Below are 115,343 nucleotides of genomic sequence, written 5' to 3' on the forward strand. Positions count from 1 at the left end.
GGCCGCCCCCCCCCCGCCCCCTACCCCCCCCCGGGGTGCTCCCCCCCCCCCCGCGCCCCCCCGCGGGGGGGGGGGGGGGCGCGCGCGGCCCCGCGGCCCGCGCGCGCCCGCCGCCCCCGTTGTCCCCGGGCGGGCCGGGGACAACGGGGGGCGTCTCAGATGAACGGGTCGTAGTCCGGCCCGAGTTCCGGTGTACCCGCCTCGCCCGCTATCTTCTCCAGCTCAAGGTTGGAGCGGTGACGCGCGCAGTGGAAGTGGCAGTCCCGGGTGGGGTCGATGATCCCCCGGTCGGAGTTCTGCCAGATGTCCGGGAGGCGTTCGGTGACCGCGTCCCCGATCTTCGCCTGTGAGTTGCCCCGGTGGTAGGAGCAGACGTACACCCCCGAAGGGGTGATCAGGGTACGCAGCTCCGCCACCTTGCACTGGTGGTACTCCTTGGGCTGCACCGATCCCACCCGGTTCCGCAGCGAGGTCAGGGTGGACGAGTTGATGATCTCGAAGGTGTCGCTCGCCCAGCGCCGTTCGGCCTCCGCCAGCTGGTCGTCGACGGAGCGCAGGATCTCCTCGGCCACCTGGATCACATGGTGGCCGTCGTCGAACATCGCCTTGGTCTCGAAGTAGTCGCAGCCGATGTCCTGGGCGAGCCCGGCGGCCTCCAGCACCTCATGGTGGTTGCTGATCATCGTGCCGTCCCGCTTCGGACGGGTCATCACCAGATAGGAGTAGCCGAGCGCGCCCTTCTTGGCCTCGGCCAGCAGCCGCATATTGCCGACCACCTTGTCGAAGACGCTGCGGCCCTTGCGGTCGGGGCGGAACACGCCATAGGTCTCGCTGGTCCCGGCGTCCATGGAGACCCGTACCCAGGAGGCGTACTCGGCCAGTTCGTCGAGGTTCTGCTGGATCATCGTGCCATTGGTGACCACACCGATGGCCACCCCGGCCTCGCCCAGGACCCGCAGCACCTGCCGGGTGCCCCGGTGGGCCAGCGGCTCGCCGCCCCCGATGAGCACCACACCGCGGACGGACATCTCTATCAGCTCCTCGGCCAGCTCGGCCAGGCGCTCGGGGGTGAACCGCCCCTGGTTGAGCAGCTTGCCGCTGATGCACTCGGGGCAGGCGAGGTCGCAGAAGGTCGTCGGATCCAGGTCCACCACCAGGGGGCCGGTGGAACGTTTACCGGCGGCTGCCTCCAGTACCCGAGGCCAGCCGGCGGGCTGGTACAGCTTGGACACCAGGTCGAGACGGTCGAACGTCACAGAGAACTCCTGCTGGTCAAGTGGGGCCGGGACGGCGGTCCCAGGCCCTCGGTCGTTCGGCGGGGCGTGGTCGGCGCCCCCGGCGCCCGGCGGTCCGGGCGCCGTGTTGCCGGTGCCGCACCCGGCGGTCCGGGCCGTGCGCGGTCAGCCCTTGACGGCTCCCGCGGCCAGACCGGCGGCCACCCGGCGCTGCACGATCAGGAAGAAGACCACGACGGGCAGGGCGGTGAGGGTGGCCCCCGCCATCAGCGCGCCGTAGTCGGTACCGAAGCTCGTCTGGAAGGAGACGAGCCAGATGGACACGGTCTGTTTGTCATTGCTGGACAGCAGCACATAGGCGAGGACGTACTCGTTCCACGCCTGCACCAGGGAGTAGATGGAGGTGGCCACCAGACCCGGTGCGAGCAGCGGCAGGGTCACCCTGCGGAAGGCCCCGGCCCGGGTACAGCCGTCGACCATCGCCGCCTCCTCCAGCTCCACCGGGATCCCGGCGACGAAGCCGCGGAGCAGCCAGACCGTGAAGGGCAGCATGAAGACGAGATAGGTCAGGACGACACCGGTCAGGCTGTCCGTCAGCCCGGCGTCGCTCAGCAGCAGATAGAGCGGGATGATCAGCCCGGCCAGCGGGATCATCTGGACCGAGAGGATCACCAGCACAAAAACCCTGCGGCCGATGAAGGAGAAGCGGGCGACGGCATAGGCGGCCAGCACACCGATCAGCAGGGAGATCACCACGGTCCCCGCGCCGACCAGCGCGCTCGCCCGGACGCTGGACCAGAAGGTCTCCGAGGCCATCGCCCGGCGGAAGTGGTCGAGGGTGGGCTCGGAGGTCCAGAAGGCGGGCGGGCTGCTGCGGATCTCGGAGGCGGGGCGCAGCGCCGTGAGGACCATCCAGTAGAGCGGGAAGGCCATCACCGCGCAGAACAGCAGCCCGAGGCCGTCGGCCCGCAGGGAGCGCTTGCCGCGCCGCCCGTGCCGAGGGGCCCCTGCCCCACCGACCCCACCGCCGGCGCCGCTCATTCGGTCTCTCCCATCCTGACGAGCTGACGGACGTAGAACACGGCTCCGGCGAGCAGCAGCACCACGGTCACCACCGCGATGGCCGCCCCGGTGCTGTAGCGGTTGATGGCGAAGGACTCGATGAAGGAGTGGACCCCGAGCAGGTAGTACTCCTTCTCCGGCTGCCCGGAGCGCATCAGCCAGATCTGGTTGAAGACCCCGAAGTTCCAGATGGCGTTGAGCGTGGTCACCATCACGAACGCGGCCTTGATGACGGGGAAGAGGATGTGGCGGAAGGACTGGAAGCGGTTGGCCCCGTCCACCCGGGCGGCCTCCTCCAGCTCGGGCGGGACCTGGGTGAGTGCCGCCTGGAGGGTGATGGCGGCGAAGGGCAGGGAGCCCCAGACCACGACGGCGGTGATGACGGCGAAGCCCTGCCAGGGGTCCTCGAACCAGTTGTGCTTGCTGAAGTCGGCCCCGGGCACCAGCCCGAGCAGGTAGTTGGCCACGCCGTAGTCGGAGTCGGTGAGCCAGCGGAAGACGGAGGCGGCGACCATCACCGGCATCGCCCACACCGCCACCAGCACTCCGGCCATGGTCACCCGGACCCAGGGGCTGACCCGCCGGGCCAGCAGGGCGACCGCCAGCGCCACCGCCATGGTCACGGCGGTACTGACGGCGGTGAAGAGGGCGGTACGCCCGACGACCTGCCAGAAGAAGGGGTCGCCCGCGATGGCACGGTACTGCCGCAGACCGGCCCACGGCGGTTCCGTGCCGGCGAACAGCTCCCGGCGGGTCATGTCCTGGAAGGACAGCAGCACCAGTTCGACCAGGGGATAGCCGAGGACGGCGGTGAGTGCCAGCACCGTCGGGGCGATCAGGAGGTACGGGACGGCACGGCGCAGGGCCGTCCGGCCCCGGTGCCCTCCCCGGCCCGTGCGCGGGGGCCGCGAGGTGGCTTCCGGAGGGTCTGCGGTCACCATGCGGGCAGCTCCTCGAATCGTGGTTCGCGGCGCGCCCGGGCGTACACGCGGACCGGCGCGGAACAGGCAGGAAAGGACGGGAAAGGGCAGGAAAGGGCAGGTGAGGACAGAACAGGGCAGGGAGGGTGGAGTGAGGGAGCGCAGGGCGGCCGGTGGAGGGTCAGTTGCTGTTGACGACGGCGTCGATCTCGCGGTCCGCGTCCCGGGTCGCCTCCGCCACGGACTTCTTCCCGGTGGCGATGGACTGGAGCATCGCGGGCAGCACATTGGACTTCTCCACCGCTCCCCAGCCGGGGGCGAGCGGCGTCACCCAGCCGCGCTCGGCGGCCTGTGCGGCGGCGGCGTTGATGCCGTCGGCGGGGACATCACGGAGCTGGACCGTGTTGTTCGGCAGCGTCTCCGCCTTGATGAGCCGCCGCTGCGAGCCGCGGTCGGTGAAGAGCTTGATCCACTCCCGGGCCAGCTCCTGGTTGCGGGACTTGGCCGGCACGGCCAGCAGGGAGCCGCCGAGGAAGGGCGGCATCAGCTCACCGGAGGGGCCCGGGAAGGCGAAGGTGGCGAACCTGCCGCGCAGGGCCGCGTTGCCGCCCGCGCGGGGGTCCCCGGCGGCGTTCGCCTCCCAGGTGTTGCCGTAGAACATGGCCACCTTGCCCTGGCCGACCACTCCCGGCTCGTCGCTGTTGTCCTTGGAGCGGTCACCGACGTAGTAGTCGTCGATCAGCTTCTTCCAGGTGGTGAGGCCCTTGATGGAGGCGGGCGAGGAGAGCGCCCCGCGCCAGCGGCCGTTCTCCTGGACCGCCATCTCGCCACCGGCGTCCTTGAGCCAGGCCATGGCGGCGTACCAGTAGCGGCCGGGCATGTAGAAGGCGGAGAAGTTCTTGTCCTTGGTCCCGAATTCCGCCTTCACCCGGTCCAGGACGGAGAGCAGCTCCGGGTAGGTGCGCGGGGGCTTCTCCATGCCGACCTGCTTCAGCAGATCGGTGCGGTAGATCCCGACGCGCGCACCGGCGTAGTAGGGCACACAGTAGGTCTTGCCCTCGTACTGACAGGCGTCGGCCAGGGCCGGCAACCAGTGCTCGGAATGGTCGAAGTCCTTCTTTTCCACGGGGGTGAAGGCGCCATTGACGATGTAGTTGGTGGTTTCACTATTGCCCATCTCCACCACGTCTGGTACATCGCGACCGGCGAACGCGGCGTCAATCTTCTGGTTCTTGCTGGTCCACTGCTGGTACTGAACCTTGATCTCGGTCTCGGGATAGAGCTTGGCGAATCGTTTGTTCGTGGAGGCAACCAGATCGGGCCAGCTCTCCCGGGCGTCGACCGTCAGCCAGACCGTCAGCGAACGGGCGTCGCCACCACCGCCGTTCCCGCCTCCCCCGCCGTCGGAGGAGCAGGCGGCGAGCGTCGCGACCATGAGCCCGGCACCGAGAGCCGAGGTGAAACGGGGTAAGCGCCAGGACATGGATCTCCACCTTTCGAGGACCGGCCGAGCCGGGCTGCTATCTACCCAGCGAAGACCGGCAAACTACCGGTGGGGCGCTTTTTGGCCAGGATGGAGCGGCGCATTATGGAACGTTCCTGTTGCGGGTTGCCCCCCGTTCCCATGGGGAGGGTACTGAGAAGAACACAGAACAGCACCTCACCGGCCGATATTTATTGACGCAAAACACTAGGATGCGCCACTTGGGTGCCCTTGACGGTGACGCACCTCCTGACTCATTTTTCTCCTGGTGTCTCCCGCGTCCCCTATCGAAGGGTGTTGCACGTGATTAAGCACGACACGACGGCCGGTGATTCGGACACACGACCCGTACGGGTCAACTCCTGGAACGGCTGGGATCCGCTGCGCCATGTCATCGTCGGCCGGGCGGACGCGGCGGTGGTCCAGGCCCCCGAACCCGCCGTCCGCAGAGACTTCCCCGAGGACGGCTTCCCCCTCGGCACCTACGGCACCATGCCGGCCGACATGATGGCCGAGGCCAATGAACAGCTCGACAATTTTGCCGACATGCTGACCAAGCGGGGCATCCGGGTGGACCGGCCGACCCCGCTGGACTTCCATCAGAAGGTCTCCACGCCCGACTGGGAGCAGGAGACCATGTCCGGCTGCATGCCGCCCCGGGACCTGCTGCTGACGGTGGGCAACGAGGTGCTCGAAGCCACCATGTCGTATCGCAGCCGCTGGTTCGAATACCTCTGTTACCGGCCGATCCTCCAGGACCTCTTCCGGTCCGACGACCGGATGCGCTGGGAGGCCGCGCCCAAGCCGAGGCTGACCGACGCCAGTTATCACACCGCGTTCTGGGACACCTACAACCAGCTTCCCACCGATGTCCAGCTCGCCAAGGTGCGCGACTACGACCTGGTGCTCACCGAGGAGGAGCCCCTGTTCGACGCGGCCGATATCGCCCGCTTCGGCAAGGACCTCTTCGTCCAGCTCTCCTTTGTGACCAACCGCAGCGGCTACCAGTGGCTCAAGCGCCACTTCCCCGACCACCGGGTGCACGCCGTTACCTCCACCAACACCCATCCGCTGCATATCGACGCCACCTGGGTGCCGCTGCGCCCCGGGCTGGTGCTGCACTGCGGGGAGCGGCTCGCCGACCCCGAGCTGATGGAGTTCTACAAGCTGAACGACTGGGAGATCATCGAGGCGGTGCAGCCCGCGAGCTGGGACCACCCGCCGAAGCTCTCCTTCTGCAGCCCCTGGCTCGCGGGGAACATGATCAACCTCGATCGGAACACCCTCTGCATCGAGGAGAAGGAGGTACGGCTCTCCGAGCAGCTGGCCGGGTACGGCTTCGACATCGTGCCGGTCCCCTTCCGGGCCGTCGGCCCCTTCGGCGGCGGACTCCACTGCGCCACCGTCGACATCGAGCGCGAGGGCGACTGCGAGGACTACTTCCCCCGCCGCCACGGGCGGTACTGACCCCGTGAACGCCGCCGCACCGCACCCCGGGCCGGGGCCCGTCAAGGCCGTCATCCTCGACTTCTACGGCACCCTGGTCCATATGGTCCCGCCCCTGCCGCCGAGCCATGCGTCGGTCTTCCACCGCCGGGGCCTCGGACGGTACGCCGACGGCTGGGGCGACCAGTGGGCCACCGGGCCCCGCGACGGCGAGGAGCACCTCGTCCCCTCGCGGAGCGAAGCGGCCTACCGCGCCTGGGAAGTGGACCGGCTGCGGCGGCGCGCCCTGGACCTCGGGGTGCCCGAGGAGGAGGCCGGGCCCCTCGCGGCCGACCTCGACCGGGCGACCAAGAGCCTGCGGCTCGCGGTCTATCCCGAGGTGACGGCCGTGCTCACGCTGCTGCGCGAGCGCGGCCTCACGGTCGCCCTCTGCTCCAACTGGTACTGGGACCTGGACCGGGCCGTCGCCGGGGTGGGGCTCGACCCGCTCGTGGACACGGCCGTCACCTCGGCCCGTGCCGGGGCGCGCAAGCCCCACCCCCGGATCTACCGGGCCGCCCTGGAGGCCTGTGGGGTCGACGCGGAGGCGGCGCTCTTCGTGGGCGACATGTGGGAGTCCGATGTGCTGGGCCCGCTCGCCCAGGGGATCCGCGCCGTCCATCTCCACCGTCCCGACCGGGCGGTGGAGGGGACGGCGCCGCCCCTGCCCGGGCGGGCCCACCGGATCAGCTCCCTCCAGGGTCTCCAGGAACTGCTGTAGCCCGGTGCGCGAGGCGGTCCAGCAGATTACGGGTCACACGCACCACCCCCGCGTCCAGCTCCCGGCCGCAGACCGTGGGCCAGTCCACGGTGCCCGCGGTGAAGACCGTGCCGCCCGCCGTGAACACCCCCATGGTCGCGGCCCGGGGGCTGGTGATGGCCGCCTCGCGCTCGGGGCAGTTCCAGTGCCCCCACTTCAGATGGTGGAAGTCCTCGTGCACCGGGTCCAGCCGGTAGATGCCGAGAATGAGAAAGGACTCGGGGGTGCCGTCCACCCCGCTCGCCCGCGCCACGCCGTGCTCGTCGTACGTGTACGCCGCGCCGTCGCACTCGTACCCGATCAGTCCCGTCCCGGCCCCCAGCCGGTCGGGCTCCCCGCCGTCCCGGCCGTCCCGGAGTCCCGTGCCCTCGAAGATCCAGTGGTCCGCGTGCTGCACGGTGTAGCCCTCGCGCGGCCGGTCGCCCGGCCACTCACCGGGCCACATCCCGCCGTTGCGGAAGCTCACCCCGGTCAGGGTGTTCTCCGGCCGGCCGACGCCCTCCGGCGGCTGCGGCCACCAGAGATCCGTCGCCGGCAGATGCGGATACTCCTCCCCGACCCGGTGGTCGGTGTCCGAGACAAAGGCGGTGTTCCCGTCCGTAGGATGCACCCGCCACCAGCAGGTGTTGGCGCTGAGGAAGGCCACATGGCCCCCCGCCGCCACATGCGCGGCCACCTGGTCGCGCATCGCCTCGCTCCAGTACTCGTCGTGCCCGACGCTCAGCAGCAGATCGTAGGGGGCGAGCAGCCCGGGGTCCTCGTGCAGATCCAGATCGGTGCAGAACTCCACCGCATAGCCGTACCGCTCCAGCCAGGCGATGAAGGGGGCGTCCCAGTAGGCGAGATCGATCACCCCGCCCGGCCGGTGCAGGCTCAGCTTGTGGCCGCGTACCTCCCTGTCGCCGCCCTCCCGGTAGACCGGGTTCTCATAGAGATTGGAGTCCCGTGCCAGGCCCTCGTTGTCGGAGCGGTTGTACGCGTGCCGGGTGAAGGTGGACTTCTTGTAGAGGATCCGGCCCACCGTGCCGGGGACCCGGGGACGGAGCACGAAGAACTCCCGGGCGAAGCCCTCGATGCCGCTGTCGTCCAGCGGCGGCACCGAGCGCGCCCGTTCCTCGTCCCCCTCCACCAGCTGGATCAGATGGACACCCGGCCGCCACTCCTCGGGCACCGGGATCCCGTACGCGGGGAAGTTCCAGTCCGCCGAGGGATCGGCATGGCCGGGCACGCCGTCCGGATGCGCGGGCGGCGCGGTGAGCACCCCCCGGTAGGGGCCCGTCTCGGTGATGAACTCCAGCCGCCGGCCCAGCCGGTAGATCCGGACCCGGAACTCCTCGGCGTCGGTCGAGACATGGAGCCCCAGCTCCCCGCCCACCGTGACGCTCTCCCGGTCCACATAGCCCTCGATCACAATCCCTCCCCCTGGCGAATAATCGCCGATTCCGATGCAGGCGGCCGATGCTAAAAGATATTTCCCCATGCAACAACCTTCCGTATCGAGATCGGCCCGCATCGATCGCATTTCGGCCAACCGCTCTCATCGGAGAATGACCGGAGCGGCCGGCGGGTAGCGCGGCCGAAGCCAATGAAACCCTGTAAGGAAAGGAAAGCAATGGCCGGAGAATTTCGTGTCCGCGAGCTGGTCCTCGGTATTGAGGGACTGGCCCTGCTGCGCTCCGCCATCGACGCCGACGAGGGATTCCTCGAAGCGCGGGTCGCGGAGATCCGGAAGTTCGCCGAGGGGCAGGGGGAGGGGATGCCCGGCGCGGGCGCGGCCGTGTCCGAACTCGACGCGGCGGCCGGCTACGCCTCCTGGTCCCAGGTCTACGACTCCCTGCCCAGCTCCTTCCTGGAGGTGGAGGAGCCCATCGTCCGCGCGCTGCTGGACGAGGGCCCCATCGGCACCGCCCTCGACGCTGCCTGCGGCACCGGCCGCACCACGGTCGCCCTCACCGAGCGCGGATACCGCACCATCGGGGTCGACCAATCGCCCGAAATGCTGGAAAAGGCCCGTGAGAAGGCGCCCGACGCGGAGTTCCGGCGCGGCAGGCTGGAGGCGCTCCCGCTGGAGGACGCCAGTGTCGACCTCGCCGTCTCCACCCTGGCCCTGACCCATCTCCCCGACCTCGGGCCCGGGATCGCCGAACTCGCCCGGGTGGTGCGCCCCGGCGGACGGGTGATCATCACAGATATGCACCCCTTTGTGATCACCCTCCAGGGGCAGTGCCTCTTCATGGACGGTGACGACCTCGCCTTTGTCCGCAACCATGTCCATCTGCCCAGCCACTACATCAGCGCCTTCGCCGCGGCCGGTCTCGCCGTACGGTCCTGCCATGAACCCGTCTTCAATGGACGGCTCGCCCCCGGCGGATACGAGGAGTTCATCGCGGACGCGGCACGGGCGGCCTGGAACGGAATGCCCATCGTGATCGTCTGGGAAGCCGTCAAGCTCTGAAGCGCCGAAAAACACGAACGGCACGAACGGCATGGGCCACATGAACGGCCTGAGCGACATGAATGGCATGAATGGCATGAAGAACACGCACGACAGGAAAGGGAACGCTGTGCGAGTCGTCCTGTACACCGAACGCCCCGAACTCTGGGACCGCATTCCCGAGGTCTTCGCGGGAGTGGTGCCCGAATACAATCTGCACGGCGACATCAGCGACGGCTTCTGGAACCGGCTCTTCGACGACTTCGGCGACCACCAGTTCCTGCTGTACGACGAGGAGAACGACGACATCCTCGGCGCGGGCCGCTCACTGCCCCGGCTCTGGGACGGCACGACCGAGGACCTGGGCACCGGACTCGACGCCTCCATCAGGGACGCCTTCGCGGCCCATGACGCCGGGACCAAGGCCACCGCCCTCTGCGCGCTGGGCGTCGAGGTGGCCCCCGTCCACCAGGGCAAGAACCTCTCCCGGGCGCTGCTCAACCAGATGATCACCATGGCCCGCGCCGATGGTCTCGACCATCTGATCGTGCCCGTCCGTCCGATATGGAAGCACCGCTACCCGCTGATCCCCATCGAGCGGTACGCCTTCTGGACCCGTGCGGACGGTGAGCCCTTCGACCCGTGGATCCGCACTCAGGTGCGGTGCGGGGGCACGGTCACCTCGGCGATGGAGAAGTCCTGCCGGATCAGCGGCACGGTGGGGGAGTGGGAGTCCTGGACCCGGATGGAATACCCGGAGAGCGGTGACTATGTCTTCCCCGAGAGCCTGAACACCCTGCGGGTCGACCGGGAGCAGGACCTCGCCGTCTACTGGGAGCCCGCCGTGTGGATCACCTACGATCTGCGCGGGTCCGCTCCAGAAGGACCGTCCCCGCGTTGACGGCGGACCAGGCGTACGCGGACAGCAGCTCCGTGTGCGCCTGGCCCACCTCGGGACGGCGCTCCGGCGGCAGCCCCGCGGGACCCACGGTCGAGACCGCCGCGGCCCGCAGCCGCTCGGCCGCCGGAGTCCCCCCGCGCCCCGCGCCCTCGGGCGCGTGCCGCCGGAAGGCGTCCTGGGCCTGCCGCCCCAGCAGCAGACAGTGGATCCACAGCTCGTCCGCGAAGTCCGCGCCGAAGAGATCCGCCACCGCCGCCGCGGCGTCCGCCGGCCGCCGCTCCCGTACCAGCCGCTGGATCGCCCCCTCCGTCAGCAGCCCCGTCCCGGGCAGCGCCTCCCGCCAGGTGTAGTGGGACCGTGCGGCGGGTGTGGCGTCCTGGCCGGGCAGCCGGATGAACCCCTCCCCGTACCGCATATACGGCAGCCACTCCAGCTCCTCCAGCACCCAGCCCTCGTACAGCAGCGGACGGGCGTCGTCCACGGCGGTGGGGCAGACCGCGAGCCGCACCCCCTGGGAGGCGTGGCCATTGATGCTGCTGGTGCCGGTGTGCTCGGTGACGGTCGGCACCGCCAGCAGCGCGCTGCGCCGTCCGCCCTGCCGCAGAAAGGCCGCCATCACCTCGTCGTCATGGCGCTGACCGCTGCGCTCGGCGAACCGCCGGAAGGCCTCGGCCTCCGCCACCGGGAGGCTGATGGCCAGGGTCGGGGTGAACTCCTCCGGTACGGCGCGCACCCAGCCCGCGCCCGCCAGCGCCGCGAGCCGGGCCGCGGCGCCGTTGCGGGCATGCCAGTTGGTGTAGAAGGCGAGCGCGTCACCGGGGAACCGGTCGGCGCAGTGGGCGACCAGGTCCAGCATGTCGTCGGGGGCGGCCACATCGTCCTGGATCATGAACTGATGGGTGGCTCCCTCGGCGACCCGCTCCCAGGCGACCAGGGCGGTGCGCAGCGCCGAGGGGTCCGCGTCCGGAGCGGGGTCCAGGGCGAGGCCCCCCAGCCCCAGGCGTGCGGCCAGCTCCTCGGCCTGGGCCCGGCGCACCGGATGGGTCATCACGGCCGAACTGACGCGTGCTGCGGGCATCGAGGGGTACTCCTTCAGCCAACCGACCGGCAAGGACTCGTTGCCGATCATGGCCGTACCTCGGTCGGTTTCCGGTGACGGCGTCGGGACGACGACCGGAAAGGGACCCTCACTGACTCGATTCAGCTGTCCTCGGAAGTCCTACCGCCACGGGGCCGTCCTGGTCGGGTCACCCCATCAGATCCGGCCCGGGGTCCGTCCGTGCTCCCGGGCCCGCCACTCGTGGTCGTTGCGGTGGTCCAGCGCCCGCCGCTGACATCGGCTCTCGCTGAACCGGCCCTCCTGGCGGGGTAACCGGGGCACGAGCAGGGCCGCGAGACACGCCGCCGCCGTGAGCAGGGCCGCGGTGTGGGCCAGCAGTCGGGCGGCCAGGGGAAGTTCGAGCAGCAGCTGTACGGCGGCCGTCTCCAGGCAGAGGAAGGCGAGAACGGCGACGACCGCCGCGTTCCGGGTACGTTGACTCATCGGGACCGACCTTTCGGGAGACGCGGGCCGAGGCAGGAAGGCGCCCGCGCAGCACGACCTATACCCCGCTGGGGTGACCGCCCTCGCGGGGTTCGCCGAATTGGCATATGCCCAGGGCCGGGTGGTGTCACGCACCGGGTCGCCGCAGGGTCATCGCCAGGCTCTCCTCGCCTCGCCCGCGGCCCGGCCGCACCTGCCTCCGGCGGTGTCTCCGGCGGTCTCCTCGGGGGGCGCGGGCCGGTGCCGTGTCCGCGCGGATGTGCCCCGGGGCCATGGCCGGGCGCGGGGTCACGAGCGGGTGACGGCCCGGCCGTACGGCGCATGTTCCGGCCGGGAGCGGGTACCGGCCATCAATGCGCATGGCAGTACTGGATGTGGGCTCCAACACCGTACGACTGATGGTCGCGGACACCGGTGGCGCGCTGCCGCTGCCCGTGCACACCGCCAAGGACCGGCTCCGGCTCGCCGATCACACGGGCCCCGGCGGGGAGATCCCGCCCGCCCAGGTGGACCGGCTCGCCGAGGCGGTCCACGACGCCCGGACCGAGGCGGACATCCGGGGGTCCGACACCCTGCTGGCCTTCGCCACCGCGATCGTGCGGGACGCCCCGAACCGCCCCGAGGTGGTACGGGAGGTCGCGCGCCGCACGGGGGTGGTGCTGCACACCCTGGACGGCGAGACCGAGGCCGAACTCACCTTTCTCGCCGCCCGCCGCTGGATGGGATGGTGCGCGGGGCCGCTCGCCATGCTGGACATCGGCGGCGGCTCGCTCGACGTGGCGTTCGGACGGAGCCGGCTGCCGGACTTCGCCGCCTCGCTCCCCCTCGGCGCCAATCTGCTGACCAGGGACTTCTTCGGCGAGACGGATCCACCCTCCCGGCTGGTCCTCAAGGAGCTGCGGCGCCATGTGCGGCATCGGCTGCGCGATGTGGCGGCCCGGATCCGCTGGGAGCGCCCGGCGACGACGGTGGCGACCTCGCGCACCTTCCAGCAGCTGGGCCGGTTGTGCGGGGCGCCCCCGGGGCGGCACGGCCCCTTCGTCCCCCGGGTACTGGACGCCGCCGACCTCCGCCCCGCCGTCCGCAGACTGCGCGGCCTCACCGCCGCCGAGCGGTCCCGGCTGCCGGGGATCTCCCCGGCCAGGGCCCGGCAGAGCCTCGCGGGTGCCCTGGTCGCCCATACCGCCATGGGACTCATGGGCATCGACCGGCTGACGATCTGCCCCTGGGGACTCCGCGAAGGGGTGCTGCTGCGCTCCATCGAGGAGGGCGGCACCGCGTGGTGGCCGCTGACGGCCCGGGGGGAGGAGCCGCCCGAGGAGCCCCGGATACCCGCCCTGGCGGCGCCGGCCGCGCTGCGCTGACCACCGGACCCGCAGCCGTCCCGCACCGGATCCGCTCCGCGCCGGATCCCATGACTCGATAGGGTCAGGGGACTTGGACGGTGACGGACAGGAGCGTGCCGATGCAGTCTGGTGAGCCTTCCCGGTCGGGATCCCGGGTCGATCCGTGGCGCGGACACTATGCGGCGCGGGCGGCGGGGATGGTCGCGTCCGAGGTGCGGGCGCTGTTCTCGGTCGCGTCCCGGCCGGAGATAGTGTCCCTGGCGGGCGGCATGCCCAATGTGTCGGCGCTGCCGATGGACGCGGTGGGCGCGCTGATGGCGGAACTGGTCGCGGAGCGGGGCGCGGTGGCGCTCCAGTACGGCTCCGCGCAGGGGGATCCGGGGCTGCGGGAGACGATCTGCCGGGTGATGGCGGCCGAGGGCATCGACGACGCCTCGCCGGACGACGTCGTGGTGACGGTCGGCTCCCAGCAGGCGCTGGACCTGGTGACCCGGGTCTTCGTGGACCCCGGGGACACCGTGGTCACCGAGGCCCCCACCTATGTCACCGCGCTCGGCGTCTTCGCCGCGTACCAGGCGGACGTCGTGCACGTCACCATGGACGAGGACGGTGTCGTCCCGGAGGCGCTGGCGGAGACCTTCGCCCGCCTCGCCCGTGCGGGACGGCCCGCCAAGCTCTTCTACACCGTGCCGACCTTCCAGAACCCGGCCGGTGTCACCCTCTCCGAGGAGCGCCGTCCCCGGGTGGTGGAGGTGTGCCGCCGGGCCGGGGTGCTGCTCGTGGAGGACAATCCGTACGGGCTGCTGCATCTCGACGGCGACGAGCCGATGCGGGCGCTGCGCGCCGACGCGCCCGCCGATGTGGTCTATCTGGGCTCGTTCTCGAAGACCCTGGCGCCGGGGCTGCGGGTGGGCTGGGCGCTGGCCCCCGCCGCCGTACGGGAGAAGCTGGTCCTGGCGGCCGAGAGCGCGATGCTCTCGCACTCCGTCTTCAACCAGCTCGCCGTGGACCGCTATCTGCGGACCCAGCCCTGGCCGGAGCAGATGAGGGACTTCCGGGAGATGTACCGGGAGCGGCGGGGGGTGATGCTCGACGCGCTGGAGAAGTACATGCCCCCCGGGGTCTCGTGGACCCGTCCGGCCGGGGGATTCTTCGTCTGGGTGACCCTCCCCGAAGGGCTGGACTCCAAGGCGATGCTGCCGAGGGCGATCCAGTCGCGGGTGGCGTACGTCCCCGGCACCGGGTTCTTCGCGGACGGCGGCGGGCGGCAGGCGATGCGGCTCTCGTACTGCTATCCGCCGCCCGAGCGGATCCATGACGGGGTACGGCTGCTGGCCGATGTGATCACCGACGAGCTGCGGCTGCGGGAGACCTTCGGCACCTCGGCACCCGCCGACAGCGGCGGCCCCCAGGCCCCCGGGCCCGACCAGGCATGACCAGCACAGAGGGAGCAGAAGGAACCATGAGCGATCTGCGGGTCGTCGTCATCGCGGGCGGCCTCTCGCCCGAGCGCGAGGTGTCCCAGAAGTCCGGCTCCCAGGTGGCCGAGGCGCTGCGCCGGGTGGGGGTCGGGGTGGAGCTGCGGGATGTGGGCACGGATCTGCTGCCCGCGCTGGTGCGGGATCCCGGGGTCGTGGTCCTTCCGGTGCTGCACGGGGTGGCGGGTGAGGACGGCACCATCAAGGAGGTGCTGGAGCTGGCCGGGGTCCCCTATGTCGGGGCCCGCCCCTCGGCGTGCCGGGCCGCGTTCGACAAGACGGTCGCCAAGACCGTGCTGGTACGGGCGGGGCTCGCGACACCCGTGTCGGTGACCCTGCCGAAGGAGGCGTTCCACGATCTGGGCGCGGCCGAGCTGACCGCCCGGATCACCGAACGGCTGGGGCTGCCGCTGTTCGTCAAGCCGCGGTCGGGCGGCTCCGCGTTCGGGGTGAGCCGGGTGGAGACCGCCGAGCGGCTGCCCGAGGCGCTGATGGCCTGCTTCGCCTATCACGACGAGGCCCTGATCGAACGGCTGGTCACCGGCGTCGAGATCGCCATCGGGGTCGCCGACCTCGGTGACGGGCCCTTCGCGTTGCCCCCGGTGGAGATCGTGGCGGAGGGGCTGTACGACTACACCGCCCGGTACACCCCCGGCGCCGTCGAGTTCCACCACCCGGCCCGGATCCCCCCGGCGGCGGCCGAGGAGGCCGCCCGGGTCGCGGTCGCCGCCCACCGGGCGCTCGGGCTGCGGGATCTGTCCCGTACGGACGCCATCGTCACCGACGCCGGCGAGGTCGTGGTGCTGGAGACCAATGTGGCCCCGGGGATGACCCTCACCAGCACCTATCCCATGGCCCTCGATGCCGCCGGCCGGGACCTCGGCGACTTCCTCCGTGAACTGGCCGCCCGCGCCGCCGCGCGCCACCCGCTCGGGGACCGGCCGGGGGCCTGAGCGGGGGGACCGGCCGGTGGACCGGTCGGGGGCCTGGCCGGGGCGCGCGCCGGGGATCCCCGCCGCGCGGCCCCGGATGATCGGCGGTAGCCTCGGGAAGGAGGGGGTGGCGAGCCGTTCCCTGTCCGCTGCCGGAGGCCGCTCATGGACGTGCTGGTACTCATCGGGCGCATTCTCTTTGTGCTGCTCTTCCTCAACTCCGCGGTCGGTCATCTGACCAAGGTGTCCGCGATGTCCGGGTACGCCGCCTCCAAGGGGCTTCCCCAGGCGGCCGTCGCCGTGGTCGTCAGCGGCCTGCTGCTGCTGGCGGGCTCGGTGAGCGTACTGCTGGGCATCTGGGCCGACCTGGGGGCGCTGCTGCTCGCGCTCTTCCTCTTCCCGACGGCGCTGCTGATGCACGCCTTCTGGAAGGAGCAGGACCCCATGGCGAAGCAGAACGACATGATCCATTTCCTCAAGGACGTGTCCCTGGGCGGCGCCTGTCTGATGCTGATCGCCTTCTTCTCGTACGCGGGACACGACCTCGGACTGACCCTCACGGGGCCGCTGTTCCGGATCTCCTGAACCGGCCGACGGGGTCCCTAAGGGTCCCTCTAGTACGGAAAAGGGCCCGGCGGGCGCCTGCGCGCGCTGCCGGGCCCTTGGCCGCGGGAACCCCCGGCGCCACCGTGGCGCCGGGGGTTCGGACGGAACGATGGATCAGACGATGTGGTCCGCCAGCTCCGCCTGCTCCTTCGCCGAGCCGTACGACTGCGGCTGCGGCACCCCGTAGGTCCGGCGCGCCACGAACCACCAGACCGTGGCCAGGGTCATCACCACGACCAGCGCCACCGAGGCGTAGTTCATGGTGTCGACGGTGACCGGGTTGGACTGGGGCAGCAGGAACAGCACGGTCACGATGGCGACCCAGACCACCGCGATCCAGCCGATCGGCTTGCTCCACTTGCCCAGGGTCCACGGTCCCGGCTGGAAGCGGTCGCCCGCCCGCAGCTTCAGATAGATCGGGATCGCGTACGCCGGGGTGATACCGATGACATTGATCGCGGTCACCGCGCCGTAGGCGGTCGTGGAGTAGAGCGAGGGAAGCGCCAGCAGGCAGGGGACCGCCACCGAGAGCCACACCGCGGGGACCGGGGTCTGGGTCTTGGCGCTGACCCGCCGCCAGAGGGAGGAGCCCGGCAGGGCGTTGTCCCGGCTGAAGGCGAAGACCATCCGGCTGGCCGCCGCGACCTCGGCGTTGCCGCAGAAGAGCTGGGCCACGATCACGACCAGCAGCAGCGCGGACGCGCCGCCCGTACCCAGCGCGTCGATCATGATCTGGGCCGGCGGGACCCCGGTCTCGGAGTTCTGCGCCCCGGCGTAGTCCTGGATGGCGAAGGTCAGCCCGGCGAGCAGGGCGAAACCGGCGATCCAGGAGACCCAGATGGCCCGGACGATGCCGCGCGCCGCGGTGACGGAGGCGTTGGAGGTCTCCTCCGACAGATGGGCCGAGGCGTCATAGCCGGAGAAGGTGTACTGGGCGAGGAGCAGACCGATCGCCGCGACATAGATGGGGTTCTCCCATCCGGTGCCGTTGACGAACTCGGTGAAGACGTACTCCGGCGACTGGTGGTTCTTGGGCACGATCGCCAGCACACCGACGATGAGGGTCACACCGGCGATGTGCCACCACACGCTGATCGAGTTCAGCACGCTGACCAGCTTCACACCGAAGAGGTTCAGCGTGGCGTGGAGCAGCAGAATGATCATGAAGATGATCATGGTGGAGCCCGGCGTCGGGTCGAAGCCGAACTGGAGGTGCAGGAAGGCACCGGTGAACAGGGCCGCGCCGTAGTCGATACCGGCGATGGCGCCCAGCAGGCCGAGCAGGTTCAGCCAGCCGGTGTACCAGCCCCACTTACGGCCGCCGAGCCGGTCGGCCATGTAGTACAGCGCGCCCGAGGTCGGGTACGCGCTGGTGACCTCGGCGAGGGCCATGCCCACACAGAGGACGAAGAGACCGACGCCGAGCCAGCCCCACATCATCACGGCCGGGCCGCCGGTGTTCATGCCGAACCCGTACAGCGTCATACAGCCGGAGAGGACGGAGATCACGGAGAAGCTGATGGCGAAGTTGCCGAAGCCTCCCATGCGGCGGGCGAGCACCGGCTGGTAGCCGAGTTCCCGCAGCCGCTCCTCCTCGTCCACCGGTGAAGCGGGGTCCGACCCCGACCATCTGGGCGATGAGGGAAAGGACATGTTGGATCAACCTCCGGGGGAAAGGTGTGGTGGCACTGAACTGTCGTGGGGGGAGGGGGGTGTCGGCGCACCGCCCTGGGTGGGGGCGGGCACACCGGACGCCGGGACCGGCGTCCGGTCGGCGACCGCCGCGGGGGGACCCGCGGCGATCACTGACCGGCGCCGCGCGCGGCGGAGAGGCACCGGGCACGGGCGCGGAGGAAGACCTCCTCCGCGAGTGCCGGGTCGCCGGGGTTCTGCGATCGGTAGAGCCAGGGGGGAGCGGTGAAGTACGGTCCCAGGGCGTCGAAGACCCGGGCCGCCTCGGCGAACCGGCCCGCGCCCCACAGGGCGTGGGCCAGGTGGTTCAGATCGAGCAGGGACGCCTCGCCCGGGTCGGACCGGTCGAACCAGCCCTCCAGCGCGATCATGGCCTCCCGGATGGCGTCCTCGGTCACCCAGTGCAGGTCGAGCGCGCGCTCATGGCCGCGGTCACGGCGGTAGCGCTCCACCCGGACATGCAGGGGCAGCGCGAGCAGTGCCGACCCGGCCGGAGCCGCCGACGCCGCCCACTGGACGAAGTTGACCGCGTCCGACACATGCGCGCCCGAGGTACGGGCATAGGCGAACTGGAGCATCCGGTGGTACGCCTCGCGGTTGTAGGGATCCCGCTTGTGCGCCTCCGCCAGCAGTCCCCAGGGCCCGGGGAAGAGCATCGGACCCGGGGGGATCTGCCGATGCTCCTCCAGTCGCTGCCGCTCGTCGAGCTGCGCCAGGGCCAGCAGACAGACCCAGGGCACCGGGTCGTCGGGTCCCTGATGGGCCGCGATACGACAGGCGTCCCATGCCTCGTGCCACAGCTCCTGGGTACGGGCGTGACTCTCCCGGTGGGCCCGGAGCGCCCGCTCGACCGCGATCCGGCAGTGCATCACCGTCGCCGCGACCGAATTCGGCTCCTCCGCCCGCCACGCCTGTACCGCGTCGGAACCCGCGGCGACCGCCGCGAGCACCTGGGTCCGCTGTGTCCACGCCGACCAGGTGGAGGTCTGGTGCAGCAGGTTGCGCATCGACAGCCAGCGTCCCGTTCGTAAATCCTGGAGCGCCGCGTGGAGTTCGCTGTCGTGGCCGGCCGGGTGGTACACGGGACGGAACTGGTCCTGGGACATCAGCCCGCCGCCGCCCCCGTCGCTCTGGACCGGCGTGGTTGTCGGGAAATGGTCGTCATGGGTCCTCATCGGGACAGGTGGGGGGTGATATCGGAAGGCGGTGTTCACAATCTGCCCTCCGTTTGCGCGCCGATCTTACTCAACCAGACGATGACGACAAGAAGTTGGCCACAATCGGTCACATGATGGGATGGAAGGTGGGAACACAGGGACATTTACCCCTCGCTTGACGGGGCCCGCCGCCTGCTCCACCCTGGCTTCTCGTCAACGAAGGGACGCGGAGCGACACTTGCCTCCGGTGCGGCGATCCCCTCCGGCTAGAGAAGTGTGGTGGCCCATGTCAAGTGCCGTATTGGCCGTCGATCAGGGCACATCGGGGACCAAAGCCCTGGTGATCTGTCCGGAACGTGGTGTCATCGGCACCGGATCCGCCCCGGTGACCCCCCGGTACGGGCCCGGCGACAGCGTCGAGGTCGACCCCCGGGAACTCCTCGCCTCCGTCCTCGACGCCGGACGCCAGGCCCTGGACCGGGCGGGTGAACCCGTCGCCGCCGTCGGCCTCGCCAACCAGGGCGAGACCGTACTGGCCTGGGACCCGGCCACCGGTGAACCCCTCACCGACGCCGTCGTCTGGCAGGACCGCCGCTCCGCCGCGCTCTGCGCCGGACTCGCGGGACACGCGGACGAGCTGGCCCACCTCACCGGCCTGCCGCTCGATCCCTATTTCGCCGCGCCCAAAATGGCGTGGATCCGGCGCGAGCGCACCACCGAAGGCGTGGTCACCACCAGCGACTCCTGGCTGGTCCACCGGCTCACCGGGGCCTTTGTCACCGACGCCGCCACCGCCGGCCGCACCCAGCTCCTCGACCTGGACACCGTCGACTGGTCCCCCCGCGCCCTGGAACTCTTCGGCCTCGAAGACGAGCGGCTCCCCGCGATCGTGGACGCGGCGGGCCCCGTCGGCACCACCGACGCCTTCGGCGCGCCCGTCCCCCTCACCGGACTCCTCGTCGACCAGCAGGCCGCCCTGCTCGCCCAGAACGTCACCGAGGCCGGCGGCGCCAAGTGCACCTACGGCACCGGGGCGTTCCTGCTCGCTCAGACCGGGGCCAGCCCCCGCCGCACCACCGCCGGACTGGTCAGCTGTGTCGCCTGGCGACTCGGCGGCCGGACCAGCTACTGCCTGGACGGCCAGGTCTACGCCGCCGCCTCCGCCGTGCGCTGGCTCACCGACCTCGGGATCATCTCCGGCGCCGCCGACCTCGACCGGGTCGGCGGCGCCGTCCCCGACAGCGGCGGGGTCACCTTCGTCCCCGCACTCGCCGGACTCGCCGCGCCCTGGTGGCGCGGGGACATCCGCGGCTCGCTCACCGGCCTCGGCCTCGGCACCGGCCCCGGCCAGCTGGTACGCGCCCTGTGCGAGGGCATCGCCGCCCAGGTGGTGGAGGTGGCACAGGCCGCCGGGGAGGACCTCGGCCGGCCCCTGACCGTGCTGCGGGTCGACGGCGGACTCACCCGCTCCGCCCTGCTGATGCAGACCCAGGCCGATCTCCTCCAGCTCCCGGTCGAGGTCTCCGCGCTCCCCGATGTCACCGCCCTCGGCGCCGGCGCGGTCGCCCGCCTCGGCCTCGACCCCTCCCTCGCCGTCGCCGACGCGCTCCCCGCCTGGCGGCCCTCCGCCGTCTACGAACCCGCCATCGGCCCGGACGAGGCCGCCGACCGCCTGGCGCGGTTCCGTGCCGAGGTCACCACCCTCCTGGAGAGGAACCCCGAGAAGGACCCGGAGATGAGCCTGGAGAAGAACCCCGCCGGATCCCAGGTACCTTGATCGTTGTGAGTGCCATCCACCACGGCCCGCTCCCCGGTGAACTCCACGATGTGATCGTGGTCGGCGCCGGGGTCGTCGGCTCCGCCATCGCCCGCGAACTCGCCCGCCACCCGCTGCGCACCGCACTCGTGGACGCCGCCGACGATGTGTGCGACGGCACCTCCAAGGCCAACACCGCCATCCTGCACACCGGCTTCGACGCGGTCCCCGGCTCCCTGGAGGCCCGGCTCGTCCGCGAGGGCTCGGCCCTCCTCGCCCGGTACGCCGCCGACACCGGCATCCCCGTCGAACCGCTCGGCGCGCTCCTCGTCGCCTGGGACACCGAACAGCTCGACGCCCTGCCCTCCCTCGCCGCCAAGGCCCGCGCCAACGGCTGCCCCGAGGTACGGATCATCGACGCGGACGAGGTACGGCGCCGCGAACCCCATCTCGGGCCCGGCGCCCTCGGCGCGCTCCATGTCCCCGGCGAGAGCATCATCTGCCCCTGGACCACCACCCTCGCCTATGCCACCCAGGCCGTCCGGGCGGGCACCGGCCTCCATCTCGGCTGCCGGGTCGAGCGGATCACCGACCGGGGCGACCACCAGGAACTCACCACCGGCCGGGGCACCCTGCGCACCCGCTGGCTGGTCAACGCCGCCGGACTGCACGCCGACGAACTCGACCGCGACCTCGGCCGCGCCGACTTCACCGTCACCCCCCGCCGGGGCCAGCTCATCGTCTACGACAAGCTCGCCCGCGACCTCGTCCGGCACATCCTGCTGCCGGTGCCGACCGCCCTCGGCAAGGGGGTCCTGGTCTCCCCGACGGTGTACGGCAATGTCATGCTCGGCCCCACCGCCGAGGACCTCGGCGACAAGCGGGCCACCGAGTCCACCGCCGAGGGCCTGGCGACCCTGCGGGAGAAGGGCCGCCGGATCCTGCCCGCACTGATCGACGAGGAGATCACCACCGTCTACGCGGGCCTGCGCGCCGCCACCGAACACGACGACTACCGCATCCGGGCCCACCCCGACCGGCGCGCGGTCACCGTCGGCGGCATCCGCTCCACCGGGCTGACCGCGAGCATGGCCATCGCCGCCCATACCGTCGGCCTGCTGAAGGAGGCGGGCCTCGACACCGGACCCGCCCGCGACCTCGCACCCCTGACCATGCCCCAGATCGGCGAGGCGTTCCCCCGGCCCTACCAGCGCCCCGACCTCATCGCCGCCGACCCCGCCTACGGCACCCTCGTCTGCCACTGCGAACGGGTCTCCCTCGGCGAGATCCGCGACGCCCTCGCCGCCACCGTCCCGCCGCGCTCCCTGGACGCCCTGCGCCGCCGCACCCGCGCCCGCGCCGGGCGCTGCCAGGGCTTCTACTGCGGACCCGCGGTCGGCGCCCTGCTCGACGGAGCCCCCGGACCCGACCCCGAACCCCGCCCGGCCGACCGGCACCCCCAGGAGCGACGCGCGTGAACCACCCCGGCCTCCCGGATCCCGCCACCCCGCCGGTGCCCGGGCCCGGTGTCACCGCCCGTACCGTCGATGTGCTGATCGTCGGCGCCGGACCCGCCGGGCTCGCCGCCGGGGCCCGGCTCGCGGCGGCCGGCGCGGGCACCGTCGAGATCGCCGAACGCGAGCGGCAGCCCGGCGGCATCCCCCGCCACTGCTTCCACGGCGGCTTCGGACTCCGCGACCTCCACCGGTCCCTGCACGGACCCGAGTACGCCCGCCGGCTCACCGACACCGCCGTCCGCGCCGGGGCGGCGCTGCGTACCGGAGTGACCGTTACCGGGTGGGCGGGCCCCCGTACCCTCCAGGTCACCGGCCCGGACGGCGTGGAACAGATCACCGCGCGGGCCGTGCTGCTCGCCACCGGGGCCCGCGAACGGCCCCGCGCGGCCCGCCTGGTGCCCGGCACCCGCCCGGCGGGGGTATGGACCACCGGCGAGCTTCAGCAGGCGGTCAACCTCTACCACCGGCCCGTCGGCACCCGCGCCCTGGTCGTCGGCGCCGACACCATCGCCCACAACGCGGTCCGCGCGCTGCGGACGGCGGGGGTGACGACCGTGGCCCTGGTCACCGAACGGGACCCGCTGCCCGTACCCGCCCCCTTCCGCACCGTCCCCGTGCTGCACCGGACCACCGTCACCGAACTCCTCGGCCGGGGCCGGCTCACCGGGGTACGGCTGCGCCACGCGGACGGCCGGAGCGGCGTCATCGCCTGTGACACCGTCGTCTTCACCGGCGACTGGATCCCCGACCACGAACTCGCCCGCCGGGGCGGTGTCCCGCTCGACCCGGACACCCGGGGGCCCGCCGTGGACACCGGCTACCGCACCGCCGTGCCCTCCGTCTTCGCGGCGGGCAATCTGCTGCGCGGGGTGGAACGTGCCCCGGTCGCGGCCGAGGAGGGCCGGGAGGCCGCCGAGCGGATCCTCGCGCATCTCGCCGGGGAGTCCTGGCCCGCACCCGGACCGGCGCTGCGCGTCGAACGCCCGCTGCTCTGGGTCGCCCCCAACCGGATCCACCCCGACGGGCCCGCCCCGCTCCTCGGCCGCTTCGTGCTGCGCACCGCCGGGGCCCGCGCGCTCGCCCGGCTCACCGTGACCCAGGACGGCCGCCTCCTCCACCGCGACCCCCTGCCCCGCCCCGTCCTCCCCACCCGCCCCCTCCACCTCCGCGCCGGCTGGCTCCCCCGCACCGACCCCCGCGGCGGCCCCCTCACCATCACCCTCACGGGCCCCTGACCCCCGCGGTGCCCGCCGGGCGGGCCTACGGGTCAGGGCCGCGTCCGAAAGCCGCCAGCGGGGGCACCGGGCGCCTGCCCATACTGGGCGTATGGAGACAGTCGAGGACAGCAGATACGAGGCGGTGCGCAGCCGGGACGCCCGGTTCGACGGGGTGTTCTTCTTCGCCGTCGCCACCACCGGGATCTACTGCCGGCCCAGCTGCCCCGCGCTCACCCCCAAGCGGCAGAACGTCACCTTCTACCGCACGGCCGCCGCCGCCCAGGGCGCCGGATACCGGGCCTGCCGGCGCTGCCGGCCCGACGCCGTACCCGGCTCCGCCGAGTGGAACGCGCGCGCCGATGTCGTGGGCCGGGCCATGCGCCTGATCGGGGACGGTGTCGTGGACCGCGAAGGGGTCACCGGGCTCGCCGGACGGCTCGGCTACAGCGCCCGCCAGGTACAGCGGCAGCTCACCGCCGAGGTCGGCGCCGGACCCATCGCCCTCGCCCGCGCCCAGCGCGGCCACACCGCCCGGGTGCTGCTCCAGACCACCGATCTCCAGGCCGCCGAGATCGCCTTCGCCGCGGGCTTCGCGAGCGTACGGCAGTTCAACGACACCATCCGGGCGATCTACGCCGCCACCCCCACGGAGCTGCGCGCGGCCCGCCGTACCCGCTCCGGACATCCCTCCCGGCTCGGCCCGGCCACCCCCGCGCAGGGCACCGCCGGAGTGCCGCTGCGGCTGGCCCATCGCGGCCCCTGCGCCACCGGGCCGCTCTTCGATCTGCTCGCCGCCGAGGCCCTGCCGGGGATCGAGGAGATGACCGGCGTACCCGGCTCCCGGGTCTACCGCCGGACCCTGCGGCTGCCCGGCGGGCCCGGGATCGCCGAGGTCGCCGAGGCCGGGGGCAGCGGCGGCACCGGGGGCTGGCTGGAGTGCCGGCTCCAGCTCCAGGATCTGCGTGATCTGACCGCCGCCACCCAGCGGATCCGCCGGCTCCTCGATCTGGACGCCGACCCCTATGCCGTCGGCGACCGGCTCGGCGCCGACCCCCTGCTCGCCCCGCTGGTGGCGGCCCGCCCGGGGCTGCGGGTCCCGGGGTCGGCCGACCCCGACGAGACCGCGCTGCGGATCCTGCTCGGCCGGGGGCTGACCCCGGCGGCGGCCCGGCGGCGGGGCGGGCGGCTGGTCCACGCGGTGGGCGAGCCGCTGGGCCGGCCCAGCGGTGGGCTCACCCATCTCTTCCCCACCGCCGGGAGACTCGCCGGTGCCCCGGCCGACGGGGTCGGGCTGCCGCCCCGGCGTCTCGCCGCCCTGCGGACCCTGGCCACCGCGCTCGCCGAGGGGTCCGTCGTCCTCGGCCCCGGCGCCGACCGCGCGGAGACCACCCGGCGGCTGCTGGGCCTGCCCGGGCTCGGCGCCCGTACCGCCGCCCGGATCCGGACCCGGGCGCTGGGCGATCCCGATGTCCTGCTCATGGACGACCCCGCGGTCCGCGCGGCCCTGCGCCGTGCGGGGCAGGGCCCGGACGCGGCCCGGCGGTGGCGGCCCTGGCGCAGCTACGCGACGCGCTATCTGGCCACCGCGCCCTGACCCGACCCGACCCGCCCTGGCCCGACCCGACGACCTGGCCCGACCTGGGCTGGGCCGACCCGCGACGCCCGGCCCCGGCGTCGTCGGCCCCGTTGTCAGGCGATCGACGCCGACACGATCGCGGAGACCGCGATATTGCAGGAGGCCGTCACCCACACCGCCGGATGCGGCTCCGGCTCCACCAGCGTCGCGCCCAGCCGTCCCGGCGTGATCAGGTCCACCACCAGGAAGGCCACCGCCATCATCACCAGCCCGAGCACTCCGAAGGCGGCCGTGGAGAGCATCCCCTTGCCGAAGTCCTCGTAGGTGGTCCAGATCGAGGTGAAGACGATCCCGCCGATCCCGAGCAGCGCCGAGCTGAGCAGCAGGGCCGCGTTGCGGTTGCGGTCCTCCCAGATCTGGCGGCCCAGCTTGCCCGGGGTGAGCAGGTCGATCAGGACCATGCCGAGGATCAGCAGCACCAGACCGAGTGCTCCATAGGCACTCGCGCGGCCAAGTCCGTTGACTATGTCGCTCATTGCGGGGCGGTTCTCCGTGTACGTGAGGTGATACCGGTCAAGGGCGCGCAAAATCTACCGCACGCCCCCGGGAGAGGATCACCGGCCCCGGCAAGCACTCCCGCCCCGGCCCCGCCGTACCGCCCGCCGTACCGCCCGTCTCAGCCCCCCAGCCGCACCGGCTCCAGGTCGAAGTCGATGTCATTGGCCGGGGCGACGAGCAGCGGCAGCAGCTCCTGCGGGGTACGGGCCGCCTTGCGCCGTGCCTCCTGCGCGGCCATCTCCTCGGCGTACGCACGGCGCCGGGCGGAGCCGAAACCGGTGTCGGGCGCCTGGGTCAGCGACTGCGGCCAGATCCGGTAGCGGTAGAGCGTCCGCCGTACGCTGCGCACCCGGTACAGCCGGGCCAGCCGCAGATGGAAGTCGGTGTCCGCGCCGAACCGCACGGTGCCGTCGAAGCCGCCGAGTCTCACCAGTGCCTGCCGCCGCACCACGGTCGAGGGGTGCAGCACCACCGTGGTCCGGCCCAGCCGCAGCCACAGATTGCCGTACCGGGGCATCCGGCGGCGGCCGGTGGCCCGGCCCTCCGCGTCGATGTACTCATAGGCGCAGCCCACCAGGTCGGCCCGGTTCCGTTCCAGTACGGCGAGCTGCCGCCGCAGCCGCTCGGGCATGCTGATGTCGTCGGCGTCCTGGAAGGCGACATACGGCGTGGAGATCCGCTCCAGCACCCGGTTCTTGATCCGCAGATGCCCCACATTCCGCGAGGTGCGCAGAACGGTCAGCCGGGGGTCGTCCGCGTACGGGCGGAGCGCGGCGGTCCAGCTCTCGTCGGGGGAGCGGTCGTCCACCACGTACAGCCGCAGATCCCGCCGGTCCTGGGCGAGGACCGACGCCACCGCCTCCCCGACATAGCGGGCGCAGTCGTAATGGGGGAGGACGACGCTGACCGCCGCCGTGTCCTCAGTCGCCGCTGACCGCACCCGTGTTCTCCGTCCCCTGAGGTGATGAGCCCTGACCGTGCCGTCCCTGCCCGCTGCCGTACCGCTGCCGCGCCGCGCCCCGTACCGCCGCCGCCTGCCGTCCTGTACCGGTCACCCCGGGGCGGTGCCGCTCCCCACCGGAGTGCGGAAGTCCCCCTCGTCGCCCCAGGCCACCCTGTGCAGCGGGCGCCCGGCGGCCCCGCGCAGCGCCAGCCCCGCCGCGACCCGGCAGAACCAGCCGAAGTGCACCGCCTTCACCACCCAGCGCACCAGCCCCCGGCGGGTGCCCCGGCTGCCGTCGAAGGGCGCGAGCGGCCACAGCCCGTGGAAGAGCATCCGGGAGAAGTAGTGCGCCGCCACCGGGCGCGGATAGTCCGCCATGCAGGTCACATGGGAGTAGAGGGAGCGGCGCAGTCTGCGGACCGTGTCGCGGGAACGGCCCGGCCGGTGCACCAGACCCCGGGCGTCCGGCAGGACCTCCAGGGCGTGCAGGGGGTCCGGGGCGGCCGGGTCGAGGAGTTCGAAGAGGACATGGCCGTCGTCGGCGAGCCGGCGCGCCGGGATGCCCGAGGCCACCACACCGGTGGCGACGATCATGCAGGCGGCCACCGGGTACGACCCCGGGGGAACGGTCACCGAGGAGACCCGTGCCATGGTCTGCGCGGCGGGGGTGTCCCGCGACAGCGCGGTGACGGCCGCCCCGACCGCCCCGGTGCAGCCCCGTTCGCGGAAGCGGGTCACCAGCCGCTCCAGACAGGTCTCGGTGAACCGTACGTCGTCGTCGGTCCAGAGCCACCCCGCATAGCCGAGGTCACCGGTGAGCCGGACCGCCGCGTTGATGGTCCGGGGCTTGCCGGGCCCCGGCAGCGCGATCCCCACCACCGTGAGCGGCGCGGCCTCCGGGCCGGCCGGGGGCGCCGCGGGCCCCGCCGCGGTGAGCAGCCGCAGCCTGCGCACCGCCTCCGCCTCCTGCCCCGCCCCGTACTGCATGCCCACCCACACCGTCAGCGGCAGATCCGGATGGGCCGCCCGCACCGGGCCCAGCGCCGCCAGCAGATGCCGTACGGCCGCCTCCTGCGCCCCGGCCGCGCACCGCCCCACATAGGTGGGCAGCAGGACCCCGAGCCCGCCCCGCGGCAGTCCGGCGCCGGGGACCTCCCGGGCGGTGGGCGGTACGGTCCTCTCCCACCCCGGGCCGACCACGGTCACCGGCGACTTCGGCTCGGGCGGCGGTGCGTAGCCGCGCGCCACCGCGCGCTGCACCCAGGAGCGTTCGGCCCCGCGCATTCCGCTTCCCCCTGACCCGCGTCGCCCGGCGCCGCGCCCGGTGTCCCGCGCTTCGGTGTCCCGTACTTCGGTATCCCGCACTTCTCGGTCCCGGCCTGGTCCGGCGCGGCGGCGTCACGCTAACCACCGCCGATCAAAGATCACAAGACCGCGTCACGGCGGGGAATTCCCTCCATCGAACACCCGGCGGCCCGGGGCGCTGCCGGAGCGTTCCGGGGGCGTACGGGATCACGGGCGCCCCAACCGCCCGGATTTCATACGAAAGCGCGTCGGCGGATGCGTCCGGATTTACGGCACCGGCCATCGCTGGACCCTAAAATCCCTCACGGACGGGGTCTGTCATACCGCCACCACAGGCAGGAACAGGAAGGTGACCGGCGCATGAATTATCCGGCAAGCGCGGAAGAGCGGTTGGACGGCGGCTTACCAGGGGATTCCCCGGGGGCCGTGCTGCTCCACGCCCAGGGGATCGTGAAGGGATTCGGCCGCCGCCGGGTCCTTGACGGGGTGGAACTCGCCGTCCGCGCCGGAGAGGTCGCCGCCATCGTCGGCGGCAACGGCGCGGGCAAGTCCACGCTGCTCAAGATATGTGCCGGCCTGATCTCCCCGGACCGGGGCCGGGTCACCGTGGCGGGCCGGCTCGGCTACTGCCCGCAGCACGCGGGGGTGTTCGGCCATCTCACCCCCCGGGAGCACTTCACCCTCTTCGGCGTCGGCCGGGGCATGCGCGGCCGGGCGGCCGACCGCAGGGGCCGCGAGCTGGCGGCCCGGCTCGACTGGACGGTCGACCGCGCCACCCTCACCAAGGACCTCTCCGGCGGCACCCGCCAGAAGCTCAATCTGGTCCTCGCCGCCCTCGGCGAGCCCGATGTGCTGCTGCTCGACGAGCCCTACCAGGGCTTCGACCGGGGCTCGTACCTCGACTTCTGGAGGAACGTCTGGGACTGGCGGGAGGACGGCCGCGCGGTGGTCGTGGTGACCCATATGCTCCAGCAGCTCGACCGGGTGGACCATGTGCTGGATCTCGGGCCGCGCCGGAGCGACGGCGGGCCGGACTCCTGGGGTACGGACGACGGTCTGCCCGCCCGCTCCCCGGAGGCGCTGCGGTGAACCGGACCCTCTGCCTCGCCGGGATGACACTCCGGGAACTGCTGCGCCGCCGGGGCGTGCTGGGCCTGCTGCTCCTCGTACCGCTCGTCTTCTATCTGGGGCGGCACGACCAGACCGGACAGGCCATCCGGTTCGCCGCGCTCGGGGTGGGCTTCGCGGTCTCCACCGCGGCGCTCTTCTCCGTCGTCGGCGCCCGGGAGGCGGACGCCCGGCTGGTCCTCACCGGATTCGCTCCCCACCAGCTCTATCTGGGCCGCTTCCTGGCGCTGCTGACCGCGGGGCTGGTGATCGCCGGGGCGTACGCCACCCTGACCGTGGTGGGCCAGGAGGTCCGCAGTGTCCCCGCCGTGGTGGCCCAGTTCGCGCTGACCGCCGTGATCGCGGTGCCGCTGGGGATGCTGCTCGGTCTCGCCGTCCCCCGGGACCTGGAGGGCAGTCTGCTGCTCATCTCGGTCATCGGCGCGCAGATGGTGATGGACCCGGAGCAGGACGCCGCCCGCGTCCTGCCCTTCTGGTCCACCCGCGAGATCATCACCTATGCCGTGGACGGTCCCGCCGCGGCCTCCTTCGGTACGGGCGCGGCCCATGCCGTCGTGGCCGCCGGGGTGCTGGTGTCGGCCAGCGGGGCGGTCCTGGCCTTCCGTGTGCGCCGCCGCGCACATCTGCGGTTCGTGTGAACTCCCGGGGCGATTGATCCGGGAGGGGTAAACGATTCGGGAGGGCAAAGGCGGCGCCCGGCCCGGGTGATCTCCGCCCGGTCAATCCGGCCCGCATCGGCGGACATTCACCGGTCCGGTGCCGGAAAAAGCGGGGTCGGATGTCCCCTACCTCGCCGAAACGAACACGTGTAAGGTGTGGTTTTCGTGAGTCCGGGGCATGTTATGCGCCCCTGAAAGGCATCGCGCGGTGTCGCTTTCTCTCCTGCCGCAGGAGAGTATGTGGATGATGCACGGTGATGACCCTCCGGCCATTCGGCCGGGTAATTGTCCAGCTCAGTGCCGTGGAATTCAACCGCTTCCGTCAGGGGACAGGTTCATCGACGGAGCGGAACTCCGGAGCCGCGGTGAATTCCGCATCGCCCCGCACCGGGCGGGAATTCACCGGAGCCCGGCCGGGGCACCGGTCGGCCACCGGTCATCCACCGGGCACCCCCGCCGCTCCCGGGCACCCGCACGGTGCCCGCACGGACGGGTCCCGCACCGCAGCGGTGTGACAGCGACCGTCAGCAGCACCGACCCCGAGGGGGAGCACGCTGGTGAACGCCGTACCCGAACTGACCCAGCAGACACAGAGGCAGACCACCCCGCCCCCCGCCGTGTTCCACGCGGGGAAGACCCTGGCCCGGCTGCGCGACCATCCGCCCGGTCCGGTGCACATCATCGATCCCTTCAAGGTGCCGCAGCGGGAGGCGGTGGAGAAGGCGGCGGCCCTGGACGCCCTCGGCTTTCCCGCGATCCTGCTCGCCAGTACCGACTACACCGCCTTCGAGGACCGGATGGAGCCCTATGTGGCGGCCATCAAACAGGTCACCTCGCTGCCGGTCCTGCTCCACTTCCCGCCCCGCAAGGGCATCGGCTTCCCGCTGGTGACCGGCGCCGACGCGGTGGTCCTGCCGGCGCTCCTCGGCTCGACCGACGACTACTACGTCTGGAAGAGCTATCTGGAGACCCTGCTGACCCTGCCCGTCCGGCTCGACCGCGAGGACTGGCCCGATCTGCTGCTGACGGTGGCCCTCACCTTCGGGGAGGACCCCAAGACCGGCGATCTGCTCGGCACCGTCCCCGTGGGCACGGCGGGCACCGCCCAGCTCGACGCGCATCTCGCGGTCACCCGCGGCTTCGGCTTCCACATGGTCTACCTCTACTCCCGCTACGCCACTGTGCCGCTCGACGTGGTCCGCCACTTCCGGGCCGGGCTCCTCCCCGACCAGATCCTCTTCGTCAGCGGGAATGTCCGCTCCCGCAGCCAGATCACCGAGTACGTCGCCGCGGGGGCCGACTGTGTGGGCTTCGCCGGAGCCCTGGAACACCCCGACTGGCGCACCACCCTGAAGGACCTGGCGGACCCCGCCCACGACCGGGAAGGACCTCGATGACCCCGCCGCTCTCCGCCGACTACCAGGCGGCCATGCTGGTCACCGAGTCCGCCAACCGGGACCGGGTGACCTCCTTCGTCGCCGGCAACGGGGGCTCGCCCGGCCTGGTCGACCATGTCGCCGCCATCCGCCTCTATCTGCGGGTGCCGCACTTCCTCACCGAGTGGATAGACGAGCCCAAGCTCCGCGCCGAGGTGGCCGCCGCCCTGGTCCTCGACATCGTGGCGATGAAGCTGCTGGACGATCTGATGGACGACGACAGCGGACTCGACCGGATCGAACTCGCCTGTCTCTGCCTCCATCTCCATCTGACCGCGCTCAAGGAGATGTGCGCCCTCTCCCAGGAGCCCCAGGCCGTGGCCGACCTGCTGGAGCGCGACTTCACCCTGGTCTGCACCGGCCAGATCCGCACCAAGCGGGAACCGGCCCGGAATCTGGACGAGTGGTGCGCCAACGCCAGCACCTACGGCGCCGCCTTCCTCGGCTGCTACGGGGCGCTGGCCGCGCTCTGCGGACGAAGACCCGAATCCATAGGACCCGCGCGGGAGTTCGCCGAGGCGTACGGCACGCTCATCACCATGGCCGACGACCTCACCGACTACGACCGCAACGGTGAACGGGCCGGGAACCTCGGCCATCTGCTGCTGACCGGGGCGCTGACCCTGGACGAGCTGACCGGACTGGTGGACCGGCTGACCGAACGCGCCGAACGGGCCGCGCGGCAGCAGCCGGTCGCCCACGACCTCGTCCCCGTCGTCGGGATCTACCGGGACGATGTGCTCAACCGGCTGCTGCCCCGCTTCCGTGCGGCGCTGGCGGTCTGACCCCGGGGCCTACCGGGCCGTACCCGCCCGGTAGGCCATCAGATCGTCGAAGACATACAGCTCGACCCCGGTGTGCGCGAAGTCGTCCAGCACATCCCGCGCGGTCTGCGCGATGGCCCGGCCGGGCCCGTTGAGCGAGGTGTTGATCAGCGCCGGTACCCCGCTGAGCGCCTCGAACTCGGTCAGCAGGGCGTCCAGGCGCACCTGTTCGGGCCCGAGCGTCTGGATCCGGCAGGTCCCGTTGACATGGCGGGCCTCCGACGCGGTCCCCTCCGGCAGCGGGTACTCGAAGAGCATGTACGGCGAGGGGCGCTCCCCCGGGTGGAGCGCGGCGAACCGCTCCGCCCGCATCATCGCCCCCAGCGGCCGGTACCACTCCCGCTGCTTCAGCTCCTCGCTCATGCGCTTGCGCATCCCCGGCACGGCCGGACTGCCCAGCAGCGAGCGATGGCCCAGCGCCCTCGGCCCCAGCTCCGCCCGCCCCTCCAGGAAGGCCACCACCCCGCCGTCGGCGAGCAGCCGGGCGACCGCGGACCCGTCGTAGGGCACGGGGGTCAGACCCGCGTCGGCGACCGCCTCCAGGACCGCCTCCCGGCTCTCCCCGCCGCCGTTGGCGTACACCTCGACCGGGGCCACCTCCTGCCCGTACAGATACTTCAGGGCGTAGATCCCGGCACCCACCAGATGCCCCGCGTCCCCGCAGGGCGGCGGGATGGCGATGTCCCGGCCGAAGCGGTGCCGCAGCTCCGAGTTGGCGACGATATTGAGGGCGCAGCCGCCGCCCAGGGCGAGCGGTCCCACCCCGGCGCCGATCCGTACCGCGTGACGCTCCAGGGTGGCGTGGACGGTCTCGGTGAACAGCTCCTGGAAGGTGGCGACGACATTCGCCATCCGCTCGAAGTCACGGGCGAACTCGGGCCGCGCCGCCAGCTCGGTCTGTACCCGCTGGGCCAGCTCCAGATCGTGCATCACCCGGGGGTCGACCGCGAGCAGGGTCTCGCGGATCCCCGGATCGGGGGTGCCGTAGCCGCCGAGCGCCATCACCTTGCCGGTGATGGTGGGGCCCAGACCGTAGCCGAGGAGATGGCCGATCGCGGTCCACCCGAAGCCATTGCCGTACCAGGGCAGCGGGTCCTTCTCGGTCCACTCCAGCCGGCCGTCGCGCACATGGAAGAGGGAGCTGCGGGTGATCTGCCCCCGGCCCTCGTTCACCAGGACGGTGGTGCCCTCCGCATGGCCCGCGTAGTGCGCCGCCAGCGCGCCGTGCGACACCTCATGGGTGACCACCACACACTCCACCCGGCGGCCCAGCAGCTCACAGACGGTGCGGTGGTGCGGCGCCCCGGCCGTGATCCGCTCCATCGCCCGGTCCAGATCGGGGATGCGCAGCAGCGAACCGCGTACGGGGGTGCTGACCGCCACCAGGTCGATCCCGGCGGTGTCCACCTCCGGCCGGGCCAGGACATGGTGGAGCGCGATGTCCGAGCGGTGGTCGTGCTTCACCCGGGTCAGCCGCTCGGTCTCCACCGCGTAGACCAGCCGGCCGTCCTCGAAGTACCCGACACCGGTGTCATGGCCGGCGGAATGGAGGGACAGGACCTTCATCGGGACTCCTCACACAGACGGGCGGAAGCGGCGGGACGCGGGGCGGGGACGGAGGAGTACGGGGCCCACTCGATCCGGCGCAGCGGCCGCCGTGCCACCCCGCGCAGACACAGCTCGGCGGCGACCTTGGCGAACCAGCCGAAGTAGAGCCAGCCGATCGCCGCCTTCTTCAGACCGTGGCGGCGCCCCCGGGAGCCGTCCCAGCCGGTGAGCGGCCACACCCCGGCGAACAGGACATGGCGGAAGTAGTGCCGGGCGACGGGCAGCGGCCAGTCGGCCAGGTCGACCAGATGGTTGAGGAGCAGCCGCCGGATCCGCCGCCGGGTCTCCCCGGCGGGCCCCGCCACGTAGTAGTGGCAGATGGCGTCCGGGACGAGTCGCAGCCGGGCCAGCGGGTCGGGCAGCTCCGGCGCCAGCAGCCGGAAGCAGACATAGCCGTCGTCGGAGAGATAGCGCCCCGGCATCCCGCCCGCGACGACATCGGTGCCGACCAGGATGCAGCAGCCATGGGGATAGCTCGTCGCGGTCGCGGAGATCTCCTTGGCACGTGCCAGCGCGCGTGAGGTGGCGTACTCCTTGGTGTGCGGGACCTTGGTGGCGCCCACCGCGCCCCGGCAGCCGGCCGCCCGGAAGGCGGTGACCAGCCGGGCCAGCGCCCCGGGATCCAGGGTGACATCGTCGTCGACCCAGCCCACCCCGGCGGCGCCCAGCGCCTCGGCGACCGCGATGGCGGCGTTGAGGGTACGGGGCTTGCCCGGACCGGGCAGCCAGAGCCCGCAGCAGCCCACCTCCGGCAGCCGCGCCGAGGCCCGCGCCAGCAGGGAGCGCAGCCGCTCCAGGGACTCCCGCTCCTCCTCCGGAGAGGTCCACTGCATCCCCAGGACCAGGACGACGGGCACCCCCGGATGACCGGCGGTCACCTCGCCGACCCGGTCGAGGAGCGCGTCGAGCCGGCTCTGCTGAGCGGCGGCGGTGGCCCGGCCGACGGCGGTCGGCGCCACCAGGACCAGCGCGGGGCCGGTGCGCCCGGCCCCCGGCCCGCCGTCCGCCGCCCGCGCGGCGATACCGTCCGCGAGGCGCCGGGCGGCCGGCTCGGCACCCTCGGTGACGGAGCCGTCCGGCAGGAGATGGCGGACCGGCACCGACCAGGACGGCGCCGGGGCGAAACCCCGGGCGACGGCCGACCGCAGCAGCCTCGGCGGCCAGGGCTCGCCCCGGCGTCCGGGGTCGCGCGGCGCCAGGGGCGTGTTCAGCGGTACGGGAGGGCCCGGCCGCAGCGGCTCCGGCACGGCCGCGACACCGGGGGCGCCCCCGGAGCCGGAGCCGGGATCGGCCCCGGGACCGGGAGCGGCCGGGCGGGCGGGGTCAGAAGTCACGGTCGGTGTTGGAGGTCGAGCGGGCGAGGCTGCGCAGCCCGTCCAGGGTGTTGCGCCACTGACCGGTGCTCGCCATATGGCTCACCAGCGGTTTGACCATCTCCTTGCGCAGGAAGAAGCGGCGGTAGGCGATCTGGGCACGGCGCTGGGCGTCCGGCACCAGATAGCCGATCCGGGCGTCGAACTCGCCCCGGACGAACCGGTCCCAGTAGTCCGCCGGGATCCGCCCGGCCGCCACCGACTCGGTGTGCAGCGGGGTCCCCGGCAGCGGCGTCGCGGTGTAGAAGCTGGCGTAGTCCAGCGGGATCCGGCAGGCCAGGTCCAGGGTGCGGCGGAACTGCTCCAGACTCTCGTCCAGCCAGCCGACGATGAAGTACCCGAAGCCCTTGATACCGGCCTCATGGGCGTCGGTGACGGCCCGTTCGATCTTGGCGATGTCGCTCTCCTTGCGCATCCGGGCCAGGATGTCCGGGTCGCCGTGCTCGATCCCGAAGCGCAGCCGCACACAGCCCGCCCCCGCCATCGCCTCCAGCAGCTTCACGGGAACGAGGTCGACCCGGGTCGGGGCCTCCCAGCGGACCTTCAGCCCGGTCTCCCCGATCAGCGCGCAGATCTCCCGTACCCGGCCCCGGTGCAGGGTGAAGACATCGTCATAGAACATGATCTCCTTCACCCCGTACCGCTTCTGCAGCTCCGCCATCTCCCCGACGACATCCTCGGGGGTGCGGTACATGGACTTCTTGTCCACGGCCTGCTTGAAGCAGAAGCTGCACTTGAAGGGGCAGCCCCGGCTGGAGATCATCGTCGCGAAGGGGCGCGGCGCCATGATGGAGTAGTAGTTGTTCATCGGCAGACCGGTGCGCTCGGGCCAGCCGACGTCCTCCAGATTGACCATCGGGGCGGCCCCGCCGTCGTGCTCCCGGGTCACCAGGCCCCGGATGCCCTCCGGCTTCTCGCCCTGCTCCAGCGCCTCGGCCAGCTCCGGCATGATGGTGATGCCCTCACCCACACCGACATAGTCGATGGATTCGTGGAAGAGGTTCTCCCGGGCGTAGACCTCGGCGTGCGGGCCGCCGAGGATCACCTTCGCCCCGGTGCTCTTGGCCGCCTGGCACGCCTCCACCGCACCCGGCAGACCAGGTGTCGTGGTGCTCACCCCCACCAGATCGGGTTCGAAGTCGGCGAGCAGCTTCCGCAGCCCCTCGCTGTCCAGCCCGAGCGCGGGGGTGTCGACCTGGATGACATTGTGGAAACCGGCGGTCTTCAGCGCGGTGTGGATATAGCCGAGCCCCAGATGCGGCAGGACGCCCGCCCGCCGCTGGATCTGGCTGATCTGCCGGGTGTTGAGGCAGAGGTCGTGGTGGCGGACGAGCGCGATCCGCAGCTTCCGCTGCTTCCAGCGGGGCAGCGCGGGCCGCCCCGCCGGGGCCGGGGCGGTGACGGCGGTCCCGCAGCCGCCTCCGCCCGCCGGGGCCGTGCTGATGACGGGCAGTGACTTCCGCATGGGGTTCCCTCCTCTGAGGTGGTGCGACGGGGTGGGGCGGGCTCAGCGGCCGGCGGGGCCCGCGGCCAGGGTCTCCAGCTGGAGCAGATAGAGGGTCAGCGGCAGCAGCCGGCTCACCCGGGCGGGGGCGCCGGGGCCGCGCCCGGCGGCCAGCAGCCGGCCGAGCAGTCCGTCCCCGGCGCGCAGCCACCGGGGCTCCGCCACCAGGGCATGGCCCAGCAGCCGGGTCAGGAAGGCCAGCCGCCGCCCGGCCAGCGCGACACCCAGCCGGCCGGGCACATCGGCGGCGAAGCCCAGCTCCGCATGGTCGGGGAAGGCCCGGTGCAGCGCCCGGTCATGGAGGTCGCCGTCGAGGAGATGGCGGGCCGGGACGGTACTGAGATGGTCGAAGAGGGCGTGGTCCAGATAGGGCGCGTGGACGACGGTCGGGCCGGCGGCGAGCCCGTACGGGGCCATCGCGATCGACCGCCGGGTGCGGTTCCAGAAGAAGAAGGACCCCAGCGGGAAGGCGGCGTCCTGATGCCGGGCCAGTTCCCGGGTGAGCCGCTCCCGGGCCCGCCCCTCGCTCCACAGCGTGCCCAGCCGGGGGCCGAGCAGCCGCTCCACATGGTGCCCGGTGCGCCCGGCGTCCCGCAGCAGCCGCCCGGCCAGCTCCGGAAGGGGGAGCCGGGCCGAGGTCAGCTCGCGGATCAGGGCGATGCTGGGGTTCTGGGCGAGTTCCCCGCCGCCGATGCCGTCATGGGTGACGGGGGTGTGGCGGCGCAGATACGCCAGCACCGGCAGGGTCCAGGCACCGTCCAGGGTGGTCATGCCCTGGGCCCGGTTCGCGGTCAGCTCGGCCCGGAACTGCGAGCGGCGCGGGGTGAGGGTACGGTGCGCCAGACCCAGCCGTCCGGCCAGCTCGGCCGCGACCAGGGCGTCCGCGCCCGGGTCGGGCGGGAACTTCGCCCCGCTGAGGCAGAGCCGGGGCGGCGCGCCCTGCCGGTGCAGCTCCAGCAGGATGTGCCGGGAGTCCCGGCCACCGCTGAGCGGCAGGATGTACGGGTCCTGCGGCAGCCGCCGCGCCACCGCCTCCCGGAACAGCTCCACGAAGCCGTCCACCGCCCGGTCCCGGTCCATGGCGGCGGGGCCGTTGGGCGGCCGCCCTCCGCTGACGAGCCGGAGCCCGTCGGTGGCGGTCCAGGTCAGGGTGGCCGCCGGGGGCAGTGCGCGGATGTGCGCGAAGCAGGTGTCCTCGGCGAGGAAGAAGCCGAGCCGGACGAAGACGGCGAGCGCGTCATGGTCCAGCTCCGCCTGCTCGCCGGGGGGCAGCAGGGCGTGGAGGGCGGGGGAGAGGGCGAGGGAGTCGGCGTCGGCGCGGTAGAAGAGGGGGAACATCCCGTACCGGTCGTTGCGGACGGTCAGCCGGGTGCCGTCCCAGTGCCAGCGGGCGAAGATCCCCTCCGGCACGGTGGCACCGCCGGGACCGCCCGGCTCATCGTGGGCATGCCCGAGGACGGCCTCGGCGGCCCCCTCGGCCCGTACCCCGCCGGCGGTCCGGCGCAGCCGCAGCACCGGCCCGCCGCCCGGCCCTCCGCCCGCCGCCCCGGTCCGCTCCGGAGCCGTCACCGGGGCGCTCATCGCCCCTCCCGCCGGGCCCCGCCGGGCCCGGGGCGCGCGGTCACCGGGGCTCCAGCAGCGAGCCGACCGCCGTGCCGATGCGGTCCGCCACCGCCTCCTGGTCCAGCACCCCGCTCGCGAAGCCGATCGCGGACTTCTTGTGCCGGGCGATGGCCGCCGGCCGGGAGAGCCACTCGTCCACGGTCCGCAGCAGCTCGTCCGGCTCCGCGCAGGCACGGCCGAGGCCGTGGTCGTGGATGAGTCCGGGCACCCACTCCTCCATCGGCAGCCCCGACTCCAGCATCAGCACCGGGATGCCGAAGTAGGCCGCCTCCAGGGTGGTGTTGGGCCCCGCCTTGGAGACCAGCAGCCCATGGGGCGAGCGCGCCGCCCGGTCGATGTAGTCAAAGTATTCGGTCTGGGTCAGCCTGCTGTGGAAGCGCCAGTGCCGCATCCGCCCCGACGAGCCCGCCGCCCGCCGGGCCAGCGAGGGATCGTCGTAGCCGACGAAGACCAGGTCCACCGAGGGGTGGTGGGCGGCGATGTGCTCCAGCAGCCGCAGATAGACATCGCCGCCCCGGTTGCAGAAGACGATCAGCCGGGGCCGGTCCGGATCGTCGTCCCCGTCGCCCCAGGGAGTGGCGGCGGGCGCCTGGCCCGCCGCGCCGGTCATGAACTCCCGCAGATCGTGCTGGGCGACCAGCGGCCCCACCACCCTGACCCGCTCCGGGTCACCGCCCTCGTCGGCGAGGAGCCGCCGCGCGGCCCAGTCGAACCCCACCAGGGTCAGATCCGGATGACGGCTGCGGTGCAGCGGCAGTTGGAGCAGGCCCGGGTTGGTGACCTGGCTGACGACCCGGGTCCTGGTCCCCGCCAGCCGTACCGCCGCCACACAGAGCCGGGCCAGAAAGCCCTTGGTGCCGACGACGACATCCGGGCCGGTCTCCCGCAGATGGGCGACCAGACCGGTGAGGGCGTCCGCCTGGGCCGGGGTGGGGTCGGCCTCGAACCCCTGCGGGAACCGCTCCTGGAGGCGGCCCATCAGCTCCAGATAGCGGGTGTTGCGGGTGGCGAGATCGGGGCTCTCCTCCGAGATCACCCGGATCTCCGCCCCCGCCTCGCCGAGCAGCGGGACCAGCGGTTCGGCCTCGCCCAGGACGATCTCGGCGGTGAGCCGCTCCCGCAGCACCCGCGAGAAGCTGGTCGCCGCGAGATAGTTGCCGAACTTCCCCCAGGTACGCGGGGAGAGCACCTGGATACGGTGGGGGTCAGGGGGCACGGCGGATCTCCTCGGGGAGGGCCAGGGGCACGGTCCGGGCCGGCCGGTCGCCCCGGCCCGGCCCCTCGTACCAGAGCTGGTAGGTCAGCAGCGCCCACAGGGCGCGCGAGGTGTCACGGCGGCCGGAGAGATGGTCGTCGGTGAGGGTGCGCACGGCCACCGGGTCGAAGAGACCGCCCCGCTCCAGCGCCGGGGCGGCCAGGGTGTCCAGCAGCAGCGGGCGCAGCTCCTCCCGGAGCAGCCGGGCCAGCGGGGCGCGGAAGCCGAGTTTGGTGCGGCGGACCGTGCGGCGCGGCAGCCAGGGCGCGGCGATCCTGCGCAGCAGATACTTCCCGGTGAGCCCGCGCAGCTTGAGCCCTTCCGGCAGGCTGTTGCCGTACTCCACCAGGTCCAGATCGAGAAAGGGGGAGCGCAGCTCCAGCGCGCTGCGCATACCGCCCCGGTCGGTCTTGGTGAGGATGACATCGCGCAGGAAGTGGGCGATGACGGCGAGCTGGGCGCGCTGGAGACCGCTGAGCCGCTCCGGCTGCGCCCCGAGCAGCCGGGCGATCTCGGCGAAGGGCCGGTGGTCGGCGAGCCGGTCGCGGGCGGCCGGGCCGAGGACGGAGCCCAGGGCCGCCGGGGTGAAGGGCGCGTTCGCCAGATAGAAGCGGTGTTCGGGGGCGGCGCCGAGTCCCTTGGCGAGCCCGCGCAGCGCCTGGGCGGCGGGCAGATTGCCGGAGCGGACGGGCAGGGTACGGGCGGCCAGGTTCGCGGCGGCGGCCAGCCGGGGCGCGGAGACATGGCGCAGCAGGGTGTCGATGGTCCGCTCGGCCTGGAAGTAGCGGTAGCCGAGGAGGAGTTCGTCGGCGCCGTCGCCGGTGAGCACCCCCCGGACCCGTTCGCGGGCGGCCCGGCACACCAGCCGGGTGGGCAGCAGCGAGGGGTCGGCCAGCGGCTCGTCCGCGAGGGCGTACTCCTCCTCCACCACCCCGGCCAGCTCCGCCCCGCCGACCCGCACCACATGGTGCTCGGTGCCCAGATGCCGGGCGACCGCGCGGGCGTGCGGCGACTCGTCGAAGTCGGCGTCCTCGAATCCGGCGCTGAAGGTGGGCACCGGCCGGCCCGGTGACATCTCCTGGGCGAGGGCGGCGATCACACTGGAGTCGAGACCGCCGCTGAGCAGGACCCCGAGGCGTCGGCCGGTGCTGGTGACCCGGCGGGCGACGGCGGCGCGCAGCAGCTCCTCGAACCGCTCGGCCGCCTCCCGGGTACCGGGCACCCGGCCGCCCGGGGCCGGGCCCAGCCGGGGCCGCCAGTACTCGGTCTCGGTGAGGGACCCCTCCGTGTACCGCACCACGGAGCCGGGGCGCACCTTGCGCACCCCCGCGACCGCCGACCGGGGCGCGGGGAAGGCCCGCAGCACCAGATAGTCGGCGAGGGCGCGCGGGTCGGGGGAGCGGGAGACCGCCGGATGGCGGAGCAGGGCGGTGAGTTCGGAGGCGAAGGCGATCCCGCCGGGGACCCGCGCGTAGTAGAGCGGCTTCTTGCCGAGCGGGTCCCGGGCGAGCACCGTGGTGCCGGTACGGGCGTCGTGCGCGGCGAAGGCGTACATCCCGCGCACCCGCTCCAGGACCGCGGTGCCGTGCCGCTCGTACAGCTCGGTCAGTACCTCGGTGTCGCCGCCGGTACGGGGGACGAAGCCGGAGGCGCACAGCTCCCGGCGCAGCTCGGCGTGGTTGTACAGCTCGCCGTTGAGGACGAGCGCCACCGCGCCGCTGGCCGAGAGGAAGGGCTGGCCGCCGCCGGAGGGGTCCACGAAGGTCAGGGCGCAGTGCGCGAGGGTGGTCCCCGCGTGGCGGCACCAGCCGGTGCCGTCGGGCCCCCGGTGGACGAGGGCGGCGAGCATCCGGCCCGCGACCGCCCGTGCGTCGTCGTCCGGTCCGCCCGGGTCGCTGAAGCCCACAAAGCCGCACACGCCGTCAGGCCGTCCGGGCGGTGGCGGGGGAGGCGGACGGGGCGGCGGTGGCCAGGGCGTGCCGGGTCCAGGCGATCTGGCCGGCCAGGCCGGTGCGGATGTCCACGGTGGCGGTGAAGCCGAGCCTCTCCCGGGCGCGCCCGGTGTCGGCGGCGGTCGCCTCCACATCGCCCGCGCGGGCCGGACCGTACCGGGCGTCGGGGGCGCGGCCGGTCAGCTCGCCGGTGAGGGCCAGCACCTCGTTCACGGAGACGGAGGTGCCGGTGCCGATGTTCAGCACCTCACTGCCGCCGCCCGCCGTGCCCCCGGCGAGGGTCAGGGCGCGGACCACATCGGAGACATGGACGAAGTCCCTGATCTGGGTGCCGTCCCCGTGGATGGCGAGCGGCGCACCCTCCAGGGCGGCCCGGATCATCCGGGAGATCAGCATGTCGGAGCGCTGGCCGGGGCCGTAGACGGTGAAGAAGCGCAGCGCCCGGACGGCGAGCGAGGTGTCCTCGCGGGCGGCGAAGGCGAGCGCCAGCCGTTCGGCGGCGAGCTTGGTCACCCCGTACGGGGAGAGCGGCGACGGCACCTGCTCCTCGCTCATGGTGCCGGTGTCGTCGGTGCCGCCGTACACACTGGAGGACGAGGCGACGACGACCCGCCGCACCCCCGTCCGGACACAGGCGTCCATCAGCCGCTGGGTGGCGAGCACATTGCAGTGCAGATACTCGGGGAAGCGCGTCCACGACGGACGGACCCCCGGTAACGCGGCCAGATGGAAGACGGCCCGGGCGTCGGCCAGCAGCGGGGCGAGATCGAGGGAGACGAGATCTCCGTGCACCGCGCGCAAGGAGCCGCCTTCCGCGCCCGGTTCGCTCTCCTCCTCGGTCCAGGTGTCCCGGCGGTCGATTCCCACGACATCCGTTCCGGCGCTTCGCAAAGCCGTGACCAGATGGCGTCCGATGAATCCGGCCGCACCTGTGACCACGGCCTTTCCGCTGCTTACCGGGACATCGGTCTCGCCCGACATGGGAATTCCCCCCTGCTCGTTGCTGCTCGTATCCGATGAGGCCGTTCCGATGAGGCCGTTCACGGCGGTGCGCGCGCTGTGCGGATAAAAGTGCTCCGGGGCGGCATCCGGCGGTGCCGGAGTGCGCCGGGCCGAACGGTCGGCCACCGTGCCGTATTCGAGGGAGAACCCGGTCGCGGAGCCGGACGAAACTGTGTACGAGTACATGGGAGAGGGGCGTCGCCACCGTGGGAATTCACCATGGTGGCAGGTGTCAGAGCCCCAGGACGCCGGGAGTCTAACAGCGCTCCCAATCCGCAGCAATGGTGCCTCGGAAAGATGCCCGCCACCCTGGAATTGGATCTTCACCAATCCTCGCCGGGGCCACTCGCCCCATTCCCAAAGCCCCGCCCTCTCCTTATGCTGACGGCTTCCGCCGGTGGATCACGAACGGAGAGGGGCCGTTGGCCTTCCGTCCCTTATGGCAACTGGCCGGACTCACCCGTTATCTGAGGGGCGAGCGCCGTGCGCTCATCCTGCTCGCGCTGCTGATTCCGCTGGGCGTCGGCCTTCAGCTCGTCGCCCCCCAGCTGCTCCGCCGATTTGTGGACTCGGCCCTGACCGGCGGCTCCACCGCCGCCCTGACCGGCGTCGCCGTCTGGTATCTGACCTCGGCCGTCGGACAGATGGCTGTCGTCATCGGCGGGGACGCGGTCGCGGTACGGCTCGCCTGGCGCACCACCAACCGGCTCCGCGCCGAACTGGTCGACCACTGTCTGCGCCGCCCCGCCCGCTTCTACCAGGACCATCCCCCCGGCGAACTCGTCGAACGGATCGACGGCGATGTGACCCGGCTCGCCGGGGTGATGTCCGCCCTGGTCCTGGAGGTACTGGCCCATCTCGTCCTGGTCCTCGGTGTGCTGGCCGCCCTCTTCCACTTCGACTGGCGCATCGGGCTGGTCTTCGCCCCCTTCGTGGTGGCCACCGTCCTCACCCTGCGGCGGCTCGTCGGGCGCTCCCTGCCGCTGGTCACCGCCCGCCAGCGCAGCGCCGCCGACCTTCTCGGCTTTCTGGAGGAACGGCTCGCCGGCGCCGAGGACCTGCGCACCAACGGCGCCACCGGCCACACCCTCGGCGCCCTGGAGGACCGGCTCACCGACCTCGGGGCACGGGCCCGCGCCGCCGCCCGGGTCTCCGTCCGCTGGCCCGCCACCGTCCAGGGGCTCTCCGCGCTCAGCGTCGTCCTCGCGCTCGCCGTCAGCGTCTGGCTCCACTCCGCCGGCCGGCTCTCCACCGGTACCGCCTTCGCCACCCTCTCCTACGCGCTGCTGCTGCGCCGTCCGCTGCTCACGCTCTCCACCCGCTTCCACGATGTGGAGCAGGCGGTGGTGAGCGCACGGCGCATCGCCGAACTGACCGATGCCCCGCACGGTCCCGCCGATCCGGCCGGCCCCGATGCCCCGACGAGCTTCTTGCGCCCCCCGTCCGCGCCCCTGCCCGACGGCCCGCTGGACCTCCGCTTCGACACCGTCTCCTTCCAGTACGAACCCGGTGAACCGGTGCTGCGCGAGATCACCTTCGGGGTACGGCCCGGGGAGCGCCTCGGGGTCGTCGGCCGCACCGGCTGCGGCAAGTCCACCCTGATCCGGCTGCTGTTCGGGCTCCAGCACCCCGGGCGGGGCTCGGTGACCGTCGGCGGCCGGGAGGTACGGGAGCTGGACCCGGCGGCGCTGCGGGCCCGGGTCGCCCTGGTCACCCAGGAGGTCCAGATCTTCCATGCCAGCCTCCGCGACAACCTCGCCTTCTTCGACCGCTCCGTCCCCGACCGGCGGCTGCTGGCCGCCCTGGAGGAGGCGGGCCTGGACGACTGGCGCCGGGACCTCCCCGACGGCCTGGACACCCTGATCGGCCCCGCCGACGGGGCCCGGGGTCTGTCCGGGGGCCAGGAACAGCTCCTCGCGCTGGCCCGGGTCTTTCTGCGCGACCCGGCCGTCGTCCTGCTGGACGAGCCGACCGCGCGGCTCGATCCGTATACCGAGGCCCTGCTGGAACCCGCGCTGGAAAGGCTGTTGCGGCACCGGACCGCCGTGGTGGTCCAGCACCGGCCGCACACCCTGCGCCAGGTCGACCGGATCGTGGTGCTGGACGCGGGGCGGGTCGTCGAGGACGGCCCCCGCGACCGGCTCGCCGCCGACCCCGGCTCCCGCTTCCACGCCCTGCTCACCCCGGGCGGGGGACCCCGGTGAAGCCCCCGGGCACGGCGCGGGACACGGCCTCGGGCACGGCGCCGGAAGGCGAACAGGGCGGGGTACGGGACGGGGCGCGGGACGGGGTACGGGCCACCCTCGCCTCCCTCGCCGCCGTGCTGCGCGGCCGGCGTGCCGCCTATGGGGGCCTCACCGCCCTGTGGGTCCTCGTCCGCGCCGGGACCCTGGTCCTCGGACTGGTCTTCCAACGGCTCTTCGACAGCCTCGGCGGCAGCGGCGGCGACCGGCTGCTCTGGTCACTGATCGCCTGGGTCGCCGCCGTCGAGGCGGCCCGGCTCTGCCTCCAGTTCGGCCTGATGGCGGGCCGTCTGGAACCCGCCCTCCAGTACGACACCACCGCCCGGATGCGCCGCGCCCTGCTCGCCTCCGCACTGCGGCGGCCCGGCACCGCCTCCCGTACCGCACCCGGCGAGACCCTGCGCACCGTCGGCGAGGACGTGGACGAGACGGGCTTCTTTGTCTCCTGGTCCCCGACCAACCTCGCCCACTGGATGTTTGTCGCCGCCTCGGTCACCATCATGATCAGGATCGATGCGGCGGTCACCCTCGCCCTGCTGGCGCTGCTGATCGCGGTGACGGCCGCCACCGGTGCCCTGCACGGCCGCTTCCTCGCCCACCGCAGGGCCACCCGCACCGCCTCCGCCGAGGTCGCCGGGGCGCTGCGGGAGGCCATCGGCTCCGTCGGCGCGGTCCAGGCGGCCACCGCCGAGCGGCATGTCACCGCCCATGTCGTCCGGCTGAACGAGGCCCGTGCGCGCGCCGCCGTCCGGGAGGAGCTGTACGCCAGCCTCCAGCGGAACGTCCTCGGTAACGCCGCCCCCATCGGGGTCGGTCTGGTGCTGCTGCTGACCGCGAACCGCTCGGGCGACGGCTCCTTCTCCGTCGGCGACCTCGCCCTCTTCACCCTCTATCTCCAGCTGCTCACCGAGGCGCTGGCCTCCATCGGCATCCTGTCGGTACGGCTCCAGCGGGTGTCGGTGGCGCTCGACCGGGTCACCGGATTCTTCGGCGGCCCGCTCCGCCGCCACCTGGACACCCCGGCGGGCGCCGACACCGGACCGCCGCCCGCCCCCGCCCTGCGGGAGCTGACCGTACGGGGACTGACCGCCCGCCACCCCGGAGGCGGCCACGGTGTCGAGGACATCGACCTCACCGTGGTCCGCGGCTCGGTCACCGTGATCACCGGCGGCGTCGGTTCCGGTAAGACCACCCTGCTCAGAGCCGTTCTGGGGCTGCTCCCCAGCGACCGGGGGGAGATTCTGTGGAACGGGGAGCCGATCGCCGACCCCGCCGCCTTCCTGGTCGCCCCCCGCTGTGGCCACACCCCCCAGACGCCCCGGCTGTTCAGTGGCTCACTGCGGGAGAACACCCTGCTCGGGGCCGATGCGACGGCCTTCGGACCGGCAGTGCGCACGGCGGTCCTCGGGCCCGATCTGGCCGCCCTGGAGGAGGGCGCGGAGACCGTCGTCGGCCCGCGCGGGCTGCGGCTCTCCGGCGGTCAGCTCCAGCGCACCGCCATCGCCCGGATGCTCGTCCGCGACCCCGAACTCCTGGTCCTCGACGATGTCTCCAGCGCGCTGGACCCGGAGACCGAACGGCTGCTGTGGGAGCGGCTGCTGGCCCGCGCCCCGACCGTCCTCGCCGTCTCGCACCGGCCCGCGCTGCTGCGGGCCGCCGCCCGGGTGGTGGTCCTCAAGGACGGCCGGATCGAGGCGGCGGGCACCCTGGAGGAGGTACTGGCCGCCTCGCCCGAGATGCGCCGGATCTGGGCCGGATGACCCGGGAGCGGCCCCGGCCGGGCGGTGTGCGCCCGGCCCGGCCGCGTTCACTCGGCGGCGGTGGTCCGGGGGCCGTCCAGCTCGGTCCAGACGCTCTCCAGCGCGGCGGCGAACGCCCGTACCTCCTCCGGCCGGTGCACCGCCGACGGCGCGATCCGCAGGATCTCCTCCCCGGCCCGCACACTCGGCGCGTTGACCGCCTGCACATAGATCCCGTACCGCTCCAGCAGCAGCCGGGACATCCCCTTGGCCCGCCGGTCGTCCGCCACCAGCACGGAGACGATATGGGAGTGGTCCGAGAGGAAGGGGATGGACCGCTCCCGCAGCAGGGCGTGGAGCAGCTGGGCGTTACGGGTCAGCCGGCGGCGCTCGTCCTCGGAGCCGCGCAGATGCCGGACGGCCGCCAGCGCGCCCGCCGCGACCGACGGCGGAAGCGCGGTGGTGAAGACAAAGGACCGGGCGTGCGCCCGGATCGCGTCGATCAGCACGGCGGGACCGGCGACATAGCCGCCCGTCATCCCGAACCCCTTGGCCAGCGTCCCCATGATCACGGTGTACGAGGAGGCCAGGCCCTCACGTGCGGCGATGCCCGCGCCCTCGGGGCCGTACATCCCCACCGCGTGCACCTCGTCCAGGAAGGTCAGCGCGCCGTACCGCTTGGCGAGGTCCGCTATCCCGGCGAGTGGCGCGATATCGCCCCCCATCGAGTGGACGGACTCGGTGACGATCAGCTTCGGGGCGTCCGGGTCGGCCGCCGCCAGCAGCTCCTCCAGATGGGCGCAGTCATTGTGCCGGAAGATGTGCTTATGGGCCCCGCTGTGCCGCAGGCCGTCGATGATGGAGGCGTGATTCTCCTGATCGGAGAAGACGGCGCAGTCGTCGATCCGGCCCGCGAGCACGGAAAGGGAGCCCTCATTGGCAGAGTATCCGGAGGTGAACAGCAGGGCCTCCTCCTTTCCGTGGAGGTCCGCCAGTTCCCTCTCCAGAAGGACATGATGGTGATGGGTTCCACCGATGTTCCGGGAACCGCCCGAACCGGCACCGTATTTGTCGACGGCCCGGTGCATCTCCTCCAGAACACGCGGATGCTGTCCCATACCGAGATAGTCATTGCTGCACCAGACGGCGATCTCGCCATTCTCCGCCGTGGTGGCCGCAGGAAAGCGGCCGGCGATACGGCCGAGTTCCAGGAACTCCCTTTTCCGGTCCGCGGATTCACGCGCAAGTCGTGCGAAGAAGTCCATGTACTGGGACATGATCCAGGCTCGCTCTCTAGTCGCTTCCCGATCCGCCGCGGCTCATCGTAGAATGCCCGGCGGATTCTGCACAGAGCCGATCTCCCGTTCCCCCGGATCTCGGCTGATCTCCCCGAATCCCGTCGGTCACACGGAAAGCAATGGTTACCTCGGTTCCCACCGGTCAATCCCCGTAACACCTGGTCATGGAGAATTGATCATTCCGGTCCCGTTCCGGCGGGGCCCGATCGCCCGGAGTGTGCGATGAACGCCACCCTGTCCGCCGCCACCGTCCTCGCGGACACCGCCGCCCGCCGCCCCGACCATCCGGCGCTGATCGCCGGGGCCGAGCGGATCACCTACCAGGAGCTGTGGCGGTCCGCCCGCCGCTATGCCGCCGTCCTGCGCGACCGGGGCATCGGCCCGGGGGACCGGGTGGCCCTGCTGCTCTCCAACACCCCCCACTTCCCCCGCGCGTACTACGGGGCCCTCGCCCTCGGCGCGACCGTGGTCCCGGTCAACGCCCTGCTGAAGGCCGACGAGATCACCTATGTGCTCAAGGACTCCGGCGCGGCGGTCCTGATCTGCGACGCGACCCTGGTCACCGAGGGCGCCCGCGCCGCGCACGCGGCGGGGACCGCGCTGCTCACCGTCGGCGGCCCCGCTCCCTCCGGGGTGCCCGCTCCGGAGGCGCTCGACGCCCGCGCCGCCGACGCCGTCCCCGTCGAAGGGGTGGTGCCCCGGGCCCCCGACGACATCGCCCTGGTCCTCTACACCTCCGGGACCACCGGCCACCCCAAGGGGGCGATGATCACCCAGCTCAATCTGGCGATGAATGTGGGCACCACCGTGCTCGCCCCGTTCGCCATGCGCCCCGAGGACGTCCTGCTGGGCTGTCTGCCGCTCTTCCACACCTTCGGCCAGGTCTGCGGGATGGGCACCTGCTTCCGCGCGGGGGCCACCCTGGTCCTGATGGAACGCTTCGACGCGGACCGCGCGCTGGCCCTGATGACCGCCGAGGAGTGCACCGTCGTCATGGGCGTGCCCACCATGTTCATCGGGCTGCTGGAGGCCGCCGGGCGCTCCCCGGACCGGCCCCCGCTCCAGCGCGCCTACTCCGGCGGCGCGGCCCTGCCGGTCCGGGTCCTCGAAGAGGTCACCCGGGCCTTCGGCTGTCCGGTCTTCGAGGGGTACGGGCTCACCGAGACCTCCCCGGTCGTCACCTTCAACCAGCACCCCTGGCCCTGCCGTCCCGGCACCGTCGGCCGGCCCATCCCCGGGGTGGAGGCGGAGATCGCCGACGCCGCCGTGGGGGACCGGATCGTGCTGCTGCCCCCGGGGGAGACCGGGGAGATCGTGGTACGCGGCCACAATGTGATGGCGGGGTACCTCAACAACCCCTCGGCCACCGCCGAGGTCATCGTGGACGGCTGGTTCCGCACCGGGGACCTCGGCACCAAGGACGCCGACGGGGTGCTCACCGTCGTGGACCGCACCAAGGACATGGTGATCAGGGGCGGTTACAACGTCTACCCCCGGGAGATCGAGGAGGTCCTGGTCCGCCATCCCGCCGTCGCCCAGGCCGCGGTCGTCGGCCTCCCCGACGAGCGGAACGGGCAGGAGGTGTGCGCGGTGATCGTGCCCCGCCCGGGGGCGGTCGCGGACGCGGCGCTCGCCGCCGGCATCATCGCCTGGACCCGCGACCGGATTGCCGCCTACAAGTACCCGCGCCGGGTGGAGTTCCTGACGGAGCTGCCGCTGGGGCCGAGCGGCAAGGTCCTCAAACGGGAGCTGGCGGCCCGCTTCGGCGGCTGATCCCCGCACCCCGGAGCCGGAGCGGGGGGTCAGGGCGCCGGGGGTCCGTCGATCCGGGTGCCGTCCGCCTCGTACACCCAGGGGTTGGCCCGGCACCCCCTGACTCCCTTGATCTGCTGCATCATCGCCGGTGCGGGCCGCCCCGCACCGGGGCAGCCCTGGTGTCCGTGCCCGAGGACATGCCCGACCTCATGGTTGATGATCAGTGCGTGGTAGTCGTGCGGCCGGTTCGGGTACTGGTCGCTCAGCTCCACCCAGCGGCGCACATTGACGATCAGATCGGGGGCGCTGGCACAGTTCACCTGTCCCCGGGTTTCCAGACCCCACTGACCGCACAGCTTGTCCGTGGTCCCGGGGGACACCACATGCACCACCATGTCGTACGGGGGTGAGGCGACCCGCTGGAAGGACGCCGCGCCCTGCCGGGTCCAGCCGCGTGGGTCCCGCAGGATCCCGTCGATCTCCTCGGCGACCGCGTCCGCCGTCAGACCGGTGCCGTCCTCCAGCTTCACCCCGTACCGGATCAGCCGCCCCCGGTCGCCGGCCCGCTCGCCACCGCCCCGGGCCCAGGTATAGGTCCCCGGCCCGTTCTCCTGATAGGTGCCGGAACGCCGCTCGGAGCTGCGCTCGGAGGTGCGCTGGGAGCGCCGCTCCCGATCGTCCGGGCCGGTGGCCGCCTTCTGCGGTGCCGGTTCGTGCGCCCGGTCCTCTTCCTTCTCCTTCTTCTTCTCCTTCTTCTTCTCCGGGGTGGCCGCCCGCTCCCGGCCGGGTCCGTCGTCGGAGCGTGAGGCACGGCCCGGATCCGCCGACCGGTCCACGGGAGCCTCCGGCGCCGGGGCCGTCCGGGGCGCGGGAGGCTTCTGCGACACCACCGCCCAGGCGGACCCCAGCAGGGCGCCCGCGCCGAGCAGCACCGCCAGGGCCGGCACCAGCCGGCGGGCGGGGGAGCGGCGCCGGCGGCGGTCCACCCGGCGGTGCCGGGACCGGGGCCGGGCGGCTGCGCTCCCCGGGCCGCCGGAGGACCCGGAGCCCTCAGAGCCGCCCGGGCCGTCGGAGCCGCCGAAGCCGTCGGGGCCGTCGGGGTCCGGAGTCTCGGTGAGCCGGGTGGGGCACATGGCGGGTCCAGCCTTCGTGCGGGGAGGGGAGGTCGGTCCCCGGCCGGATCGGGGGAGACCGGCCGGGGATGATCACAGTCCACGCCATCGCGCGTGGGGCCACGGTGAGCAAACCCACTCACCGGGATCTCACATCGGACAGGGATACTGGTCCGCAGGTCAGCGCGGGTGGGTCGGCGCGGGTGGGTCAGCGGTACTTCGGGAACGGAACAGACGCATGCGGGTGCTCGTGGTCGAGGACGAGGAGATGATGGCCGAGGCGATGGCCGAGGGCCTGCGCCAGGAGGGGCTCGCGGTCGATGTCGTCCACGACGGCGCCGCCGCCCTGGAACGGCTCGCGGTGCACACGTACGACGTGATGGTCCTCGACCGCGACCTGCCCCGGGTCCACGGTGACGAGGTCTGCCGCCGGACCGTCGCCTCCGATGCCGATACCCGGGTCCTGATGCTCACCGTCTCCACCACCGTCGCCGAGCGGGTGGCGGGCCTCGGCCTCGGCGCCGACGACTATCTCACCAAGCCCTTCGCCTTCGCCGAGCTGGTCGCCCGGATCCGGGCCCTCGGCCGCCGCTCCCGGCCCGCCGTCCCGCCCGTCCTCGAACGGTCCGGCATCCGGCTCGACCCCCATCTGCGGCAGACCACCCGGGACGGCCGCTACATCCCCCTCTCCCGCAAGGAGTTCGCCGTCCTGGAGGAGCTGCTGCGGGCCGAGGGCGCGCCCGTCTCCGCCGAGGAGCTGCTGGAGCGGGCCTGGGACGAGAATGTCGACCCCTTCACCACGGTCGTCCGGGTCACCATGCGCTCCCTGCGGCGCAAACTCGGCGACGACCCGGTCATCGAGACCCTGACCGGTGTGGGCTACCGCATCCGATGAACCCGCGCGCGCTCGGCGGCGGCCTCAGGGTCCGGCTCACCGCCGTCTTCGGACTGCTCTTCTTCGTCGCGGGGGCCGCCGTCTTCGGCGGTGCCGTGATCCTGGTCGGCAACAGCATGGAGTACACGCTGAAGCTGCCGTTCCCGATGTCCGCCACCACCTCGGTCCTCCCCGGCCCGGAGCCGGTCACCGTCCCGACCGGGATGCCCGCGCCGACCTCCACCGCCCCGGGTGCCCCGGGTGCCCCGGGTGCCCCGAGTGCCCCGGGCGAGCCGGGCGAACGGCCCTCGGCCCCCGCGGACCAGGAGTCCTCCGCCGCCCCCGACCCCGCCGCTGCCTCCGGGAGCGTCCCCGACCCCTTCTCCGGGACCGACCCCGCCTCCGGGACCGACCCCTTCTCCGGGGCCGACCCCGAGCAGTGGCGGGAGGTCCCGGGCGACAGCCAGTACATCGACGGGCCCACCCGCGAGGTCGTCCTCGCCTCCATGCGGGAGAACCTGATCATGAAGGGCGGGCTCACCGTCCTCGGTGTCGGTGTCGTCGCCACCACCCTGGGCTGGCTGGTCGCCGGGCGGCTGCTGCGCCCGCTCAACCGCATCACCTCCACCGCCGAACGGATCGCGGGCCGCACCCTGCACCGCCGTATCGACCTCGACGGGCCGCCCGGTGAGGTCAAACGGCTCGCCGACTCCTTCGACAGCATGCTGGACCGCCTGGACGAGGCGTTCGCCGGACAGGACCGCTTCATCGCCAACGCCGCCCATGAGCTGAAGACCCCGCTCGCGGTCGGGCGCACCCTGGTGGAGGTCGCCGTCGCCCGGACCGGGGCACCCCCCGAGGTCCAGCGGCTCGGTGAGAACCTGCTCGCCGTCAATGAGCGCCATGAGCGGCTGATCGACGCCCTGCTGACGCTGGCCCGTGCGGAGAGTTCGGTCGCCGAGCGGTTCCCGGTCGATCTGGCGCAGATCTCCGGAGCGGTCCTCGCCGCCACCCGGGAGGGCGCCGAGGAGGCGGGGCTGACCGTGACGACCGAGCTGCGCACGGCCCCGGCGGTGGGCGATCCGGTCCTGCTGGAGCAGCTGGTGCGCAATCTGGTGGACAACGCCGTGAAGTACAACCGGCCCGGGGGAACGATCCGGGTGGAGACCGGAGCCGGGCCTTCCGGCTCCTCCATCACCGTCGCCAACACCGGGGCGGTCATCTCCCGCCATGAGATCCCGGTCCTCTTCGAACCGTTCCGGCGGCTCACCGACCGGGTCGGTTCGGCCCGGGGGAGCGGGCTCGGCCTGTCGATCGTCCGCGCGGTGGCCCGTACCCATGACGGGGACGCCACCGCCGTGCCGAGGCCCGGGGGAGGGCTGGAGGTCACCGCGACCCTGCCCCCGGGCGGCGGCTGAGCCGGCCCGCCGCCCCCGGCCGTCCCCCGGGCTCTCAGTCGAGGGCCAGCTCGAAGCAGCGGGAGTCCTCCGCGCCGGCATAGGGGCCGTAGTTGGGTATCCGGACATAGCCGGACCGGGTGTAGCAGCGGATGGCGGCGGTGAGCAGGCTGCCGGTCTCCACCCGCAGCCTGCTCCACCCCAGCAGCCGGGCCCGCTCCTCCAGGGTGCTCAGCACCAGGGCGGCGACCCCCGAGCCCCGGTGGCCGGGGCTGACATACATCCGCTTGATCTCGCCCGCCCCGCCGCCCAGGTCACGCAGCCCGCCGCAGCCGACCGCGGTGCCGTCCGCGTCCCGTACGACGAAGAACGCCGCGCTGTCCGAGGCGGAGGGGGCGGGCCTCGGCTCGCTCTCCGGTGACCCGTAGACCTCCGCTATCTCCGACCGCTGGCGCTCACGCAGCGCGGCGGCCTCGGGGTCCTCCCAGGACACTTCCTCAATTTTCCCACCGGACTGGATCGTCATACCGGAAAGGGTGCCGGAGGCATATTTCCGGCAGGTTACGCCGCCACCGACGGGCCCGCCGACGCCCCTGCCGACGGGCCCGGTCGGGCCCGATCAGGCCCGGCCGTGCTCCCGCCCGAGGTCAGACGCCGTAACGCAGGGCGATGGTGTCCCCGACCCCGATCACCTTGTTACGGGCGGCACCCGCGAGCGCGGAGCCGTCGACACTCACCTTCCAGGTGCTCGTACCGCTGTTGGCCACCCCGTTCACCGAGGTGACCGTCCCCGATCCGGAGGCCGGCAGCAGACCCGTGACACAGCCCGCCGGGGTCGCCCCGCCGCCCGCCGCGTCCAGCACCGTCCCCAGGGTGGTGGTCGACCCGGTGGGCGTGAAGGAGACCGAGCACACCTTCGGGGCGCCCGTACCGGTGTCCACGCTCAGCGCCAGCCGGGTCGCCGTGCCCGCCGTGAACGACCCCTGCGCCACCCACCTGGGCTGACCCGCCGTCACCGGCTGCGGAGGCGCCGAGGTGAAGCCCCCGCCCGCCACCGCGCGCAGCGCGTCGATCGAGGAGTACGAGGAGGGGGAGGCGTCCCCCGCCTGGTAGCGGAAGCCCCCGGCCGGCGAGAACTGGAGCCCGATCAGATAGTCGATGGGCGTCTTGTTCATCCCGGTGAGGAAGGGGCCGGTCTGCGGGTTGATGCCACAGGCGTTCAGCCCCGACACCGCCCAGCCGTTGGAGCTGGAGTTGGGCCCGTACATCGCGTCGAAGGCACCCGACGGCTCCAGCAGCTTGTCACTGAGGAAGGTCCGCGCCGCCACCACGTCCGGGTCGGTGTTCGGCACCCCCGCCGCGCAGAGCGCCGCCATCGACGCCCCCGTCATATCGATGTCACTGGGGGCCGCCAGCTGGGCCGGATTGCCCTCGGCCTTGCTGTAGTTCCACCCGCCGTCGTTGTGCTGATTGGCCCGGATCCGGGTCACCGCGCGGTTCAGCACCGCGGCGGGCACCCGCTGCGCACCGGTCTGGGTCCGCGCCCCGGCGAGCGCCAGCGCGGCGAAGACCGTGCCGTTGTACGAGGCCGAGGGGCCGAAGTAGCCGGTCTCGGCGGTCTGCCAGTAGCTGTAGATGTGCGCGATCAGATTGCGCGAGGCCGACACCCGGGCCGGGTCGATGCCCGCCGCGTACGCGTTGAGGGTGGCCCGCTCGAACTCGGTGACCGGCGGGGTGGGGGAGGCGGGCCAGCCCGCGGAGGAGAGCAGATTGCGGTAGACGGTACGGGCGTTCTTCGTGGTGTCGCCCCCGGGCGCCACATCGGCGACGGCGGTGCCCGCGGCGGCGAAGGCGCTGAAGGCCCACTCGCCGGAGAGCCCCGGGCCCGCGTACGAACCGTCCGCCGCCTGAAGGGTCTTGAGGTAGGCGACACCGTTGGTGGTGGAGGTGGCGATCTGGGCGGGTGTGGAGGTGGCGGTGGCGTTCGGCGCCAGCAGCGCGAGCGCGCCGACGGCCGCCGGAAGGGCCAGGGCGAGTCTGCGGACGGAGGGACGTGACATGGCCTGCTCCTGGGATGAGGGACGCCGGCCACAGCGCCCCGCCCAGGTGCCGGTACGGGGGAGCGCGGAGTCCGCCGTCCGGAACGCGTGGTACGGCTTCCTGTACGGATGTGCCTGCCGCATGGGCATTCGGGCTCGGGACGGCTCCCCGCCGTCCCACACCGCTGCGCGTCAGCCCCGGATTCCCACCGGATTCCCCCATGGACAGCGAAGGACGCTACCTGACCTGGGCGATCACCGCCAGCATCGGGAACGGGGGAGGCCCGGCGACGGGTGCCTTGACGCCCCGCTCAACACCGTGTTCCAATCCGGCTGTTGAGAACACTCCACACCAGGGGAAGCCGGTCGAAATCCGGCGCTGACCCGCAACCGTGGGCCCGTGCGAGCGGGCGAGCCGGACTGCCTGGAGCGGAGAGAGAACGGAACGAAGAGCGCCGTCGTGGACTGCGGCGTGGTCCATCATGGCCGCCCGGAGGCGCATCGCCCGGGTGGCCTGCTGCCACGCCTGTCTCCACCCGGCCGATACGGGGGGCCACGGGTGGATACCGGACAGCGGCGTGCGTACCGTCGGGCGGCGGCCACCGCCCCCGCGCGAACCCTGCTCTCCCTGCTGATGGCCGCACTGCTGGCGACCGCCGCCGGAGCCGTGCCCGCCACCGCCGCGCCCCGGTCCGCTCCCCCCGGGGCGACCGCCGCCGAGGAGTGCACCCCCACCCGGGGCGCCAGGGTCGCCGTCGACTTCGGGGTCTTCGGCGGACCGGTCCGCGTCGGCTGCGACACCACCCCGACCACCGGCTACGAGCTGCTGCGGGACACCGGCTTCCGCACCACCGGCACCCAGCACGACGGCGCCGGGTTCCTCTGCCGTATCGGCCATCCCGCCGTGAACTCCGGCACCCAGTACCCCACCCCCCAGGACGAGGACTGCCTCCTCACCCCCACCCCCGACGCCTACTGGTCCTACTGGGTCGCCTCCCGGGGCGACGACGACTGGACCTACAGCCGCTACGGCGCCATGACCCGGGAACTCAGGCCCGGCGATGTCGACGCCTGGGTCTTCGGCGGCACCGATGTCGCCGGTGGCAAGGGACGGCCCGACTTCACCCCCGATGAGATCCGGGGCGGCGACGGCGGACCCGGTGAGACCCCCGTCCCCGACCCGCCGGTCGCCCGCGCCGAGTTGAAGAAGGCCGAGAGCTGGCTCACCGGCAACCTCCAGGGCCGGGACCATGTGGTCCACGACGGCACCACCGAGCCCGACCGGCTCCGTACCGCCGACACCGCCTTCGCGCTCGCCGCGACCGGTGGATACGGCCCCGTCCTCGAACGGCTCACGGCCCATCTGCGCCGCCACGCAGGCCCGTTCGCCTATCCGAACGGCGTGGCCGCCGCGCCCGACCCCCGGGCCGCCGCCCGGCTCGCGCTGCTCGCCGAGATCACCGGTGCCGACGCCGCCGACTTCGGGGGACACGACCTCCCCGGCGATCTGATCCGGCACCGGTGCACCGGGTCCGGGCCCGGCTGCACCGCCGCGGGCGACTTCCGGGGCGCCCGACAGACCGAGGTCCAGGCCCTCGCCGTGCTCGCGCTGGTCCGCGACGGCCGCCGCCCGCCCGCCGACACCCTCGCCCGGCTCACCGCCGTCCAGTGCCGCGACGGCGGCTTCAACACCACCCTCACCCCCGCCGGGGGCAGTTGCAACGCCGACGAGGCCACCACCGGAGCCGCCACCCTGGCGCTCCGCGCGGCGGGCGGTCACACCGAGGCCGTCGCCCGCGCGGTGGGCCACCTCAAGAAGAGCCAGCGCCAGGACGGCTCCTTCGCCGCCCTCGGCATGACCAACGGCCTGGTCCACGCCACCGGATACGCGGCCCAGGCCCTGTACGCCACCGGGCAGGGCCTGCGCGCCCGCGCCGCGGTCTCCTGGCTCGCCCGGCAGCAGCTTCCCAACGGCGGCTTCGGCTTCGAGGAGGGCGCGACCGACGCGTTCATCGCCGCCACCGTCCCCGCCGTGCTCGGCACCGCCCGCACCAGCCTGGCGGAGCTGACCGCCCACAAGCCCCCCGCCCCCCAGCCGCCGGGCAGGCCCACCGGCCGGAAGCCCGACCTCACGAAGGGCTCCGCCTATCTCACCGACCGCAGCCGACTGCGGCAGGGCCGCTACTACGGCACCGGACCCACCACCCGGGCCGACTTCGGGCTGACCGTCGACGGCGCCTTCGCCCTCGCCGCGACCGGGCAGCGCCGCGACGATCTGCGGACCATCGTGGACTTCCTCGACCACGGCGGCGAGGACGGCACCGGACGCACCCTCCACGACTGGACCGGCGCCGGGGCCGAACGCCCGCTGGGCGGACAGCTCGGCAAGGCGGCGCTGCTCGCCCAGACCGTGGACCGTGACCCGCGCGACTTCGGCGGCCGGGACCTGATCGCCGCCCTGGACGAGGCGGTCTGCCCGGCACCGAGCACCGGCGGGGACCGCAGCTGTGCCGCCCGGGGCGCCTACACCTGGACCCGGGCCGTCTTCGGCCAGTCCCTCGGGGTCATCGCCCAGCTGCGCGCCGGGGAGACCACGGCCGCCGCCGAACCCGTCGGCTATCTCCTGGACCTCCAGCGCCCGTCCGGCGCCTGGCCCAGCCTGATCCCGTCCACGGGCGACGAGGACGTGGACTCCACCGCCGTCGCCGCCATGGCCCTGGAGCTCGCCGAGGGCCCGCGCGCCCGGGGCGCCGTCCGGAGGGCCGTCGACTGGATCGCCTCCCGCCAGCTGACCGGCGGCGGCTTCCCCGGCGCCGCCGGCACCTCGGTCAACTCGACCGCCCTCGCGGTCCAGGCGCTCTCCCTCGACCGCGAGCGGCACCGGGACCGGATCGCCCGGGCCCTCGGCTTCCTGGCGGGCCAGCAGAACGCCGACGGGGGCTTCAATGTCGCCAAGGAGGGGCAGCGGGGCTCCGATCTGCGCGCCTCCACCCAGGCCGTGGGGGGCGCGACCGGTGTCTCCTTCGCCCGGCTCAGCCGCAGCCTCGCCGGTACGACCCCCCGCCCGCCCGGCGGACCCGACCCCGACCCCGACCCCGACCCGGGTCCCGGCCCTGGTCCTGGTCCCGGTCCTGGTCCCGGTCCCGGTCCCGAGATCGTCACGCCGGGGGAGAACGACGGCCCCGGAAGCGGCCCCGGCAGCGACGGTGGCGCGGACGGCAGTGGTACGGGAGACACCCCCGGCGGCCCCCTCGCCCGGACCGGCTCACCCGCCCGCTCCCTCCTCCTCACCGCCGGCGCCCTCGCCGCCCTCGGCGCCGCACTGACCACCGCGGTCGCCTACCGCAACCGCCGCACCAGGAGCCCCCGATGAGCACCCGCACGGGTCGTCCATGGCTGCTCGGGCGCGTCGTCGCGGCGTTCGCGCTGGCCGTCGCGCTCACCGCGCAGACCGGTACCGCCGCCACCGCCGCGCCGCAGCCCATCGGCCGGTGCACCACCTCCTCCGGGGTGGTGCTCGCCGTGGACCTCAGCCGCTGGGGCGGGCCCATCATGCGGTCCTGCGGCACCACCCCCACCACCGGGTACGAACTCCTCAACCAGGGCGGCTGGCGCACCACCGGCACCGGACACGACGGCCCCGCCTTCATCTGCCGCATCGGCTACAGCGGCTTCCGGAACGGCAAGCAGTACCCCACGCCCCGGGACGAGGACTGCGTCCTCACCCCGCCCGCCACCGCCTACTGGTCCTACTGGCACGCCGGCCCCGGCGAGGACACCTGGGAGTACAGCCGGCTCGGCGCCATGAGCTACCGGCCCCAACCCGGCAGCGTCGACCTGTGGATCTTCGGTGCCACCGATGTCGAGGGCGTACGGGGCCGGCCCACCGTCACCCCCGACCAGCTGCGCGCCCACAACACCCGCCCCAGCGGCGGCGGGTCCACCGACCGGCCTCGCCCCCGGCCGACGACCGCCGCGCCCGCGCCGACCACCGGCCGGCCCGCGCCCCCGGCCCGCTCCGCCACCCCGTCCCAGGACGGCAGCCGCCCCGCGCCCCGGGCATCCGGTCCCGCCCCCCGGGCCTCCGCCGCCGATTCCGCCACCCCGTCACCGAGCCGTACCGCGACCGCGACCGCCGCCCCCGCGGCGACGGCCGCCCCCGAGGACGCCGCCGTCGCCGCGCCCGGCGGTGCGGCCCGGGTGGCCGACGCGCCCCCCGCCGCCGACACCGACAACGACACCGGCTCCGCGCTGCCCGCCCTGATCACCGCCGCCCTGGTGGCGCTCATCGGCGGCGGAGCCGTGTACACCGCCCGGCGCCGCCGCCGCGCCGGGTGACCCGCCCCATGGCCCTCATCGCCCCCCGTCTGCCCCGCCCGCTGCACCCCGTGGCCTGGTGGATCTGGGCGCTCGCCCTCGCCACCGCCGCCGGCCGCACCAACAACCCGCTGCTGCTCCTGCTCGTCCTCGCGGTCCTCGGACATGTCGTCACCCTGCGCCGCACCGAGGCCCCCTGGGCGCGCGGCTTCTCGTACTACCTCTGGTTCGCCCTGATCGTGATCGCGATCCGGGTGGTCTTCCGCGCGGTCTTCGGCACCGGCATCCGCCCCGACGACCATCTGCTCTTCTCGCTGCCCACCGTCCCCACCCCCGACTGGTACGCGGGCATCAGCATCGGCGGCCCGGTCTCCCTGGAGGCGCTGCTCTCGGCCGCCACCGACGGGCTGCGGCTCGCCTGCATGCTCTGCTGTATCGGCGCGGCCAACACCCTCGCCAACCCCAAGCGCGCCCTGCGGATCCTCCCCGGCGCGCTGTACGAACTCGGGGTCGCCGTCACCGTCGCGCTGAGTGTCGCCCCCCAACTGGTGCAGAGCGTCCAGCGGGTCGCCCGGGCCCGGCGGCTGCGGGCCGGTGACCGGAAGGGCCTCAAGGCCCTGCGGGGCATCGTCGTCCCCGTCCTGGAGGACGCCCTGGAACGCTCCCTGCGGCTCGCCGCCGCCATGGACTCCCGGGGATACGGACGGGCCGGGACCGCCACCCGCCGCTCCCGCCGGCTGACCGGGGCGCTGATGCTGCTGGGCATGTGCGGACTGTGCGCCGGGGCGTACGGGCTGCTCGACCCCTCCGCGCCCACCGCGCTCGGGCTGCCCGCGCTGCTCGGCGGGGCCCTGCTCTGCACCGCCGGGCTGCGGCTCGGCGGCCGGCGGGTCACCCGGACCGCCTACCGGCCCGACCCCTGGCGGGCGGCCGAGTGGACCGTCGCGGCCTGCGGGGTGCTCGCGGCGGCCGTGCTCTTCGCCAACACCGGCTATGACCCCGCCCAGCTCAACCCCACCTTCCATCCACTGGGCTGGCCCGCGCTGCCCGTGGTCCCGGCCGCCGCCATCCTGCTCGCGGGGGCCGCCGGACTCGCCGCCCCGCCACCCGGCCCGGTCACGCCCCGCCCGGCCGCACCCGCCGCCGGCCGCGCGGCCACCCGTAACGCCGGCCGCGCGGCGGCCCGTACCACCGCCCGTACCACCGACCCTGCCGGCGACCGGCCCGCCGGCCGGCGGCCCGCCCGTACCACCGAGGACGCCCAGTGATCACCTTTGACCGGGTCGGCGTCGTCTACGACGGGGCGGACACCCCCGTCCTCCGCGATGTCGACCTCACCGTGGAGGAAGGGGAACTCTGCCTGGTCGTCGGCCATACGGGCGTCGGCAAGTCCACCCTCCTCGGCGCCGTCAACGGCCTCGTGCCCCACTTCACCGGCGGCACCCTGCACGGCAGGGTCACCGTCGACGGCCGGGACACCGCGACCCACCCGCCGCGCGAACTCGCCGATGTCGTCGGTGTGGTGGGACAGGACCCGCTGGACGGCTTTGTCACCGACACCGTGGAGGAGGAGCTGGCCTACGCCATGGAACAGCTCGCCGTCCCCCCGCCGGTGATGCGCAAACGGGTCGAGGAGACCCTCGACCTCCTCGGCCTCGCGGACCTGCGCCACCGCGCCCTCCATGAACTCTCCGGCGGGCAGCAGCAGCGGGTCGCCATCGGCTCCGTGCTCACCGCCCACCCCCGGATCCTGGTCCTCGACGAACCCACCTCCGCACTCGACCCGACCGCCGCCGAGGAGGTGCTCGCCGCCGTCACCCGCCTCGTCCACGACCTGGGGGTGACCGTCCTCCTCGCCGAACACCGCCTGGAGCGGGTGGTGCAGTACGCCGACCGGGTCATCCACCTCCCGGGCGACGGTCTGGTCCGCGCCGGGACACCCGCCGAGGTCTTCCGCACCGCCTCCGTCGCCCCGCCCATCGTGGAGCTGGGCCGGCTCGCCGGCTGGACCCCGCTGCCGCTCTCCGTCCGCGACGCCCGCCGCGCCGCCGCCCCGCTGCGCGGCCGACTGGCCGCCACCGCCGTCCCGCCCGTGCGCACCCCGGCCCCCGCCGGGCCGCCGCTGCTGCGGGCCCGGGGCATCACCGTCGCGTACGGGGACGTCGCCGCCGTACGCGAGGTCGATCTCACCCTGCGGGCGGGCGAGGTCACCGCCCTCATGGGCCGCAATGGCTCCGGGAAGTCCTCCCTGCTCTGGGCGGTCCAGGGCGCCGGCCCCCGCCGCTCCGGGAGCGTCGAGGCGGGCGAGGACGGCAAGGACCCCGGGAAGCTCTCCGCCGCCGAGGCCCGCCGGATCGTCTCCCTCGTCCCGCAGACCCCCACCGATCTCCTCTACCTGGACAGCGTGCGCCAGGAACTCGACCAGGCCGACCGGGAGTCCGCCACCGCACCCGGGACACCCGGGACACCCGGGACACCCGGGGGTCCGGCCGGGGCCCTGACGGCCCGGGAGATCCTGGACCGGCTCGCCCCCGGCGTCGCCGACACCACCCACCCCCGCGATCTCTCCGAGGGGCAGAAGCTCGCCCTCGTCCTCGCCATCCAGCTCACCGCGGCCCCCCGGGTGCTCCTGCTGGACGAACCCACCCGGGGGCTCGACTACCGGGCCAAGGAGCAGCTGATCCGTACCGTCGACGGCCTCGCCGCCGAGGGCCGGTCCGTGGTGGTCTCCACCCATGACGTGGAGTTCGCCGCCCGTGCCGCCGACCGGGTGGTCGTCATGGCCGAGGGCGAGATCGTCGCCGACGCCCCCACCGCCGATGTCATCGTCGCGTCCCCGGTCTTCGCCCCCCAGACCGCGAAGATCCTCGCACCGCTGCCCTTTCTCACGGTCGGCCAGGTGGGAGCGGTCCTCGCCGCCACCGGGACACCCGCATGAGGGCGTACGACGGGCGGGAGCACACGGGGCGGGAGCGCACCGGACAGGAACACACGGGGCGGCGGCGCACCGCGCGGGCGATCCGGCTCACCCCGCGCGCCTCGGCCGTCATCGTGCTCGCCGCCCTGCTGGGACTGGTCGCCTTCTTCTGGCCCTTCGTCGTCGCCCCGGGGAAGTTCGGCTCCCAGTACGCGCCCCCGCTGATCTTCGGGGTGCTGCTGGTCCTCGTGGTCTGTGTGGTCCTCTCCGAGATCGCGGAGGGCGGCATCGACTCCAAGGCCCTGGCCATGCTGGGCGTCCTCTCCGCCGTCAACGCCGCCCTGCGGCCCCTGGGCGCCGGCACCGCCGGGGTGGAGACCGTCTTCTTCCTCCTGGTCCTCGCGGGCCGGGTCTTCGGCCCCGGCTTCGGCTTCGTCCTCGGCTGCACCTCGCTCTTCGCCTCCGCCCTGATCACCGGGGGAGTGGGCCCCTGGATGCCGTACCAGATGTTCGGCTGCGCCTTCGTCGGCATGCTCGCCGGACTGCTGCCCCGGGCCGGCGGGCGCCGTGAGGTGCTGATGCTGGCGCTCTACGGCTCCTTCTCCGGCTATCTCTTCGGCTTTCTGCTCAATCTGTCCTTCTGGCCGTTCTCCGTGGACCCCGGCAGCTCCCTCGCCTATCTCCCGGGGCTGCCCTTCACCGAGCAGTGGCAGCGCTACCTCGCCTTCGACCTCGCCACCTCGCTCGGCTGGGACACCGGCCGCGCCGTCACCACCTTCCTCTGTGTGCTGCTCGCCGGGCCCGCCGTCCTCGCCACCTTCCGCCGCGCCGCCCGGCGGGCCCGCTTCGACGCCCCGGTCCGCTTCACCGCCCGGGAGGGCCGCACGGGCGGTGGGCCGACCGCCCCGCCGGCCTGACGGAGGCCGCCCGCCGTCAGTGCGCGGGGGCGAGCCCCTGGCTCTCCAGCACCGGCCGAAAGGCCCGTACCGCGTAGAAGTTACGGGACTTGACCGTGCCCGTCGGCACCCCGAGGACGGCCGCCGCCTGCACCGCCGAACGGTCCTTCATATGCAGCTCCACCAGGACATCGCGCTGATGGGCGGGGAGCCGGGAGAGCGCGAGTCCCATGTCGTACGCGCCCAGCACCTCCTCGTACGGGTCCGCCGGCACGGGCGCGTGGTCCTCCGGGTACTCGTTGCCGATCTCCTGCACCCGCGCCGACTGACGGCGGAAGTGGTCGATGGCGATCCGCCGGGCCACCGTGAAGAGCCAGGGCCTGCCGTACTCCGGGCCCCGCGCCAGCGCACGGGGATGCTGCCAGGCCCGCAGAAAGGTCTCCTGGAGGACGTCCTCGGCCCGGCCCCGGTCGCCCGAGCAGAGACGGAGCAGCGCTCTCAGTAACGCGCGGGCGTGCAGCCGATACAGCTCGGCCACCATCTCCTGGTCCAGGGTCGAGGGCGGGGCGGCTGCCGGGCGGGCGGGGCGGGACAGGTTTTGAGCAGCCGGGGTCTGAGCAGCCGGGGTCTGAGCAGCTGTGACGGCCATGGCGACGGCTCCTTGGGGGCGGACGGCCTGGGGAGAGGGAGCGTTTCAGCGCCCGCCAACGCCCGGCCAACGTCTCGCCAACGCCTCGGCCGGGCGTTCGATGAACGGTCCGAACCGGGGGCTCCGGCTCCGCTGGACCACTGGGCGCGGCGCCGTTCGTCGTGCGGAACCGACCGCTCGGCGTGGCCCGGGGCCGCCCGTCCGGCAGCCTCTCGGCGGACCCTCCCGACGGACCGCCGAACGCTCCCCCGTGACCGTCCGCCGATTGGGTCCCGGCCCGTCCCGGGGGTCCCGCACCGGCCGTGGCGGCCCCCTGCTGCCGCCGGACCGGCCCCCTCCACCGCTTCCGCGGGCCCGGTCGCGCCGGGTCCCGATCACCCCGCGCGAGCGTCCCGTCACCGGCTTTGGCGGGCCGCTGTAAGGTACTGCTCCCACACAGACGGGAGGGGACATCCGTGGAGGTTCTGCTGCTGGGGCCGGCGGAACTTCGCGGGGAGGACGGCTCCCGGGCCCCGCTGGGCGGCGCCCGGCGCCGGGCCGTGCTGGCCACCCTCGCCCTCAGTCTCAACCGGGTCGTCCCGGTGGAGCGGCTGCTGCATCTGGTGTGGGACGAGGCTCCGCCCCCCAGCGCCCGTGCCGCCCTCCAGGGCCATGTCGCCGGGTTGCGCGCCGTGTTCGACCCCTCGGTGCGGCTGATCACCCGGTCGCCCGGCTATGTGCTGCGGGCCGAACGCGACCGGGTCGATGTCCACCGTATGCGCGATCTGCGGTCCGCCGCCGATCTCGCCGCCGACGACACCGAGGGCATCCGGCTGCTGCGGTCCGCCCTCGCGCTCTGGCGCGGACCCGCGCTCGCCGACTGCGGCTCCCACGCACTGCGCGCCGAGTACCAGCAGCGGCTGGAGGATCTGCGGCTCGCCTCGGTCGAGCAACTGGCCGAACGGCTGCTGCGGACGGGGAAGGGGGCCCGTGCCGTCCCCGAGCTGACCGAGGCCGTCCGCACGGATCCCCTGCGGGAGTCCCTGGTACGGCTGCTGATGCTCTGCCACCACCAGGGCGGCCGGGCGGCCGAGGCGGTCCGCCAGTACCACGCCACCCGTGAACTCCTCGGCGAGGAACTCGGGGTCGAACCCGGTGCCCCGCTCCAGGCCGCGCTGGCGGAGGTGCTGCGGCGGCCCGCGCACCGGGTCACCGCGACGCCGGCCGGGCCGCGGTACGCGCTCTCCGCGCCGGCTCCCGCGCCGATGCCCCCGTCGGGCGCCGCAGCCGCACCCGCCGGACCGGCTCCCCGGGGGCCGGGGGAGAGCCGGGGCCCCGGCACGGCCGGACCGGCCGCCACCGGCGCCCTGTTACCCCGGGCCCCGGAACCGGCCCCGGAACCGGCCCAGGAACCGGCGCCCGGGGAGCACCCCGCCGCGCCCCTATACGGGGACCACCCCGCCGTGCCGCCACCCGGGGACCATCCCGGCGTCCCGGCGCCCGGAGAGCACTCCGGCGTCCCGGTACGCCCCGCCCAACTGCCCCGCTCCATCGCGGGCTTCACCGGGCGGGTGGCCGAGTTCCTCGTCCTCAACCGCGCCGCCTCCGCCGAGTCCGGAGGGCTGTGCCTGGTCGTCGGCCCCGCCGGAGTCGGCAAGACCTCCCTCGCCCTGCGCTGGGCGCACGCCGCCCTCGCCCGCTTCCCCGACGGCCAGCTCTTCGCCGACCTCCATGGCTTCGACGACGCCGCCCCCGCCGATCCCCTCACCATCCTGCGCGGCTTTCTGCTCGCCCTCGGCGTGCCCGCCGCCGGGGTCCCCGAGGACGAGTGGGCCGTCCAGGCCCTCTACCGCTCCCTCCTCGCCGAACGCCGGCTGCTGGTGGTCCTCGACAACGCCCGTGACTCCGCCCAGGTGCGGCCCCTGATCGCCGGGGGCACCGGCACCGCGACCGTCGTCACCAGCCGCAACCGGCTGGACGGCCTCGTCGCCCGGGACGGGGCCCGGACCGTCGCCCTCGGCATGCTGGACGAGGAGGCGGGCGTCGATCTGCTCGCCGCCACCCTCACCGACGACCGGGTCACCGGCGACCCCGGCGCCGCCCGCGCCCTCACCCGGCTCTGCGGCGGACTGCCGCTCGCCCTGCGGATCACCGCCGCCCGGCTGATCGCCCACCCCGGCTGGCCGCTCACCGCCGTCGTGGACGAACTCACCGACGAACAGCGCCGGCTCGCCGCCCTCCGGGTCGAGGACGCCGATGTCGCCGCCGCCCTCGCGCTGAGCCTGCGGACCCTCGGCGACGACGCGCGCCGGGTCTTCGCCGCCTTCGGTATCCTGCCCGGCCCCGATGTCACCGCCTGTACGGTGGCCGCGACCACCGCCCTGCCCTGCGACCGGGCCCAGCACGCCCTGGCCGGGCTCTCCTCCGCCCATCTGGTCGAGGAACGCACCCCCGGCCGCTACTCCTGTCACAGCCTGGTCCGCCTCTACTCCCGCCAGCACCTCGCCGACAGCCACCCCGAACAGCCGCGACGGCTGCTGGACCACGCCCTCCACTCCGCGTACGCCGCCTCCCGGGCCTTCGACCCCACCGGGCGGCCCTGCTGCGACCTCCCCGCCTGGTGCCCGCCCCCGCCCTGTCTGCCCGAACTCCCCGACCGGCAGGCCGTGGTCCGCTGGTACGGGACGGAGGCGGACAATCTGCGCGCCACCCTGGAACTCGCCGCCCGCGAGGGCCGGCCCGGCCACACCTGGCGGCTCACCGTACTGATCTGGCCGCTGCTGACCTCCCAGGTCCACCGCGACTGGGCCGCCACCGTCGAGCACGGGCTGCGCGCCGCCCGCGCCGCCGGTGACCCCGTCGCCGAGACCCGGGTGCTGAATCTCCTGGGCTGGGCCCATATCGAGGCGGGCCGCAGCGCCGACGCCATCCCCCATCTGCGGCGCTCCGCCGAGCTGGCACGGGAGACCGGGGACGCCTGCGACCTCGCCCAGGCCCTGATCAACCTGGGCCTCGCCCGCTCCGCGCTGCTCTCGCCCGACGAGGCCACCCACTGCTATGTGGAGGCGGCGGCGGTGGCCGAGGCCATCCCCGACTATGGGACCACCGCCCTCGCCCTGCACCATCTCGCCCAGCTCTGCCTGGACCGGGACCGCCCCGCCGAGGCCCTCGCCCACAGCGCCCGCGCCCTGGAGCTGCGGGCCCATGCCGCCCTCGGGCTGATGGAGTCACTGCTGCTGGACGTGCAGGGGGTGGCCCTGCACCGGACCGGCCGCCCGGAGCCCGGCTACGCCCTGCTGCGCGAGGCGCTGAGTCTGGTGCAGCGGGAACGCTTCCGGGTGAAGGAGGCCGACATCCTGGAGCACCTCGCCGCGCTCTCCCTGGACCTCGGCCTCCCCGAGGAGTCCGAGACCCACCGCACCCGCGCCCGCGCCCTGCGGGAACACATCCGCCGCGAGGCGGCCGGGGCGCCCTGACCCCTGACCCCCGGGGCCCGGCGGGCGGGTGACCGGGCTCCGGCGCGCCGCCCCCTCGGATGCGGTGATCCATGTCACATCTGGTTCTGTCACGATGTGACGCTCCGCGCGGTCAAGGGGTTACCGGAATCGACATCGGACACATCGACATCAGGCACAAGGAGCACACCATGGAAGCCCGTATGAACTTCTTCGCCAACCCGGTCGGCGGCAAGTTCCTCCGGTACGTCAACTCTGCCGGGGCGGCGGTCGCGGCGGCGGGCGTCCCCGCCACGACCCAGGAGCTGGTCAAGATCCGGGCCAGCCAGATCAACGGCTGCGGTTTCTGCACCGATATGCACACCACCGACGCCACCCAGGCCGGGGAGACCCAGACCCGGCTGAACCTGGTCGCGGTCTGGCGGGAGGTGACGGTGTTCACCGAGGCCGAGCGCGCCGCCCTGGAGCTGACCGAGCAGGGCACCCGGATCGCCGACGGGGCCGGCGGGGTCACGGACGAGGCCTGGGACCGGGCCCGCGAGCACTACGACGAGGACCAGCTCGCCGCGCTGGTGGGGCTCATCTCCCTGATCAACGCCTACAACCGGCTGAATGTCATCATCCGGCAGCCCGGCGGGAGCTACCGGCCCGGCATGTTCGGCTGACCGGCCGCCACCATGGCGCCGGCACCCGCCGGCGCCCGCCGGTGGTCAGCTGAAGTGAACGGAGCTGGTGCGGTCGTTGAAGTTGTTCAGATCTCCGACAAAGCCGTCGGCGTAGCGGAAGATCCCCTGCCAGTAGGTGTGCTCATAGAGGTAGATCCGGCAGCCGCCGTAACCGGTGGCGGAGCTGGCGACGTCGTTCCATCCGGCGGGCAGGGTACGGAACTCGGGGTACCGGAAGGCGCAGCCCTGGCTGCCCCGGAAGAGCAGCTGACTGCCGCCTCCGTGGCCGTCGCTCCATACGGCGCCGAGGTCCGATGAGGCGGCGGTGCGGTCCAGCCGGTCGACGGCCGCCCGCAGCCCGGCTCGGGTGGCGTAGCAGGTGACCGTGGCGGTGTCGAGGACGACCACACAGTTCGGCGGCGCGGGCGGGGCGGCGGCCGCCGGGGTGGCGGCGGTGGCCGTGAGCAGTCCGGCGGAGGCGGCGAGAACGGCCCGGAGAGCGGGTACGGGGAGGGGCAAGGGGACTCCTCGGTCGGTGCGGGCGCGCGGTGAAGGCACGGCCGGGCGGCGGGAGTCCAGCGTCCCGGGCGGGTGTCCGCGCCGTCAGGGGCGCCGGGGCAGCACCGGGACACGGCCGGCTGCCCGTGCGTACCCCCGGCCGGGGCCCGCTGACGGAGGACAGCCCGAAGCGCCGGTACGGGAGTTCCCGCCGCGGGGCCGGAGTGCCCGGCCGGGCCGTGCCCTCACCCGGGGTCGCGCAGCAGCCTCCACACCTTCCGGATCTGCTTGCCGCCCACCGGGACGATGTCCGTCACCCACCCGGCATCGAGCAGGTCGAGCAGTTCGGCGGCCGCACCCTCGTCCTCCTCGTCGTCGTCCTTCTCCCCGGCGTCGTCGACGTACCCCAGGGACGCCAGCAGCCGTCCGGCCCGGGTCCTGCCCCGCAGCAGCGCGTCCAGCAGCGGGCCGGTCGTGCCGGCCTTCCTCGCGGCGTGGAGGTACTCGTCGACATGGTCGTCGTCCTTGCCCAGCTCGGGCTCCTCCGCCAGGGCGCGCAGCACGGCCGCGTGGTCGAGCCCCTGCCGCGCTGGCCGGGCCCCGCCCGCCAGCCGCCGCTCCGGGGCGATCCCGCCCTCGCCCGCCAGGTGCGGATGGGCGAGGCCCGCCTCGTAGGTCGCGAGCAGGGCGAGCACAAGGTGCTCGGTGGACCGCTTCCGGCCCAGCGCACGGGCCTGCTCCCGGGTGTCCCAGATGACCCAGACGACCGGAACAGTGGCCAGATTCTGACCCTGCGTCAGGGTGAATATCTGCCGCCACAGGAAGGGCACATCCCCCTGCGGGGGGCGGCCGAGCAGAATGTCCCGGGTCGGCCACAGGGCCGGGTCCAGGCCGTCGTCCGCCGGGCCGTACTCCCGCGCGTCGAGCCGGGCCAGGATCCGCTCGGGCGTGATGCCGCAGCCGCGCAGCGTCTCCGTCGCCCGATTGGCGCCGTCGGCGAGCAGCGCCCGGAGCAGATGGTCGGCGGTGAACCCGGTGACACCCTCCCGTACGGCCGGCTCCTGCCCAGCCGGCTCCCGTCCGGCCGCTTCTTGTACGGCCAGCTCCCGCGCGGCGGTGAAGGCGCGCGCGGCGGCACCGGACAGCAGGCGGTCCGGCTCCGCCCGGCCGTTCAGCGCCTGAGCGGCGTCCACCGTCCCGTCACGGTCGTCGGTGCTCTCCCAGCCGGTGCCGGCCGGGGCGCCGGGGTCGTTCGTCCCGCGCCCCCGCTCCCGTACCACCGCGAGCAGTGCGGCGTCGGTGGCCCCGGCGCCGGACAGAACCTTTCCGGCCGAGGACTCGTCCACCAGCTCCGCGACGGCGGCGAGCAGCTGCTCGGTACCGATGGTCCGCCCGCCCTCGGGAACATTCCCCCAGGCCACATCCAGGACGCCCGGTCCCGTCCCGTCCGCCGTCAACACCGTCTCCGTCATGCCCCACCCCTTTGTCCGTTCCCCGGGCCATACCTGGGTACGGACGGACGGCCGCCTCCGTTCACGGGGCGGCCCGCGCCTTTCGGCGCCCCGGCCGACGCCGGGTCGATCCCGCCGTGATCGCCGGTGGATTCCCCGGCGCCGGTGCGGTGCCCGGGCACGACGAAGCGCCCCGCACCCAGGGGGTGCGGGGCGCCACGGCACTTCGATCAGGCAGGGACGACGTTCTCGGCCTGCGGGCCCTTCGGGCCCTGCGTGACGTCAAAGGTGACCTGCTGGTTCTCCTCCAGCGACCGGAAGCCGGCCGCGTTGATGGCGGAGTAGTGAACGAAGACGTCGGGGCCGCCGCCGTCCTGGGCGATGAAGCCGAAGCCCTTTTCGGCGTTGAACCACTTCACGGTGCCGGTGGCCATGATGTTCCCCTGTCCAGGGTCGCGGGGTACTGGCTTGTCAGTACCCCTTGGGGTGAGGTGATCGCCCTGGTCCTCGGGCACTGCCGTACAGCACGACGCCCGCGGTGCGAACCGCGGGCGTTGAGACTTCGGAACCACGACTACTGACAGAGAAGTTAGCCGATTCGCGACCGTCTGGCTACGTAGCGCGGCGGCAAAGGGCGGCTTTCCGCCGTATTCCCGGGATCGGCCTCCCGCCGGCGGCCGCCACCGGACCCCCGGGATGGGCCCTGACCTGGGCATCGGCCGCCGGTACGGGCCTGCGCGCGGGCGGCTCGCCCGGTCGGTGATGGATGCACTCAGTGTTGATCGTGTCGGCCCTTGATGTGAGGCTGTTCACGACGTCACGGGTGACGGCGGAGCCCTGCGCCGACGCGCCCGCGCCTACCCGAAGGGGCAGCCCGGGTTGGGCGCGTCCTGGGAGAAGGGCGCACCGTGCGGCAGGACATAGAGGGCCCGCAGGACCAGGTCCGTGGTGCCGAGGTTCCGGCCCAGATGCACATAGCCGGGGCCGGCCGGTTCCTCGATGAAGCCACCCTTCTCGTACACGCCGTCGGACGCGCAGGAGGCGTCGAAGTGGCTCAGGGTCCCCTGGACGACATACCCGCGCACGGCGCCGTCGTGGTAGTGCCAACCCGTACCCTGACCGGGGGGAATGATCACCTCCCGCAGGATGTAGTCGGTGTCGCCGACGGTGGTCCGGGCGATGACCCTCCCGGTGACACCCGGGCCGCCCGGGGTGGCCTGTGCCGTTCCGGCGGAGAGCAGGAGACCGGCGAGAGCGGTGGCGGTGGTGGCCGGACGTAAGAGACCGCGCATGAAGCACCTCTGTGGGGTGGGGAGTGGTCCGGGCGTGTCGGTGCTGTCAGGGTAGGCGCGGTCGAACGCCTCGCACAGCACGTATCCGCCCGTACCCGGCAGTGTGTTCGCAGGGGTGCCCCGCGGCCCGTCGCACGACCTCCCCGAACCGGCCGGCTCGAAGGGTGTGTCCTGTGTCACATGTCCCCTGCCGCGAATTCAAAGGCGCGCCATCGCTTGAGACAGTGTGATCCGCGCTCCGCACGCGACCCGCACGTCGGACCTCCGCCCCGGACCCCTCCTGACGAAGGACCCTGCGCATGCCCGCGATCCTGATCCACGGCGTCCCCGACACCCACCATGTGTGGGACGGCGTCCGCCGCCGGCTGACCCGTACCGACGTGGAGGCCTGGGACCTGCCGGGGTTCGGTGCCCCGCGCCCGGACGGCTTCGGCGCCACCAAGGAGGAGTACGTCGACTGGCTCATCGAGCGGCTGGAACGGGTCGGCGAGCCGGTCGACCTGGTCGGCCATGACTGGGGCTGCTCCCTCACCGTGCGCGTGGCCTCCCTGCGGCCCGATCTGGTCCGCACCTGGGCCGGCGGCAATGGGCCGGTCAACGCCGGGTATGTGTGGCACCCGCTCGCGAAGATCTGGCAGGACCGGGTCGAGGGCGACCGCTTCATGGCGGAGCTGGAAGCGGCCTCCTTCGCCCGTGAGCTGGCGGCGGGATTCAACGTTCCCGCCGATCTGGCCGGGGAGACGGCCGACCGCGTGGACGCGTCCATGAAGGACAGCATCCTCAGGCTCTACCGCTCCGCCGTCACCGTGGGCGCGGAGTGGGAGCCGGGACTGGCCCGGGTCTCCGCGCCCTGTCTGGTGTTCTGGGGTGCGCTCGATCCCGCCTGCGGGATCGAGTTCGGCGAGCGGCTCGCCGCCTCGCTGCGCGCTCCCGGTGTCCTGCGCTTCGACTGCAACCACTGGACGCTCCTGGAGCGGCCCGCCGAGGTCGCGGCGGCCCTGGAGACGCACTGGGCCGGGGGCGCGGCCGCGACGGGGTGAGGGCGGCCCGCGACGGGTCGGCGCAGGGATCGGCGCGCGTCCCGGGGCCCCCGGCGCGGCCTCCGGTCACATGGCTCGTTGTAAGGTGGAGAAATCGCCCTTGACCTGCATAAACGCAGGCAGGGAGCCTAGTTCTGGGAGTTCTCGATGCTGCGCACCATGTTCAAGTCCAAGATTCACCGGGCCACCGTCACCCAGGCCGATCTGCACTATGTCGGCTCGGTGACCGTCGACGTGGAGCTGATGGAGGCGGCGGATCTGCTCCCCGGTGAGCTGGTCCATATCGTGGACATCACCAATGGGGCCCGGCTGGAGACCTATGTCATCGAGGGCGAGCGCGGCTCCGGGGTCATCGGGATCAATGGCGCCGCCGCGCATCTGGTGCGGCCGGGGGACCTGGTGATCCTCATCAGCTACGCACAGGTGGCCGACGCCGAGGCGCGGGCGCTGGTGCCCCGGGTGGTCCATGTCGATGCGGAGAACCGGATCGTGGAGCTGGGCACGGACGCGTCGGCGCCGGTACCCGGGGGCGACACCCTGCGCAGTCCGTACGCGGTGGGCTGAGCGCGCGGCCGGGGAGCGGCCGGGGGAGGATGGCCGCATGTCCGAGACCTCTTCGTCCTCCTCCGCTTCTCCCGCTTCCTCGTCACCCGCTTCCCCGGCGCCCGCCGACATCCGGGACGACCGGTCCCGTGGGCTGCTGGAGGCCTACGACGGTGCCACGGTGACCGGCCGGATCGCCTACTTCGTCCTCGACGGCGACCCCGCCGCCCTGGTCGCCGTGCACACCGTGGTCGAGCCCGCCTACGAGGGCCGGGGCATCGCCGGTGCGCTGGTGCGGCGGTTCTACGGGATCGCCGCGCGTGAGGGCGTACCGGTGGTGCCGCTCTGCCCGTACGCCGCCCGGTGGGCCGAACGCCACCCCGAGGAGGCTCCGGTACCTCCCGCGGAGCTGGTCGACGCCGCGAAGCGCCAGCTCAAGCGGGACTCCCCGCGCTGGTGACCCCCGCCCTCGCGGGCGGCGGGCACTAACCTGCCGTCATGATCGCTCTGCTGCACACCTCACCCGTCCATGTGCCCGTCTTCGACGCGCTGCGCGACCGTGACCACCCCGGGACCGAGCTGCGGCATGTGGTGGACGAGGCGCTGCTGGAGCGGGCCCTGGCCGAGGGGCCCGGGGCGGTCGCGGACCGGGTGGCGGAGATCGTCGCCGGGGCCGCCGCCGACGGGGCGCGCGGGGTGCTCTGTACCTGTTCCACGCTGGGGGCGACGGCCGAGGCGGCGGGGGCGGCCCTTGGGGTCCCGGTGCTCAGGGTGGACCGGCCGATGGCCGCCGAGGCGGCGCGGGCCGGGCGGGTCGTGGTGGTCGCCACCCTGCGCGGCACCCTGGAGCCCACGGTCGCGCTGATCCGGGAGGAGGCCCGCAGGGCAGGGCGCGAGGACGCCGTGGCGATCCGTACCGTCCTGGTCGACGGGGCCTGGGAGTTGTTCCTCGCGGGCGACCGGGAGGGCTGTCTGGCCCTGGTGGCCGCGGCGGTCGACGCCGTGGGCGATGCCGACGCGATCGTGCTGGCCCAGGCGTCGACGGCGGGCGCCGCCGACCGGGTGGCCACCGCCGTACCGGTGCTCTCCAGTCCGCGTACGGGTCTGCGCGCCGCCGTCACCGCCGGGGCGTCCGTGCCGCCCGTACCGCCGCTGTCCCGCTGACCGGTGCGGCGGGCCGGTGATCCGGACCGGTGATCCGGGCGGGGCGTGGACCCGGCGCGCGGGGGAACCCGGACGGCGAGAGAGTGAACCGTACGCCGCCGCAGTCAGGAGGCATCCATGACCCAGCCGCCGCCCGTGCCGTCCCCCACCCCCGTACCCGTACCGGGGCATCCTGTTCCGGAGCCGGGACCGCTCCCGGGGCCGGTGCCCACGCCGTCGCCGCCGCCGCTCCCCACCCCGGACCCCGTGCCCCGGCCGCCGTCCCCGGGGCCGGAGCCCTCACCGGAGCCCGAGCCCGCCCCCGGGCCCGCCTGAGCGGACGGCCCGGGGCGCGGGCGGTGGAGCCTCCGGCGGGATGGGGGTCAGCCGGTGGAGACCTCCGAGCGGTCCCCGCCCCAGAGGGTGTGGAAGGACCCCTCACGGTCGGTGCGCCGATAGGTGTGCGCGCCGAAGAAGTCCCGCTGGCCCTGGGTGAGCGCCGCCGGGAGCCGCTCCGCGCGCAGGGCGTCGTAGTAGGCGAGCGCCGCCGAGAAGCCCGGTGTCGGCACCCCCTGGCGCGCGGCGGTGGCGACCACCTCGCGCCAGTCGTCCTGGGCCGCCCCGATCTCCTCCGCGAAGCCCTTGTCCGACAGCAGGCTCGGCAGCTCCGGCCGCTCGGCGTAGGCACTGGTGATCCGGTCCAGGAACGCCGCCCGGATGATGCACCCGGCCCGCCAGAGGGAGGCCACCGCCCCGAGGTCGATGTCCCAGTCGTAGGTCTCGCTGCCCGCCTGGATCTGGTGGAAGCCCTGGGTGTACGAGACGATCTTGGACGCGTACAGCGCCTGCTCCACCCGGGCGGCGAACCGCTCCGCCTCCTCCTCGTCCAGCGCCCGGGGGCTCGGCCCCGGCAGTCCGCGGGAGGCGGCCCGCAGCTCCGCGTGGCCCGAGACGGAGCGGGCGAAGACCGCCTCGGCGATCCCGGAGACGGGTACCCCGAGGTCCAGTGCGATCTGCACCGTCCAGCGGCCCGTCCCCTTCTGCTCCGCCCGGTCGGCGACGATGTCCACGAAGGGCTTGCCGGTCGCGGCGTCCGTGTGGGCCAGCACCTCCGCCGTGATCTCGATCAGATAGGAGTCGAGCCGGCCCCGGTTCCAGGCGCGGAAGGTCTCCGCGATCCGCGCGGGGGAGTAGCCCGCGACCGAGCGCAGCAGATCGTATGCCTCGGCGATCAGTTGCATATCGGCGTATTCAATGCCGTTGTGGACCATTTTCACGAAATGGCCGGCGCCATCCGGGCCGATATGCGCGACCGTGGGTGCGCCGTCGTGCGCCTTCGCGGCGATTTTCTCCAGCAGCGGCCCGAGTGCCCGGTACGACTCGTCCGAACCGCCCGGCATGATGCTCGGGCCGTGGAGAGCGCCTTCCTCGCCGCCGGAGATTCCCACCCCGGCAAAGTGGATTCCGCGCTTCCGGAGTTCTTCCTCGCGGCGCCGGGTGTCCTCGAAATGGGCGTTGCCGCCGTCGATGATGATGTCGCCCTCGTCGAGGAGGGGGGCGAACTCCTCGATCACCGCGTCGGTGGGGCCGCCCGCCTTGACCATGATGACCAGCCGCCGGGGGCGCTCCAGCGCCGCGACGAACTCCTCGGCCGTCTCGGCGGGGACGAACTCCCCCTCCCCGCCGAACTCCTCGACCAGCTCCCGGGTCCGGGACGCGGTCCGGTTGTGCACCGCGACCGTGAAGCCGTTCCGGGCGAAGTTACGGGCGAGGTTCCGGCCCATCACCGCGAGTCCGGTGACGCCGATCTGGGCTGTTCCGCTCATGCGTCTGCTCCTGGATGTTCTGGCTGTCCGTGGTCCGGGCCCCCGGCCCGGAGCCGTACCGCTCGATGATCCTCAAGTCCGCCGGGCCCCCGCGCATTCCGGGAGCCGCCGATCGGTCCACCGGGCCGGTGGCCGGTGCGCACGCTACTCCCCGCGACCGGCCCGCCGCGGGACCCCCGCTGGACCACCGCCGGGACCGCCCGGGACGGCGGCCGGGACGCTCTCCACCGTGCGCGCCCTTCGCTTCTGCATCGGTGCGCCTCCATTGAGCCCTTGTCACCGTCCAATTCGAGCATTTAAGTTGACCGCTGGACGTGACCTGCTCGCAATGTGACATACCTGTTCCGTGGGGGAGTCTCACATGACCGCAACCGGTCGGCACCGCAAATACCAGCCGAGCCGATTCAACCGTGCCTCTCTCACCATCACCGCGGGCGGCGCGGGAATGGCGCTGCCCTTCATCGGAGCCGGCAGCGCGCACGCCGCATCGGTCGACACCTGGGAGAAGGTGGCGGCCTGTGAGTCCACCAATCAGTGGAAGATCAATACCGGTAACGGATATTTCGGCGGCCTCCAGTTCACCCAGTCGACCTGGGACGCGTACGGCGGGCGCGACTACGCACCCCGTGCCGACCTGGCCAGCAGGGACCAGCAGATCGCCGTCGCCGAGCGGGTGCTGAAGGGCCAGGGCCCCGGCGCCTGGCCGAACTGCTCCCAGCGGGCCGGGCTCGTCCGGGGCGGTGAGGCACCCGCGATCTCCCCCCAGGGGGACCGGGCCGACCGCACGGATCCGCGCGAGGACAGCCGTACCGACCGCAAGGACAGCCGTACCGACCGCAAGGACACCGGGGGCACCCGGGACGCGCGGGCCACCCCGCCCCGCGGCACACCCCAGCAGAAGGTCTCACCGACCACCGTCCCCACCCAGCGCGAGGGGTACACCATCGCGCAGGGCGACTCGCTCTCCCGAATCGCCCACACCAAGCAGGTCCGCGGCGGCTGGCAGCAGCTGTACGCGCAGAACCGCGCCGAGGTCGGCCCCGACCCGGACCTGATCCACCCCGGCCAGCGGCTGGTCATCCGGATGTCGGCGGCCCCCGCCACCAAGGAGGCACCGCGCACCGACGGTTCCGAGCGCCGCGCCCCGCAGCCGGACCGCAAGCAGGCCGAGCGGAAGCAGACGGAGCGGAAGCAGGTCGAGCGGAAGCCCGCGGCCAAGCCCCCGCAGCGGGTGGCGCCGCCCCAGAAGAAGGCTCCTCAGCAGGCCGTTCCCAAGCAGCGCGCCCCCCAGCAGCAGGCGCCCAAGGCCAGGAAGCCGCAGAGCAAGCCGGCCACCAAGCAGATCAACGACCGGCGTCCGGCGCGTGCCGCCGGGCTGAGCGCGCCGGTGGAGGCGGGCACCGGCACCCCGTACCGCAAGGCCGGCTCCTCCTGGTCCAGCGGCTATCACACCGGGGTCGACTTCCCCGTCCCCACCGGTACCTCGGTCCGGGCGGTGGCCACCGGCCGGGTCGTCTCGGCGGGCTGGGCCGGCTCCTACGGCTATCAGGTCGTCATCCGGCACACGGACGGCAAGTACAGCCAGTACGCCCATCTCTCGGCGCTCTCGGTCCGCTCCGGCCAGCAGGTCGCCGCCGGTCAGCGGATCGCCCGCTCAGGCTCCACGGGCAACAGCTCGGGTCCGCACCTCCACTTCGAGATCAGGACCGGACCTGGTTACGGCTCTGACATCGACCCCCTGGCCTACCTCCGGGCGGGCGGAGTCCCGCTCTGAGCCCCCGACGGCGAGGGAATGACCACAAAAGGGCGCGCTCCCACCGGGCGCGCCCCGGCCGCCTCCGGTACGGGCGTCTCCCGCACGGCTCCCGGGGAGGTCCCCGCGGCCACCGGGGCCGCCGAGGGCTCCGGCGCGACCGGGGTCGGGGGCGGTCCGTCCGCACCCGGCTCCCCGCCGTCCTCCGACGCACCGCCCTCCGATGCGCTGCCCTCCGACGCACCGTCCGCCGACGGGTTCTCCGCCGACGTGCTGTCCGTGGCCTCCAGCCGCTCCCGCGTGAGCAGCATCAGACCGCCCGCCGTCACCGCCCCGAAGCCGATCGCCAGCACCGCGCCCAGCACCCCGAAGCGGAAGCTCTCCCCGAACATGGTGATCCCGACGACCGCCGCCACCACCGGATTGGTCACCGTCACCGTGGCCAGCGGGGCGGCGAGCCCCGCGCCCCGGTAGGACGCCTGCGACAGCAGCAGACCGGCGAGCGCCAGTACCGCGATCACCGTCAGGCTGGTCCACTGCGCCAGCGGGCGGGACCAGTCCCACTCCGTCGCCACGGTCTTGGTGACCACCGAGCCGATCCCGAAGGCCGCGCCCGCCCCCGCCGCCAGCAGCACACTGCGGATGACCGGGCGGCCGATGGTCTGCGCCACCAGGAAGAGCAGGGCCACCGACCCCAGCGACACCGCCGCGAGCACCCCGCGCGCCCCGCTGCCCAGGGTGTGCGAACCGCTGTCCCCGGCCACCGCGAGCAGCCCCGCGAGACCCACGGTCGTCAGCAGCGCCCCGCGCCAGGCCCGTGCCCCCGCCCGGCGGCCCACGAACACCGCCGCCATCGGCAGGGCGAAGACGATCGTCAGCGCCCCCAGCGGCTGCACCACGCTCAACGGGCCGTACGCCAGCGCCACCACATGCAGCACCGCGCCCACCCCGTTCAGAAGGACCGCGCACCACCACCCGGCGTGGTGCAGGGGTGCGTAAGGACGGGCGGGAACGGCTGCGGCCACCCGCTCCTGCACGATCGCCCCGGCCGCGTACGCGACCGCGGAGACCAGGGACAGCAGCAGGGCCGGCACAAGGGAACTCATAGGTACCACGATCTCCCCGTTCGGCCGTCACGTCGTCGGCCTTGAGGAGGCATTCGGACGTACTACCGACGGAGTACGAGCGTAGGCCCAAAGTGCCACGCGCGAAGGTCGAGCAGGTCAGAGGGGGTGCGCTCGGGGTGTACTCAGGGTGCCCCCGGGATCGCCGGAGCGGGGTGCGGCTACCCTGACACCCGGTCGCCCCGCCCGGGACGGCACCACGGGGCCGGCGAACCGTCGCGGGAGCCCGTGAGCCCCTAGGGGGAGCCCGTACGGGAGTGAGCCCGCGGGGAGGGTTCGCGAGGGCTCACGAGGAGAGACGAGGGACCGGTCCGGTGGATCTGCGGGAGCTGTGCTCGATGGGCGGTTTCTTCGCCCTGCGGACCTCGGCGGACGACCCACCCCCGGCCCCCGGCGACCGTCCGGCCGCCCGGGACGGCGCACCCCCGGCCGCCGGGCGCCCGGGAACGGCCCCCGGCAGCGGCCCCGCCCCCGACGCGGGGCCACCGGCGGGATCCACCCCGCTCGCCCGGGTCTACGCGGGCGATCCCACCGCCCTCACCGAACGCGTCGACCTGGTCGCGGCCCGTCACACACCCCCCGAACGCCGGGTCGCCGCCTCCATCGCCCAGCTCGGCCTCGCCGCCCGCCTCTGGTCCGTCGCCCTCGGCAGCGCCGCCCTCCACGGCCGGGTCCCCGACCTCGACCCCGCCCGTCTCCACTGGTCCCCCCGGGCCACCACCCCCGACGACCTCTGGCTCGATGTCTCCGGCGGCACCCCGACCCTCCCCGCCACCGCCGACACCCTGCGCGCGGCCGTTCAGGACACCCATCTCGCCCCCCTCACCGCCGCCCTGCGCCAGGACACCCGGATCTCCGCCCGGCTGCTCCAGGGCAACTCCGGCTCCGCCCTCGCCGGAGCGGTACGACAGCTCACCGAATGGGCCCGCGAGCAGGACCGGCCCGAGGTCGCCCACCGCGCGGCCGCGCTGGCCGGAGCCCTCTTCGCCGGACCCGGCCTCGCGGGCACCGTCCAGGGGCCCGCGCTCCGCCGCACCAGCTGCTGTCTCTACTACCGCGCACCCCGGGGCGGCCTCTGCGGCGACTGCGTCTTCGACCGGCCCCCGTCCCGCCCCTGACACCCCGCCCGCCGCTCCGGCCCTGACACCCCGCTCCCCGTCCCGGCCCTGACACCCCGCCCCGCGTACGCCCGGCATCACCCCGGTACGGAACCCGCTCCCGAGGCGCACGCGCTCTTCCCCCGACGACCCCCGGTGGGTGACCATCGGGGGGTGAAGGTGGGACTGCTCACGCGCGAATATCCTCCGGACGTACGCGGGAGCGCCGGAGCACATGTGGAGTTCCTCGCCCGGGAGTTGCGCGCCCGGACCGATCTGGAGGTCCACTGCTGGGGCGAGGGCGAGGCCGAAGGGCTGCTCCGCCATCGGCCGGCCGACGTCCTCGCCGGCGCCGACGAGGCGCTGCGCGCCCTCTCCGTGGATCTCGCGATGGCCGCCGAACTGGCCGGCCGTGAACTCGTCCACTCCCACACCTGGTACGCCGGGCTCGCCGGCCATCTGGCCAAACTCCTCTACGGGGTGCCCCATGTGGTGACGGCCCACTCCCTGGAGCCGCTGCGCCCCTGGCTCGCCGAGGAGCCGGGCGGCGGCTACGCCCTCTCCGGCTGGGCCGAGCGGACCGCGCTGGAGGGCGCCGACGCGGTCGTCGCCGTCTCGCACGGGATGCGCGAGGACATCCTCGCCGCCTACCCCGCCCTCGACCCCGACGCGGTACGGGTCATCCACGGCGGCGTCGACACCCTGCTCTACCGGCCCGACCACGACACCGAGGCGCTGGAGCGGATCGGGATCGACCCGGAGCGCCCCTTCGCGCTCTTCATCGGCCGCGTCGCCCGCGAGAAGGGCGTCCACCATCTGCTGCGGGCGGCCCGGATGTTCGACGCCGAGGCACAGCTGGTGCTCTGCGGCGAGGCCCGGACGGCCACCGGGGCGCCCGTCGTCGACGCCCGGACCCGGGAGCTGGTCGACGCCGTGCGGCGGGAGCGCGACGGGGTGCACTGGGTGACCCGCCCGCTCCCCAGGCCCCGGCTGATCCAGCTGCTCACCCATGCCGCCGTCGTGGTCTGCCCCTCGCGCCACGAGCCGCTGGGCACGGTCGCCCTGGAGGCCATGGCGTGCGGCACCGCGGTCGTTGCCTCCGCCGTCGGGGGCCTTCCCGAAGTGGTGGACGACGGGACCACCGGACTGCTGGTCCCCTATGACATCGATCACTCCGAGCGGTTCGAGGCCGCGCTCACCGAGGCCGTGAACCGGGTGCTCGACGACCCCGTCCAGGCGGTCCGGATGGGAGCGGCGGGCCGCCAGCGGGCCGTCCGGGAGTTCGGCTGGGACCAGGTGGGCCGGCGCACCTTCGCGTTGTACGAGGAGCTGCTGGGCCGGGTGTGACCACGCTCCCCGCGCCGCCGAGGGGGCGCCCGGGGCGGCGGCCGGCATTTGTCCGTCACTCTTTCGCTGAAGTAAAGTCGCGCCTTTGATAACCGGTGAATCCCGGCCGGGCGCGCACACGCGCCGGGCGGCCGGACGGCTCGTGAGTGATCGAGGAACGCAGACGCCATGACGGTGACAGAGGACAGCCCCGCGTACGGCCCGGACAGCCCCGCGTACGGCCCCGGCATCGACCCGGAGCGCCTGGCCGTCTGCCTGAGCGTGCTCGACGAGCTGGACAAGCTGGAGGTCGACCACCCGGACGCGATCACCGTGCGCCGGGCCACCGCCGGGATCTACCGCACCGTGAAGCAGCGCCGCCGCCAGGAGCGCCGGGCCGCCAAGACCGCCCATGACCGGACGGTCACCGAGGCCACCGCCACCGGCTCCGCCGACCGGATCGACGACGAGACCGAGGGGCTGCTGCCCAGCTCCTCCACCCAGGGCGAGATCGCGGGCATACTCCAGCGCCCGCGCTCCTGCTATGTCTGCAAGACCCGCTATGTCGAGGTCGACGCCTTCTACCACCAGCTCTGCCAGGAGTGCGCCACCGAGAACCGCACCCGCCGGGACGCCCGTACCGACCTCACCGGACGGCGCGCGCTGCTCACCGGCGGCCGGGCCAAGATCGGTATGTACATCGCGCTGCGGCTGCTGCGCGACGGCGCCCACACCACCATCACCACCCGGTTCCCCAACGACGCGATCCGCCGCTTCAAGGCGATGCCGGACAGCGACGAGTGGATCCACCGGCTGAAGATCGTCGGTATCGACCTCCGCGACCCGGCCCAGGTCGTGGCGCTCGCCGACGCGGTGGCCGCCGAGGGCCCGCTCGACATCCTGATCAACAACGCCGCGCAGACCGTGCGCCGCACGCCGGGCGCCTACCGTGAGCTGGTCACCGCCGAGGCGGCCCCGCTGCCCGCCGGAGAGCTGCCGTCCTCCCAGGTCATCGGCGTCTTCGGCAGCGGTGCCGTGGACGCGGTCGCCGCACTGCCGGGTGCGGGCGGCCAGGGGCTGACGGCGCAGGAGATCACGGATCTGGCGCTGGTCTCCGGATCGGCCACCCCGGCCAGGATCGAGGCGGGCACCGCCATCGACGCCGGTGGGCTGGTGCCGGACCTCGACCCCTCCAACAGCTGGATCCAGACGGTCTCCGAGGTGGACCCGGTGGAGCTGCTCGAGGTCCAGCTCTGCAACTCCACCGCGCCGTTCATCCTGATCAGCAGGCTCCGCGCGGCGATGGCGGCGACCGCGGCCCGCCGCTCCTACGTGGTGAACGTCTCCGCGATGGAGGGTGTCTTCGGCCGTGGCTACAAGGGTGCGGGCCACCCCCACACCAATATGGCCAAGGCGGCGCTGAACATGCTCACCCGCACCAGCGCCCAGGAGATGTTCGAGGCCGACGGCATTCTGATGACCGCCGTGGACACCGGCTGGATCACCGACGAGCGCCCGCACCCGGACAAGATGCGGCTGGCGGCGGAGGGCTTCCACGCCCCGCTGGACCTGGTGGACGGTGCCGCCCGGGTGTACGACCCGATCGTGCGCGGTGAGTCGGGCGAGGATCTGTACGGCTGCTTCCTCAAGGACTACCGCCCCGGGAACTGGTAGTCCGTACCCCCGTCGAACCTTGCTGACATGACCCTCCGTGATGGTTTTCACGGAGGGTCATTTCCGTGGGGCGGGCTGGATTCCGGCGGGTGAGCGGCACCACCCGCTCGGCCGCTCCCCGCTCACCCGGACGGGGGTCGTGGGGCGTTACTCCATTCGAGGGACTTGACCTGGAGGTCATGCCTCCTCAACTCCCTCACCGTGTGGCCGACTTGGTGTGATTTTAGGGGAACGCAAGGCCCCATCGAGCGGCGCTTTGCTCATTTGGTTAATCTGGGGGGCACGGACGCACCCAAAGGGGCCACAAAACCCCTCGGGCCGTTCTGGGACACGTCTGGAACCAGGCTGCGGTCCCGCCAGAAAAGCCGGCGCCACCGCGACCGAACCATCTTCGTCCCAGTCACGCGACACAGAGGAGTGCGCGGTGTCAACTGAAGTGAAGAAGTACGACCCATTCCCGCCGGAACGCTATGGCGAGTCGACCCGCCGCAGGCCCGACACCCTGGGCAGCCTGGAGGTCTGGGCCCGGTCCGCGCCCATCAGGCTCGCGGGTTACGAGGAGGACCTCGCCGAACCGCATATCCTCCAAGGCATCGACTGAGCACCGACGATCGCCTGCTCCGGACGTGCCCCCCGCTCATCGGCGGGGGGCACGTCCACGGAGCGGGGTCTGCGGGGAGCCGCCCGGGTAGAGCAGCCGCTGGGCCTCGGCCAGCGAGGAGACCAGGGTGTACGGCTCCCACAGATGCCCGTTCCAGCGCTCGATCGCCCGGGGTGCCTCGGGCCGCAGATGCGCTCCCCGGGGCCCCGGGCCGTCCAGGAACGGCACGGCGCGCAGCCGTCCGATCCGCGCGTCACGGCGCTCCGCCCACATCGACAGCGGCTCGTCGTCCATGGTGCCGGTCTCCCCGTGTCGCGATGGCGGCTCTCGGACAGGAGGGTAGCGGCCGAACGGCCCGCGCAGGGGCCCGAATTCCCGGTCCGGTCCCTCTCCTCGATCCCGGTCCGGCCCCTCTCCTTCGGGTGGCTCCCGCCGCCCGCCCTCAGGGGCCGAGCCGGGTCGGGGGCAGAAACTCCCGTACCAGGGTCCGGTGCCAGAAGGCGCCCGTCGTGCGCAGCTCCCGCCAGGTGGTGAACCGATAGCGGTACAGCCGGGCGCGGATGTGCACCGGGGGCGCGTCGGGGAACGGATTGCGGCCCAGCAGCCGCAGGGTGTCCCGGTCGCCCGCCAGCAGCCGTTCCACGAACGGCCCGAACCAGTCACGGGCGTACGCGGGGGAGAGCGCCGCGAACCACATCAGCCAGTCGAGCCGCAGATGGTACGGGGCGAACTGGCGCGGCAGCCGCCGGACATCGGTGGGCTTCCCCTTGAACCCGTACTCCCGCCACACCGTCCCCGGGTGCGGCTCGGCCTCGTCCGTCCCCTCGATCACCACTTCCTGGCGGACCCGGCCCACCGTTCCGAACGCCCCGTACGCGTTGACGAGATGGAGCGGGTCGTAGGTGCGGTTCATCGCCTGCCGCCGGGAGAACAGATTGCGCGCCGGGCGGTAACCGAGCACCAGCAGGGCGGCGGTGACGACGCACACCAGCACCGCGTACCAGAGGGGCGGGCCCGCGGGCGCGGCGGGCGGGGTGGCGATCAGGGAGCCGTCCACGGCGGAGAGGGCCAGCGCGATCGTCAGCCAGTTCAGCCAGGCGAAGTTGCCCGAGAGCACCAGCCAGAGCTGGGTGACGACGATCGCCCCGGCCGCGACCGTCGCCAGCGGCTGCGGGGTGAACAGCAGGAAGGGCAGCACCAGCTGGGTCACATGGCTCGCGGCCGTCTCCACCCGGTGCAGGGGCCGGGGCAGCCGGTGGAAGAACCAGCTCAGCGGGGAGGGCATGGGCTGGGTCTCATGGTGGTAGTAGAGACAGGTCAGATCGCGCCAGCAGGGGTCGCCCCGGAGTTTGATCAGCCCCGCGCCCAGCTCCACCCGGAAGAGCGTCCAGCGCAGCAGGAAGAGGATCAGTACGGGGGGCGCGGTGCGTTCGTTGCCGAGGAAGACCGCGAGGAAGCCGGTCTCCAGCAGCAGCGACTCCCAGCCGAAGGCGTACCAGGTCTGGCCGACGTTGACGATCGACAGATAGAGCGCCCACAGCACCGCCCACCAGGCCATCGCCACGGCGAGCGGCACCCGGTCCGCGGCGCCCGCCACCAGCGCGGCGGAGAGCACGACCCCCGTCCAGGCACAGCCGGCGAAGAGCCGGTCCGAGTAGCGCCAGTGGAACAGTCCGGGCGCGGCGCGGAAGGGCACCCGGCGGACGAAGGCGGGGACCGGGAGCATGCCGCGCTCGCCGATGAGGGCGCGGAACTGGAGCGCGGCGGAGAGGAACGCGACCACGTACACGGCGGCCAGGGTCCGCTGGAAGACCAGCCGACTCAGCCAGTAGTCGCCGTCGCCGAACCACTCCATCGGCTTCAGTATCCCCACGGACGCCCCGCCGTGCCTCGGCACCGCCCCGGGCCCGTCACCCCGCCGGCCCCCGGACGGCCCGCACCCGTTGGGACGCGTTCGGGTGGCGGGGGTGGGCGGGCTCGGGCATCAGTGGAGGAATCGATCACGGTCAGCGCACGATCAAAAGGCGGGAGCAGGACGTGGGTCCCAAGCGTCAGGGGTGGTCCCCGGTCCGGCGGCACCGGTCGGCGAGCGGACGCGGTACGGAGCGGACCCGGGCACCGGGGCGCGGCGGGCGGCGCGGCCGGGCGGCGGGTCCGGGGCGGCCGGCCGGCGGGCGCCGGGCGGAGCGCCGATTCTCCCGGCGGAGCCTGTGGGCCGCCGCCGCGCTGACCGCCGCCGGGCTCTGTCTCGCCCCCCTGCTCGCCGGCTGCGGCAGCGACCACGCCGCCCCCGCCCCCGGCTCCACCGTGACCTCCGTACTGCTCCAGGCGGCGACCGCGCCCGGCCCCGGCCCGTACACCGACTCCACCGCCCGTGGGCTCCCCGCGCCCGCGCCGCAGCCGCCCGCCGGGACCGGCTCCGGCCAGGGCGCCCCGCTGCGCGGCCAGACCCTCCGTACCGTCTCGGGCGCCACCCCCGGGCTCTACGGCGGGATCGAGGCCATCGGCAGCTGTGACGCCGGCCGCCTGCTCGCCCTGCTGCGCTCCGACCGGTCGGCCGCCCGTGCGTTCGCCCGGGGCGCCGGGGTCGGCGAGGCCGGGGTCGGCGGCTTTCTGGGCGGGCTGACCCCGGTGGTGCTGCGGGCCGACACCCGGGTCGGCACCCACCGCTACCGGGACGGCGAGGACCGTGTCCAGCAGGCGGTCCTCCAGGCGGGCAGCGCCGTCCTGGTCGACCGGTACGGGGTGCCGAGGGTGCGCTGCGCGGGCGGGAACCCGCTGAGCGCGCCCCTGGCGGCGCGGGGGCCCGTGGCCCATGAGGGCACCCCCTGGCGCGGCTTCCGCCCCGAGCGTTCCGTGGTGGTCCGGCCCGCCGACCGGGTACTGGACCGGCTGGTCCTCCTCGACATCGTGGACGGCTCCTGGATCGAGCGGCGCACCGGCAGCGACGGGGAGCACGACACCCGGCCCGACCCCCTGCCGCCGGTCGTCTCGGACGATCTCTACAGCTATCCGCCCACCGGGGCCGGGGACGGCTCCGCCCCGCCGGTGGAGGACGGCCTCGCGGGCACGGTCCCGCCCACCGCCGTCACCCCCGGTGACGGGAGCGGTACCGGTCCGGTGCCGGACCCGGGACGGGCCGTGGACCCGGCCCCGCTCGCGCCGCCCGTCGGCACCGAAGCCGGAGTCGCCGGTGTCCCGGTGGAGCCGTACGGGGAGGGCGTCGCCGATCCGGCCACGACCGAGCTGCTCCTCCCCGGGACGGAGCCCGGCGCCGAGGCCGACAGCACCGACAGCGACGGCGGCACCGATGGTGTCATCGGCACCGGCGGGTCCGCGCCGGGAGCCCGCTGAGCCGTCCGCCCTCCCTCCATCGCACCCGAGCGACACTCGAAGAAAACGACAAATGATGACAGAGTTGCCCCATGGTTGACCGGGCAGCAGGGGCCCTGCCGCTACCCGACGACTGGCCGGTGGCCCCGGAGATCAGTCTCTCCCTCAACCGCATGGGCAGCTTCGACTGGGACCTGGCCAGCGGTCTCTGCCACCTGGACCCGACCGCCCTGGCCGTGCTCGATCTGCCGCCCGGGGAGTACGACGGCCGCCGTGCGAGCCTCACCGCCCGGCTGCCGCCCGAGGAGGCGGCCCGGCTGGACGCACTGGTGGCCCGCGCCCTCAAGGACGGCAGCGAGCACTACGGTGGCTACTTCCGGATCCGCCGCGCGGACGGTTCGCTGCGCTGGACGCACAGCCAGGGCCGGGTCCACCGGGACGCCGACACCGGCCGCCCCCTGCGCATCATCGGCATCGTCCGGGACGCCACCGAGGAACTGGCCGAGTCCGCCGCCCGGCTGGAGGCGGACGACGCCCGTAAACGCCAGACCAGCGTGGTCGAGTCCACCACCGCCGCGCTCGCCCACGCCCGTACCGTCCAGGACGTCATCGATGTCCTGCGCGACTCCCACGGCCTGGAGCACTTCGGCGCCACCAGTCTGGTCATGGGGCTGCTGGAGGCGGGCGGCAGGATCCATCTGGTGGCGGAGGGGCCGTCGGAGGCGTTCGTCGTCGGTACCCGCTACACCCATGTCGCCGACCAGTACCCCATGAGCGAGGTGATACGGACCCTCGCCCCCCGGTTCATCGAGTCCCCCCAGGACTTCGCCGACTCCTATCCGCTGCTCTGGCCGAACCTCGCCGGGCTCGGCATCCGGGCCGCCGTCTATCTGCCGCTGATCGCACAGGCCAGACCCATCGGCGCGTTCGGACTGCTCTACAACGACCGGTCGGGGTTCACCGCCGAGGAGCGCAATGTGCTGGTGGCGCTCGGCAGCAGCATCGCCCAGAGCGTGCAGCGGGCCGTCCTCTACGACCAGGAGCACGATCTCGCCGAGGGGCTCCAGCAGGCGATGCTGCCCCGCCGGATCCCCGATGTGCCCGGGGCGCGGATCGCGGTGCGCTACCGCTCGGCGCGGATGGGACGGGACATCGGCGGCGACTGGTACGACATCATTCCGCTGCCCGGCGGCCGGGTGGGCGCCGTCATCGGCGACGTCCAGGGCCATGACACCGACGCGGCGGCGGTGATGGGCCAGCTGCGGATCGTGCTGCGGGCGTACGCCGCCGAGGGCCACACCCCCGCGACGGTGATGGCCCGCGCCTCGGTCTTCCTCCATGAACTGGACACCGACCGCTTCGCGACCTGCCTGTACGCCGAGGCCGACCTCGCCACCGGGGTGGTGCGGATCGTCCGCGCGGGCCATGTCGACCCCCTGCTGCGGGACACCGACGGGAGCTGCCGCCGCATCCCGGTGGACGGCGGGCTGCCGCTGGGGCTCTCGGCCGAGTTCGGGCGGCTGGAGTACCCCGTCAGCACCGTGGAACTCGACCCCGGGCAGACCCTGTTGCTCTACACCGACGGGCTGGTCGAGCAGCCGGGCTCCGATCTGGACGAGGGGCTTCAGCTGCTGACGGCGCTGGTCCGCAGCGGGCCGCGCGATCTGCAACGGCTCGCGGACCGGCTGTGCGAGGTCGTGGACGAGCGCGGCGGCGAGGACGATGTGGCGGTGCTGCTGCTGCGGCGGCAGGGGGCGTACACACCCCGTACCGGCGGACGGCTGCAACAGCGGGTCGTCCAGAACGACCCGGAGGGGCTGCGGTCCGCCCGCCGGATGGTCCGCTCGGCGGTACGCGCCTGGGGCGCGCGGGAGCGGACCGACGACATCGAGCTGGCCGCCGACGAACTCGTCACCAACGCGCTGACCCACACCGAGGGCGGGGCCACGGTCACGGTCCGGGTGCTGTCCGGGCCGCCGAGGCGGCTGCGGGTCGAGGTCGAGGACGACTCCAGCGCGCTGCCCCGGCGGCGCGACGCGGGGGAGACCGGGGTCTCCGGGCGGGGGCTGCTGCTGGTCGACCGGCTGGCCGACACCTGGGGTGTGGAGTCCCGGGGCAGCGGCAAGTGCGTGTGGTGCGAGTTCGCGGTTCCGCCGGTGGGGTCGCGGAACGGCTGAGTGCGCGCGGCGGCACCTTCTTTCAGGCGGTCTTCCGGGCATCCCGGTGCACCGCCGCGACCGCCGGGACAGGAAGCACCCGTGAGCAGCCCCCGCCGTCCCCCGCGCGCCGCACCCCCCGCGCCCCCTCCGCCCGCCCCGCGCCCGGAGCCCCGCCCCGGGTCCTCTCCCACGCCCCGGCGGACCGGGACACCCGGCGGCGGACCGGCCGGTTCCGGGGCCGGAGCCCCCGTGATCGGGGAGCGGCTCGCGCCGCTGGATCTCGCGTTCTGGCGGCTGGAGTCGCCCGCGCACCCCATGCACCTGGGCGCCCTCGCGTTCTTCGCGCCCGGCGACGGCACCCGCGACGGCACCGACGACGGCGAAGGCACCGGCACCGGCGGGACCGCCCGGGAGATGCTGGCGCTGCTGCGCGGGCGGACCGGGGCGGTACCCCGGCTGGCGGAGCGGGTACGGGACGTCCTGCTCCCCGTCGGCGCCGCCGCCTGGACCCGCGACCCCCGCTTCGACATCCGCCGCCAGGTCCGCCACCTCCCCCTCCGCACCGCCGGGCCCCCGGGCGGATTCCCCGCCGCCGCCGTCCGCGCCGCCGCCGGCCTGATGGCGCGCCCGCTGGACCGCGAGCATCCCCCCTGGGAGGCGCACCTGCTCACCGGTGACCCCCATGGCTCCTTCGCCGTGCTGGTGAAGGTCCATCACGCGCTCGCCGACGGCATGGGCGCGGTCGCGCTCGGCGCCGCCCTCCTCGACGGCGCCGGGCCCCGGACCGCACCCCCCGGGCGGCTGCCGGACCGGCCGCCGCCCGGACCGGCCACCGTCCTGGACGCCGCCCGGGACCGGGTCACCGTGCTGGGCCGGGCCATCGGCGTCGGCACCGCCGTGCTCCGCGCCGGACGGCTCGGCCCCAGCGGCCTCCCCGCCCTCACCGCCGCCCCCAGCGGCACCCGCCGGGTGGCCACCGCCGTCCTCGACCTGGAGGATGTCCGCCGGGTCCGCAAGGCCGCCGGCGGCACCGCCAACGATGTGCTGCTCGCCGTGGTCGCCGGCGCGCTGCGCCGCTGGGCGCACGAGCGCGGCGAGCCGCCCGGCGCCCCGGGGCCGCGCGCCCTGGTCCCCGTCTCCCGCTACCGCCCCGGCGACCCGGCGGGCCCCGGCAACAGCCTCTCCGGCTATCTGCTCGAACTCCCCGTCGGCCTCGACGACCCCCGTGCCCGGCTGGCCGCCGTCCGTACCGCCATGGACCGCAACCGCGCCGCCGGCCCCCTGCGCGGCGCCGGCGCGGTCGCCCTGATCGCCGACGGCCTCCCCCCGCTCGTCCACCGGCTGGGCACCCCGCTGGCCGGAGGAGCCGCCCGGATGCTCTTCGACCTGCTGGTCACCACCGTTCCGCTGCCCCGCCGCGCCCTCACCCTCGGCGGGCGCCCCCTCGTCGCGCTCCACCCCCTCGCCCCGCTCGCCCGGGGCCAGTCGCTCTCGGTGGCGATGACCCCGTACGAGGGGCAGGTCTATGTGGGCCTCCTCGCCGACGGCGCCGCCGTGCCCGATCTCGAACGGTTGTCCTGGAGTCTGGGTGAGGAGTTGCTGGAGCTGCTGGAGCTGAGTCTGTAGCGCCGCCGCCCCCGCCGCCCGGCCCGTCGCGGCTCCCCGGGACCCGCCGCGTCCACCGCCCTGACCGGCACCGACCGCCGATCCGGCCACCACACGGCCCCACCCGGCCTCCGTCAGAGATCGGACGGCTGTCTCCTGCGGCAGGGAATCCGGTGGCCCCCGGGGTGTTGACGCCCTCCAGCGATCCGATGACCATACGTCAGGATCGGCCGACGGCGCTGGAACACCCGCCCCACGAGCATATGACCCGAGGACCAGGAGAGGCTGCGCGGCATGCGACGGAACACCCTCGGCGGCAGTACGGTCACGACCACCGAACTCGGCTTCGGCGGCGCGGGCATCGGCAACCTCTACACCCCCGTCGACCCCGACGACGCCCGTACCGCCGTGGACGCCGCCTGGGAGTGCGGTGTCCGCGCCTTCGACACCGCCCCCCACTACGGACTCGGCCTCTCCGAGCGACGCCTCGGCGCCGCCCTGCGCGGCCGGCCCCGCGACATGTACACCCTCTCCACCAAGGTCGGCCGGCTCCTCGAACCCTGCCCGCCCGACGGCACCGACCTCGCGCAGGGCTTCGACGTACCCGCCGACCACCGCCGGATCTGGGACTTCAGCGCCGACGGCATGCGGCGCTCCATCGAGGACAGCCTGGTCCGCCTCGGTGTCGACCGGATCGACATCGCCTATCTCCACGACCCCGACGACCACGGGGAGCAGGTGTTCCGCGAGGCGTATCCCGCACTGGAACGGCTGCGGTCCGAGGGGGTCGTCGGAGCGATCGGCGCGGGCATGAACCAGACCCCCATGCTCACCCGCTTTCTGCGGGACACCGACGCCGATGTGGTGCTCTGCGCGGGCCGGCACACCCTGCTCGACCACAGCGCCCGCGCCGAACTCCTCCCGGAGGCGCTGGCCCGGGGGAGGAGCGTGGTGGTCGGCGGGGTCTTCAACTCCGGGCTGCTCGCCGACACCGGCCCCGGCGCGACCTACGACTATGTCCCCGCGCCGGAACGCCTGGTCACCCGTGCCCGGCGGATCGAGCGGACCGCCGCGCGCCATGGCGTACCCCTGCGGGCCGCCGCCCTCCACTACGCCCGCTCCCACCCGGCGGTCGCCTGTGTCCTCGTCGGGGTCCGCTCCGCCGCCACCATGCGGGACGCCGCCGCCCAGCTGGCGTCGCACGTCCCCGTCGCGCTCTGGGACGAGCTGCGGGCCGAGGGCCTGCTCCCGCCGGACGACCCGGTGGGCCGCCCGCTGATCCGGCCCGCCACCACCGGCGGTGGCGGGTGTGCCCGGGGAGCGGACGGGGCGCGGTGAGGGTCGCCCTGCACACCCGCGTCCGCGCCGACCGGGTGGCGGCGTACGAGGCGGCGCACCGCGAGGTCCCCGAGGAGCTGACCGCCGCGATCCGCGCCGCGGGCGTCACCTCCTGGACCATCTGGCGCAGCGGCACCGATCTCTTCCATCTCCTGGAGTGCGCCGACTACGCCGGGCTGCTCGCCGCCCTGGAACGGCTGCCCGTGAACATCACCTGGCAGGCCCGGATGGCCGAACTTCTCGACGTCGTCCACGACTACACGGCGGACGGGGCCGGTGCGGCGCTGCCCGTCGTCTGGGAGCTGTGACCCGATGACCCTCGTCGACGCCCACCACCATGTGTGGGACCTCTCCGTACGCGACCAGGAGTGGATCACCGGCGCGGCCATGGCGCCGATCCGGCGGGACTTCACCACGGCCGATCTCGCCGCCCCCGCCCGCGCCGCCGGGGTCGGCGCCACCGTGGTCGTCCAGACCGTCACCGTCGCCGGGGAGACCCCCGAGCTGCTGGCCCTGGCCGCCCGGGACGAGCTGGTGGCGGGGGTCGTCGGCTGGACCGATCTCACCGCCCCCGATGTCGCCGACACCCTCGCCCGGCTGCGCGAGCTGCCCGGCGGCGACCGTCTGGTCGGCATCCGGCACCAGGTCCAGGCGGAGCGCGACCCCGGCTGGCTGCTCCGTCCGGAGGTCCGGCGGGGGCTGGCGGCCGTCGCCGCCGCCGGACTCGTCTACGACCTGGTCGTCACCCCGTCGCAGCTGCTCGCGGCGGCGGAGGCGGCGAGCCGCCACCCGGAGCTGGTGCTGGTCCTGGACCATCTGGGCAAACCGCCCGTCGCCGCCGGGGAGCGGGAGCCCTGGGCGAGCCGGCTGCGCGCGTTCGCGGCCCGCCCCAATACCGTGGCCAAGCTCTCCGGGCTGGTCACCGAGGCCGACTGGGCCTCCTGGCGCGACGGTGATCTGCGGCCGTACGCGGAGACCGCCATCGAGGCGTTCGGCGCCGGGCGGCTGATGTTCGGCTCGGACTGGCCGGTCTGTCTGCTCGCCGCCGGGTACGACCGGGTCCTGGCGACGGCCCGTACCCTCACCGGCGGTCTCTCCACCGCCGAGCGGGCGGCGGTCTTCGGGGAGGTGGCGCGCCGGGTCTACCGTCTGTCGCCTCCCGCCGGGGCCGCCGGGGCCGCCGGGGATGTCGGGGGTACGGGGGGCCGGGCCGCGCCCGCCTGAGCCAAGGCTCCCCGGCCCGTACCGGCCGGATCTGCGGCGCGGCGCCCGCTGCGGCACCCTGGACGCATGCCGGAACTGCCCGAGGTGGAATCCCTGCGCCGGTTCCTGGACGAGCGTCTGACCGGGGAGACACTCGCCCGGGTGCTGCCGGTCGCGATCAATGTCCTCAAGACCTACGACCCCCCGCTGAGCGCGGCCGAGGGGCGCCGGGTGACCGCCGTCGCCCGGCACGGCAAATGGCTCGATCTGACGCTCGGCGACGGCCCCGAAGCGCTCCATCTCGTCGTCCATCTGGCGCGGGCGGGCTGGCTCCAGTGGCGCGACACCGTCCCCGGGGACCCGCCCCGGCCCGGCCGGGGGCCGCTGGCCCTGCGTGCCGTCCTCGCCTCGGGCGGCGGCTTCGACCTCACCGAGGCGGGCACGGCCAAACGGCTCGCGGTCCATCTCGTCCGGGACGCCGGCGAGGTCCCCGGGGTCGCCCGGCTGGGCCCCGATCCGCTCGCCGACGACTTCGACCGGGACGCCTTCGCCGCCCTGCTCGCCGGGGAGCGCCGGCAGATCAAGGGGGCGCTGCGGGACCAGAGCCTGATCGCGGGCATCGGCAACGCGTACAGCGACGAGATCCTGCACGCGGCGCGCATGTCCCCGTTCCAGCCGGTCCGCACCCTGGACGAGGAGGGGATCACCCGGCTGTACACGGCGCTGCGCACCACGCTCGCCGAGGCCGTGGAGCGTTCCCGGGGGGTGGCGGCGGGGCGGCTCAAGGCCGAGAAGAAGAGCGGCCTGCGGGTGCACGGCAGGACCGGGGAGCCCTGTCCGGTCTGCGGGGACACCATCCGGGAGGTGTCGTTCAGCGACTCCTCGCTCCAGTACTGCCCCACCTGCCAGACCGGCGGCCGGCTGCTGGCCGACCGCCGGCTCTCCCGGCTGCTGAAGTAGCGCGTACGGGCCCCCTCCCCGCGCCTTCCTCCCCCCGCGCCTCCGGCACCGTGCGCTAGCGGGCGACTCCGCACAGGGCGCGGCTCCGCGCCCAGACCAGCAGCGCGGAGTCGGCCAGCGAGCCCACCCAGTGGTCGGCCATGGCGAGGCTCTCCCGGTCGGGCCGGGGCCCGACGCCCAGGACCCGCAGCCCGGCGCGGACGGCGGAGCGGACCCCGCAGAGCGAGTCCTCGACCGCCAGGCAGTCACCTGGCTCGGCGCCGAACTCCGCCGCCGCCCGCAGATAGACATCCGGGTGCGGCTTGGGACGCATCGTCCCCTCCGGCACCACGACATGGGAGAAGTGCTCCAGCAGCCCCGCCGTGCCGAGGCAGTGCTCGACCACGTCGCGCGGGCAGTTGCTGGCGACGGCGAGCGGGGCGAACTCGGCCGCCCTCGCCACCATCTCGGCCGCCCCGGGGGTGGTGACCGGCTCCTCGGCGACCAGTGCCCGGAAGACCCGGAGCAGCGCCGCGGTCATCTCGTCGGCGAGATCCGGCCGTCCGGCCGTCGCGGCCATCAGTCGGCCGCATTCCGTGTAGTGAACTCCTCTGGCCAGTTCGGTGAATTCCTCGTCGGGTGCCACGCCGTAATCGCGCAGCACGATGGCTCTCGCGTCCACCCAGTGGCGTTCGCTGTCCATCAGGGTGCCATCGCAGTCGAAAACGACGGCAGCGGGGATCCAGGGAAAGATTTCGGACATGCTGATGCTCTTCTCAGACGCGGGGACGTCCGCTCCACAGGGCGCAGCACGGGCGGCACACGGCCGTGACCGGCGGGCCAGGGGGACGGGAAACGGTGTGAACCACGGTAATTTCCCATGCCAATAATCGTCAATGAAAAGAGGCGAAGAGGTATTGGATGTATGAATGAAAGGCCGGTGATAATTCCTTGTTCTTATGTCTCTTTTCGATTCCGAAAAGGCCTGGGAATTGCTGGGGCGCCAGCGTACCGGGAAATTGATGGGGCGTCGGCGGAAAGGCGGAAAGGAGATGGCCCCGGGGCTGCCGTGCGGCCCGGGACGGCTCAGCCCGCGAGGGTGAGCAGCGGTTCGCCCGCCGAGGAGCGCACCTGCCAGCGCGCGATCCGCTCCCGGGGCAGATCCGTTCCGCCCGTCACGCTCACCTCCCTGCCCTGCCCTTCCGTCCCACCTGTTCCATCCGCCCTGGCCGCTTTGCCCGCCCCGTCCGCCGTCCAGCTCAGTACCGGATGGACCCCGCCGTCCCGGTCGATCGCGACCAGCCGGCAGACGCCCCGCCACCGTGCCCCCGAGATCCGCAGCGCCACCTCCGTACCCCAGGGCCGCTCCCAGCTCCGCGCCGAGGCGACCACCCCGGTGGTCACCCCCGCCCCCCGTCCGTCCGGGGCCGGGCCGCCGCGCGCGGCGAACACCGTCATGGGGACGGCCACGGCCAGTGCGGCGGCCGTGGAGACCAGCAGGGTGCGCCGGCGTCGGCGCCGCCGGTCCACCGCCACCCGGGAGACCAGCCCCTCCAGCAGCCGCGCCCCGGGCCGCTCCGGAGTCCGGTCCCGCGCCGGCGCCCCGGACCCCGGCGGCGCCGGGAGCCCCGCCAGCTCTCCGAGGGCCAGTGCCGTGCCCTCCAGGTCGATCAGTCGGACGGCGCACAGCAGACACTCCGCCAGATGCCGTTCGAACAGCAGGGTGTCGGACGGTTCCAGGGTGCCCAGCGCGTAGGCGGCCACGTCCCGGTGGCGCTGATGCCCGCTCATGGTCCTCACTTCACACTGCCGGGAGCACAGGAATGGTCGCCGTCCTGTACGGACGGGAGGCCGCCGCCGCTCACTTCGCCGGGCGGTGATTCCGGCCAACGGGGCCGCGGCCGCCCGGTACTCGGCCCGCACGGCCGTGGTCGCCCGTTCCGGCCACGCCTACACTTCCCCGCATGCTGCGAGCACTCGCTGTCGACGACGAGAAACCCGCGCTGGAGGAACTGCTCTATCTGCTGCGCGCGGACCCCCGGATCACCAGCGCGGAGGGGGCCACCGACGCCACCGACGCCCTGCGCCGCATCACGCGTGCCCTGGATGCCCAGGGCGACGGTGACGACGGCATCGACGTGGTCTTCCTCGATATCCATATGGCCGGTCTCACCGGCCTGGACGTGGCCCGGCTGCTCGCCCGCTTCGCCCACCCGCCCCTGATCGTCTTCGTCACCGCCCATGAGGGCTTCGCCGTCCAGGCGTTCGACCTCAAGGCCGTCGACTATGTCCTCAAACCGGTCCGCAGGGAGCGGCTGGCCGAGGCGGTGCGGCGGGTCGTCGACCTCGCCCGGACGGCCCGTGAGCCCCGGCCGCAGCCCGACCGGCCCGCCGCCGCGCACCTTCCGGCCGCCTCCGCGGCCCCGGGGCCGGTGCACAGCGGCTCCGAGCAGATCCCCGTGGAGCTGGGCGGAGTCACCCGCTTCGTCCCGATCGACGCCATCACCTATGTGGAGGCGCAGGGCGACTACGCCCGGCTGCACACCGAGGAGGGCAGCCATCTGGTGCGCATCCCCCTCTCCACCCTGGAGGAACGGTGGGCCTCGCGGGGGTTCGTCCGGATCCACCGCAGCCATCTCGTCGCCATCGCCCGCATCGACGAACTGCGCCTGGACGCCGGGACGACCACCGTCCGGGTCGGCTCGGCCGAGCTGGCCGTCAGCCGCCGCCACGCCCGTCAACTGCGCGAACTCCTCATGCGTCACGCCCGTCGCTGAGCCGGGCCCGTCGGTCCGGCCCGCGCCGTTCACCGTGATGGGCCGACCGTTCGGCGGGGGCGGGCGCCCGTTCGTCGCCCCGTACACCCGTCCGGCGACCCACGTCATCCGCTGGCCGAGCCACGCCCGGAATCGGCGCGCCGGGCCGTACCCCGAGGCATAACCTTGATCAGGGAGCAAAGGGGTCAGATGTCGGACATCGAAGCGTTGCTGGAGGAACTGCGGAGCCTGCCGGCGACCCGGGCGGCCAGCGCCGGAGACGTCGAGGCACTGCTCGCGCGGGTCAAGAGCGCCGCCGGGCGCTGGGCGGATGTGCTCTACGACATCCAGGAGTCGGCCCAGGGGCTGGTGGGCCCACGCGCCGGAGCCGCCCTGGAGGTCGCCTTCCGGCGGGCCGAGGAGTCCTATGTCGAGCTGGAGATCGCGCTGAGCGACTGCGCCCGCACCCCACGCCGCTGAACCGGACCCGACGCCGCCGGACCGCACCCCACGCCGCCGGACCGCCCACGCCGTTGGACCGCGCCCCACGCCGCCGCACCCCGTGCCGCCGGACCCTACCGTCGCCGCACCCCTACCGTCGGTAATCGCTCCTGCGTAGACTCCGCTCACCCCGAGAAGTCGTTCGACAGACGTTGGAGCGGACCACGATGCCCGCAGAGCAGCGGCCCCGCCGTGAGGTGGTCACCGGTGTGCCCCGCGCCGCCCGCCGGGCCCCCGGACATGCCCACGCCCGCTCCGAGATCAGCGAACAGACCACCCTCGGCACCACCTATGTACGCTCCCTGATGCGCAGCCAGCTCCGTACCGCGCTCACCGCCCTGGCCGCCCTCACCCTCTTCGTCGGCGCCCTGCCGCTGCTCTTCGCCCTGCCCACCGTCCTCGACGGCGGCGCCCCCACCCCCGGCTGGATCGTCTGGCTCGTCCTCGGTATCGCCGTCCACCCCGTGATGTGGCTGATCGCCCGCTGGTACGTCCGCCGCGCCGAGCGCAACGAGCGGGACTTCCTCCGCCTGCTCGAAGGGCGCTGACCATGCTCCCCGCCGCCACCGGGGCCCGCCGGTGAACCAGGCGTACGCGGTGACCGCCGTGACGGTGGTGGTCGTCGCCACCGTCCTCATCGGCGGCCTGGGGCTGCGCATATCCCGTACCACCTCCGACTTCTATGTGGCCTCCCGCACCGTCAAACCCGGCCTCAACGCCGCCGCCATCAGCGGTGAGTACCTCTCCGCCGCCTCCTTCCTCGGCATCGCCGGACTGGTCCTCCTCCAGGGCCCCGACATGCTCTGGTACCCCGTCGGCTACAGCGCCGGCTATCTCGTCCTGCTGGTCCTGGTCGCCGCCCCGCTGCGCCGCTCGGGCGCGTACACCCTCTCCGACTTCGCCGAGGCCCGGCTGGAATCCGCCGCCGCCCGCCGGGTCGCCAGCCTCTTCGTCGTCGGGATCGGCTGGCTCTATCTGCTGCCCCAGCTCCAGGGCGCGGGGCTGACCCTGGAGATCCTGACCGGCGCCCCCGGCTGGATCGGCGGGGTGGTCGTCGCCGTCGTGGTCACCGGCGCGGTCGCCGCCGGGGGCATGCGCAGCATCACCTTCGTCCAGGCGTTCCAGTACTGGCTGAAACTGACCGCACTCCTGGTGCCCGCCGTCTTCCTGGTCGCCGCCTGGAGCGGCGACGACGCCCCCCGCGCCCGGTTCGACGCCCCCGCCCTGCTGCGCGAGCACACCGTCGTCCGGATCGACGACACCGTCCGGATCGAGCTGGAACGCCCGCTCACCCTCACCGTCTCCGGCACCGTCGACGGGGAGCGGTACGAGCGGCGCACCCTCACCCTGCCCGAGGGCGGCCACCGGATCGACGGCGGCACCGTCCTCGGGCTGCCCGCGGGCTCCCCGGTCCCGGCCCGGGTCAGTGCCGAGGACGACCCGGCGAGCTGGTCCCAGCCGCTCTCCGGCGGCCGGGACGGCACCCATCTCTACGCCACCTACGGGCTGGTGCTCGCCACCTTCCTCGGCACCATGGGACTGCCCCATGTCGCCGTCCGCTTCTACACCAGCCCCCATGGGCGCGCCGCCCGCCGCACCACCCTGGTGGTCCTCGGCATGATCGGCGCCTTCTATCTGCTGCCCCCGGTCTACGGGGCGCTCGGCCGGATCTACGCCCCCGAACTCTCCCTCACCGGCGACGCCGACGCCGCCGTCCTGGTCCTGCCCGAGCGGATGATCGGCGGGGTCGCGGGCGATCTGCTGGGCGCGCTCCTCGCGGGCGGCGCCTTCGCCGCCTTCGTCTCCACCGCCTCCGGGCTGACCATGGCGGTCGCCGGAGTGATCACCCAGGACGTCCTGCCGCCGCGCGGGGTCCGGTACTTCCGGCTCGCCACCCTGCTCGCCATGGCGGTACCGCTCGCGGTCAGCGTCTTCGCCACCCATGTACCCGTCGCCGACGCCGTCGGCCTCGCCTTCGCGGTCTCCGCCTCCTCCTTCTGCCCCCTGCTGGTCCTCGGCATCTGGTGGCGGCGGCTCACCCCGCCGGGCGCCGTGGCCGGACTGCTCGCCGGCGGCGGCTCCGCGCTCGGTGCCGTGATGGCGACCCGCGCCGGGCTCGCCCCCGAGGGCTGGGCGCACACCCTGATGGCCTGGCCCGCCGTCTGGTCCGTCCCCCTCGGCTCGCTCACCATGATCCTGGTCTCGCTGGCCACCCCCCGCCACATACCGCCCGGCGCCACCGCGATCCTCGCCCGGCTGCACCTCCCGGAGGATCTGGTGGGCCGCACTCGCCCGGACACCCGCCCGGAAGGAGTGGAGCGATGAGCGGTACGACGATCGCCGCCCTCGCCGTCACGGCCGTGCTGCTGCTGGTCGCGGGCGTCGCCATCGGCCGCTACACCGAACGCCGCGGCAGCCGCCCCGACCTCGACCTGGGCACCCCCGTCGAGCGGGCCACCTTCCACACCCTGCACACCGCGTCGCTGGCCGCCCCGCCGCTGCGGGCCGGGCTCACCGAGGACACCGCCCGCAAGGCCGCCCGCCGGCTGCGGTCGCTCCTGGGCACCGAGGCGCTCTGTCTGACCGACCGGGTCTCCGTCCTCGCCTGGGACGGCCCCGGCCTCGACCACCATGAGCACCGGGTCATGACCCGGGTCGCCGACGTCCTCGACTCCGGGCGCAGCCAGAGCATCCAGACCCAGTGCCACCGGCTGGAGTGCCCGCTGCGCTGGGCCGTGATCGCCCCGCTCACCGGGGAGGAAGGGGTACTCGGCGCGCTGGTCGCCTATGGGTCACGGGAGTCGGCGGTCCTGGTCCGGGCGGCCACCGAGGTCGCCCGCTGGGTCTCGGTCCAACTGGAGCTGGCGGAGCTGGACCGCTCCAGGACCCGGCTGATCGAGGCGGAGATCCGTGCCCTGCGCGCCCAGATATCCCCCCATTTCATCTTCAACTCGCTGGCCGCCATCGCCTCGTTCGTCCGGACCGACCCCGAGCGGGCGAGGGAGCTGCTGCTGGAGTTCGCCGACTTCACCCGCTACTCCTTCCGCCGCCACGGCGAGTTCACCACCCTCGCCGACGAGCTGCGCTCCATCGAGCAGTACCTCGCGCTCGCCGGGGCCCGCTTCGGCGACCGGCTGAAGGTGACCCTCCAGATAGCCCCCGAGGTGCTGCCGGTCACCCTGCCCTTCCTCTGTCTCCAGCCCCTGGTGGAGAACGCGGTCAAACACGGTCTGGAGGACTCCACCGGGGAGTGCCGGATCGTCATCGCCGCCCGGGACGCCGGGGCCGAGGCCATGGTGACCATCGAGGACGACGGTGTCGGCATGGACCCGGCGGTGCTGCGCCGGATCTTCGCCGGGGAGCGGACCGGGTCGTCGGGGATCGGTCTCTCCAATGTGGACGACCGGCTGCGCCAGGTGTACGGGGACGACCACGGGCTGGTCATCGAGACCGGGATCGGGGCCGGGATGAAGATCACGATCAGGATCCCCAAGTACCGGGCCGGGGTGCACTCCTCCGTACCGGGACGGCGGTCCGGGGGGCTGCACTGACCCCCGGACCGCCCTCCCGGACCGTGTTCCGGGAGTGCCCCGGACCGTGACCGTGATCGGGGGCGGGCGCGCCCGGCGGGGCGGCCCGCCGGGACGCAGGTCAGAAGAGCCGCAGGTCAGAAGAGATGGATGGCCAGATGGCTCAGCGGCAGCCCGAGCCGCCATGCGGGGGTCCACCGCCGCTCGTACCCGCCCGCCGGTCCCCGCGGCCCCCTCGGCGGCTGCCAGGGCTCGTCGTCCTCCGGCTCCGCCGCCAGCAGCTCCGTCTGCCGCAGCCAGCGCCAGGACTCCCGGGCGAGCGCCAGATCCGGGTCGGGCCCGGCGTCGAGGTCCCGCTCCCGCTCCTCCCGGGCGGCCAGCCGCTCCAGCACCCATGCGGTCCAGGGATGCCCGTACGCGGTGAGATCCAGCCACTCCTCGATCCGGGACATCGCCCGGACCCCGGCCAGACCGTCGGTGGCGTCACAGAGATAGATGGTCAGGGCCAGGGTCTCCCGCCCGGCCCGGTACTCCAGCGAGCCCCCCTCCACCAGCGCCCCGGTGCGCAGCAGCTCGTCCGCCACATACTCGGCGCAGAGCCACGCCATGGGGACGGCGGGCGCTCCTCCGCTGGTGCCGCTCGTACTCTCGGGATGCACCTTTCCCACCCTCTTCCGGACCGTACCGATGCCGACTCGGGAACGAGCCTCCACCGACCGGCACGTCCTGTGGCGGGTCTTTACTCAACTTCACCGTGACAAGGAGGAGAAACCCGGCCGTATCGCGTGGCCCGAGGGAGACGGGGAGACCGGGGGACGGACGGGGACACCGGGACACGGGTGACCGGGCGCCGCGGGGCGTTCAGCCCCGGGCGCGCCGCGCGGCCGGGGCGGGGCGGGGCCGGGAGTAGCCGGGGAGGATACGGGAGAGGGCCCGCAGGGCGTAGTACGACCGGGACTTGACCGTACCCGGCGGGATTCCCAGGGCCTCGGCGGCTTCGTTGACGCTGAGGCCCTGGAAGTAGATGCGGATCAGTACCGCCTGGTGCTCCGGGCTGAGGGACTCGACCGCGGCGCGCACATCGAGGGCGGCCACCGCGGACTCGGTGATGTCGGCGGGGTCGGGGGTGGTGGCGAGCACCCCGTCGCCGATCTCGGTGGGGCGGGCGAGGCGGGAGCGGCGCGCGTCGATGGCGAGCCGCCGGCCCACGGTGAAGAGCCAGGGCCGCATCGACTCATAGGGGCCGTCGAAGGCCTCCGGGTGCTGCCAGGCCCGTACCAGGGTCTCCTGGAGCAGGTCCTCGGCCCGTTGCTGGTCCCCGTAGGTCAGGCCCTGGAGAAAGCTGAGGAGTGCGGGCCCGTGCTCGCGTTGCAGTTCCGCGATGGCCCGTTCGTCGGTGGTCGCGGTAGCGGTCACGGTCGCCGTCGCCATGGCCAACACCCTCTCGCGCGTCGTCGCTGTCGTGTGGTCACCGGGTATGCCCCGTATCCGAGCGCATACCGGCCGGTGGTGACAGACGGCTCCGCGCGGTCTTCGGCGAGCGGTCGCAGTGAGCGACGAGTGGTGCGGTGAACGGGCGGCCGGGGGTGGACGGCCGGGGAAACGGAGCGCTGAACGGCAGAAAACGGATGAGAAAGGTCCGTTTCGGTGATCGCTCCGGCGGGGTCACTTGACTCCGGCACGATCCAGGCGATGCAGTCGTTTTGTCATATTTACCCACCATTCTTCCGCTCGGGTGTCAGAAAGAGCCAGAAGAGTCAGGAAGAGTCAGGAAGCCACGCCATGACCCGGCGTATGCCCATGTGTTCCCGTCCGGTGGCCGCCCTCTGCGCCGCCGTCCTGCTCATCGCGGGCGGCGGCTGCGCCGCCCCGGCCCCCGGTGGCACCGACCCCCGCGCCGACGCCACCCCGCCCCCCGCGCCCCGGCGCGGCTTCACCCTCGTCGCCACCGGCGATGTCCTGCCCCATGACTCCGTCATCCACCAGGCCCGGATGGACGCGGGCGGCGACGGCTACGACTTCGCGCCCATGCTCGCCGCCGTCGCCCCCGTGGTCTCCGCCGCCGAGGTCGCCATCTGCCATATGGAGACGGTCTACGGCGCCGACGGCGACTACCGCGGCTACCCCTCCTTCACCTCACCGCCCCAGGTGGCCGCCGGGCTCGCCGCCACCGGTTACGACTCCTGCTCCACCGCCTCCAACCACTCCCTGGACGACGGCGCCGAGGGCATCGGACGCACCCTGGACGCCCTGGACGCCGCCGGAGTGGCCCACCACGGCACCGCCCGCAGCGCCGCCGAGGCCGCCCGCCCCGCCTGGCTGACGGCGGGCGGGGCCAAGGTCGCCCATCTCTCGTACACCTATGGCACCAATGGGTACCCGCTGCCCGAGGGGCGGCCCTGGGCCGTGAATCTGATGGACGGTGAACGGATCGTCGCCGACGCCCGCGCCGCCCGGAAGGCGGGGGCCGATGTGGTCGTCCTCAGCCTCCACTGGGGCACCGAGTGGCAGACCGAACCCGATGAGCACCAGCTCGCACTGGCCCGCTCCCTCACCGCCGCCACCACCCTGGGCCGCCCCGACGTGGATCTGGTGCTCGGTACCCATGCCCACGTTCCCCAGGCCTACGAGAAGGTCAACGGCGTCTGGGTGGTCTACGGCATGGGCGACCAGATCGCCGGGCCGATGTTCGACTACACCGGGGCCTTCGACGGACGCGGCAACCAGGGCTCCATCGGACGCTTCACCTTCGCCCCGCCCCGGCACGCGGGGGCCCGCTGGCAGGTCACCCGGGCCGAGTACATCCCCCAGTGGTACGACATCGGCGCGGGCCGGGTGGTCCATCTCCCCGAGGCCCTGGCGCGGGAACCGGAGAGCGAGGAGTACCAGGACGCCCAGGGCTCCATCCGGGACGCCGTCCTCGGCCGGGGCGCCGCCGCCGACGGACTCACCATGGGCCGCTGAAAGACCCGCCGTCACCCGACCACCGGCCGCTGTCGCCCGACCACCGGACAGAACCCGCCGTCACCCGTCCACCGGACAGAACCGGACGGAAAACGTCACTCGTACACCAGTCAGTGTTTCGTACGACTGCTCCCATCGGGTGCTTTCGGCCGGGGCCGCGTGTTGATCATCGGTGCGGCGCGTACTCCGTGCGAGCTGTTGGTCATGACGAAGGATCAGATGTCACCGGACCGCCGCTCGGCGCTCCGGCTCGCCGCCTGCTTCGGCGCCGCCGCGGCGGGGCTGCTGCTCACCGAGGGCTGTGCGCCCGCGGACCCGTCCGGCCGCTCCGCCACCACCACCGGCGCCGGGGGACCGATGGGGGAGAGCGCCGCGGGTACGGGGGCCACGGGGGCTACGGGAGGAGGCGCGGGAAGCGCGGGAGGTGTCACGGGGGCGGGCGGGTCGGCGGGCGTGACCGGGGCGGCGGGGCCCCCGCCGGCCGGCCGGACGACCGTCGCGGCCGGCTACCGCCTCCAGCCCATGACCGCGCATCTGCCCCCGCTGCGCCGGACCCCGCCCCCGGTCCGCCACCGCCCCTTTCTCCGCCTGCCCGAGAGCGGCGGGCGCACCATGGTCCTGACCTTCGACGACGGTCCCGACCCCCGCTACACCCCCGCCGTGCTGCGCACCCTGCGCCGCTACGGGGTGCGGGCCATGTTCTTCGTCTGCGGCGAGATGGTCGACGCCCGCCCCGACCTGCTGCGCCGGCTGGTCGACGACGGGCATGTGATCGGCAATCACTCCTGGTCGCACCCGCTGATCCCCCGGCTGTCGCCCGCGGGCATCCGCAGCGAACTGGGCCGTACCAGCGAGGTGATCGAGCAGGTCTCGGGGCTGGCGCCGCTCTGGTACCGGGCCCCCTTCGGAGCGTGGAACCGCCACTCCTTCGAGATCGGCGCCGAGCTGGGCATGGAACCCCTCGGCTGGACGGTCGACACCCTCGACTGGATGGAACCGGGCGCCGGCACCATCGTCAGCCGGGTCCTGGACGGCGCGGGACCGGGGGTCGTGGTGCTCTCGCACGACGCGGGCGGCGACCGCTCGCAGAGCGTCACGGCGCTGCGGAACTATCTCCCCCGGCTGCTGGAGAGCGGCTACCACCTGTCGGTGCCCCGCCGCTGAGGGCCCCGTCCGCGGGGCCCGGTGTGCGCCCCGGGCCCCGCGGAGGGGGGATCAGCCGCCGCCGGCCGGCGGCGTGCCGGGCGGCGCGGGCCGGCGGACGCCGCCGGTCATGGCACCAGCCGGGCGAAGACCACGACATTCCCGGCGTATCCGTCCCGCCGGGACCAGCCGCCCCCACAGGTGATCACCCGCAGCTCGGCATGGCCGGTGTCGCCGTAGACCTCGGCGGCCGGGAAGGCGTCCTTGTCGACCACCTCCACCCCGTACACCTCGAAGACGGCCGTCCTGCCGTCCAGCCGGGGCACCTCCACCCTGTCCCCCCGGCGCACCGAGCCGAGGCCGTAGAAGACGGCGGGGCCGGTGCGGTTGTCCACATGGCCGACGACGACCGCGGTGCCGCGCTCCCCGGGGCTGACCCCGTTCTGGTACCAGCCCGCGATATCGCGGTCCTCGGGGGGCGGGGCCTCGATCCAGCCGTCGGCGTCGAGACCGACATGCATCAGCGGGGCGTCGACGCGCAGGGCGGGGATGCGGATGCGTTCGGCGGGCGATGCGCCCAGCGCCCCCGCCGGGACCAGCGGGGCGAAGGTCTCCCCGGCGCGCTGGTCGAGCGCGGCGGCGGCAGCGGGCTGGGGCGGCCCGAGGGAGACATCGGCGCCGTTCTTCATCAGGGCGATCCCGCTGAGTATCACCAGGGCCAGCACGCCCCAGGGCGAGTGCCTGCGGCGCAGTTCCGGGTCGTGGTACTCCGCGCCCATGACTCTCCTTCCTCGTCCCGTTCGCGGCCTGTGCGAACCCGTGGACACGCTAAGTGACGATCTGAAGGGGTGCGAGGAGGGAAGGGCGAACGGGTGGTCGCGTCCACTCGGGGTGGGCCGTTCGTGTCATCGGTGCGACGATCCGCCCGGCCCGGCCGTGACCTGCGGCTCCACCGGATCGCCCCGGCGTGTCGCCGGTGTGTCGCGCGGGTGGGCCGTCACCGGGGTGGATCAGTTCCGAAATGCGGGGTCGACGGGGTCAGGTGATGGTTCGTCATGGAGGACGTACTCGTCGAATCCCCGGAGCGCCGCTTCGGTGCGTCTTCTTCTGGAGGTTCACGACCATGCGTGCTTCACGCGCTCTCGCAGTGGCCGCCGCTGTCGTGGCGGTTACCGGACCGGCCGCCCCGGCGGCGGTCGCGGGCGGCGACCGGCAGGACGCCGTCCATGTCTCGGTCAGTCCCCACCATGTCCACCAGGGAGCCACCCTGACCATCACCGTCCACGGCTGCGGCCGGGGCGGCGGCACCATCTCGTCCAACGCCTTCCCCCACATCAGCCTGCACCGGGGCGGTGACGGCCGTGGCGGTGACGGCCGCGGTGGTGACGGCCGGGGCGGCGACGGTCGCGGTGGTGACGGTCGCGGCGGCGACGGCCGGGGGGAGAACCGGGGCGACGAGCGGGGCGAGGAACGCGGTGAGAACCGCGCCGGCGACCGGACCGACAATCGCGGCGGGGACGGCAGGGACGGCGCGGGCCGGGGCGGCGACGGAGGCGGGGACGGCCGGGGCGGCGACGGCCGCGACACCCTGTCGGTCGGCGCACGGATCCATGACCACGCCGCGCCGGGCCGCTACAACCTGGTGGTCCGCTGCGACAACACGTCGAATGTGGCGACCGCCCAGTTCATCGTGGTCTCCGGCCGGGGCACCCGGGGCGGTCTCGGTGGCTCGCTGGAGCCCGACACGGCCGAGATGGCCGTGGGCGCGGGGCTGGTGGCCACCGCGGCGATCGGCGGCACCGTCTTCCTCGCCCGCCGCAGGCGCACCGTCGGCACCCGGGCCTGACCGGCCGTGAACCTCCCGGCCGGGCACGGGTGACACCGCCCGCCGCCTCCGGGTCCCGGCCAGGACCCGGAGGCGGCGGGACCCCTTCCGGTGCCCCGTGCCCCGGCCGGGACCGAAGACGACGGGCGTTACGGACGCCCGGGGAGGGCGCGGTGCGGGGACGCGGAACGGACGTACTGACGTACTGGCGTATGGACGTACGGACTGTGGACGTGGGTGTACGGGGCAGGGGGCGGGGGCGCGGATTCAGTGGCGGCGGTCCTCCGGAGTCCGCCGGCGGATCAGGAACCCGGCCGAGGTGAGCGCGGTCAGCACCAGCGCGGCACCGATGGCGACCTCCGTGGCATCGATCTCCCCGACACTGCCGCCGAGCCCCCCGCGCACCCCGAGCGGAGTGGCCGCGGGGCTCACCGTCACGGTGGAGCTGATCGTCGGGGACGAGGTGCCGCCCGAGACGGTGACGGTGAAGGTGCCCCGCTGGGCGCCACAGGTGAACTGCACCGAGTGCGCCGTGCCCGGCCGCGCCGCCGTGCTCACCGTGACCCGGGTCGAGGTGCCGGGCCGGATCGTCACGGCGTCGAAGAGGGCGGACGAGGCGGTGGCGGTGGTGGCACAGCCGCTGGCGGACAGCGCGACGGACCCGCCCGGTGCCACCACCGACGGGCTCACGGTGAAGAGCGGGGACGTCTGTCCGCCCGCGCCCGCGGCCCGCGCGGCGGCCGTCGCGGTGGGTGCGGCCAGGGCGAGTGCGGCGGCCGACAGGGCGGCGGCGACGGACGTGGCACATATCGCGCGCATGTGATCCTCCGGGTCCCCGAGGAGCAGCAGCGGAACCGATATCCGCACAGGAGCGCAGAATGCCCCTCGTCCCGCGCCACGCTAGGAGCCGCCCGGGGGGCCCGCGATCTCTGCCGGGCGAATGGGGCATGGGCGTAGGCCGGGCGGAGGACACGGCACCCCGTCCCCCTGTCCCCGCCTCCCCGCCTCCCGGCCTCCCGCCCCCTGCCCCCGGCTCCGGGCCTCCCCGCTCTCCTGCTCCCGGCCCCGGGGGTCCCGCTCCCCGGCCCCGGCGGTCCCCGGAACTCCGCCCCAAGATTCTTCGGCGCGGCTTTGAACAGACCCCCGCCCCCGCCCGTACCCAGTACCGACAACGGCGCGACCGGCGCCGGCGAAGGTCCGACGAAGACCCACGGGAGTGGACATGAACACCTGGCGGAACGCCTCGCTCGCGCTGACAGCGGCGGCCGTGCTCGTACTGACGACGGCGTGCGGCCAGGACAAGGGCGACGGGGATACCAAGAGCGAGTCGGTCGGCGCGGCCGGTCAGGCGCAGCCCGGCTCCGGCGCCTATGGCTCCTCGGACGGGGGATCGTCGGCCGCCCGGCCCGCCGGGCAGCTCGCCGCCCGGGACACCCCCAAGCTCGGCCGGGTCGTCACCGACAGCGCGGGCTTCACCCTCTACCGCTTCGATAAGGACACCGCCTCACCGCCCAAGGCCACCTGCGAGGGCGAGTGCGCGAAGGCCTGGCCCGTGGTCACCGCCGAGGGCGCGGCGCCCGCCCCGGGCGTCGACCGGTCGCTGCTGGGCACGGTCACCCGGAGCGACGGGACCAAGCAGCTCACCATCGCCGGCTGGCCGATGTACCGCTTCGCCCAGGACACCAAGCCCGGTGACATCAAGGGCCAGGGTGTGGGCGGTACCTGGTTCGCCTCCGCCCCCGACGGCAAGAAGGCGGCGCCCGGTGCCGCCGGTGACGGCCAGGACGCGGACACGGGTGACGGTGCCGGGCAGGACGCGGACACCGGTGACGGCGACGGAACCGCCGCCCGGCCCGGTCTGTCCACCCGTCAGGACCCCAAGCTGGGCGAGATCGTCGTGGACCGGAACGGAATGACCGTCTACCGGTTCAAGAAGGACACCGCCTGGCCGATGACGACGAAGTGCACCGGTGCCTGCCTCGATAAATGGCCGGTTGTCGCCCCCGTCGCCAAGAACGACACCGAGGGCATCCGCAAGAAGGGCTATGTCACCTTCAAGCGTCCCGACGGCATCCAGCAGCAGACCATCGACTGCTGGCCGCTCTACACCTTCGCCGGGGACAGCAAGCCCGGTGACATCAAGGGCCAGGGTGTGGGCGGTACCTGGTTCGCCGTCTCCCCCCAGGGCAAGCTCGTCGGCGCGCCTCGGTAGACCCGGACCGGACATCTCCCGTACATCTTGCGTACAACGGGCGTACATCCTCCGTACACCGGTCCGATACCCACCCGAACAGCCGGGCAACGGACATCCGGCGGCCCGCCGCACCCCCTCGGGGAGCGCGGCGGGCCGCCGTCATGAGGCCATGTGACCAAGAACGGACCGCGAATTTCCGTTTGGACTCGCTCAATTGGCGGTCGATCAGTAGCCTCGGCTCGAACACTGGCCATGCACATGGCCGGACTTCCTCCGTGGCGACTTGTTGGAGACATCGATGGAGCGTCCCGCCTGGGCCTCGCCCGGCATCGACATCTCGGTGCCGAGCGTGTCCCGTATGCACGACTACTACCTGGGCGGCGCGCACAACTTCGCAGCGGACCGCGCGGCGGCCCGCCGGGCCCTGGAGTGTCTGCCCGGACTCCCCAGGACCGTCCGGGCGACCCGTGCCTTCACCCGGCGGGCCGTGCGGTACGCGATCGGCGAGGGCATCACCCGGTTCCTCGACATCGGCTCCGGCATCCCCGCCCACGGCGGCGTCCATGAGACCGCCCTCAAACTCAGCCCCGACGCCCGGGTCCTGAGCGCCGACCACGACCCCGTCGCCGTGGCCCACGCCAGAGCGCTGCTCCAGGACGAGCCCCGGGTCGACGTCGTCACCGCGGACCTGCGAAGACCCCGGCAGATCCTGGAGAGCCCCGAGGCGCGGCGGCTGCTCGACCCCGGGCTGCCCTGCGCCCTCCTCCTCATCGGGGTGCTGGAATTCGTCGAGGACGCGGACGACCCGTACACCGCCGTCGCCACCCTCCGGGACGCGCTCGCCCCCGGCAGCCTCCTCGTCATCGCCCACAGCGCCCGGGACGGGATGCCCGTCCCCGAGGAGCGGGCGGCCCGGATGGCCGAGGTGTACCGTGACATCCGCCATCCACTGATCATGCGGACACAGGATCAGACAGCCCGGTTCTTCGAGGGGTACGAAATGGTCGAGCCCGGACTGGTGTCCCCGCCGAACTGGCGGCCCGACGCCCCCGCCGAGCCCGAGGATCCCTACGCCCACGCGGGCTTCGCAGGGGTGGGGCGCTCGGCGTGATGGCGCCTTCGCACGCGTTGGGCTCGCCGGTGGACCCGGACAGCCCCGAGGACAGACTCCGCAGATTCGCCACCATCTGGAGCCGGGCGGTCTTCCCGGTCACCGCGACCTCGCTCACCCGCGCCGAGGTCGAGGAGGATCTGCTGCCCCTCGCCCGGATGCTCAGCGACACCCTGCACGCCCGGGTCTTCGACCCCCGCTCCGCCCACCGGATCGGCGCGGCGCTGGTCGACGCCCACTGCACCGACCCCGAGGCGCTCAGCCGCACCCTCGGCGTCATCGACGCCTATCTGGTGCTCTACTGCGGCGCCGACCCGGCCCCGCCGGCCCCGGGCGAACCGGCCGCCGAGGAGAGCCGGGCCCGCTGCGCCCGCCTCCAGCACGCGTTCGCCGCCGGATACGCCCAGGCCCTGCGCGAGCGCACGCTCGCGGAGCAGGAGGCCATCGCCCGCTCCACCCTCCAGGCCCGCACCGACGCGGTGAACGCCCTGCACGACACCGAGACCCGGCTCCGGGCGGTCTTCGAGGGCGCGGCCATCGGGATCGGCATCGCCGACCTCGAAGGCCAGGTGCTGGAGGTCAACGAGACCCTGACCCGGATGTTCGGCGGACTGGAGAACCATGTCCGGGGCAAGAAGGTCACCGAGTGGGCCCACCCCGAGGACCGGCCGCATGTCTGGCAGCTCCACCGTGAGCTGATCCGTGGTGAACGGGAGCACTTCCGGGTGGAGAAACCGTTCTTCCGGAACGACGGCACCGTGCTCTGGACCAATCTGACGGTCTCCCTGCTCCGGGACGCCGAGGGCCGGCCGCAGTACCAGCTCGCCCTGTTGGAGGACACCACCGAGCGCCGGCTGCTCAACCTCCGGCTGCGCTACGAGGCCACCCATGACGCGCTGACCGGACTGCCCAACCGGACGCTGTTCTTCGAACGCCTGGAGAAGGCCCTGGCCATCGGGGGCGAGAGCCGCTTCGGCCTCTGCTATCTCGACCTCGACGGCTTCAAGGCGGTCAACGACAGCCTCGGCCACGCCACCGGTGACCGGCTCCTGGTCGAGGTCGCCGACCGGCTCCAGAGCTGTGCCACCGCCCCCGGCGAGATGGTGGCCCGGCTCGGCGGCGACGAGTTCGTCGCCCTCATCACCGGTACCGACACCCAGCACGAGGTCCATGAGCTGGCCGCGCGGATCCTCGCCGCGCTGCACTCCCCGATCCGGGTGGACGGCCGGGAGTTCTCCGTCCGGGGCTCCATCGGCATCGTGGAGGGCCCGGCCCGCGAGCGCACCACCGCCGAGGTGCTGCGCAGCGCCGACATCACCATGTACCGGGCCAAGTCGGCCGGTGGCAACCGCTGCGAGACCGCCGATCCGGAGCTGGACGCCCGGGCCATCACCCGCCACGGGCTGACCACCGCGCTCCCCGCCGCCCTGGAACGCGGTGAGTTCTTCATCGAGTACCAGCCCCTGGTCCATATGGGGGACGGCCGGGTGCACGGCGCCGAGGCCCTGGTGCGCTGGTCCCACCCGACCCATGGGGTCCTCGGGCCCGACCAGTTCATCCCGCTCGCCGAACACACCGGACTGATCGTGCCGCTCGGCCGCTGGGTGCTCCAGGAGGCGGTGCGCCAGGCCCGGTTCTGGCAGGAGCACCACCCCGCCGACGGTCCGCTGCGGATCAATGTCAACCTCTCGCCCACCCAGCTCCACCACCCCGGTCTGGTCACCGACACGGTGGCGGTCCTGGAGGGCTCCGGGCTCGCCCCCGGCACGCTCTGTCTGGAGGTCACCGAGTCGGCGCTGATCGGCGCGGACGAGGGGCTGCTCAGACCGCTGCGGCAACTGGCGGAGCTGGGTGTCGACATCGCCCTGGACGACTTCGGCACCGGCTACTCCAACCTCGCCAACCTCCGCCGGCTGCCGGTGAGCGTGCTCAAGCTGGACCGCTCCTTCACCCAGGGCATGCAGCGCCTGCCCGTCGACCCGGTCGATGTGAAGATCGTGGAGGGCATCGTCTCGCTGGCGCACAGCCTGGAGCTGGCCGTCACGGTGGAGGGCGTGGAGACCGGGGCCCAGGCCGATCAGCTGCGGGAGCTGGGCTGCGACACCGCCCAGGGGTGGTACTACGCCCGCCCCGGCCCGCCGGAGCATCTGCACACCCTGGCCCTGGCCGACGCCACCTGAGACCGCCCCGGACCCGAGACCGCCCCGGCCCGTACCCGTACGGGCCGGGGCGCGTCCCCCCGTACCGAGGAACCTCTGTTACGGGGGGCTGCCGCCGGCCGGGAGTCCCGACCCCGGGAAGGCGCCCGCGTCCCGCGAGTCCAGCAGCAGCCGCTGAAGCTCCCGCGCCGCCCGGGGCGGCGCCACATCGCTCCGGTGCGCCAGCCCGATCGTCCGCCGCAGCCCCGGGCGGGCCAGCGGGGTCACCCGGATCCCCGGCCCGGCCCGCCCCGCCACCATGCTCGGCACCACCGCACTGCCGAGCCCCGCCCGGACGAACCCCAGCACCGCGTCCATCTCCCCGCCCTCCACGGTGAACGACGGCTCGAACCCCTCCGCCCGGCACGCCCCCACCGTCAGCTCCCGCAGGTCGTACCCGTGCCGGAACATCACCAGCGGCTCGTCCCGCAGCTCCGCGATCCGTACCGGTCCCCGGGGCGCGGGCGTCGACGAGGCCGACACCAGCACCAGATCCTCGTGCAGCAGCTCCACCGTGGTCAGCGCCGGGGAGCCGGGCGGCAGCGGCAGCACGATCAGCGCCAGATCCAGCGCCCCGCGCGCCAGCTGCCGTACGAGATCGTGCGAACCACCCTCCTCGATCAGCAGCCGGATCCCCGGATGCCGCTGGTGGAAGACCATCAGCAGCTCCGGCAGCAGCCCGGTGCAGAGGCTCGGGGTCGCCCCCAGCCGCACCCGGCCGCGCCGCAGCCGGGCCAGCTCCTGCACCTCCTGCCGGGCGGTGTCCGCGTCCGCCAGGATGCGCCGGGCCAGCGGCAGCAGGGCCTCCCCCGCGTCCGTCAGCGCGATATTTCCCCGGGCCCGGCTGAAAAGCTCCGCCCCCAGCTCCTTCTCCAGCGCCCGGATCTGCTGGGAGAGCGAGGGCTGCGCCACATGGACCCGCTCGGCGGCCCGGGTGAAATGCCGGGTCTCGGCGACGGCCACGAAGTACACCAGCTGCTGGAACTGCATGGACCCATGCTAGCCCGCCATAGATCCTTCCTATGGAGATCAGCGTGACCATGTCTTGGAACTCTTGACCCCTCTCGCCCTACGGTTTCCCCATGGCTCTGGCATCGCGCACCGAACAACGCCCGGCGGGCCGAAAACCGCCCCCGCGACGATCCTTCTGGGGATCGACCGTCGGCAAGAAGACCGTCATGGCCGTCAGCGGCCTGATCATGCTCGGCTATCTCGTCGCCCATGTGGTCGGCAACCTCAAGGTCTTCTTCGGCCCCGAGGAGTTCAACGCCTACGGCCACTGGCTGCGCACCATGGGCGCCCCCGTACTGCACCGCGAGTGGGCCCTGTGGGGCGTACGGATCCTGCTGGTCGCCGCCGTCGTCGCGCACGCCGTCTCCGCGTACCAGCTCAGCAGGCTCGACCGCCGGGCCCGCCCCACCGCCTACGTCCACCGGCGCCGCCGCGCGAGCTACGCCACCCGCACCATGCGCTGGGGCGGGGTGATCATCGCCCTCTTCATCGTCTGGCACATCCTCGATCTGACCACCCTGACGGTCAACGAGAACGCCCAGCACGGCCACCCGTACGAGAATGTGGTCGCCACCTTCTCCACCTGGTACGGCAATGTCATCTATCTGACCGCGATGGCCGCCGTCGGACTCCACATCCGCCACGGCTTCTGGAGCGCCGCCCAGACCCTCGGCGCGGGCAGTGCCCGCCGCGACCGTGCCCTCAAGGCGACGGCCAACGGTCTCGCCCTCGTGCTGACCGCCGGCTTTGTCGCCGTCCCCGTCGCCGTCATGACCGGAGTGGTGAGCTGAGATGGGCCACGACTACACGCAGTACACGACCGGCGACCCGATCGCCGACACCCGGGCCCCCGACGGGCCGATCCATGAGCGCTGGGACCGCCGCCGCTTCGAGGCCAAACTGGTCAACCCCGCCAACCGGCGCAAACACACCGTCATCGTCGTCGGCACCGGACTCGCCGGGGGCGCCGCCGGGGCCACCCTCGGCGAGCAGGGCTACCAGGTCGAGCAGTTCTGCTACCAGGACTCCCCCCGCCGCGCCCACTCCATCGCCGCCCAGGGCGGCATCAACGCCGCCAAGAACTACCGCAACGACGGCGACTCGGTGCACCGACTCTTCTACGACACGGTCAAGGGCGGCGACTTCCGGGCCCGGGAGTCCAATGTCCACCGGCTCGCCCAGATATCCGTGGAGATCATCGACCAGTGCGTGGCCCAGGGCGTGCCCTTCGCCCGGGAGTACGGCGGACTGCTCGACACCCGCTCCTTCGGCGGCGTCCAGGTCTCCCGTACCTTCTACGCCCGGGGCCAGACCGGACAGCAGCTGCTCCTCGGCGCCTACCAGGCACTCTCCCGGCAGATCGCCGCGGGCACCGTCACCCTGCACGCCCGTACCGAGATGCTCGACCTGATCGTGGTCGACGGCCGGGCCCGCGGCATCGTCGCCCGTGACCTGGTCACCGGGGAGATCACCACCCACTTCGCGGACGCGGTGGTGCTGGCGACCGGCGGCTACGGCAATGTCTTCTATCTGTCGACCAACGCCATGAACTCCAACGCCACCGCCATCTGGCGGGCGCACCGGCGCGGCGCCCTCTTCGCCAACCCCTGCTTCACCCAGATCCACCCCACCTGCATCCCGCGCACCGGTGACCACCAGTCCAAGCTGACCCTGATGAGCGAGTCGCTCCGCAACGACGGACGGATCTGGGTGCCGAAGGCCGCCGGTGACCGGCGGCCCGCCCGGGAGATCCCCGAGGACGAACGCGACTACTACCTGGAGCGGATCTACCCCTCCTTCGGCAATCTGGTCCCCCGGGACATCGCGTCGCGCGCCGCCAAGAACGTCTGCGACGAGGGCCGCGGGGTCGGCCCCGGCGGCGAGGGCGTCTATCTCGACTTCGCCGACGCCATCGCGCGCATGGGCCGGGACAAGGTGGAGGAGAAGTACGGCAACCTCTTCGAGATGTACGAGCGGATCACCGCCGAGAACCCCTATGAGGTGCCGATGCGGATCTACCCCGCCGTGCACTACACCATGGGCGGACTCTGGGTCGACTACGACCTCCGGACCACCGTGCCCGGCCTCTTCGCCATCGGCGAGGCCAACTTCTCCGACCACGGGGCCAACCGGCTCGGCGCCTCCGCGCTGATGCAGGGGCTGGGGGACGGCTACTTCGTCCTCCCCGCCACCCTCAACGACTATCTCGCCCGGCTCCCCGCCGGGGAGCGGCCCGACGCCTCCCACCCCGCCGCCGTCGAGGTCCTCGCCGAGACCGAGGACCGGCTCCATCTGCTGCTCGCGGTCGGCGGCGACCGCACCCCCGACTCCTTCCACCGGGAGCTGGGCGAGCTGATGTGGGAGTTCTGCGGAATGGCCCGCAGCGAGAGCGGTCTGCGCAAGGCGCTGGAGCGGATCCCGAGGATCCGGGAGGAGTTCTGGCGGCGGATCAAGGTGCCGGGGACCGGCGCCGAGTTCAACCAGTCGCTGGAGAAGGCCAACCGGATCGTCGACTATCTGGAGCTGGCCGAGCTGATGTGCCTGGACGCGCTCCACCGCG

General features: G+C 73.4%; 96 protein-coding genes and 2 riboswitches (1 of these 98 only partly in view). Of the genes, 57 read left to right on the plus strand and 39 right to left on the minus strand.

The window, feature by feature from the left end:
- Nucleotides 1–155: 155 nt before the first annotated feature.
- From ABT354_RS00710 to ABT354_RS00725, 4 genes are all read right to left on the minus strand, one after another.
- Complete coding sequence (locus tag ABT354_RS00710; protein ID WP_351487003.1) at nt 156–1,256, minus strand: radical SAM protein; 1,101 nt, start codon at nt 1,254–1,256, stop codon at nt 156–158.
- 144 nt (nt 1,257–1,400) lie between these two features.
- Nucleotides 1,401–2,276 (minus strand): carbohydrate ABC transporter permease, encoded by an 876-nt coding sequence (locus ABT354_RS00715; RefSeq protein WP_351487006.1) that lies wholly within the window; start codon nt 2,274–2,276, stop codon nt 1,401–1,403.
- Nucleotides 2,273–3,238: a carbohydrate ABC transporter permease gene (locus ABT354_RS00720; protein WP_351487009.1), complete on the minus strand. Its 966-nt coding sequence runs from the start codon at nt 3,236–3,238 to the stop codon at nt 2,273–2,275. The genes ABT354_RS00715 and ABT354_RS00720 overlap by 4 nt, the downstream gene beginning before the upstream one ends.
- Before the next feature lie 160 nt (nt 3,239–3,398).
- Nucleotides 3,399–4,700 carry an extracellular solute-binding protein gene (locus tag ABT354_RS00725; RefSeq protein WP_351487011.1) on the minus strand — a complete coding sequence of 434 codons (1,302 nt, stop codon included), beginning with the start codon at nt 4,698–4,700 and terminating at the stop codon, nt 3,399–3,401.
- Between the two features lie 303 nt (nt 4,701–5,003).
- On the opposite strand from ABT354_RS00725, the gene ABT354_RS00730 reads away from it, so the two are divergent.
- Both ABT354_RS00730 and ABT354_RS00735 read left to right on the plus strand, forming a co-directional pair.
- Nucleotides 5,004–6,167 (plus strand): serine/threonine protein kinase, encoded by a 1,164-nt coding sequence (locus ABT354_RS00730; protein WP_351487013.1) that lies wholly within the window; start codon nt 5,004–5,006, stop codon nt 6,165–6,167.
- Nucleotides 6,168–6,171: 4 nt separating this feature from the next.
- Nucleotides 6,172–6,906, plus strand: coding sequence for an HAD family hydrolase (locus ABT354_RS00735; protein WP_351487016.1), 735 nt, complete (start codon nt 6,172–6,174; stop codon nt 6,904–6,906).
- On the opposite strand, the gene ABT354_RS00740 is transcribed toward ABT354_RS00735, so the two are convergent.
- Nucleotides 6,872–8,356, minus strand: a complete 1,485-nt coding sequence (locus ABT354_RS00740; protein ID WP_351487019.1) for a N,N-dimethylformamidase beta subunit family domain-containing protein — start codon at nt 8,354–8,356, stop codon at nt 6,872–6,874. The two genes, ABT354_RS00735 and ABT354_RS00740, sit on opposite strands and share 35 nt — an antisense overlap.
- A 201-nt stretch (nt 8,357–8,557) precedes the next feature.
- On the opposite strand from ABT354_RS00740, the gene ABT354_RS00745 reads away from it, so the two are divergent.
- Nucleotides 8,558–9,400, plus strand: coding sequence for a class I SAM-dependent methyltransferase (locus tag ABT354_RS00745; RefSeq protein ID WP_351487022.1), 843 nt, complete (start codon nt 8,558–8,560; stop codon nt 9,398–9,400).
- 109 nt (nt 9,401–9,509) lie between these two features.
- A complete protein-coding gene (locus ABT354_RS00750; RefSeq protein ID WP_351487025.1) occupies nt 9,510–10,280 on the plus strand; it encodes an N-acetyltransferase in 771 nt (256 codons plus the stop codon).
- On the opposite strand, the gene ABT354_RS00755 is transcribed toward ABT354_RS00750, so the two are convergent.
- Entirely contained in the window at nt 10,231–11,358 is a 1,128-nt protein-coding gene (locus ABT354_RS00755) for a hypothetical protein (protein WP_351487028.1), read from the minus strand. The genes ABT354_RS00750 and ABT354_RS00755 overlap by 50 nt on opposite strands.
- Before the next feature lie 177 nt (nt 11,359–11,535).
- Nucleotides 11,536–11,823, minus strand: coding sequence for a hypothetical protein (locus ABT354_RS00760; protein ID WP_351487031.1), 288 nt, complete (start codon nt 11,821–11,823; stop codon nt 11,536–11,538).
- A gap of 353 nt (nt 11,824–12,176) precedes the next feature.
- On the opposite strand from ABT354_RS00760, the gene ABT354_RS00765 reads away from it, so the two are divergent.
- The 4 genes from ABT354_RS00765 (at nt 12,177) to ABT354_RS00780 (ending at nt 16,164) form a co-directional block, all read left to right on the plus strand.
- Nucleotides 12,177–13,187 (plus strand): Ppx/GppA family phosphatase, encoded by a 1,011-nt coding sequence (locus ABT354_RS00765; RefSeq protein WP_351487034.1) that lies wholly within the window; start codon nt 12,177–12,179, stop codon nt 13,185–13,187.
- A 179-nt stretch (nt 13,188–13,366) separates the two neighbouring features.
- A complete protein-coding gene (locus ABT354_RS00770; RefSeq protein ID WP_351487037.1) occupies nt 13,367–14,605 on the plus strand; it encodes an aminotransferase-like domain-containing protein in 1,239 nt (412 codons plus the stop codon).
- 26 nt (nt 14,606–14,631) lie between these two features.
- A complete protein-coding gene (locus ABT354_RS00775; RefSeq protein WP_351487040.1) occupies nt 14,632–15,600 on the plus strand; it encodes a D-alanine--D-alanine ligase family protein in 969 nt (322 codons plus the stop codon).
- A gap of 144 nt (nt 15,601–15,744) precedes the next feature.
- Nucleotides 15,745–16,164 carry a DoxX family protein gene (locus tag ABT354_RS00780; RefSeq protein ID WP_351487042.1) on the plus strand — a complete coding sequence of 140 codons (420 nt, stop codon included), beginning with the start codon at nt 15,745–15,747 and terminating at the stop codon, nt 16,162–16,164.
- Between the two features lie 135 nt (nt 16,165–16,299).
- Here the strand turns inward: ABT354_RS00780 and ABT354_RS00785 are convergent, their stop codons facing one another.
- Together ABT354_RS00785 and ABT354_RS00790 are read right to left on the minus strand one after the other, a co-directional pair.
- Nucleotides 16,300–17,838, minus strand: coding sequence for an amino acid permease (locus ABT354_RS00785; RefSeq protein ID WP_351487044.1), 1,539 nt, complete (start codon nt 17,836–17,838; stop codon nt 16,300–16,302).
- 149 nt (nt 17,839–17,987) lie between these two features.
- The gene (locus tag ABT354_RS00790) at nt 17,988–18,983 is read right to left on the minus strand and encodes a hypothetical protein (protein WP_351488015.1); all 996 of its coding nucleotides are present in this window, start codon (nt 18,981–18,983) and stop codon (nt 17,988–17,990) included.
- A 337-nt stretch (nt 18,984–19,320) separates the two neighbouring features.
- On the opposite strand from ABT354_RS00790, the gene ABT354_RS00795 reads away from it, so the two are divergent.
- From ABT354_RS00795 to ABT354_RS00810, 4 genes are all read left to right on the plus strand, one after another.
- On the plus strand, nt 19,321–20,811 hold the full coding sequence (locus ABT354_RS00795; RefSeq protein ID WP_351487046.1) for an FGGY family carbohydrate kinase: 1,491 nt from the start codon (nt 19,321–19,323) through the stop codon (nt 20,809–20,811).
- A gap of 5 nt (nt 20,812–20,816) precedes the next feature.
- A complete protein-coding gene (locus ABT354_RS00800) occupies nt 20,817–22,268 on the plus strand; it encodes an FAD-dependent oxidoreductase (RefSeq protein WP_351487048.1) in 1,452 nt (483 codons plus the stop codon).
- A 35-nt stretch (nt 22,269–22,303) separates the two neighbouring features.
- Complete coding sequence (locus ABT354_RS00805) at nt 22,304–23,542, plus strand: FAD-dependent oxidoreductase (RefSeq protein WP_351488018.1); 1,239 nt, start codon at nt 22,304–22,306, stop codon at nt 23,540–23,542.
- A gap of 91 nt (nt 23,543–23,633) precedes the next feature.
- Nucleotides 23,634–25,118 carry an AlkA N-terminal domain-containing protein gene (locus ABT354_RS00810; RefSeq protein ID WP_351487050.1) on the plus strand — a complete coding sequence of 495 codons (1,485 nt, stop codon included), beginning with the start codon at nt 23,634–23,636 and terminating at the stop codon, nt 25,116–25,118.
- Nucleotides 25,119–25,213: 95 nt separating this feature from the next.
- On the opposite strand, the gene ABT354_RS00815 is transcribed toward ABT354_RS00810, so the two are convergent.
- The 3 genes from ABT354_RS00815 to ABT354_RS00825 form a co-directional block, all read right to left on the minus strand.
- Entirely contained in the window at nt 25,214–25,636 is a 423-nt protein-coding gene (locus ABT354_RS00815; RefSeq protein WP_351487052.1) for a DUF350 domain-containing protein, read from the minus strand.
- A gap of 140 nt (nt 25,637–25,776) precedes the next feature.
- Nucleotides 25,777–26,598: a glycosyltransferase family 2 protein gene (locus ABT354_RS00820; RefSeq protein ID WP_351487055.1), complete on the minus strand. Its 822-nt coding sequence runs from the start codon at nt 26,596–26,598 to the stop codon at nt 25,777–25,779.
- Nucleotides 26,599–26,709: 111 nt separating this feature from the next.
- Entirely contained in the window at nt 26,710–27,885 is a 1,176-nt protein-coding gene (locus ABT354_RS00825) for a glycosyltransferase family 2 protein (protein ID WP_351487058.1), read from the minus strand.
- Between the two features lie 381 nt (nt 27,886–28,266).
- Here ABT354_RS00825 and ABT354_RS00830 point away from each other — a divergent pair, with 381 nt between their 5' ends.
- From ABT354_RS00830 to ABT354_RS00845, 4 genes are all read left to right on the plus strand, one after another.
- Entirely contained in the window at nt 28,267–28,995 is a 729-nt protein-coding gene (locus tag ABT354_RS00830) for an ATP-binding cassette domain-containing protein (protein WP_351487060.1), read from the plus strand.
- Between the two features lie 23 nt (nt 28,996–29,018).
- Nucleotides 29,019–29,672, plus strand: coding sequence for a hypothetical protein (locus tag ABT354_RS00835; protein WP_351487063.1), 654 nt, complete (start codon nt 29,019–29,021; stop codon nt 29,670–29,672).
- Between the two features lie 578 nt (nt 29,673–30,250).
- The gene (locus tag ABT354_RS00840; RefSeq protein WP_351487065.1) at nt 30,251–31,090 is read left to right on the plus strand and encodes a beta/alpha barrel domain-containing protein; all 840 of its coding nucleotides are present in this window, start codon (nt 30,251–30,253) and stop codon (nt 31,088–31,090) included.
- The gene (locus tag ABT354_RS00845; protein WP_351487067.1) at nt 31,087–31,914 is read left to right on the plus strand and encodes a Moenomycin biosynthesis protein MoeN5; all 828 of its coding nucleotides are present in this window, start codon (nt 31,087–31,089) and stop codon (nt 31,912–31,914) included. Before ABT354_RS00840 ends, ABT354_RS00845 begins: the two co-directional genes overlap by 4 nt.
- Nucleotides 31,915–31,923: 9 nt before the next feature.
- Here ABT354_RS00845 and ABT354_RS00850 read toward each other — a convergent pair whose 3' ends face one another.
- From ABT354_RS00850 to ABT354_RS00880, 7 genes are read right to left on the minus strand one after another with little or no spacing between them, the layout of a single operon-like run.
- Nucleotides 31,924–33,519, minus strand: a complete 1,596-nt coding sequence (locus ABT354_RS00850) for a carbamoyltransferase C-terminal domain-containing protein (protein ID WP_351487070.1) — start codon at nt 33,517–33,519, stop codon at nt 31,924–31,926.
- Nucleotides 33,516–34,895 carry a glycosyltransferase family protein gene (locus ABT354_RS00855; RefSeq protein ID WP_351487072.1) on the minus strand — a complete coding sequence of 460 codons (1,380 nt, stop codon included), beginning with the start codon at nt 34,893–34,895 and terminating at the stop codon, nt 33,516–33,518. Before ABT354_RS00855 ends, ABT354_RS00850 begins: the two co-directional genes overlap by 4 nt.
- Nucleotides 34,885–36,399, minus strand: coding sequence for a B12-binding domain-containing radical SAM protein (locus ABT354_RS00860; RefSeq protein WP_351487075.1), 1,515 nt, complete (start codon nt 36,397–36,399; stop codon nt 34,885–34,887). Before ABT354_RS00860 ends, ABT354_RS00855 begins: the two co-directional genes overlap by 11 nt.
- Before the next feature lie 42 nt (nt 36,400–36,441).
- Nucleotides 36,442–38,019 carry an asparagine synthase-related protein gene (locus tag ABT354_RS00865; protein WP_351487079.1) on the minus strand — a complete coding sequence of 526 codons (1,578 nt, stop codon included), beginning with the start codon at nt 38,017–38,019 and terminating at the stop codon, nt 36,442–36,444.
- Between the two features lie 40 nt (nt 38,020–38,059).
- Complete coding sequence (locus ABT354_RS00870) at nt 38,060–39,277, minus strand: glycosyltransferase family protein (protein ID WP_351487082.1); 1,218 nt, start codon at nt 39,275–39,277, stop codon at nt 38,060–38,062.
- Nucleotides 39,267–41,234: an asparagine synthase (glutamine-hydrolyzing) gene (gene asnB, locus ABT354_RS00875; protein WP_351487085.1), complete on the minus strand. Its 1,968-nt coding sequence runs from the start codon at nt 41,232–41,234 to the stop codon at nt 39,267–39,269. The genes ABT354_RS00870 and asnB overlap by 11 nt, the downstream gene beginning before the upstream one ends.
- Nucleotides 41,235–41,238: 4 nt before the next feature.
- Complete coding sequence (locus tag ABT354_RS00880) at nt 41,239–42,249, minus strand: NAD-dependent epimerase/dehydratase family protein (protein WP_351487088.1); 1,011 nt, start codon at nt 42,247–42,249, stop codon at nt 41,239–41,241.
- Nucleotides 42,250–42,692: 443 nt separating this feature from the next.
- Between ABT354_RS00880 and ABT354_RS00885 the strand changes: the two genes are divergently transcribed.
- Both ABT354_RS00885 and ABT354_RS00890 read left to right on the plus strand, forming a co-directional pair.
- Nucleotides 42,693–44,474, plus strand: coding sequence for an ABC transporter ATP-binding protein (locus tag ABT354_RS00885; RefSeq protein ID WP_351487090.1), 1,782 nt, complete (start codon nt 42,693–42,695; stop codon nt 44,472–44,474).
- Entirely contained in the window at nt 44,471–46,273 is a 1,803-nt protein-coding gene (locus ABT354_RS00890) for an ABC transporter ATP-binding protein (protein WP_351487093.1), read from the plus strand. The genes ABT354_RS00885 and ABT354_RS00890 overlap by 4 nt, the downstream gene beginning before the upstream one ends.
- Nucleotides 46,274–46,320: 47 nt before the next feature.
- Here ABT354_RS00890 and hemA read toward each other — a convergent pair whose 3' ends face one another.
- Complete coding sequence (hemA, locus tag ABT354_RS00895; protein WP_351487096.1) at nt 46,321–47,529, minus strand: 5-aminolevulinate synthase; 1,209 nt, start codon at nt 47,527–47,529, stop codon at nt 46,321–46,323.
- A gap of 243 nt (nt 47,530–47,772) precedes the next feature.
- On the opposite strand from hemA, the gene ABT354_RS00900 reads away from it, so the two are divergent.
- A complete protein-coding gene (locus tag ABT354_RS00900; protein ID WP_351487098.1) occupies nt 47,773–49,323 on the plus strand; it encodes a long-chain-fatty-acid--CoA ligase in 1,551 nt (516 codons plus the stop codon).
- 29 nt (nt 49,324–49,352) lie between these two features.
- Here ABT354_RS00900 and ABT354_RS00905 read toward each other — a convergent pair whose 3' ends face one another.
- Nucleotides 49,353–50,438, minus strand: a complete 1,086-nt coding sequence (locus ABT354_RS00905) for a DUF3152 domain-containing protein (RefSeq protein WP_351487100.1) — start codon at nt 50,436–50,438, stop codon at nt 49,353–49,355.
- A 217-nt stretch (nt 50,439–50,655) separates the two neighbouring features.
- Here ABT354_RS00905 and ABT354_RS00910 point away from each other — a divergent pair, with 217 nt between their 5' ends.
- Both ABT354_RS00910 and ABT354_RS00915 read left to right on the plus strand, forming a co-directional pair.
- A complete protein-coding gene (locus ABT354_RS00910) occupies nt 50,656–51,312 on the plus strand; it encodes a response regulator transcription factor (protein WP_351487103.1) in 657 nt (218 codons plus the stop codon).
- Nucleotides 51,309–52,709 carry a sensor histidine kinase gene (locus ABT354_RS00915; protein ID WP_351487106.1) on the plus strand — a complete coding sequence of 467 codons (1,401 nt, stop codon included), beginning with the start codon at nt 51,309–51,311 and terminating at the stop codon, nt 52,707–52,709. The genes ABT354_RS00910 and ABT354_RS00915 overlap by 4 nt, the downstream gene beginning before the upstream one ends.
- Before the next feature lie 34 nt (nt 52,710–52,743).
- Here ABT354_RS00915 and ABT354_RS00920 read toward each other — a convergent pair whose 3' ends face one another.
- A complete protein-coding gene (locus ABT354_RS00920) occupies nt 52,744–53,214 on the minus strand; it encodes a GNAT family N-acetyltransferase (protein WP_351487109.1) in 471 nt (156 codons plus the stop codon).
- Between the two features lie 121 nt (nt 53,215–53,335).
- Nucleotides 53,336–54,748, minus strand: coding sequence for a hypothetical protein (locus ABT354_RS00925; RefSeq protein ID WP_351487113.1), 1,413 nt, complete (start codon nt 54,746–54,748; stop codon nt 53,336–53,338).
- Nucleotides 54,749–54,871: 123 nt separating this feature from the next.
- A riboswitch (cobalamin riboswitch) is annotated at nt 54,872–54,969 on the minus strand.
- 71 nt (nt 54,970–55,040) lie between these two features.
- Nucleotides 55,041–55,161: riboswitch (cobalamin riboswitch) on the plus strand.
- Between the two features lie 125 nt (nt 55,162–55,286).
- Here ABT354_RS00925 and ABT354_RS00930 point away from each other — a divergent pair.
- Genes ABT354_RS00930 through ABT354_RS00950 form a run of 5 tightly spaced genes read left to right on the plus strand, consistent with a single transcriptional unit; the run spans nt 55,287 to nt 62,878 of the window.
- A complete protein-coding gene (locus tag ABT354_RS00930; protein WP_351487115.1) occupies nt 55,287–58,100 on the plus strand; it encodes a prenyltransferase/squalene oxidase repeat-containing protein in 2,814 nt (937 codons plus the stop codon).
- Complete coding sequence (locus ABT354_RS00935) at nt 58,097–59,065, plus strand: hypothetical protein (protein ID WP_351487118.1); 969 nt, start codon at nt 58,097–58,099, stop codon at nt 59,063–59,065. The genes ABT354_RS00930 and ABT354_RS00935 overlap by 4 nt, the downstream gene beginning before the upstream one ends.
- An 8-nt stretch (nt 59,066–59,073) precedes the next feature.
- Nucleotides 59,074–60,312 (plus strand): energy-coupling factor transporter transmembrane component T, encoded by a 1,239-nt coding sequence (locus ABT354_RS00940; protein ID WP_351487120.1) that lies wholly within the window; start codon nt 59,074–59,076, stop codon nt 60,310–60,312.
- A complete protein-coding gene (locus tag ABT354_RS00945; RefSeq protein WP_351487122.1) occupies nt 60,309–61,982 on the plus strand; it encodes an ABC transporter ATP-binding protein in 1,674 nt (557 codons plus the stop codon). Before ABT354_RS00940 ends, ABT354_RS00945 begins: the two co-directional genes overlap by 4 nt.
- Entirely contained in the window at nt 61,979–62,878 is a 900-nt protein-coding gene (locus ABT354_RS00950) for an ECF transporter S component (RefSeq protein WP_351487124.1), read from the plus strand. Before ABT354_RS00945 ends, ABT354_RS00950 begins: the two co-directional genes overlap by 4 nt.
- A gap of 16 nt (nt 62,879–62,894) precedes the next feature.
- On the opposite strand, the gene ABT354_RS00955 is transcribed toward ABT354_RS00950, so the two are convergent.
- On the minus strand, nt 62,895–63,506 hold the full coding sequence (locus ABT354_RS00955) for a sigma-70 family RNA polymerase sigma factor (protein WP_351487126.1): 612 nt from the start codon (nt 63,504–63,506) through the stop codon (nt 62,895–62,897).
- Nucleotides 63,507–63,961: 455 nt separating this feature from the next.
- Between ABT354_RS00955 and ABT354_RS00960 the strand changes: the two genes are divergently transcribed.
- Together ABT354_RS00960 and ABT354_RS00965 are read left to right on the plus strand one after the other, a co-directional pair.
- Entirely contained in the window at nt 63,962–66,961 is a 3,000-nt protein-coding gene (locus ABT354_RS00960) for an AfsR/SARP family transcriptional regulator (protein WP_351487128.1), read from the plus strand.
- A 170-nt stretch (nt 66,962–67,131) separates the two neighbouring features.
- Nucleotides 67,132–67,605: a carboxymuconolactone decarboxylase family protein gene (locus ABT354_RS00965; protein WP_351487130.1), complete on the plus strand. Its 474-nt coding sequence runs from the start codon at nt 67,132–67,134 to the stop codon at nt 67,603–67,605.
- Nucleotides 67,606–67,650: 45 nt separating this feature from the next.
- Here ABT354_RS00965 and ABT354_RS00970 read toward each other — a convergent pair whose 3' ends face one another.
- From ABT354_RS00970 to ABT354_RS00985, 4 genes are all read right to left on the minus strand, one after another.
- The gene (locus ABT354_RS00970) at nt 67,651–68,124 is read right to left on the minus strand and encodes a hypothetical protein (protein WP_351487132.1); all 474 of its coding nucleotides are present in this window, start codon (nt 68,122–68,124) and stop codon (nt 67,651–67,653) included.
- 224 nt (nt 68,125–68,348) lie between these two features.
- Entirely contained in the window at nt 68,349–69,575 is a 1,227-nt protein-coding gene (locus tag ABT354_RS00975; protein ID WP_351487135.1) for a Clp protease N-terminal domain-containing protein, read from the minus strand.
- A gap of 209 nt (nt 69,576–69,784) precedes the next feature.
- Complete coding sequence (locus ABT354_RS00980) at nt 69,785–69,988, minus strand: cold-shock protein (RefSeq protein WP_323447160.1); 204 nt, start codon at nt 69,986–69,988, stop codon at nt 69,785–69,787.
- A 423-nt stretch (nt 69,989–70,411) separates the two neighbouring features.
- A complete protein-coding gene (locus ABT354_RS00985; protein ID WP_351487138.1) occupies nt 70,412–70,846 on the minus strand; it encodes a cupin domain-containing protein in 435 nt (144 codons plus the stop codon).
- A gap of 299 nt (nt 70,847–71,145) precedes the next feature.
- Between ABT354_RS00985 and ABT354_RS00990 the strand changes: the two genes are divergently transcribed.
- The 4 genes from ABT354_RS00990 (at nt 71,146) to ABT354_RS01005 (ending at nt 73,593) form a co-directional block, all read left to right on the plus strand.
- Entirely contained in the window at nt 71,146–71,886 is a 741-nt protein-coding gene (locus ABT354_RS00990; protein WP_351487140.1) for an alpha/beta fold hydrolase, read from the plus strand.
- A 147-nt stretch (nt 71,887–72,033) separates the two neighbouring features.
- A complete protein-coding gene (gene panD / locus ABT354_RS00995; protein ID WP_351487143.1) occupies nt 72,034–72,450 on the plus strand; it encodes an aspartate 1-decarboxylase in 417 nt (138 codons plus the stop codon).
- 37 nt (nt 72,451–72,487) lie between these two features.
- On the plus strand, nt 72,488–72,889 hold the full coding sequence (locus tag ABT354_RS01000) for a GNAT family N-acetyltransferase (RefSeq protein ID WP_351487146.1): 402 nt from the start codon (nt 72,488–72,490) through the stop codon (nt 72,887–72,889).
- A 38-nt stretch (nt 72,890–72,927) separates the two neighbouring features.
- Nucleotides 72,928–73,593, plus strand: a complete 666-nt coding sequence (locus ABT354_RS01005) for an aspartate/glutamate racemase family protein (RefSeq protein ID WP_351487148.1) — start codon at nt 72,928–72,930, stop codon at nt 73,591–73,593.
- Between the two features lie 362 nt (nt 73,594–73,955).
- Here the strand turns inward: ABT354_RS01005 and gnd are convergent, their stop codons facing one another.
- Complete coding sequence (gene gnd / locus ABT354_RS01010; RefSeq protein WP_351487151.1) at nt 73,956–75,398, minus strand: NADP-dependent phosphogluconate dehydrogenase; 1,443 nt, start codon at nt 75,396–75,398, stop codon at nt 73,956–73,958.
- A 361-nt stretch (nt 75,399–75,759) separates the two neighbouring features.
- Here gnd and ABT354_RS01015 point away from each other — a divergent pair, with 361 nt between their 5' ends.
- Nucleotides 75,760–77,172, plus strand: a complete 1,413-nt coding sequence (locus ABT354_RS01015; RefSeq protein ID WP_351487154.1) for a transglycosylase family protein — start codon at nt 75,760–75,762, stop codon at nt 77,170–77,172.
- Here the strand turns inward: ABT354_RS01015 and ABT354_RS01020 are convergent.
- Entirely contained in the window at nt 77,142–78,257 is a 1,116-nt protein-coding gene (locus tag ABT354_RS01020; RefSeq protein ID WP_351487157.1) for a DMT family transporter, read from the minus strand. The genes ABT354_RS01015 and ABT354_RS01020 overlap by 31 nt on opposite strands.
- Nucleotides 78,258–78,589: 332 nt before the next feature.
- Here ABT354_RS01020 and ABT354_RS01025 point away from each other — a divergent pair, with 332 nt between their 5' ends.
- From ABT354_RS01025 to ABT354_RS01040, 4 genes are all read left to right on the plus strand, one after another.
- Nucleotides 78,590–79,393, plus strand: a complete 804-nt coding sequence (locus ABT354_RS01025) for a (2Fe-2S)-binding protein (protein ID WP_351487159.1) — start codon at nt 78,590–78,592, stop codon at nt 79,391–79,393.
- A gap of 153 nt (nt 79,394–79,546) precedes the next feature.
- Nucleotides 79,547–80,719, plus strand: coding sequence for a glycogen synthase (glgA, locus tag ABT354_RS01030; RefSeq protein ID WP_351487162.1), 1,173 nt, complete (start codon nt 79,547–79,549; stop codon nt 80,717–80,719).
- 168 nt (nt 80,720–80,887) lie between these two features.
- Nucleotides 80,888–82,372, plus strand: coding sequence for an SDR family NAD(P)-dependent oxidoreductase (locus tag ABT354_RS01035; protein WP_351487165.1), 1,485 nt, complete (start codon nt 80,888–80,890; stop codon nt 82,370–82,372).
- A 424-nt stretch (nt 82,373–82,796) separates the two neighbouring features.
- Nucleotides 82,797–82,973, plus strand: coding sequence for a hypothetical protein (locus ABT354_RS01040; protein ID WP_351487167.1), 177 nt, complete (start codon nt 82,797–82,799; stop codon nt 82,971–82,973).
- A 36-nt stretch (nt 82,974–83,009) separates the two neighbouring features.
- Here ABT354_RS01040 and ABT354_RS01045 read toward each other — a convergent pair whose 3' ends face one another.
- Both ABT354_RS01045 and ABT354_RS01050 read right to left on the minus strand, forming a co-directional pair.
- Nucleotides 83,010–83,267 carry a DUF6087 family protein gene (locus tag ABT354_RS01045; protein WP_351487169.1) on the minus strand — a complete coding sequence of 86 codons (258 nt, stop codon included), beginning with the start codon at nt 83,265–83,267 and terminating at the stop codon, nt 83,010–83,012.
- A gap of 148 nt (nt 83,268–83,415) precedes the next feature.
- Nucleotides 83,416–84,828: a lipase maturation factor family protein gene (locus ABT354_RS01050; RefSeq protein ID WP_351487171.1), complete on the minus strand. Its 1,413-nt coding sequence runs from the start codon at nt 84,826–84,828 to the stop codon at nt 83,416–83,418.
- Between the two features lie 182 nt (nt 84,829–85,010).
- Here ABT354_RS01050 and ABT354_RS01055 point away from each other — a divergent pair, with 182 nt between their 5' ends.
- From ABT354_RS01055 to ABT354_RS01085, 7 genes are all read left to right on the plus strand, one after another.
- Nucleotides 85,011–86,327, plus strand: coding sequence for a DUF6777 domain-containing protein (locus tag ABT354_RS01055; protein ID WP_351487174.1), 1,317 nt, complete (start codon nt 85,011–85,013; stop codon nt 86,325–86,327).
- A gap of 71 nt (nt 86,328–86,398) precedes the next feature.
- Nucleotides 86,399–88,483 carry a SpoIIE family protein phosphatase gene (locus ABT354_RS01060; protein ID WP_351487177.1) on the plus strand — a complete coding sequence of 695 codons (2,085 nt, stop codon included), beginning with the start codon at nt 86,399–86,401 and terminating at the stop codon, nt 88,481–88,483.
- 231 nt (nt 88,484–88,714) lie between these two features.
- Nucleotides 88,715–90,091: a wax ester/triacylglycerol synthase family O-acyltransferase gene (locus ABT354_RS01065; RefSeq protein WP_351487180.1), complete on the plus strand. Its 1,377-nt coding sequence runs from the start codon at nt 88,715–88,717 to the stop codon at nt 90,089–90,091.
- A 273-nt stretch (nt 90,092–90,364) separates the two neighbouring features.
- Complete coding sequence (locus tag ABT354_RS01070) at nt 90,365–91,408, plus strand: aldo/keto reductase (RefSeq protein ID WP_351487182.1); 1,044 nt, start codon at nt 90,365–90,367, stop codon at nt 91,406–91,408.
- Nucleotides 91,405–91,716: an L-rhamnose mutarotase gene (locus tag ABT354_RS01075; protein WP_351487185.1), complete on the plus strand. Its 312-nt coding sequence runs from the start codon at nt 91,405–91,407 to the stop codon at nt 91,714–91,716. Before ABT354_RS01070 ends, ABT354_RS01075 begins: the two co-directional genes overlap by 4 nt.
- A gap of 4 nt (nt 91,717–91,720) precedes the next feature.
- Nucleotides 91,721–92,632 (plus strand): amidohydrolase family protein, encoded by a 912-nt coding sequence (locus ABT354_RS01080; protein WP_351487187.1) that lies wholly within the window; start codon nt 91,721–91,723, stop codon nt 92,630–92,632.
- Between the two features lie 66 nt (nt 92,633–92,698).
- Complete coding sequence (locus ABT354_RS01085) at nt 92,699–93,571, plus strand: Fpg/Nei family DNA glycosylase (RefSeq protein WP_351487189.1); 873 nt, start codon at nt 92,699–92,701, stop codon at nt 93,569–93,571.
- Between the two features lie 55 nt (nt 93,572–93,626).
- On the opposite strand, the gene ABT354_RS01090 is transcribed toward ABT354_RS01085, so the two are convergent.
- The gene (locus ABT354_RS01090; RefSeq protein ID WP_351487191.1) at nt 93,627–94,313 is read right to left on the minus strand and encodes an HAD family hydrolase; all 687 of its coding nucleotides are present in this window, start codon (nt 94,311–94,313) and stop codon (nt 93,627–93,629) included.
- 323 nt (nt 94,314–94,636) lie between these two features.
- Nucleotides 94,637–95,341 carry a hypothetical protein gene (locus ABT354_RS01095; RefSeq protein ID WP_351487194.1) on the minus strand — a complete coding sequence of 235 codons (705 nt, stop codon included), beginning with the start codon at nt 95,339–95,341 and terminating at the stop codon, nt 94,637–94,639.
- A 173-nt stretch (nt 95,342–95,514) separates the two neighbouring features.
- Here ABT354_RS01095 and ABT354_RS01100 point away from each other — a divergent pair, with 173 nt between their 5' ends.
- The 5 genes from ABT354_RS01100 to ABT354_RS01120 all read left to right on the plus strand — a co-directional run bounded on the left by ABT354_RS01100 (nt 95,515) and on the right by ABT354_RS01120 (nt 100,358).
- Nucleotides 95,515–96,327, plus strand: a complete 813-nt coding sequence (locus tag ABT354_RS01100; protein WP_351487196.1) for a LytR/AlgR family response regulator transcription factor — start codon at nt 95,515–95,517, stop codon at nt 96,325–96,327.
- Nucleotides 96,328–96,516: 189 nt separating this feature from the next.
- Complete coding sequence (locus tag ABT354_RS01105) at nt 96,517–96,786, plus strand: hypothetical protein (RefSeq protein WP_351487199.1); 270 nt, start codon at nt 96,517–96,519, stop codon at nt 96,784–96,786.
- Between the two features lie 188 nt (nt 96,787–96,974).
- A complete protein-coding gene (locus ABT354_RS01110) occupies nt 96,975–97,355 on the plus strand; it encodes a DUF485 domain-containing protein (protein WP_351487201.1) in 381 nt (126 codons plus the stop codon).
- A 31-nt stretch (nt 97,356–97,386) separates the two neighbouring features.
- Nucleotides 97,387–99,132 (plus strand): sodium/solute symporter, encoded by a 1,746-nt coding sequence (locus ABT354_RS01115; RefSeq protein WP_351487204.1) that lies wholly within the window; start codon nt 97,387–97,389, stop codon nt 99,130–99,132.
- Entirely contained in the window at nt 99,129–100,358 is a 1,230-nt protein-coding gene (locus tag ABT354_RS01120; RefSeq protein ID WP_351487207.1) for a sensor histidine kinase, read from the plus strand. Before ABT354_RS01115 ends, ABT354_RS01120 begins: the two co-directional genes overlap by 4 nt.
- Nucleotides 100,359–100,474: 116 nt before the next feature.
- On the opposite strand, the gene ABT354_RS01125 is transcribed toward ABT354_RS01120, so the two are convergent.
- Together ABT354_RS01125 and ABT354_RS01130 are read right to left on the minus strand one after the other, a co-directional pair.
- Complete coding sequence (locus ABT354_RS01125; RefSeq protein WP_351487209.1) at nt 100,475–100,996, minus strand: hypothetical protein; 522 nt, start codon at nt 100,994–100,996, stop codon at nt 100,475–100,477.
- A 202-nt stretch (nt 100,997–101,198) separates the two neighbouring features.
- Nucleotides 101,199–101,768 carry a sigma-70 family RNA polymerase sigma factor gene (locus ABT354_RS01130; RefSeq protein ID WP_351487211.1) on the minus strand — a complete coding sequence of 190 codons (570 nt, stop codon included), beginning with the start codon at nt 101,766–101,768 and terminating at the stop codon, nt 101,199–101,201.
- Nucleotides 101,769–102,131: 363 nt separating this feature from the next.
- Between ABT354_RS01130 and ABT354_RS01135 the strand changes: the two genes are divergently transcribed.
- Both ABT354_RS01135 and ABT354_RS01140 read left to right on the plus strand, forming a co-directional pair.
- A complete protein-coding gene (locus ABT354_RS01135; RefSeq protein WP_502983303.1) occupies nt 102,132–103,301 on the plus strand; it encodes a CapA family protein in 1,170 nt (389 codons plus the stop codon).
- A 204-nt stretch (nt 103,302–103,505) separates the two neighbouring features.
- Nucleotides 103,506–104,465: a polysaccharide deacetylase family protein gene (locus ABT354_RS01140; RefSeq protein WP_351487216.1), complete on the plus strand. Its 960-nt coding sequence runs from the start codon at nt 103,506–103,508 to the stop codon at nt 104,463–104,465.
- Between the two features lie 107 nt (nt 104,466–104,572).
- On the opposite strand, the gene ABT354_RS01145 is transcribed toward ABT354_RS01140, so the two are convergent.
- Nucleotides 104,573–105,223 carry a class F sortase gene (locus ABT354_RS01145; RefSeq protein ID WP_351487218.1) on the minus strand — a complete coding sequence of 217 codons (651 nt, stop codon included), beginning with the start codon at nt 105,221–105,223 and terminating at the stop codon, nt 104,573–104,575.
- A 344-nt stretch (nt 105,224–105,567) separates the two neighbouring features.
- Between ABT354_RS01145 and ABT354_RS01150 the strand changes: the two genes are divergently transcribed.
- Nucleotides 105,568–106,290 carry a hypothetical protein gene (locus ABT354_RS01150; protein ID WP_351487221.1) on the plus strand — a complete coding sequence of 241 codons (723 nt, stop codon included), beginning with the start codon at nt 105,568–105,570 and terminating at the stop codon, nt 106,288–106,290.
- A gap of 246 nt (nt 106,291–106,536) precedes the next feature.
- Here the strand turns inward: ABT354_RS01150 and ABT354_RS01155 are convergent, their stop codons facing one another.
- The gene (locus ABT354_RS01155; protein WP_351487224.1) at nt 106,537–107,088 is read right to left on the minus strand and encodes a hypothetical protein; all 552 of its coding nucleotides are present in this window, start codon (nt 107,086–107,088) and stop codon (nt 106,537–106,539) included.
- 403 nt (nt 107,089–107,491) lie between these two features.
- Here ABT354_RS01155 and ABT354_RS01160 point away from each other — a divergent pair, with 403 nt between their 5' ends.
- The 3 genes from ABT354_RS01160 (at nt 107,492) to ABT354_RS01170 (ending at nt 111,754) form a co-directional block, all read left to right on the plus strand.
- Nucleotides 107,492–108,481, plus strand: a complete 990-nt coding sequence (locus tag ABT354_RS01160; RefSeq protein WP_351487226.1) for an SCO0930 family lipoprotein — start codon at nt 107,492–107,494, stop codon at nt 108,479–108,481.
- Nucleotides 108,482–108,761: 280 nt separating this feature from the next.
- Nucleotides 108,762–109,574 carry an SAM-dependent methyltransferase gene (locus ABT354_RS01165; protein ID WP_351487228.1) on the plus strand — a complete coding sequence of 271 codons (813 nt, stop codon included), beginning with the start codon at nt 108,762–108,764 and terminating at the stop codon, nt 109,572–109,574.
- Nucleotides 109,574–111,754 (plus strand): putative bifunctional diguanylate cyclase/phosphodiesterase, encoded by a 2,181-nt coding sequence (locus tag ABT354_RS01170; protein ID WP_351487231.1) that lies wholly within the window; start codon nt 109,574–109,576, stop codon nt 111,752–111,754. The genes ABT354_RS01165 and ABT354_RS01170 overlap by 1 nt, the downstream gene beginning before the upstream one ends.
- Before the next feature lie 78 nt (nt 111,755–111,832).
- On the opposite strand, the gene ABT354_RS01175 is transcribed toward ABT354_RS01170, so the two are convergent.
- Complete coding sequence (locus ABT354_RS01175) at nt 111,833–112,762, minus strand: LysR family transcriptional regulator (RefSeq protein ID WP_351487232.1); 930 nt, start codon at nt 112,760–112,762, stop codon at nt 111,833–111,835.
- Nucleotides 112,763–112,854: 92 nt separating this feature from the next.
- Between ABT354_RS01175 and ABT354_RS01180 the strand changes: the two genes are divergently transcribed.
- Together ABT354_RS01180 and ABT354_RS01185 are read left to right on the plus strand one after the other, a co-directional pair.
- A complete protein-coding gene (locus tag ABT354_RS01180) occupies nt 112,855–113,574 on the plus strand; it encodes a succinate dehydrogenase (protein WP_351487235.1) in 720 nt (239 codons plus the stop codon).
- A 1-nt stretch (nt 113,575) separates the two neighbouring features.
- Nucleotides 113,576–115,343: the 5' portion of a fumarate reductase/succinate dehydrogenase flavoprotein subunit gene (locus ABT354_RS01185; protein ID WP_351487238.1), read on the plus strand. The gene runs 185 nt beyond the window's last position; the window shows 1,768 of its 1,953 coding nt (coding positions 1–1,768); it begins with the start codon at nt 113,576–113,578; its stop codon lies off the right edge, out of view.

Source organism: Streptomyces sp. NPDC000594, from assembly GCF_040299965.1.
Classification (GTDB): Bacteria; Actinomycetota; Actinomycetes; order Streptomycetales; family Streptomycetaceae; genus Streptomyces.

Coding starts and splice junctions, on each gene's coding strand:
- ABT354_RS00715 (WP_351487006.1), bottom strand. CDS start 2,276: ATGAGCGGCGCCGGCGGTGGGGTCGGTGGGGCAGGGGCCCCTCGGCAC.
- ABT354_RS00720 (WP_351487009.1), bottom strand. CDS start 3,238: ATGGTGACCGCAGACCCTCCGGAAGCCACCTCGCGGCCCCCGCGCACG.
- ABT354_RS00725 (WP_351487011.1), bottom strand. CDS start 4,700: ATGTCCTGGCGCTTACCCCGTTTCACCTCGGCTCTCGGTGCCGGGCTC.
- ABT354_RS00745 (WP_351487022.1), top strand. CDS start 8,558: ATGGCCGGAGAATTTCGTGTCCGCGAGCTGGTCCTCGGTATTGAGGGA.
- ABT354_RS00755 (WP_351487028.1), bottom strand. CDS start 11,358: ATGCCCGCAGCACGCGTCAGTTCGGCCGTGATGACCCATCCGGTGCGC.
- ABT354_RS00760 (WP_351487031.1), bottom strand. CDS start 11,823: ATGAGTCAACGTACCCGGAACGCGGCGGTCGTCGCCGTTCTCGCCTTC.
- ABT354_RS00765 (WP_351487034.1), top strand. CDS start 12,177: ATGCGCATGGCAGTACTGGATGTGGGCTCCAACACCGTACGACTGATG.
- ABT354_RS00770 (WP_351487037.1), top strand. CDS start 13,367: ATGGTCGCGTCCGAGGTGCGGGCGCTGTTCTCGGTCGCGTCCCGGCCG.
- ABT354_RS00775 (WP_351487040.1), top strand. CDS start 14,632: ATGAGCGATCTGCGGGTCGTCGTCATCGCGGGCGGCCTCTCGCCCGAG.
- ABT354_RS00780 (WP_351487042.1), top strand. CDS start 15,745: ATGGACGTGCTGGTACTCATCGGGCGCATTCTCTTTGTGCTGCTCTTC.
- ABT354_RS00785 (WP_351487044.1), bottom strand. CDS start 17,838: ATGTCCTTTCCCTCATCGCCCAGATGGTCGGGGTCGGACCCCGCTTCA.
- ABT354_RS00790 (WP_351488015.1), bottom strand. CDS start 18,983: ATGTCCCAGGACCAGTTCCGTCCCGTGTACCACCCGGCCGGCCACGAC.
- ABT354_RS00795 (WP_351487046.1), top strand. CDS start 19,321: ATGTCAAGTGCCGTATTGGCCGTCGATCAGGGCACATCGGGGACCAAA.
- ABT354_RS00810 (WP_351487050.1), top strand. CDS start 23,634: ATGGAGACAGTCGAGGACAGCAGATACGAGGCGGTGCGCAGCCGGGAC.
- ABT354_RS00815 (WP_351487052.1), bottom strand. CDS start 25,636: ATGAGCGACATAGTCAACGGACTTGGCCGCGCGAGTGCCTATGGAGCA.
- ABT354_RS00825 (WP_351487058.1), bottom strand. CDS start 27,885: ATGCGCGGGGCCGAACGCTCCTGGGTGCAGCGCGCGGTGGCGCGCGGC.
- ABT354_RS00830 (WP_351487060.1), top strand. CDS start 28,267: ATGAATTATCCGGCAAGCGCGGAAGAGCGGTTGGACGGCGGCTTACCA.
- ABT354_RS00835 (WP_351487063.1), top strand. CDS start 29,019: ATGACACTCCGGGAACTGCTGCGCCGCCGGGGCGTGCTGGGCCTGCTG.
- ABT354_RS00845 (WP_351487067.1), top strand. CDS start 31,087: ATGACCCCGCCGCTCTCCGCCGACTACCAGGCGGCCATGCTGGTCACC.
- ABT354_RS00850 (WP_351487070.1), bottom strand. CDS start 33,519: ATGAAGGTCCTGTCCCTCCATTCCGCCGGCCATGACACCGGTGTCGGG.
- ABT354_RS00860 (WP_351487075.1), bottom strand. CDS start 36,399: ATGCGGAAGTCACTGCCCGTCATCAGCACGGCCCCGGCGGGCGGAGGC.
- ABT354_RS00865 (WP_351487079.1), bottom strand. CDS start 38,019: ATGAGCGCCCCGGTGACGGCTCCGGAGCGGACCGGGGCGGCGGGCGGA.
- ABT354_RS00880 (WP_351487088.1), bottom strand. CDS start 42,249: ATGTCGGGCGAGACCGATGTCCCGGTAAGCAGCGGAAAGGCCGTGGTC.
- hemA (WP_351487096.1), bottom strand. CDS start 47,529: ATGTCCCAGTACATGGACTTCTTCGCACGACTTGCGCGTGAATCCGCG.
- ABT354_RS00900 (WP_351487098.1), top strand. CDS start 47,773: ATGAACGCCACCCTGTCCGCCGCCACCGTCCTCGCGGACACCGCCGCC.
- ABT354_RS00905 (WP_351487100.1), bottom strand. CDS start 50,438: ATGTGCCCCACCCGGCTCACCGAGACTCCGGACCCCGACGGCCCCGAC.
- ABT354_RS00910 (WP_351487103.1), top strand. CDS start 50,656: ATGCGGGTGCTCGTGGTCGAGGACGAGGAGATGATGGCCGAGGCGATG.
- ABT354_RS00915 (WP_351487106.1), top strand. CDS start 51,309: ATGAACCCGCGCGCGCTCGGCGGCGGCCTCAGGGTCCGGCTCACCGCC.
- ABT354_RS00920 (WP_351487109.1), bottom strand. CDS start 53,214: ATGACGATCCAGTCCGGTGGGAAAATTGAGGAAGTGTCCTGGGAGGAC.
- ABT354_RS00925 (WP_351487113.1), bottom strand. CDS start 54,748: ATGTCACGTCCCTCCGTCCGCAGACTCGCCCTGGCCCTTCCGGCGGCC.
- ABT354_RS00935 (WP_351487118.1), top strand. CDS start 58,097: ATGAGCACCCGCACGGGTCGTCCATGGCTGCTCGGGCGCGTCGTCGCG.
- ABT354_RS00940 (WP_351487120.1), top strand. CDS start 59,074: ATGGCCCTCATCGCCCCCCGTCTGCCCCGCCCGCTGCACCCCGTGGCC.
- ABT354_RS00950 (WP_351487124.1), top strand. CDS start 61,979: ATGAGGGCGTACGACGGGCGGGAGCACACGGGGCGGGAGCGCACCGGA.
- ABT354_RS00955 (WP_351487126.1), bottom strand. CDS start 63,506: ATGGCCGTCACAGCTGCTCAGACCCCGGCTGCTCAGACCCCGGCTGCT.
- ABT354_RS00965 (WP_351487130.1), top strand. CDS start 67,132: ATGGAAGCCCGTATGAACTTCTTCGCCAACCCGGTCGGCGGCAAGTTC.
- ABT354_RS00975 (WP_351487135.1), bottom strand. CDS start 69,575: ATGACGGAGACGGTGTTGACGGCGGACGGGACGGGACCGGGCGTCCTG.
- ABT354_RS00980 (WP_323447160.1), bottom strand. CDS start 69,988: ATGGCCACCGGCACCGTGAAGTGGTTCAACGCCGAAAAGGGCTTCGGC.
- ABT354_RS00985 (WP_351487138.1), bottom strand. CDS start 70,846: ATGCGCGGTCTCTTACGTCCGGCCACCACCGCCACCGCTCTCGCCGGT.
- ABT354_RS00990 (WP_351487140.1), top strand. CDS start 71,146: ATGCCCGCGATCCTGATCCACGGCGTCCCCGACACCCACCATGTGTGG.
- panD (WP_351487143.1), top strand. CDS start 72,034: ATGCTGCGCACCATGTTCAAGTCCAAGATTCACCGGGCCACCGTCACC.
- ABT354_RS01000 (WP_351487146.1), top strand. CDS start 72,488: ATGTCCGAGACCTCTTCGTCCTCCTCCGCTTCTCCCGCTTCCTCGTCA.
- ABT354_RS01005 (WP_351487148.1), top strand. CDS start 72,928: ATGATCGCTCTGCTGCACACCTCACCCGTCCATGTGCCCGTCTTCGAC.
- gnd (WP_351487151.1), bottom strand. CDS start 75,398: ATGAGCGGAACAGCCCAGATCGGCGTCACCGGACTCGCGGTGATGGGC.
- ABT354_RS01015 (WP_351487154.1), top strand. CDS start 75,760: ATGACCGCAACCGGTCGGCACCGCAAATACCAGCCGAGCCGATTCAAC.
- ABT354_RS01020 (WP_351487157.1), bottom strand. CDS start 78,257: ATGAGTTCCCTTGTGCCGGCCCTGCTGCTGTCCCTGGTCTCCGCGGTC.
- ABT354_RS01035 (WP_351487165.1), top strand. CDS start 80,888: ATGACGGTGACAGAGGACAGCCCCGCGTACGGCCCGGACAGCCCCGCG.
- ABT354_RS01045 (WP_351487169.1), bottom strand. CDS start 83,267: ATGGACGACGAGCCGCTGTCGATGTGGGCGGAGCGCCGTGACGCGCGG.
- ABT354_RS01050 (WP_351487171.1), bottom strand. CDS start 84,828: ATGGAGTGGTTCGGCGACGGCGACTACTGGCTGAGTCGGCTGGTCTTC.
- ABT354_RS01060 (WP_351487177.1), top strand. CDS start 86,399: ATGGTTGACCGGGCAGCAGGGGCCCTGCCGCTACCCGACGACTGGCCG.
- ABT354_RS01070 (WP_351487182.1), top strand. CDS start 90,365: ATGCGACGGAACACCCTCGGCGGCAGTACGGTCACGACCACCGAACTC.
- ABT354_RS01080 (WP_351487187.1), top strand. CDS start 91,721: ATGACCCTCGTCGACGCCCACCACCATGTGTGGGACCTCTCCGTACGC.
- ABT354_RS01085 (WP_351487189.1), top strand. CDS start 92,699: ATGCCGGAACTGCCCGAGGTGGAATCCCTGCGCCGGTTCCTGGACGAG.
- ABT354_RS01090 (WP_351487191.1), bottom strand. CDS start 94,313: ATGTCCGAAATCTTTCCCTGGATCCCCGCTGCCGTCGTTTTCGACTGC.
- ABT354_RS01095 (WP_351487194.1), bottom strand. CDS start 95,341: ATGAGCGGGCATCAGCGCCACCGGGACGTGGCCGCCTACGCGCTGGGC.
- ABT354_RS01100 (WP_351487196.1), top strand. CDS start 95,515: ATGCTGCGAGCACTCGCTGTCGACGACGAGAAACCCGCGCTGGAGGAA.
- ABT354_RS01105 (WP_351487199.1), top strand. CDS start 96,517: ATGTCGGACATCGAAGCGTTGCTGGAGGAACTGCGGAGCCTGCCGGCG.
- ABT354_RS01110 (WP_351487201.1), top strand. CDS start 96,975: ATGCCCGCAGAGCAGCGGCCCCGCCGTGAGGTGGTCACCGGTGTGCCC.
- ABT354_RS01120 (WP_351487207.1), top strand. CDS start 99,129: ATGAGCGGTACGACGATCGCCGCCCTCGCCGTCACGGCCGTGCTGCTG.
- ABT354_RS01130 (WP_351487211.1), bottom strand. CDS start 101,768: ATGGCGACGGCGACCGTGACCGCTACCGCGACCACCGACGAACGGGCC.
- ABT354_RS01135 (WP_502983303.1), top strand. CDS start 102,132: ATGCCCATGTGTTCCCGTCCGGTGGCCGCCCTCTGCGCCGCCGTCCTG.
- ABT354_RS01140 (WP_351487216.1), top strand. CDS start 103,506: ATGACGAAGGATCAGATGTCACCGGACCGCCGCTCGGCGCTCCGGCTC.
- ABT354_RS01145 (WP_351487218.1), bottom strand. CDS start 105,223: ATGGGCGCGGAGTACCACGACCCGGAACTGCGCCGCAGGCACTCGCCC.
- ABT354_RS01150 (WP_351487221.1), top strand. CDS start 105,568: ATGCGTGCTTCACGCGCTCTCGCAGTGGCCGCCGCTGTCGTGGCGGTT.
- ABT354_RS01155 (WP_351487224.1), bottom strand. CDS start 107,088: ATGCGCGCGATATGTGCCACGTCCGTCGCCGCCGCCCTGTCGGCCGCC.
- ABT354_RS01160 (WP_351487226.1), top strand. CDS start 107,492: ATGAACACCTGGCGGAACGCCTCGCTCGCGCTGACAGCGGCGGCCGTG.
- ABT354_RS01165 (WP_351487228.1), top strand. CDS start 108,762: ATGGAGCGTCCCGCCTGGGCCTCGCCCGGCATCGACATCTCGGTGCCG.
- ABT354_RS01170 (WP_351487231.1), top strand. CDS start 109,574: ATGGCGCCTTCGCACGCGTTGGGCTCGCCGGTGGACCCGGACAGCCCC.
- ABT354_RS01175 (WP_351487232.1), bottom strand. CDS start 112,762: ATGCAGTTCCAGCAGCTGGTGTACTTCGTGGCCGTCGCCGAGACCCGG.
- ABT354_RS01180 (WP_351487235.1), top strand. CDS start 112,855: ATGGCTCTGGCATCGCGCACCGAACAACGCCCGGCGGGCCGAAAACCG.